The sequence below is a fragment of the Paenibacillus macerans genome, assembly GCF_900454495.1.
Classification (GTDB): Bacteria; Bacillota; Bacilli; order Paenibacillales; family Paenibacillaceae; genus Fontibacillus; species Fontibacillus macerans.
This window is the reverse complement of record NZ_UGSI01000001.1, coordinates 2,883,123-2,998,465: the sequence shown is the minus strand read 5'-3', so window position 1 is coordinate 2,998,465 and position 115,343 is coordinate 2,883,123. Positions and strand designations below refer to the sequence as shown.

The 115,343-nt window shown below is 50.8% G+C and carries 104 protein-coding genes, 7 pseudogenes and 1 other annotated feature (3 of these 112 running past the window's edge); of the genes and pseudogenes, 75 read left to right on the top strand and 36 right to left on the bottom strand.

The features are described 5' to 3' along the window. On the top strand, window positions 1–21 hold the final stretch of the coding sequence (locus DYE26_RS13470) for a hypothetical protein (RefSeq protein WP_051985613.1). 387 nt of this gene lie to the left of the window's left edge; the window shows 21 of its 408 coding nt (coding positions 388–408); its start codon lies off the left edge, out of view; the stop codon is at window positions 19–21. Continuing rightward, window positions 1–764 carry the 3' portion of an ATP-binding protein gene (locus tag DYE26_RS13465; RefSeq protein WP_218568198.1) on the top strand. It extends 1 nt beyond the left edge of the window, so the window shows 764 of its 765 coding nt (coding positions 2–765); its start codon straddles the left edge of the window (only 2 of its three bases are visible, at window positions 1–2); its stop codon occupies window positions 762–764. The genes DYE26_RS13470 and DYE26_RS13465 overlap by 22 nt, the downstream gene beginning before the upstream one ends. Window positions 765–779: 15 nt before the next feature. Continuing rightward, complete coding sequence (locus tag DYE26_RS13460) at window positions 780–1,112, top strand: tyrosine-type recombinase/integrase (protein WP_082207880.1); 333 nt, start codon at window positions 780–782, stop codon at window positions 1,110–1,112. A gap of 31 nt (window positions 1,113–1,143) precedes the next feature. Next, on the top strand, window positions 1,144–1,518 hold the full coding sequence (locus DYE26_RS13455; protein ID WP_036624598.1) for a hypothetical protein: 375 nt from the start codon (window positions 1,144–1,146) through the stop codon (window positions 1,516–1,518). Window positions 1,519–1,575: 57 nt separating this feature from the next. Next, window positions 1,576–1,986, top strand: a complete 411-nt coding sequence (locus DYE26_RS13450) for a tyrosine-type recombinase/integrase (RefSeq protein WP_082207879.1) — start codon at window positions 1,576–1,578, stop codon at window positions 1,984–1,986. 20 nt (window positions 1,987–2,006) lie between these two features. Beyond that, window positions 2,007–2,408, top strand: a complete 402-nt coding sequence (locus DYE26_RS13445; RefSeq protein WP_036624594.1) for a hypothetical protein — start codon at window positions 2,007–2,009, stop codon at window positions 2,406–2,408. A gap of 627 nt (window positions 2,409–3,035) precedes the next feature. Here the strand turns inward: DYE26_RS13445 and DYE26_RS13435 are convergent. After that, complete coding sequence (locus tag DYE26_RS13435) at window positions 3,036–3,458, bottom strand: hypothetical protein (RefSeq protein ID WP_036624592.1); 423 nt, start codon at window positions 3,456–3,458, stop codon at window positions 3,036–3,038. Between the two features lie 386 nt (window positions 3,459–3,844). Between DYE26_RS13435 and DYE26_RS13430 the strand changes: the two genes are divergently transcribed. From DYE26_RS13430 to DYE26_RS13420, 3 genes and pseudogenes are all read left to right on the top strand, one after another. Then, on the top strand, window positions 3,845–4,564 hold the full coding sequence (locus DYE26_RS13430) for a hypothetical protein (RefSeq protein WP_036624590.1): 720 nt from the start codon (window positions 3,845–3,847) through the stop codon (window positions 4,562–4,564). A 300-nt stretch (window positions 4,565–4,864) separates the two neighbouring features. Further along, on the top strand, window positions 4,865–5,851 hold the full coding sequence (locus DYE26_RS13425) for a DUF4238 domain-containing protein (RefSeq protein WP_036624589.1): 987 nt from the start codon (window positions 4,865–4,867) through the stop codon (window positions 5,849–5,851). Between the two features lie 800 nt (window positions 5,852–6,651). Next, window positions 6,652–7,041: pseudogene (locus tag DYE26_RS13420) on the top strand (manganese catalase family protein); the annotation flags it as partial. Window positions 7,042–7,105: 64 nt separating this feature from the next. Here DYE26_RS13420 and DYE26_RS13415 read toward each other — a convergent pair. The 4 genes from DYE26_RS13415 to DYE26_RS13400 form a co-directional block, all read right to left on the bottom strand. Further along, window positions 7,106–8,782, bottom strand: a complete 1,677-nt coding sequence (locus DYE26_RS13415) for a glycerol-3-phosphate dehydrogenase/oxidase (RefSeq protein ID WP_036624586.1) — start codon at window positions 8,780–8,782, stop codon at window positions 7,106–7,108. Window positions 8,783–8,976: 194 nt separating this feature from the next. Next, the gene (glpK, locus tag DYE26_RS13410) at window positions 8,977–10,467 is read right to left on the bottom strand and encodes a glycerol kinase GlpK (protein WP_036624584.1); all 1,491 of its coding nucleotides are present in this window, start codon (window positions 10,465–10,467) and stop codon (window positions 8,977–8,979) included. A gap of 234 nt (window positions 10,468–10,701) precedes the next feature. Further along, complete coding sequence (locus DYE26_RS13405; RefSeq protein ID WP_036624582.1) at window positions 10,702–11,514, bottom strand: MIP/aquaporin family protein; 813 nt, start codon at window positions 11,512–11,514, stop codon at window positions 10,702–10,704. A gap of 170 nt (window positions 11,515–11,684) precedes the next feature. Then, a complete protein-coding gene (locus DYE26_RS13400; protein WP_036624580.1) occupies window positions 11,685–12,245 on the bottom strand; it encodes a glycerol-3-phosphate responsive antiterminator in 561 nt (186 codons plus the stop codon). Window positions 12,246–12,605: 360 nt separating this feature from the next. Between DYE26_RS13400 and DYE26_RS33435 the strand changes: the two genes are divergently transcribed. The 3 genes from DYE26_RS33435 (at window position 12,606) to tyrS (ending at window position 15,065) form a co-directional block, all read left to right on the top strand. Next, complete coding sequence (locus DYE26_RS33435; protein WP_155620476.1) at window positions 12,606–12,767, top strand: hypothetical protein; 162 nt, start codon at window positions 12,606–12,608, stop codon at window positions 12,765–12,767. Between the two features lie 89 nt (window positions 12,768–12,856). Further along, on the top strand, window positions 12,857–13,372 hold the full coding sequence (locus DYE26_RS13395; protein WP_051985610.1) for an isoprenylcysteine carboxylmethyltransferase family protein: 516 nt from the start codon (window positions 12,857–12,859) through the stop codon (window positions 13,370–13,372). Between the two features lie 175 nt (window positions 13,373–13,547). Then, window positions 13,548–13,757 (top strand) — a binding site (T-box leader). A 48-nt stretch (window positions 13,758–13,805) separates the two neighbouring features. Further along, window positions 13,806–15,065, top strand: coding sequence for a tyrosine--tRNA ligase (gene tyrS, locus DYE26_RS13390; RefSeq protein WP_036624576.1), 1,260 nt, complete (start codon window positions 13,806–13,808; stop codon window positions 15,063–15,065). A gap of 51 nt (window positions 15,066–15,116) precedes the next feature. Here the strand turns inward: tyrS and DYE26_RS13385 are convergent, their stop codons facing one another. Then, complete coding sequence (locus DYE26_RS13385) at window positions 15,117–15,689, bottom strand: TetR/AcrR family transcriptional regulator (RefSeq protein ID WP_036628524.1); 573 nt, start codon at window positions 15,687–15,689, stop codon at window positions 15,117–15,119. 263 nt (window positions 15,690–15,952) lie between these two features. Between DYE26_RS13385 and DYE26_RS13380 the strand changes: the two are divergent. From DYE26_RS13380 to DYE26_RS33430, 4 genes and pseudogenes are all read left to right on the top strand, one after another. Continuing rightward, a pseudogene (locus DYE26_RS13380) lies at window positions 15,953–16,628 on the top strand (response regulator transcription factor). Continuing rightward, on the top strand, window positions 16,625–18,385 hold the full coding sequence (locus tag DYE26_RS13375; protein WP_036624574.1) for a sensor histidine kinase: 1,761 nt from the start codon (window positions 16,625–16,627) through the stop codon (window positions 18,383–18,385). The pseudogene DYE26_RS13380 and the gene DYE26_RS13375 overlap by 4 nt, the downstream one beginning before the upstream one ends. Beyond that, entirely contained in the window at window positions 18,375–18,893 is a 519-nt protein-coding gene (locus tag DYE26_RS13370; RefSeq protein ID WP_051985608.1) for a hypothetical protein, read from the top strand. The genes DYE26_RS13375 and DYE26_RS13370 overlap by 11 nt, the downstream gene beginning before the upstream one ends. Window positions 18,894–18,904: 11 nt before the next feature. Continuing rightward, window positions 18,905–19,348, top strand: a complete 444-nt coding sequence (locus DYE26_RS33430; RefSeq protein WP_036624569.1) for a nuclear transport factor 2 family protein — start codon at window positions 18,905–18,907, stop codon at window positions 19,346–19,348. A 465-nt stretch (window positions 19,349–19,813) separates the two neighbouring features. Here the strand turns inward: DYE26_RS33430 and DYE26_RS13360 are convergent. Beyond that, window positions 19,814–20,218: pseudogene (locus DYE26_RS13360) on the bottom strand (ATP-binding cassette domain-containing protein); the annotation flags it as partial. Window positions 20,219–20,393: 175 nt separating this feature from the next. Here DYE26_RS13360 and hemL point away from each other — a divergent pair. Continuing rightward, a complete protein-coding gene (gene hemL / locus DYE26_RS13355) occupies window positions 20,394–21,704 on the top strand; it encodes a glutamate-1-semialdehyde 2,1-aminomutase (protein WP_036624567.1) in 1,311 nt (436 codons plus the stop codon). Between the two features lie 35 nt (window positions 21,705–21,739). On the opposite strand, the gene DYE26_RS13350 is transcribed toward hemL, so the two are convergent. After that, entirely contained in the window at window positions 21,740–21,964 is a 225-nt protein-coding gene (locus DYE26_RS13350) for a LysR family transcriptional regulator substrate-binding protein (protein ID WP_371861062.1), read from the bottom strand. A 49-nt stretch (window positions 21,965–22,013) separates the two neighbouring features. Between DYE26_RS13350 and DYE26_RS13345 the strand changes: the two genes are divergently transcribed. After that, a complete protein-coding gene (locus DYE26_RS13345) occupies window positions 22,014–22,697 on the top strand; it encodes an MOSC domain-containing protein (protein WP_036624564.1) in 684 nt (227 codons plus the stop codon). An 829-nt stretch (window positions 22,698–23,526) separates the two neighbouring features. Here DYE26_RS13345 and DYE26_RS13340 read toward each other — a convergent pair. Beyond that, a complete protein-coding gene (locus DYE26_RS13340) occupies window positions 23,527–24,450 on the bottom strand; it encodes a S66 peptidase family protein (RefSeq protein WP_036624563.1) in 924 nt (307 codons plus the stop codon). A 202-nt stretch (window positions 24,451–24,652) separates the two neighbouring features. Next, entirely contained in the window at window positions 24,653–25,546 is an 894-nt protein-coding gene (locus DYE26_RS13335) for a LysR family transcriptional regulator (protein ID WP_036624559.1), read from the bottom strand. A 90-nt stretch (window positions 25,547–25,636) separates the two neighbouring features. Here DYE26_RS13335 and DYE26_RS13330 point away from each other — a divergent pair. Next, a pseudogene (locus DYE26_RS13330) lies at window positions 25,637–26,118 on the top strand (MOSC domain-containing protein). 50 nt (window positions 26,119–26,168) lie between these two features. On the opposite strand, the gene DYE26_RS13325 reads toward DYE26_RS13330, so the two are convergent. Together DYE26_RS13325 and DYE26_RS13320 are read right to left on the bottom strand one after the other, a co-directional pair. Beyond that, a complete protein-coding gene (locus DYE26_RS13325) occupies window positions 26,169–27,068 on the bottom strand; it encodes a hypothetical protein (protein WP_218032612.1) in 900 nt (299 codons plus the stop codon). A 498-nt stretch (window positions 27,069–27,566) separates the two neighbouring features. Continuing rightward, complete coding sequence (locus tag DYE26_RS13320) at window positions 27,567–28,481, bottom strand: transposase (protein ID WP_051985607.1); 915 nt, start codon at window positions 28,479–28,481, stop codon at window positions 27,567–27,569. A 251-nt stretch (window positions 28,482–28,732) separates the two neighbouring features. On the opposite strand from DYE26_RS13320, the pseudogene DYE26_RS34855 reads away from it, so the two are divergent. From DYE26_RS34855 to DYE26_RS13280, 8 genes and pseudogenes are all read left to right on the top strand, one after another. Continuing rightward, a pseudogene (locus DYE26_RS34855) lies at window positions 28,733–28,962 on the top strand (IS4 family transposase); the annotation flags it as partial. Between the two features lie 137 nt (window positions 28,963–29,099). Then, window positions 29,100–29,921: a hypothetical protein gene (locus tag DYE26_RS13310; RefSeq protein WP_036624554.1), complete on the top strand. Its 822-nt coding sequence runs from the start codon at window positions 29,100–29,102 to the stop codon at window positions 29,919–29,921. A gap of 181 nt (window positions 29,922–30,102) precedes the next feature. Then, entirely contained in the window at window positions 30,103–30,474 is a 372-nt protein-coding gene (locus tag DYE26_RS13305) for a BlaI/MecI/CopY family transcriptional regulator (RefSeq protein WP_036624552.1), read from the top strand. A gap of 9 nt (window positions 30,475–30,483) precedes the next feature. Next, the gene (locus DYE26_RS13300) at window positions 30,484–32,121 is read left to right on the top strand and encodes a M56 family metallopeptidase (RefSeq protein ID WP_036624549.1); all 1,638 of its coding nucleotides are present in this window, start codon (window positions 30,484–30,486) and stop codon (window positions 32,119–32,121) included. 37 nt (window positions 32,122–32,158) lie between these two features. Further along, window positions 32,159–33,508, top strand: a complete 1,350-nt coding sequence (locus DYE26_RS13295) for an ABC transporter substrate-binding protein (protein ID WP_051985606.1) — start codon at window positions 32,159–32,161, stop codon at window positions 33,506–33,508. A 120-nt stretch (window positions 33,509–33,628) separates the two neighbouring features. Beyond that, the gene (locus DYE26_RS13290) at window positions 33,629–34,219 is read left to right on the top strand and encodes an RNA polymerase sigma factor (protein ID WP_036624547.1); all 591 of its coding nucleotides are present in this window, start codon (window positions 33,629–33,631) and stop codon (window positions 34,217–34,219) included. Next, window positions 34,194–35,264, top strand: coding sequence for a hypothetical protein (locus tag DYE26_RS13285; RefSeq protein ID WP_036624545.1), 1,071 nt, complete (start codon window positions 34,194–34,196; stop codon window positions 35,262–35,264). The genes DYE26_RS13290 and DYE26_RS13285 overlap by 26 nt, the downstream gene beginning before the upstream one ends. 18 nt (window positions 35,265–35,282) lie before the next feature. Beyond that, a complete protein-coding gene (locus tag DYE26_RS13280; RefSeq protein WP_036624542.1) occupies window positions 35,283–36,281 on the top strand; it encodes a hypothetical protein in 999 nt (332 codons plus the stop codon). Window positions 36,282–36,284: 3 nt separating this feature from the next. Here DYE26_RS13280 and DYE26_RS13275 read toward each other — a convergent pair whose 3' ends face one another. Beyond that, window positions 36,285–36,995, bottom strand: a complete 711-nt coding sequence (locus tag DYE26_RS13275) for a GntR family transcriptional regulator (protein WP_036624540.1) — start codon at window positions 36,993–36,995, stop codon at window positions 36,285–36,287. A gap of 275 nt (window positions 36,996–37,270) precedes the next feature. Between DYE26_RS13275 and DYE26_RS13270 the strand changes: the two genes are divergently transcribed. The 10 genes from DYE26_RS13270 (at window position 37,271) to DYE26_RS13225 (ending at window position 46,004) form a co-directional block, all read left to right on the top strand. Beyond that, entirely contained in the window at window positions 37,271–38,245 is a 975-nt protein-coding gene (locus DYE26_RS13270; protein WP_036624538.1) for an SIS domain-containing protein, read from the top strand. Then, window positions 38,245–39,114 (top strand): fructoselysine 6-kinase, encoded by an 870-nt coding sequence (locus DYE26_RS13265; protein ID WP_036624534.1) that lies wholly within the window; start codon window positions 38,245–38,247, stop codon window positions 39,112–39,114. The genes DYE26_RS13270 and DYE26_RS13265 overlap by 1 nt, the downstream gene beginning before the upstream one ends. An 82-nt stretch (window positions 39,115–39,196) precedes the next feature. Next, a complete protein-coding gene (locus DYE26_RS13260) occupies window positions 39,197–40,513 on the top strand; it encodes an anaerobic C4-dicarboxylate transporter family protein (protein WP_036624532.1) in 1,317 nt (438 codons plus the stop codon). A 29-nt stretch (window positions 40,514–40,542) separates the two neighbouring features. After that, window positions 40,543–41,325, top strand: coding sequence for a fructoselysine 6-kinase (gene frlD, locus DYE26_RS13255; protein WP_036628520.1), 783 nt, complete (start codon window positions 40,543–40,545; stop codon window positions 41,323–41,325). A 22-nt stretch (window positions 41,326–41,347) separates the two neighbouring features. After that, window positions 41,348–42,229 (top strand): amidohydrolase family protein, encoded by an 882-nt coding sequence (locus tag DYE26_RS13250; protein WP_255310158.1) that lies wholly within the window; start codon window positions 41,348–41,350, stop codon window positions 42,227–42,229. Beyond that, window positions 42,217–42,645, top strand: a complete 429-nt coding sequence (locus tag DYE26_RS13245; RefSeq protein ID WP_036624528.1) for a secondary thiamine-phosphate synthase enzyme YjbQ — start codon at window positions 42,217–42,219, stop codon at window positions 42,643–42,645. The genes DYE26_RS13250 and DYE26_RS13245 overlap by 13 nt, the downstream gene beginning before the upstream one ends. Before the next feature lie 31 nt (window positions 42,646–42,676). After that, window positions 42,677–43,507, top strand: a complete 831-nt coding sequence (locus DYE26_RS13240; RefSeq protein ID WP_036624527.1) for a sugar phosphate isomerase/epimerase family protein — start codon at window positions 42,677–42,679, stop codon at window positions 43,505–43,507. A gap of 36 nt (window positions 43,508–43,543) precedes the next feature. After that, the gene (locus DYE26_RS13235; protein ID WP_036624525.1) at window positions 43,544–43,957 is read left to right on the top strand and encodes a hypothetical protein; all 414 of its coding nucleotides are present in this window, start codon (window positions 43,544–43,546) and stop codon (window positions 43,955–43,957) included. A gap of 106 nt (window positions 43,958–44,063) precedes the next feature. After that, window positions 44,064–44,648, top strand: a complete 585-nt coding sequence (locus tag DYE26_RS13230; RefSeq protein WP_036624523.1) for a TetR/AcrR family transcriptional regulator — start codon at window positions 44,064–44,066, stop codon at window positions 44,646–44,648. 147 nt (window positions 44,649–44,795) lie between these two features. Further along, entirely contained in the window at window positions 44,796–46,004 is a 1,209-nt protein-coding gene (locus tag DYE26_RS13225) for an MFS transporter (protein WP_036624521.1), read from the top strand. Between the two features lie 341 nt (window positions 46,005–46,345). Here the strand turns inward: DYE26_RS13225 and rbsB are convergent, their stop codons facing one another. The 3 genes from rbsB to DYE26_RS13210 are packed head-to-tail and all read right to left on the bottom strand — an operon-like array spanning window position 46,346 to window position 49,695. After that, window positions 46,346–47,272 (bottom strand): ribose ABC transporter substrate-binding protein RbsB, encoded by a 927-nt coding sequence (rbsB, locus tag DYE26_RS13220; RefSeq protein WP_036624520.1) that lies wholly within the window; start codon window positions 47,270–47,272, stop codon window positions 46,346–46,348. 12 nt (window positions 47,273–47,284) lie between these two features. After that, window positions 47,285–48,211 (bottom strand): ABC transporter permease subunit, encoded by a 927-nt coding sequence (locus tag DYE26_RS13215; RefSeq protein WP_036624518.1) that lies wholly within the window; start codon window positions 48,209–48,211, stop codon window positions 47,285–47,287. Then, a complete protein-coding gene (locus tag DYE26_RS13210; protein ID WP_036624515.1) occupies window positions 48,208–49,695 on the bottom strand; it encodes a sugar ABC transporter ATP-binding protein in 1,488 nt (495 codons plus the stop codon). Before DYE26_RS13210 ends, DYE26_RS13215 begins: the two co-directional genes overlap by 4 nt. Window positions 49,696–50,162: 467 nt before the next feature. Between DYE26_RS13210 and DYE26_RS33425 the strand changes: the two genes are divergently transcribed. After that, the gene (locus tag DYE26_RS33425; RefSeq protein ID WP_036624514.1) at window positions 50,163–50,381 is read left to right on the top strand and encodes a hypothetical protein; all 219 of its coding nucleotides are present in this window, start codon (window positions 50,163–50,165) and stop codon (window positions 50,379–50,381) included. A gap of 128 nt (window positions 50,382–50,509) precedes the next feature. Here the strand turns inward: DYE26_RS33425 and DYE26_RS13200 are convergent, their stop codons facing one another. Next, the gene (locus DYE26_RS13200; protein WP_036628518.1) at window positions 50,510–51,439 is read right to left on the bottom strand and encodes an Rpn family recombination-promoting nuclease/putative transposase; all 930 of its coding nucleotides are present in this window, start codon (window positions 51,437–51,439) and stop codon (window positions 50,510–50,512) included. Window positions 51,440–51,821: 382 nt separating this feature from the next. On the opposite strand from DYE26_RS13200, the gene iolA reads away from it, so the two are divergent. The 14 genes from iolA to DYE26_RS13130 all read left to right on the top strand — a co-directional run bounded on the left by iolA (window position 51,822) and on the right by DYE26_RS13130 (window position 66,778). After that, entirely contained in the window at window positions 51,822–53,294 is a 1,473-nt protein-coding gene (gene iolA, locus DYE26_RS13195; RefSeq protein ID WP_371861012.1) for a methylmalonate-semialdehyde dehydrogenase, read from the top strand. A 36-nt stretch (window positions 53,295–53,330) separates the two neighbouring features. Next, on the top strand, window positions 53,331–54,191 hold the full coding sequence (gene fba / locus DYE26_RS13190; RefSeq protein WP_036624511.1) for a class II fructose-1,6-bisphosphate aldolase: 861 nt from the start codon (window positions 53,331–53,333) through the stop codon (window positions 54,189–54,191). A 110-nt stretch (window positions 54,192–54,301) separates the two neighbouring features. Next, complete coding sequence (iolC, locus tag DYE26_RS13185) at window positions 54,302–55,279, top strand: 5-dehydro-2-deoxygluconokinase (RefSeq protein ID WP_036624509.1); 978 nt, start codon at window positions 54,302–54,304, stop codon at window positions 55,277–55,279. A gap of 59 nt (window positions 55,280–55,338) precedes the next feature. Beyond that, complete coding sequence (locus DYE26_RS13180; protein WP_036624507.1) at window positions 55,339–56,676, top strand: gluconate:H+ symporter; 1,338 nt, start codon at window positions 55,339–55,341, stop codon at window positions 56,674–56,676. Window positions 56,677–56,695: 19 nt separating this feature from the next. Continuing rightward, entirely contained in the window at window positions 56,696–57,466 is a 771-nt protein-coding gene (locus DYE26_RS13175) for an inositol monophosphatase family protein (protein ID WP_036624506.1), read from the top strand. Window positions 57,467–57,658: 192 nt separating this feature from the next. Further along, entirely contained in the window at window positions 57,659–58,300 is a 642-nt protein-coding gene (locus tag DYE26_RS13170) for a helix-turn-helix transcriptional regulator (protein ID WP_036624503.1), read from the top strand. Window positions 58,301–58,327: 27 nt separating this feature from the next. Next, window positions 58,328–59,125: a pyruvate, water dikinase regulatory protein gene (locus DYE26_RS13165; protein WP_036624500.1), complete on the top strand. Its 798-nt coding sequence runs from the start codon at window positions 58,328–58,330 to the stop codon at window positions 59,123–59,125. Between the two features lie 37 nt (window positions 59,126–59,162). Further along, a complete protein-coding gene (glpX, locus tag DYE26_RS13160) occupies window positions 59,163–60,158 on the top strand; it encodes a class II fructose-bisphosphatase (protein WP_036624496.1) in 996 nt (331 codons plus the stop codon). A 358-nt stretch (window positions 60,159–60,516) separates the two neighbouring features. Continuing rightward, window positions 60,517–61,845: an MFS transporter gene (locus tag DYE26_RS13155; protein WP_036624494.1), complete on the top strand. Its 1,329-nt coding sequence runs from the start codon at window positions 60,517–60,519 to the stop codon at window positions 61,843–61,845. Window positions 61,846–61,892: 47 nt separating this feature from the next. After that, entirely contained in the window at window positions 61,893–62,915 is a 1,023-nt protein-coding gene (iolG, locus tag DYE26_RS13150) for a bifunctional inositol 2-dehydrogenase/D-chiro-inositol 1-dehydrogenase (protein ID WP_036624492.1), read from the top strand. Between the two features lie 183 nt (window positions 62,916–63,098). After that, entirely contained in the window at window positions 63,099–63,806 is a 708-nt protein-coding gene (locus DYE26_RS13145) for an AraC family transcriptional regulator (protein WP_164815258.1), read from the top strand. 166 nt (window positions 63,807–63,972) lie between these two features. After that, window positions 63,973–64,866 (top strand): myo-inosose-2 dehydratase, encoded by an 894-nt coding sequence (gene iolE / locus DYE26_RS13140; protein WP_036624490.1) that lies wholly within the window; start codon window positions 63,973–63,975, stop codon window positions 64,864–64,866. 108 nt (window positions 64,867–64,974) lie between these two features. Beyond that, a complete protein-coding gene (locus DYE26_RS13135; protein ID WP_051985603.1) occupies window positions 64,975–65,733 on the top strand; it encodes a sugar phosphate isomerase/epimerase family protein in 759 nt (252 codons plus the stop codon). A gap of 178 nt (window positions 65,734–65,911) precedes the next feature. After that, window positions 65,912–66,778 carry a sugar phosphate isomerase/epimerase family protein gene (locus DYE26_RS13130; protein ID WP_036624488.1) on the top strand — a complete coding sequence of 289 codons (867 nt, stop codon included), beginning with the start codon at window positions 65,912–65,914 and terminating at the stop codon, window positions 66,776–66,778. Between the two features lie 115 nt (window positions 66,779–66,893). Here the strand turns inward: DYE26_RS13130 and DYE26_RS13125 are convergent, their stop codons facing one another. Further along, the gene (locus DYE26_RS13125; protein WP_036624486.1) at window positions 66,894–67,283 is read right to left on the bottom strand and encodes a tautomerase family protein; all 390 of its coding nucleotides are present in this window, start codon (window positions 67,281–67,283) and stop codon (window positions 66,894–66,896) included. A gap of 113 nt (window positions 67,284–67,396) precedes the next feature. On the opposite strand from DYE26_RS13125, the gene iolB reads away from it, so the two are divergent. Then, entirely contained in the window at window positions 67,397–68,215 is an 819-nt protein-coding gene (iolB, locus tag DYE26_RS13120) for a 5-deoxy-glucuronate isomerase (protein WP_036624484.1), read from the top strand. Window positions 68,216–68,247: 32 nt separating this feature from the next. Then, window positions 68,248–70,161, top strand: coding sequence for a 3D-(3,5/4)-trihydroxycyclohexane-1,2-dione acylhydrolase (decyclizing) (iolD, locus tag DYE26_RS13115; protein WP_036624481.1), 1,914 nt, complete (start codon window positions 68,248–68,250; stop codon window positions 70,159–70,161). Window positions 70,162–70,249: 88 nt separating this feature from the next. Here iolD and DYE26_RS13110 read toward each other — a convergent pair whose 3' ends face one another. After that, on the bottom strand, window positions 70,250–71,002 hold the full coding sequence (locus tag DYE26_RS13110) for a DeoR/GlpR family DNA-binding transcription regulator (protein ID WP_036624480.1): 753 nt from the start codon (window positions 71,000–71,002) through the stop codon (window positions 70,250–70,252). A 183-nt stretch (window positions 71,003–71,185) separates the two neighbouring features. Here DYE26_RS13110 and DYE26_RS13105 point away from each other — a divergent pair, with 183 nt between their 5' ends. From DYE26_RS13105 to DYE26_RS13095, 3 genes are all read left to right on the top strand, one after another. After that, window positions 71,186–72,406 (top strand): sensor histidine kinase, encoded by a 1,221-nt coding sequence (locus DYE26_RS13105; protein ID WP_051985602.1) that lies wholly within the window; start codon window positions 71,186–71,188, stop codon window positions 72,404–72,406. Beyond that, window positions 72,403–73,053: a response regulator gene (locus DYE26_RS13100; protein WP_036624477.1), complete on the top strand. Its 651-nt coding sequence runs from the start codon at window positions 72,403–72,405 to the stop codon at window positions 73,051–73,053. Before DYE26_RS13105 ends, DYE26_RS13100 begins: the two co-directional genes overlap by 4 nt. A gap of 143 nt (window positions 73,054–73,196) precedes the next feature. After that, on the top strand, window positions 73,197–74,186 hold the full coding sequence (locus DYE26_RS13095) for an AI-2E family transporter (RefSeq protein WP_115311295.1): 990 nt from the start codon (window positions 73,197–73,199) through the stop codon (window positions 74,184–74,186). Window positions 74,187–74,584: 398 nt separating this feature from the next. On the opposite strand, the gene DYE26_RS13090 is transcribed toward DYE26_RS13095, so the two are convergent. Together DYE26_RS13090 and DYE26_RS33740 are read right to left on the bottom strand one after the other, a co-directional pair. Then, window positions 74,585–75,499, bottom strand: a complete 915-nt coding sequence (locus DYE26_RS13090) for a transposase (RefSeq protein ID WP_051985601.1) — start codon at window positions 75,497–75,499, stop codon at window positions 74,585–74,587. A gap of 325 nt (window positions 75,500–75,824) precedes the next feature. After that, on the bottom strand, window positions 75,825–76,259 hold the full coding sequence (locus DYE26_RS33740; protein WP_174719585.1) for a cupin domain-containing protein: 435 nt from the start codon (window positions 76,257–76,259) through the stop codon (window positions 75,825–75,827). On the opposite strand from DYE26_RS33740, the pseudogene DYE26_RS13080 reads away from it, so the two are divergent. After that, a pseudogene (locus tag DYE26_RS13080) lies at window positions 76,210–76,407 on the top strand (ABC transporter substrate-binding protein); the annotation flags it as partial. The gene DYE26_RS33740 and the pseudogene DYE26_RS13080 sit on opposite strands and share 50 nt — an antisense overlap. Window positions 76,408–76,490: 83 nt before the next feature. Here DYE26_RS13080 and DYE26_RS13075 read toward each other — a convergent pair. The 4 genes and pseudogenes from DYE26_RS13075 to DYE26_RS13060 all read right to left on the bottom strand — a co-directional run bounded on the left by DYE26_RS13075 (window position 76,491) and on the right by DYE26_RS13060 (window position 81,420). After that, window positions 76,491–76,838 (bottom strand): helix-turn-helix domain-containing protein, encoded by a 348-nt coding sequence (locus tag DYE26_RS13075; RefSeq protein WP_036624470.1) that lies wholly within the window; start codon window positions 76,836–76,838, stop codon window positions 76,491–76,493. 148 nt (window positions 76,839–76,986) lie between these two features. Beyond that, window positions 76,987–78,454, bottom strand: a pseudogene (locus tag DYE26_RS13070) (glycoside hydrolase family 1 protein). An 18-nt stretch (window positions 78,455–78,472) separates the two neighbouring features. Then, complete coding sequence (locus DYE26_RS13065; RefSeq protein WP_063836320.1) at window positions 78,473–80,365, bottom strand: beta-glucoside-specific PTS transporter subunit IIABC; 1,893 nt, start codon at window positions 80,363–80,365, stop codon at window positions 78,473–78,475. A 221-nt stretch (window positions 80,366–80,586) separates the two neighbouring features. Next, the gene (locus tag DYE26_RS13060; protein WP_036624468.1) at window positions 80,587–81,420 is read right to left on the bottom strand and encodes a PRD domain-containing protein; all 834 of its coding nucleotides are present in this window, start codon (window positions 81,418–81,420) and stop codon (window positions 80,587–80,589) included. Window positions 81,421–81,683: 263 nt separating this feature from the next. Here DYE26_RS13060 and DYE26_RS13055 point away from each other — a divergent pair, with 263 nt between their 5' ends. From DYE26_RS13055 to DYE26_RS13020, 8 genes are all read left to right on the top strand, one after another. Next, window positions 81,684–82,856, top strand: a complete 1,173-nt coding sequence (locus tag DYE26_RS13055; RefSeq protein WP_174719586.1) for a hypothetical protein — start codon at window positions 81,684–81,686, stop codon at window positions 82,854–82,856. A gap of 137 nt (window positions 82,857–82,993) precedes the next feature. Beyond that, a complete protein-coding gene (locus DYE26_RS13050; RefSeq protein WP_036624466.1) occupies window positions 82,994–83,542 on the top strand; it encodes a CueP family metal-binding protein in 549 nt (182 codons plus the stop codon). A gap of 378 nt (window positions 83,543–83,920) precedes the next feature. Next, on the top strand, window positions 83,921–86,218 hold the full coding sequence (locus tag DYE26_RS13045; protein WP_082207874.1) for a glycosyl hydrolase family 18 protein: 2,298 nt from the start codon (window positions 83,921–83,923) through the stop codon (window positions 86,216–86,218). 252 nt (window positions 86,219–86,470) lie between these two features. Next, the gene (locus tag DYE26_RS13040) at window positions 86,471–86,824 is read left to right on the top strand and encodes a Na-translocating system protein MpsC family protein (protein WP_036624464.1); all 354 of its coding nucleotides are present in this window, start codon (window positions 86,471–86,473) and stop codon (window positions 86,822–86,824) included. Window positions 86,825–86,971: 147 nt separating this feature from the next. Further along, window positions 86,972–89,107 (top strand): formate dehydrogenase subunit alpha, encoded by a 2,136-nt coding sequence (gene fdhF, locus DYE26_RS13035; RefSeq protein ID WP_036624461.1) that lies wholly within the window; start codon window positions 86,972–86,974, stop codon window positions 89,105–89,107. 80 nt (window positions 89,108–89,187) lie between these two features. Further along, window positions 89,188–89,886, top strand: coding sequence for a 4Fe-4S dicluster domain-containing protein (locus DYE26_RS13030; RefSeq protein ID WP_051985599.1), 699 nt, complete (start codon window positions 89,188–89,190; stop codon window positions 89,884–89,886). A gap of 42 nt (window positions 89,887–89,928) precedes the next feature. Then, the gene (locus DYE26_RS13025) at window positions 89,929–91,413 is read left to right on the top strand and encodes a [FeFe] hydrogenase, group A (protein WP_082207872.1); all 1,485 of its coding nucleotides are present in this window, start codon (window positions 89,929–89,931) and stop codon (window positions 91,411–91,413) included. Beyond that, window positions 91,410–91,991, top strand: coding sequence for a 4Fe-4S dicluster domain-containing protein (locus DYE26_RS13020; protein WP_036624459.1), 582 nt, complete (start codon window positions 91,410–91,412; stop codon window positions 91,989–91,991). The genes DYE26_RS13025 and DYE26_RS13020 overlap by 4 nt, the downstream gene beginning before the upstream one ends. A gap of 553 nt (window positions 91,992–92,544) precedes the next feature. Here DYE26_RS13020 and hydG read toward each other — a convergent pair. The 3 genes from hydG to fdhD all read right to left on the bottom strand — a co-directional run bounded on the left by hydG (window position 92,545) and on the right by fdhD (window position 96,260). Next, the gene (gene hydG, locus DYE26_RS13015; protein ID WP_036624456.1) at window positions 92,545–93,960 is read right to left on the bottom strand and encodes a [FeFe] hydrogenase H-cluster radical SAM maturase HydG; all 1,416 of its coding nucleotides are present in this window, start codon (window positions 93,958–93,960) and stop codon (window positions 92,545–92,547) included. Window positions 93,961–94,013: 53 nt separating this feature from the next. Further along, window positions 94,014–95,045, bottom strand: coding sequence for a [FeFe] hydrogenase H-cluster radical SAM maturase HydE (gene hydE / locus DYE26_RS13010; protein ID WP_082208080.1), 1,032 nt, complete (start codon window positions 95,043–95,045; stop codon window positions 94,014–94,016). A 396-nt stretch (window positions 95,046–95,441) separates the two neighbouring features. Further along, window positions 95,442–96,260, bottom strand: coding sequence for a formate dehydrogenase accessory sulfurtransferase FdhD (gene fdhD, locus DYE26_RS13005; protein ID WP_036624454.1), 819 nt, complete (start codon window positions 96,258–96,260; stop codon window positions 95,442–95,444). A gap of 249 nt (window positions 96,261–96,509) precedes the next feature. On the opposite strand from fdhD, the gene DYE26_RS13000 reads away from it, so the two are divergent. The 3 genes from DYE26_RS13000 to DYE26_RS12990 all read left to right on the top strand — a co-directional run bounded on the left by DYE26_RS13000 (window position 96,510) and on the right by DYE26_RS12990 (window position 99,858). Continuing rightward, complete coding sequence (locus DYE26_RS13000; protein WP_036624450.1) at window positions 96,510–97,589, top strand: GIY-YIG nuclease family protein; 1,080 nt, start codon at window positions 96,510–96,512, stop codon at window positions 97,587–97,589. Between the two features lie 201 nt (window positions 97,590–97,790). Next, window positions 97,791–98,369, top strand: coding sequence for an RNA polymerase sigma factor (locus tag DYE26_RS12995; protein ID WP_036628502.1), 579 nt, complete (start codon window positions 97,791–97,793; stop codon window positions 98,367–98,369). Further along, on the top strand, window positions 98,350–99,858 hold the full coding sequence (locus tag DYE26_RS12990; RefSeq protein ID WP_036624448.1) for a DUF4179 domain-containing protein: 1,509 nt from the start codon (window positions 98,350–98,352) through the stop codon (window positions 99,856–99,858). The genes DYE26_RS12995 and DYE26_RS12990 overlap by 20 nt, the downstream gene beginning before the upstream one ends. A gap of 172 nt (window positions 99,859–100,030) precedes the next feature. On the opposite strand, the gene ant(6) is transcribed toward DYE26_RS12990, so the two are convergent. From ant(6) to sleB, 3 genes are all read right to left on the bottom strand, one after another. Then, complete coding sequence (gene ant(6) / locus DYE26_RS12985; protein ID WP_036624446.1) at window positions 100,031–100,894, bottom strand: aminoglycoside 6-adenylyltransferase; 864 nt, start codon at window positions 100,892–100,894, stop codon at window positions 100,031–100,033. A gap of 121 nt (window positions 100,895–101,015) precedes the next feature. Beyond that, complete coding sequence (locus DYE26_RS12980) at window positions 101,016–101,597, bottom strand: class I SAM-dependent methyltransferase (RefSeq protein WP_036624443.1); 582 nt, start codon at window positions 101,595–101,597, stop codon at window positions 101,016–101,018. 172 nt (window positions 101,598–101,769) lie between these two features. Then, window positions 101,770–102,384 (bottom strand): spore cortex-lytic enzyme, encoded by a 615-nt coding sequence (gene sleB, locus DYE26_RS12975; protein WP_051985896.1) that lies wholly within the window; start codon window positions 102,382–102,384, stop codon window positions 101,770–101,772. Between the two features lie 537 nt (window positions 102,385–102,921). Here sleB and DYE26_RS12970 point away from each other — a divergent pair. The 6 genes from DYE26_RS12970 to DYE26_RS12945 all read left to right on the top strand — a co-directional run bounded on the left by DYE26_RS12970 (window position 102,922) and on the right by DYE26_RS12945 (window position 110,946). Beyond that, complete coding sequence (locus DYE26_RS12970; RefSeq protein WP_036624440.1) at window positions 102,922–103,695, top strand: patatin-like phospholipase family protein; 774 nt, start codon at window positions 102,922–102,924, stop codon at window positions 103,693–103,695. 531 nt (window positions 103,696–104,226) lie between these two features. Next, window positions 104,227–105,042 carry a bifunctional hydroxymethylpyrimidine kinase/phosphomethylpyrimidine kinase gene (gene thiD, locus DYE26_RS12965; RefSeq protein ID WP_036624439.1) on the top strand — a complete coding sequence of 272 codons (816 nt, stop codon included), beginning with the start codon at window positions 104,227–104,229 and terminating at the stop codon, window positions 105,040–105,042. A gap of 3 nt (window positions 105,043–105,045) precedes the next feature. Continuing rightward, window positions 105,046–105,591, top strand: a complete 546-nt coding sequence (gene yfcE, locus DYE26_RS12960; RefSeq protein WP_036624437.1) for a phosphodiesterase — start codon at window positions 105,046–105,048, stop codon at window positions 105,589–105,591. Window positions 105,592–106,073: 482 nt separating this feature from the next. Beyond that, window positions 106,074–107,129: a stalk domain-containing protein gene (locus tag DYE26_RS12955; RefSeq protein WP_036624435.1), complete on the top strand. Its 1,056-nt coding sequence runs from the start codon at window positions 106,074–106,076 to the stop codon at window positions 107,127–107,129. A gap of 149 nt (window positions 107,130–107,278) precedes the next feature. Beyond that, on the top strand, window positions 107,279–107,977 hold the full coding sequence (locus tag DYE26_RS12950) for an HAD family hydrolase (RefSeq protein ID WP_036624434.1): 699 nt from the start codon (window positions 107,279–107,281) through the stop codon (window positions 107,975–107,977). A 173-nt stretch (window positions 107,978–108,150) separates the two neighbouring features. Then, window positions 108,151–110,946 carry an endo-beta-N-acetylglucosaminidase gene (locus DYE26_RS12945; RefSeq protein ID WP_164815272.1) on the top strand — a complete coding sequence of 932 codons (2,796 nt, stop codon included), beginning with the start codon at window positions 108,151–108,153 and terminating at the stop codon, window positions 110,944–110,946. Window positions 110,947–111,000: 54 nt separating this feature from the next. Here DYE26_RS12945 and DYE26_RS12940 read toward each other — a convergent pair whose 3' ends face one another. The 5 genes in view from DYE26_RS12940 to DYE26_RS12920 are tightly spaced (at most 23 nt apart) and all read right to left on the bottom strand, a layout consistent with a single transcriptional unit that may run on beyond the window. After that, window positions 111,001–112,104: a YheC/YheD family endospore coat-associated protein gene (locus tag DYE26_RS12940; protein ID WP_036624433.1), complete on the bottom strand. Its 1,104-nt coding sequence runs from the start codon at window positions 112,102–112,104 to the stop codon at window positions 111,001–111,003. Next, window positions 112,086–112,616, bottom strand: coding sequence for a GNAT family N-acetyltransferase (locus tag DYE26_RS12935; protein WP_051985598.1), 531 nt, complete (start codon window positions 112,614–112,616; stop codon window positions 112,086–112,088). The genes DYE26_RS12940 and DYE26_RS12935 overlap by 19 nt, the downstream gene beginning before the upstream one ends. An 18-nt stretch (window positions 112,617–112,634) precedes the next feature. Further along, the gene (locus DYE26_RS12930) at window positions 112,635–113,756 is read right to left on the bottom strand and encodes a YheC/YheD family endospore coat-associated protein (protein ID WP_036624431.1); all 1,122 of its coding nucleotides are present in this window, start codon (window positions 113,754–113,756) and stop codon (window positions 112,635–112,637) included. Continuing rightward, a complete protein-coding gene (locus DYE26_RS12925; RefSeq protein WP_036624430.1) occupies window positions 113,753–115,129 on the bottom strand; it encodes a YheC/YheD family endospore coat-associated protein in 1,377 nt (458 codons plus the stop codon). Before DYE26_RS12925 ends, DYE26_RS12930 begins: the two co-directional genes overlap by 4 nt. 23 nt (window positions 115,130–115,152) lie before the next feature. Then, window positions 115,153–115,343, bottom strand: partial view of a YheC/YheD family endospore coat-associated protein gene (locus DYE26_RS12920; RefSeq protein WP_036624429.1) — the 3' end only. The gene runs 922 nt beyond the window's last position; the window shows 191 of its 1,113 coding nt (coding positions 923–1,113); the start codon falls outside the window, past its right edge; its stop codon occupies window positions 115,153–115,155.

The following is a 115,343-nucleotide window of genomic DNA, read 5'->3' as shown; positions in this document are numbered from 1 at the left end:
TGGACGAGGACGACAATTTAATAATGAGCAACCTTCCAGAATTAATTTCTGACCTCAAGAGTCAAGATTATCATTCCGTTCAGGACATCGACTCCCTCTTTAAACCAAGCGTATATCTGGTTTCTCCATTAAACTCCACGGAGAAATTTATGACCGGAAGCTATTTCCTAAATGATAACCAGTTGGCGACGAAAAAAGAGATCTTAAAAATAGTTTCTTCAAACACTGTACCTTATGTGGCTATAGAAGGAAGACCAGGAACCGGAAAAACGTTGTTGACCTATGATATTGCTAAGGAATTAATTGATCAAAACTGGAATGTTTGTTTATTTCATTGTGGTAATCTCGGACAAGGGCACCATGATTTGCGTCGATCTTATTCCTGGAACGTACACGCAATCAAGAACATTGAGTTTGCTTTATCTAGTACCCCCAAATACGATTTAATCATTGTTGACGAGACACAGCGGATTTATAGTGAGCAATTAGAAAGAATCATCCAATACGTTAGCGACAATAATGTAAAGTGTATTTTTTCATATGATCCGGATCAGGTATTTACTTCTATAGAAGCTAGACGAGATACTGCTGGTAAAATTGAGAAATTGAATCATAAAAAATATCAGCCAGGGGCTCCTAACTATCGCTTGGATAAAATGCTTTACCAGAAGCTAACCAGGGCGCGGCAGGAGATTACGATCATAATTTATAGAAATGAGTCTTTGCTCGATGCTTGCCTTAAAATACTTGAGGAAAAATCTTAAGGCTGGTTCAAGCACATAGCACTGGAAGCATACTTAGCTGAAGATAAGCACGATAGCGCATATGCTTTTGTTTCTGAAAGATCTAACCAAATGTCGGTACGAGCAGTGCAACACATAATTGAGAAATATCGGAAGAATACAAAGATAGCTGATCTTACCTGTTATTCGCTCCGGCATACATCATTTGGACATGATTTGGTAGTTGCCGGTAACGATCTGCAGAAAGTGGCGATGTTGATGGGCCATTATAAAGAAGACGGTACGCCAAATATTGAAATGACAATGATTTATACGACTCCTGGCGTGGAGGATCTGGAAGCTGCGGTGGAGTCGATCAGTTGGACTTAGCAAGGGTTTTAATTTGATACTGGGGGATCATATGAGCAGAGTAGATGCGGAAAGGCTGCTGACTGATTTAAAACACGGGTTATTGATCACACAGCAGACATTTGAAGGTTTGGATGTAGATGATTACCTGGATGAGAGAGATGATTCTGGTTTTGCTGAGGCATGGATGCAGGCGTTTCATAAATTTAAACACGTTCGCGGGGAAGCTGAGGAAGAAGTGCTCCGTTCATGTAGAGAAAAAGCATATAAACAGACGATGGCTCATACGAGCGAACCGGAACTTGCTGGTTATGTTAGCGATGATTTTGGACTGATTGCAGCGTACCTATTGCAGGACAAGGTTCAGGATTCATTTGTGGAGCAGTTATTTGAGAGTTACAAACAAGGCAATTTGCCTTCGAGTTAAGGAGGAAGGGGAGCCCAGCAAAACCGAGCATATCCAGGTTTATTCCTTTCAGTAACTATGAGTCAACGGGCAGGGAGTGCATATATTCGTGGTAAGGGATACAAGGATCGGGAAGTTCCCTTAAACGCAGAGGTTCGCTCAGCTCTGGAAAGCTATCTGGCCGATAGAACCGATGACAGCCCCTACGTATTTGGGTCTCGACGCTCGAAAAAACTATCCGTTCGGGGTGTACAGCACATGGTTGAAAAATACCGTGATCGAACGAAAATTGACCACTTGTCATGTCATAGTCTCAGACATACATTTGGGCATGATCTGGTGATGGCCAAAAACGATCTTCAGAAAGTAGCAATGTTGATGGGCCATTTTAAGGAAGATGGGACGCCGAATATTGCCATGACGATGATTTATACGGTGCCAGGCGTCGAAGATCTGGAGGGGGCTGTGGAGTCGATCAGCTGGACTTAAAGAGGAAGGGAGAATTACTGATGGCGCGTACGCAATTGGAAATGGTGACGGAGTTAATTAAAGATTTAGAAAAATCAATAGAAGAAGATATTAGAAAAATTGAAGAAAGTGATCCTTCAAGTCCAATGGTAAGCTACTTAAATAGTGAAGTTGAAAGGATGAACGAACGTCTTGATTTTTTAAAGAAAAACCAAAGCGATATTACCGCCAGTGGCAAGACAATCTACATGTACGAATTTGGTAGCTTGAATGATATACGTCAAGACTTCCAAAACGCTCAATTCAGCACCCATTATATTCCGGAACAACTGTTTACGGTAATTTCTATGAGAATTCTTCAAAGAGAGACTACCCCAAGTAAAAAAATCAAGATGTTGGACAACTTGATCAAAGTCTATGAAGAATTCAAGCTGGAGGGCTGATAGGGATTTTGGCGGCCTTAAATCCTGCCGACAAAAAACAAAAGCCCGGATTTGAACTCCGGACCTTCGATTGATCAACGTATGTGATTATGCTGTCAGGCGGAGGCTGTCCCCATTCGGCAATGGTGGCTGTCACCGCAGCGCGGATCATGTCGCTGCTAAGGTACGGCGATTCGTTGCGAAATATTGTACACTCCCAAGCCCGCAGGCCGTCATCTCGTATCCCCGACCATGTCACCCAAACGGAGTCGCCGGCAGAGGTCCGTAGAACGAGGTTACGCCCTGGGCGAGTGAACATCGATGCGCCAACGTGCTGTCGGGAATAATGTCGATCGGCAAGAAGTCGGCAGGATCGATCACCTTTATTTGTCACCAGCCAAGGGCCATAAGTGGGAATGTCGAGCATCATTTGCTGCATGACAGCCGCCTCCTTTGTGTTGAGTTGGTTTCCACGTCCGGGCATGCAAAAATAGGGCCGTACAGCAACGCTGCGGCCCCTCCCTGCCCTTCTATGCTCTTCTGCCTATATTCCCCGGGCGACCAAAGCACGAATGCCTGAAATCAGTCTCTATTTCGCTACAAAAGAAAAAGGAAAAAGCACCCCGAAGGATGCTTCCGATGGGTATTTTACCCTTCGTATTCGTTTAAAGCTTTAAGAATACCCATCATAGTGTCGTAATAGGCAACACTGTTTCCAGCCGCCTTATTACTTGCTTCAATAAACTTTTTGGTAAGAGTATCACCGGGATAGGTTCTCTCCATGAATAGAATTCCTTTTGCTATCCACTTCTCATAATCTTCTCCCGACAAAAAATCCCCTGTCATCCCTTGAGAGGCACAGGTCTTACGGACCTGTTCACCTTCTGCAATAAGTTTATCTAACATATCTACACCTCCTTCGACATCACAATTCGACATCAGGAAGGATTTCCCTGCTTCACACACCGCGGCTTCGGACAAAACTGCTTCATCCCTGTCCACGCCCCCCCAAAAGCATCCTTTGCACCGCTCCGGCTGCTTCGGTTCCAATTGATTACGTTTCCTGGCCATGTCTTCGTTCACCTCGATTCCTCGCCGACCTGCCATATGTCATCTTGACCAGCCATTTGATGATCTTCACGATCCATCACGCTCCGTTCGACAAAATAAAAAAGCCGCTCCGGGAAGGAACGACTTCGGTTTATATATTAAGTTCATGCCTGCAAAGAGATCCGTTAGAGCATTGCGACCGTACCGGCCGCCGCAAAAACGCTTCGCTCTTTGCTAAAAAGGATACGTACTTTGTAACAGGAGAGGAATGACAAGAGCTTTTTACATATCAACCAAATCTCCAGTCAATCAGAAAACAGTCTATAAAGTTTAATCTATCCAGGTTATACTCTTCATAGATTGATATTTCTAACTTTTTCACAATTTTAGGAAAGGTGGTAACGATCATGGGCAAAAATAATAATGATCCCTTTGAAAACCTAAGAAAAGTTCAAAGAATGATCGAAAAAATCAATTATCCGTGGGAACAGTATCAAAAACATTTAGAATTTATGCAAAGAGTTTCTATGAATGGTGCAACAACGGCTGCGATCAATTCCGCAATGAACTTGGCCGATGCATTTAAAGATCAACAAAAATTAATTCAGAGCGCCTCGTTTTCCATGCCACATGGCGTTGACTATAAAGCTATATATTCTGCCATGGAAAGCATAGCGATGTCTCCTATTTATAAAAATACACCGAAAGATACATATAAGCTCAGCAAGACAATATTACGCTTAATTTCTGGGCTTGACTTAGGTTCTGTTACTATATTCAAAGAACAATCTGAATTAACTTTTTCTACATTCAATGAAGAGCAAGATGAAGAAGGAAAAGCAAGCAAACTTGCGACCATATTTTCTTGGTCTAATATCATAAATATAGTGATATTTGTCATACAAATAATAATTACTAGTTTGATTGAAGCCGGAAATGACACTCATCATAAGGAAATAGTAGAACTTCTAAAAGAAAGTAACGAATTGATGCAGGAAGAAATCGATATTAAGAATATTCAGATTAGAGATCAAGAAGCTGTAAACTCTGCATTGATCGAATTATTAGAACAGATGGAATCTGCTCTGCAGCAGGAAAATGAAGAAAGCGCAGAAGAACATGAATAAAGAAAAGGCGAGAAGAGGTACGCCCCGGTGATAACGCCGCATTCATGCGGCCGTGCGTGTCATTCTCGCCTTTTTCTATGCTCTCATACTATCACGGAAAATCCGTCATGTGATGTTCAAGTTAGGTTCAAGTTGTGTTCATTTTACAATCAATTATCGCTTGGTTTCTGCGTATTATTCCCCAACTTGTCTATTCAAGATGCGGTTATTAGGATAAACGAGCAGGATAATAGAACTATGAAGAAGAAATAAATCTTTTAGAGTGTATAATAATATGGGGTCAAGAAAGGAGGACTTCTTTTGACGAAGAAAAAGCATCACTTCGTCCCCGCATCTCATCTCGCGTTGTTCACGCAGGATGGAACAAAAGACAGTATATTGTGGGTATTCGACCAAAAAAACGGGAATCAGTGGGACGCTGTCCCGGAAAGCGTCGGATATCAAAAACATCTTTATCGCGTGGATTTGCCTGACACAGAGCCTGATGCAATTGAGGATGTGTTCGCCTGTGTTGAAGAAAATACTGTTCCCATAATAAAAGAAATCTGCAATAGTCGTAAAATGCCCGAAGGGAATGAAGAATATAACTGGCTAATCAATTACATAGCACTATTGGCTGAGAGAACTCCCGTAAGGTTAGACCACTTCACAAAACCAATAATAGATATTTCCAAAATTATATCCCAATCCATGCTTGCAACGCCTGAAAGATTTGAAGCAATTAAAGAAAACATAAGGAAAGACGGAGTTGAATTTGACGATAATGTCTCGTATGAAGAATTAAAAGATTTTGTCTTCGAGGAAAAATACACTATATCCGTAGACAACAATACACGTATCACCACCCTAATGAATGCAATCGATGCGATTATCCCTGTTCTTGGTGCTAGAAACTGGACGGTAGCCTATTCACCTCCAGAAATTGGTGATTTCATTTGCTCAGATAATCCGGTTAGCCTCCATTGGACAACTCAAAAAGATCGAGGGATCTGGTCCTCGCCCGGCCACGGCCTTCTGGAAACACAAGTTAGTGTCCCTTTGAGTAGTCGAATCATGCTACTTGGTCGATTTGAGGAGCTTCCACCAAATGTCGTTATTTCATCGAAGCGAAATTTAGCTATTTTAAATAGTTACACGGGAATGTACTCAGATCGATTTATCTTCTCAAAGGAAAATGATTTCATATGGTTTAAACAGGACAATACTATAGGCAACATTGCAGACTTCAAGCGATTGATCGTTGGAAAAGGAACTCAAAATGACGAATCAGTAGAATTCGACTTTTAGACACTAAGTATACAATTCATAAATAAAGCGGCGGTTAACTGTTCCGTTAGCCGCCGCTTGTTCTGCTCTCAAAATTCCGTATCATCCTGTTCGAAGAAACCCATGAGCTTAAGCGATTCGGCCATGCTCTCCGCCCCCTCGTTGATCTTCCGGCGGATGTTCTGTCGCTCAGGCTGTGTTAGAAGAACAGCAAGTTTTACGTGTATCCCTCGATATAGCGATATTCGACTGCCTTCTCGCTCACGGATCCTGGATCAACCTCCATGCCCTTAGGAGCCGCTGTGTGTAAAATTGGTACTTATGGTACACCCGGCGCTGTTTTTCGATCAGAATGGTCGAACTCGTGGTCTTATCCGCATGCAATTTTGCTAACCGTACTTTTCGGGAAGTAGTGGGTAAGAAAATTTTCATTACTCATCCCCAATATACCTTTTTAGAGCCGACAATGCTATTTTTGCTGGATCTCCTTGGCCATCGACAATCCTCATTAACGCTTCTTCCATTAAATCCAACATTTCAGACATATACTCATCATCTTCACACATTTGAGTAAATTGACGCAGGGTTAGCGTAACTGAATTTAAATCTGATTCAAGTAAATTCTTAGTTTAAGCTTTTGCTCATTTTTCATACGTTTTTTAAATTCTTTTCGTTCATTCCATTCATCTCAGTTAATTTTTGGCATTTATTAAACAATCCTTTATTATTAATAAGTTATACCTCAAATTTTATTACAGAAGGTAATGAAAAGGGAAGAGATTGCGGAAAAATGTCCCAAATAAAATCAGTGATAACATGGTGGTACTGAAGAATTCGCGCATCTCGAAATGATCGCAACGATGGTCTACAAGCTGACCAAAGACGCGACGCCGGAGATGCTGAAGGCCGCCGGGATGGACCCGTATTACGTGAACCACGACAAGGCGCTGTTCTACGAGAACGCGGCGGGCGTTCCTTGGACCGCCACATACATCCAGGCCAAAGGCGACCCGATCGCCGACCTGTACGAGGATATCGCCGCCGAGGAGAAGGCGCGGGCTACATACCAGTGGCTGATCGACATGACCGACGACGTCGACATCCAAGACGGTCTGAAGTTTCTGCGCGAGCGCGAAATCGTGCACAGCTTACGGTTCCGCGAGGCGGTGGAGATTTTGAAGGAGGACCGGGAGCATAAGAAGGTGTTTTGAGGTGATAAGCTAGAAGATGGCCCCGCTGGAAACTGCGGGGCTTATTTTTTTCCTAGGGAGAGCTTTATTCCCTTCCTTGCTCCACCTGCGGAACGACCGCTTGATGCAGGGCGGTGTCCAGCTCTTGCGTATATGCGTCGCGCTGCTTAAGGGTCCAGCCGAGGGCGGAGGACATAAATTCAATCACAGGCTGCTTCCATTCGCGCACCCAACGGATGTTGAAGAACAGCGCGCCCGTGCGGCGAATGAAGAAATCAACCGGCTTGACGGTCATTTCTTCGTCTATAGCGTACAGGAGCGGGACGAGCACTTCCGGCGGCAGTCCGCTCCGCTCCGCGTCTTCCCGCCGGCGCTCCGCGAGTTCGAATAGCCGGTCGACGTTGGAGCCGTACAGACGCGTCCAGCGCTCGGCAAGCGCAGCATCCAAACCGCGGCGAACGCCTTCCTCGCTTTTTTGCCGAACAAACTGCGGAAAGGCGTCGGAGCCGCCCACATGGCCGCCGGAAATCGGCATGTTTTTCGTCTTCGCCGCCACGAACCTGAGCCCTTCCTCCTGGCTTAATAGCCGCATGACCAGATCGACGATCGTTTCGGCCATTTTGCGGTATCCGGTAAGCTTGCCGCCCGCGATCGTAATAAGTCCCGACGAAGATTGCCAGATTTCATCCCGGCGGGAAATTTCGGAGGCGCTTTTTCCCTCCTCATAAATAAGCGGCCGCACGCCGGCCCAACTGGATTCGATGTCCGCCTCGGCAAGCTGAACCGTCGGAAACATGTAGCGAATTGCCGCCATAATATAATCGCGGTCTTCCTTCGTCATGACCGGCTGAACAGGATCGGCCTTGTAGAACGTATCCGTCGTGCCTACATACGTCTTGCCGTCGCGCGGGATGGCGAAGACCATCCGCCCGTCCGGCGTATCGAAGTAAATCGCCTGCTTCAAGGGAAACTTCGACTGATCGATAACCAGATGGACCCCTTTGGACAATTGAAGGTGCTTCCCGGTCTTGGACCCGTCTTTGTCGCGAAGCTCGTCGACCCAGGGGCCCGAGGCGTTGATGATTTTCTTTGCCCGGAACTCATACGCCGAGCCGTCCAATTGATCGACCACGCGCACGCCGGCGATCTTGTTGTCTTCATATAAAAAAGATTCGACCTTCATATAATTCATAGCCTTTGCGCCGTAGCGAACGGCTTCCTTCATCACTTCTATCGTTAAGCGGGCGTCGTCCGTCCGGTATTCCACATAATAACCGCCGCCCAGCAGCCCCTCCTGTTTCAGCAGCGGCTCGCGGGCCAGCGTCTCCTGCAGCGGCAGCATCCGGCGCCGTTCGCTGCGCTTGACTCCGGCCAGGAAGTCGTAGACACGCAAGCCGATGCCCGTGCTGAATTTGCCGAACGTGCCGCCGCGGTGCAGGGGCAGCAGCATCCATTCCGGCGTTGTCACATGCGGGCCGTTTTCGTAAACGATGGCGCGTTCTTTGCCGACCTCGGACACCGTTTTGATATCAAATTGCTTCAGGTATCGAAGACCGCCATGCACCAGCTTGGTCGAGCGGCTGGAGGTGCCTGCGGCAAAGTCCTGCATTTCGAACAGCGCCGTTTGCAGCCCCCTCGTCGCCGCATCCAGGGCGATGCCGGCCCCGGTAATCCCTCCGCCGATCACAATGATATCCAGCGGCTGCTGCCTCATGGCTTCCACCATCGCTTTGCGGTTTGCTGCGGAAAATCTTACTGTCATCCCAATAACCTCCCTCGCCATAAAGACGGCGTAATAGTGCGTGTTCAACAACCACTAGTAGAAGTGAACAAATAGAAGTGAACAAAAAAACCGCAACAACACCTCGGCCCTGGGCTAAAGTGTAATTGCGGTTTCAAGCTTCTCCAACCGAATTTAAATATTAACTTATTAAAAATTGTAGCATATTTCCGGCCTTATTTGAATACCATTGTGGCCTCAATCGCTTTGCCCCAGCCAGCGTACAATTCATTGCGCTGCGTTTCCGGCATCGTCGGCGTAAAGATGCGGTCGATGCTCCACTGCGCCGCAATCTCATCCCGGCTCTCCCAGTATCCGACGGCCAGACCGGCCAGATAAGCGGCGCCGAGCGCTGTCGTCTCATAAATTTGCGGGCATTCCACAGGTACGCCGAGCATATCGCTCTGGAACTGCATCAGGAAATTGTTCTGCACCGCTCCGCCGTCCACGCGCAGTTTCGTAAGCTCAATCGAAGAGTCGGCCTCCATGGCGCTGAGCACATCTTTGGACTGGTAAGCGAGCGATTCCAGGGTGGCGCGGATAAAATGTTCTTTGGAAGTGCCGCGCGTCAGGCCGAAGATGGCTCCTTTCACTTCGCTGTCCCAATAGGGCGTCCCCAGTCCGACAAACGCCGGAACGACATACACGCCGTCTGTCGTATCCACTTTGCTGGCGTACAGCTCGCTGTCCTTCGACTCCTTAATCATGCGCAGGCCGTCGCGGAGCCATTGGATCGCGGAGCCCGCCACGAAAACGCTGCCCTCGAGCGCATATTCGACCTTGCCGTCGATGCCCCAGGCGATCGTCGTCAGCAGACCATGCGAAGAATGAACGGGCTGGTCGCCGGTGTTCATCAGCATGAAGCATCCGGTGCCGTAGGTGTTTTTGGCCATGCCTTTTTTAAAGCAAGCTTGCCCGAACAAGGCGGCCTGCTGGTCGCCGGCGGCGCCGGCAATCGGAACTTCCTCACCGAAGAAATGGTAATTGACCGTCTTGCCGTAAATTTCGGAAGAGGAACGCACTTCAGGCAGCATCTGCTTCGGAATCGTCAGCAGCTCCAACAGCTCATCATCCCATTTTAATTCATGAATATTGTACATGAGCGTGCGCGAAGCGTTGCTGTAGTCGGTAACGTGCACCTCGCCTCCGGTCAGCTTCCATATCAGCCACGTATCGATCGTGCCGAACAAAAGCTCGCCGTTCTCCGCTCTCTCCCGGGCTCCCGGAACATGATCCAGAATCCATTTGACCTTTGTGCCCGAAAAATAAGAGTCGATCAGCAGCCCTGTTTTGGAGCGGAACAATTCGCCGTGACCCGCGGCTTGCAGCTCGTCGCAAATCGATTTCGTCTGTCTGGATTGCCATACGATCGCATTGTAGACCGGCCGGCCGGATTCCTTATCCCATACGACCACCGTCTCGCGTTGGTTCGTAATGCCGATGCCGGCGATTTGGCTTGGCTTTACGCCGGATTCGATCAGGCAAGTCGCGATGACGGCGAGCACCGTTCCCCAGATTTCCAGGGCATTATGCTCCACCCAACCCGGCTCGGGAAAAATTTGCGTGAACTCCTTCTGCGCGACGTGGACGATTTGGCCCGCTTTGTTGAATAAAATGGCTCTGGAGCTCGTTGTACCTTGATCAAGCGACAAAATGTATTTTTCCATGTGAAGTTCCCCCTTTAATTGCGTGTTCAAAAAGTCAGGTTTTCAGCACCGAGAAGGTTGGATGAAGCTAGGGACTGAGGAGCGTAGCGTACGATTTGGGTACGTGAGCACCGGAAGGCCGGCTGAATTCAAGATTCGACGTCGATTTCGCTTCTTGACCTGCTTCGTGATCAAAAGATGACTTTTTGAACAACCTCTTTAAAAATTTGAGTATGATCGAGCAGATGATGGCGCCTATATTGACACGCTGTACTTGGCGCTTTTGCCGGAGAAAATGAGCACGATGCCGAAGAGGACGGCCGCGATGCCCACGACGACCCAAATGGCCGGGTCCGGTTGGCCCAAAAATACGTTCTTGTAAAATAACGCCCCCAGCGCCCCGCCCAGCAGCGGCCCTACGACGGGGATCCAGGCGTACTTCCAGTTGGAGCCGCCTTTGCCCGCGATCGGCAGCAGCGCATGCGCGATTCTCGGCCCCAAGTCGCGCGCCGGATTGATCGCATACCCGGTCGTTCCGCCCAGCGACAAGCCGATGCTGACGATGAGAAAGCCGACGATCAGCGGGTTTAGCCCATCCGTAAACTTGTTGGCGCCGATGGCCAAAATTCCCAGCACCAGGATGAACGTTCCGATCATTTCGCTCATCAAGTTGGAGAAAGGATGGTACACGGCCGGACCGGTTGCGAATACGCCCAACTTGGTGCCCGGATCCTCCGTTGCCATCCAATGCGGCAAATAATGCAGATACACGATGACGGCCCCGAGGATAGCCCCAAGCATTTGCGCCGCGATGTACGAGGGGACGTCGGCCCAGGGGAATTTCCCGATCAGCGACAGGCCCAAGGTGAGCGCCGGGTTGAGATGGGCGCCGCTGATCGAACCTACCGCATACGCCCCCATCGCGACCGCCAGCCCCCACCCCATCGCAATGACGATCCAACCCGAATTTGCCGCAAAAGATTTTTTAAGCGATACGCCCGCACATACGCCTCCGCCCAGTGCAATCAGAATCATGGTTCCAATCAACTCTCCCCAAAACGCTGACATGATAACCCCTCCCAATGATTATGAATGTTCAGAGAACGCAAAAAGACCTACATCAAGTGTGCGCCTAAACCGCCCATGCGGGGATGAGGGCACGTTCCATGTAGATCTCCAAGTCTCCGTAACATTATTAACTTGATTCAAATTTTATTTAAATTTGTAAACGTTGTCAATCACTTTTTTTCAAATTCTCGCCACAAATTTTTGTTCGAGGTGGTCACCGCTTCGGCGCCCGCTTGCAGAGCCAGTTCTACATCCTCCCTTGAAGAGATGAATCCGCCCGCCAGGATCGGCAGGTTCGTTCTGTCTTTCACCTTGCGGATCACGCTCGGCATGCCGCCGGGCAAAACTTCGATGACATCCGGCTGCGTGCTCTCCAGCAGCTTGCAGCTTTTCTCCAAGGCGCTGTTGTCGATCAAGAAGATGCGCTGCACGGCGACGACGCCTTTTTGCTTCGCCTTTTGAATGACGCTGGACTTGGTGGACAATATCCCGTACGGCCGGTACTCCTGGCAAAGATACTCGGTCGCGTGCCCGTCGCTTTGCAGGCCTTGAATCAGGTCCATGTGCAAAAACAGCTTCTTGTTCGCTTGATGCACCATGCCGCAGGCGTGCTTGAGCTGGGCGATATGGACATCCAGCAGCACCAGATACTCATACGATGATGCCACGGCCTTCTCCAAATCTTTCATCTGCCGCGACGCAGGTAAAATTCGCTGTTCATAGAAATTCATATTTCAGGCCCCTTTGCTCAAACAGTCCAACCCTATTTTGCATGAAAGCCATGCTTAACTGTACATCCCATGATAAATGCGTTTTTAATCCTATGCAAGCACATAGATTCCGCGCCTTTCTCATATGCTGAAGCCAGGTCGTCCGCTGGATAACGTTATCATTAAAGGCAGCAAGTAAATATATGCTCTAGGCGTTCACTAATGATCGCCTTTTATATGTTCGTGAACACCCTCCGAAAATCCCTGCAACCGAATCCTTGTATTCTCACGCATATATAGGAGATATGTTTTATGTATTGGCTGGCAAGATGTTGTAAGTTATCATAACTTTGCAGACTGACACGTAGGGGAAATAAAAAGATGGACTATATTTTGAAAAAATGCCTATTCGGAACTATCGAACGCTGCGTAGGGGCCGCGGCCGCGTACATCCAGGCCAAAGGCGAGGCGGTGGAGATTTTGAAGGAGGAGCAAGGGAAGGAGAAAATTTTATTGAGGAGTAGTAATAATCAAATTCACTGAATCAATATAAAGTAAAACCAACATAATGAATCAATAATTTATCAATAAGCGAGCACAAATGAAATTGTAAGAGGAGGGAACAATTAGAAATGATTACCGGCATCATACTGATCGTGCTCACCCTGTTCCGCGTGCCTTCGGCCATTATTTCCGGGCGGAACGAAGCAAAGATCATTGCGGGCGGGGGGGTGGAATACGGGCAAACCAACAGCAAGTTGCTGATCGTGGTGCAATTCCTCATCTACATAAGCACGATCGTTTACGCTTTCGTAATGGATGTGCCGATCGGTGCGCATACGTATATCGGGCTGTTGATTTACGCGGTTGCAATGGCGTTCCTCGTATATGTGATCCGCACGCTCGGTCGCTTTTGGACCTTCAAATTGTATATTGCCAAGGACCATGAGTTGATCGAAAGCCCGCTGTTTAAATTTGTCCGGCATCCGAATTATTTTCTGAACATTATCCCGGAGGTGTTGAGTTTTGCAATTATTTCGAAGGCCTGGATCGTGTTTGCGCCGCTGTTTATCCTGCATCTTCTCACCCTGTTCAACCGCATCCGGCTGGAGGAAAAAATGATGAAGCAGAAGTTCCGGCAGTATTAGATGGAATAAAACCAAGCGGTTCCTGACGGCCATTCTTAAAGAGTGGCTATTTTTTGTGGCAACGTCCCGGCAAGAGGTTTGCCGGGTATTTTAGTTATAAATATCGTGCGGTTGACAAAACAGAATAGATATGAAATACTGTCCTTACGAACGTTCGGAAGTACAACTGAATATCATTCAAGCGATGACGGGTTTCATTAAGCAGGTTATCCCTTCTTCAGAGAGCTGGTGGCCGGTGAGAATCAGCGAATATCATCTGTGAATTACACCCCTGAGCTTTTCGCTTTCGCCAGGATAGCGAACGGTCCCCCGTTATAGGCTAGAGATGAAGATCAAATGGATCTTTAAAGAAGGATGGTACCGCGATGCAAGAGTCGCTCCTTTTCAGGAGCGGCTTTTTTTATCCATTTTTTAACTACAGGAGGATTGGAACATGAACTTGCTGGAGGATTTGAAATTTCGCGGATTGATTCATCAATGTACGGATTTGGAGGGATTGGCAAAGAAACTTGCGGAAGGATCGATCCGCCTGTATGCGGGGTTTGATCCGACGGCCAACAGTCTGCACATTGGCCATTTGCTTCCGATTTTAACCTTGCGAAGATTTCAGCTGGCAGGTCATTCGCCTTACGCTTTAGTTGGAGGATCCACGGGGCTGATCGGCGATCCTACGGGCAGATCGGTGGAAAGGCCGATCAACACCAAAGAAACGGTGGAGGCATGGACCGAAAGCATTAAGCTCCAGCTTTCGCGTTTCCTGGAATTTGACCATGCTCCTAATGCGGCAAGGGTGTTTAACAACTACGATTGGTTTGCTTCCATAAATATCATTGAATTTCTCAGGGATTGCGGAACCTGCTTCACGATAAATTACATGCTGGCCAAAGAAACCGTTCAATCCCGTTTAAACCAAGGCGTTTCATTTGCGGAATTGAGCTATATGCTGCTTCAGGCCTACGATTTTGCGTTTCTCCATAAGGAATACGATTGCGCTCTGCAAATAGGAGGAAGCGATCAATGGGGAAATATCACCGCAGGCCTGGAAATGATCGATAAAGTTTTGCACAAGAAAGCCTATGGTCTGACCATGCCGCTGGTTATGAAAAAAGATGGAACGAAATTCGGAAAAACCTCAGGCGGAGCGGTTTGGCTTGATCCGCAGTTGACCTCTCCTTACGAGTTTTATCAGTTCTGGCTTAATACGGACGACGCTGACGTTGTTCCGTTTCTGAAGTACTTTACGTTCCTGGAATGCGAGGAAATTTTGGAATATGAAGAGGCTTTAACGAACAAGCCTGAAGAAAGAGCGGCACAGCGCGCACTTGCCAAAGAAGTTACCGCTTTGGTCCATGGAGGACAGGAAGCTTCAACATGCGAAAAAGCATCGGAGATCTTGTTTCGAGGAGAGTTGCATCTTTTAGCTCCGGACGATTTGGAAGCCGTATCCTGCGGAGTTTCAACGATTCAAGTCGATAAGCGTGAGAAAATGACGTTGTTGGAATTATTGATTTTGTCGGGGGCCGCGCCGTCCAAAAGACAAGCTAGGGAAGATTTTCAAGCCGGAGCCGTTTATCTGAACGGGTTTAAAGCAACGGATCCCGACCTTGTCGTGGGGGAAGGCCAACGATTGCATCAAGCCTACGCCGTCATTCGCCGCGGGAAAAAAAGCTATCACCTCGTTAAGTTCCAGTAGGCCATGAAAAGGCCGCCCGATTTCAGATACCGGGCGGCCTTTTAACTAAACTTATTCCCGGGATACCCCATGCCAAAATACATCCCATGAAGCCTCCAGTCGCAAGTCAAACGAATCCGGACCGGAGTAAATGAGCTCGACAAGCATCCCTTCCAGAAGATTCATAAAAGCGATGGCGAATTTCTCGTGACTGACCCGCAACTTCAAGGAACTTATTTTCAAAGCGGATAATATTTTATCCTGCGTGAATTGAAAGTATTGCATTACGGTCTTTTGTATTTCATCGCCTTGTTGCTCGGGAACAAGAAAACCCAGATAAAGAATCAGCCTTAAATTCAGCTCCCGGCTATATCTCGTTTTATACTGGGCAATAAACCGGTATAACTGATCCTGTAATGACGCATCTTCAGCTAAATTGGCAAAGTATTGGCTTACAAAAGCGAGTTCGCTGTCGACGGATTCTTTAAATACCGTGCTGAACAGCTCGCTTTTGCTTTGGATGTGCGTATAGAGAGATTGCTTTTTAATTCCGATTTCTTTAGCAATAGCATCCAATGAAGTGGCTTCGTAGCCTTTTAAAGCAAAATGCCGGCGGGCTACTTTCTTAATCGCATCGGCTGTCAAATCCATGCTCCTTCCCATATTGATACGAACGTTCGTCAGGGTGGTTGTTTTTACATTGTAATACGCCGTTATAGCAAATACAATGATAAGGATGCATTTTTATGTTGTACAGTAAAGTACACACGAAGGACACAGGATTCTTCTAGACTGCTTTTTGGGGGCAGTCGGAGGTGAAAGCGTACATGAACGAGCATGCATTTCAAGACGATTAGGAAAGGGTTTGGCAGCATGGCGGTAATTAAGCATACGGAGCGTGCGCGGCGATGAAACGAAGGATCTTGCTGGTCGAAGACGATGCGCTGATGCGTGAATTTATAACGGACTATTTTGTAAGAGAGCAGTGGGAAGTATACGAGGCAAGCAATGGCAGGATCGCCCTTGATACGTTCGAGCGGACATCCGTCGACCTGGTTGTCCTGGACATCATGATGCCGGAGCTGGACGGATGGGCGGTATGCAGGAGCATCCGCAAGAAGTCGGACGTACCGATCGATCACGGCAAAGTCCGAAGACGATGATCAAATTATGGGCTACGAACTCGGCGCCGATGAGTATGTCGTTAAGCCCTTCAGCCCCAGGGTATTGGTCGCGCGAGCGGTCGCGTTAATGAAAAGAACGGAAGGAACCGTGGGGCGCGAAGGGGAATTGCTAGTTTACGGCGATTTAACGGTTAACAGAAAGGCGCATACGGCAGCGGTGGCGGGAAATCCGGTCAACCTGTCGCCGAAGGAATACGACTTGCTGCTTTTTCTTATAAAGCACTATGGCAAGGTGCTGCCTAGGGAGTATATTTTGGATGGGGTATGGGGGTACGATTATTTGGGAGATGCACGGACGGTCGATACCCATATCAAAAAACTGCGAGCCAAGCTCGGAGACGAGGGCCGCTATATTGGCACCGTCATCCGTTCCGGCTATAAGTTTGAGATGATACCTTGAGAAGGAACAGCGTAGTATATAAGCTTTTTGCCGTCACGTCGCTGTTGATTCTGATTATTTTTTCCCTGGTTATGCTCGCGGAGAGCTTGTATTTCGAACGGTTTTACCGCATGTCCAAAATCGGCGCGCTGGAACGGAATATGAACCAACTCGCGCAGCAAATCAATGAGGCGCCATTCAATGAACAGCGTGCAGCACGGCTGCTCGGCGCTTTTATGAACGATAACGATGCCAGCGCCTTCTTCCTGAACGGGCAATTTGAAAGAAAGGCCGTAAATCCTTATTTTCTTGAACTGCTGTCGGACAGCACGACCGTCACGCTTCCCATTACGCCGGAAGGCATGACGTTAGACGACATTCCCCACGGCATTCAAGTCGGGGACCGCATCGTCGTTGACGGTATTTTCATGGATGAAGAGGACACCATTATGCAGCCTGCGTACATTCGGCGGGAAGACGCCGCTTTGGAGGATGGCTTGGTTCGCGTGCACGGGAAAGTAACGGATTTGCTGCTTCCCGAGAACCGGTCGTACAATCCGCTATACCAGGACACCTTGGCGGACGAAGCGCTGAAGGAATGGGCGCCGGATGCGGAGCAGAGCACCGCGTTCCTGCAGGAAGGGCGCAGCGTCCGCAAGGAATGGAAGGATCAATGGAGCGGTCTCGGCTACGCGGTGATCATTCAGCCGCTGCCGGTTGACGGAAGCGGGATCCGGTATTTATTCGTCATGGCTTCCTTGCAGCCGGTTGGGGAAGCGGTTGGCATTCTCCGGCAATATTTCGTTTATGCGGCGCCGGTCATCCTTGTGCTTGTGCTGCTGTTGTCGTTTTTCTATTCCCGGATCATCTCCCGCCCGTTAGTTGCGCTAAGCCGCACGGCAGCTCGTCTGGCCGATCTGGATTTTACCGTGCAGCCGGAAATCCGGGCAAAGGATGAATTCGGGGAGCTGTCCCGCAGTCTGACCGCATTATCCCGTAATCTGGACGCTACGTTAAAGCAGCTGACCGCGGCGAACGAGCAGTTGCGGACGGATATGAGCGAGAAGGAGCGTTCCGAACAGCTTCGGAAAGAGCTGATCGCGAATCTCTCCCATGAATTGAAAACGCCGCTGGGTATTGTGAAAGGCTTCGCGGAAGGGCTGCAGGACGGTGTGGCCGGCGACAAGCGGGAACGTTACCTTGCCCTCATCGTCAAGGAAACGGACCGGATGAACGACCTCATCATGGATATGCTGGAGCTGTCCAAATACGAAGCCAAGGCCATACGCTTGCATCCAAGAAGCGTATCCCTGCCTCGCCTGATTCAAAAGGCGGCCGATTCATTTACCCGGCAGCTGGAGAACAAGCATCTTCAAATGAAGCTGGACGGCTTGGCAGGGGAAGAAGTCTTCGTAACGGCAGACCCCCGGCGGCTCGAACAGGTCGTATTGAATTTGCTGAGCAACGCGATTCGGCATGCCGTGGAGCGCACCGTCATTACAATCGACATCCGGCGGACGGCTGTAGGGACAATAACCGTGGTTCTCGAAAATATCGGAGCGCCGCTGGCTGAGGAGGATTTGGGCCGGATCTGGGATCACTTCTACCGGGCGGAGCGTTCCAGGGATCGCCTTCATGGCGGAACGGGGCTGGGGCTTGCCATCGTCAAGCATATATTGGAGCTCCATCATAGCGAGTATGGGGCCAGAAATACACATCAGGGCGTCGCGGTTTATTTTACCCTGAAGGAAAACGGAGGAAATTATGATGAAGAATAATAACAAACGAATCTATCTTGTACCAGCGCTGTTCGTTCTGCTGCTGATACTTGTGTCCGCATGCGGCAATCAACCGGGCGCCGGGTCGAACCCTAACACCGCAAACGAAAAGCCTGCGGTATCCGAGTCCGGCACGCAAGCCGGCAACGCTGCCCCGCAGGCCGAAAATGCAGCCGGCCCGGAAGAGAAAATATTAATCGTCATCGACCAGACGGCCAAACCGATCGAAGGCAACAGCTTTGATTTCACCGTGAAGCAAGCTCCGGAAGGATACGCTTTGAAGGAAATGAAGTGGGTTTCGGATCAAAACGAGATCGCCAATACGCTCGAAGAAGCGATTGAACATGGCCAGACCGGGGAGGACGGATTCTACATTAGCGGCAACGGCCAGTTTTCCGGCTTCTTCTATCCGGATTCGATGAAGGGCGAGAAAGGCTGGGTCATCTTTATATTTGCGAATGACGAGAACAACGAGTTGACCTGGGAAAAAGAGATCACCTTGAAGTAAGGGGGAGAACGATGAGAAAGATCGCATTCGCTTGTTTCATCATCTGTGTCATGCTGCTCGCGGGATGCAGCGGCATGAAGGCCGACGAGAGTCCGCGCCAAACATTGGAACGTTATATGCAGGCCATCGCCGAAAAGGACGCCGAACAATTGGCCGCGTTATACGGAGGAAGCTACGAGGGGCTCATCAATTTGTTCCCCGATGCCGACCCTGACGACAAACAGCATTTATTTGAGCAATATTTAAAGCTGCTCCCGGATATTTCACTGAAGGAAATTACCGCCGGGACCGGGGAAAGCGCAGATTCGTATAAGTTTACGGTAACGTTCCAGCTCGAGGACGGAACCTTGTTCGAGACTAGGGAATTCGATACGGTTACGAACCAATTCACGTATACGGTGAAAAAAACGGACGGCGCGCTGAAGGTGATGGAGCTTCCTCCGTACCAAGCGTAGCGAGCTCCCGAGCATCTTGACAAAATATAATGATTTAAGACTGTGGTGAATCCAGCCTTCGTTTATGGAGGAGCATAAACAAGAATAACATAGCCAAAATATGGCCGGAAACAGGACTGCATACAAAGCCAGCGGAACCGTAAAGATCCAGCTATATAGCAGTTTAGCTGAATATAGTTTAAATATACTGCCGCTATGCAGCACGGTCACGGGTTCCTGGTTGGATGTTTCAATATCAACGAGTATATAACAAAGGACAGCTGCAACAATAAATAGAAATGCTGCGGAAAATGCATAGCTCTCCATCACAGGATTCATGGACAGCAGCCAAAATGGACCCCCGTCGGCTTTTATTTTTTTCAAGGAGGCAAGCAAATGCTTGGTTGATTCTTTATCCAGCCCCGAAAACGGCTCATCCATAACAAGCAAATCCGGCGTTTTGATCATAGCTTGCATTAAATTGACTTTTTGCAGCATCCCTTTGGAGAAATGCGTCATCTTTAAACTATGGCTTTGCTCAAGGTTAAAAAACGCATGCAGCTCCTTAATACGGGCCGGAAGACCCTTTTTAGGCATATTGGATATTTTCCCCATGTGGGTCAGATACTCGGTTGATGTCATTCTTAATTTTGATAGCCGGTCAGGTGTATAACCGATCACTAATTTGGGATGCTTCAGTGACCTTTGGCCCGAAGTTAACGGAATTAATCCGCACACAATTCGAAGCAGCGTACTTTTTCCCGATCCGTTGCTTCCTCTTAATATAATACAGTCCCCCTGCCTAATAGTAAGCGAAATATCCGTTAAAACATCCCGATTACCGTATTTCTTCGTAACTTCTGTTAAAGTCACAAGAATATCAGATGTCATTCCCCTACCACCTTAAAAAAAGCGTTACCTATAATTTCATTTTCAATTCATAGAATAATCCTATTGTAATGATAAAAACAATAGTATTGAACAATATGTTTCCGGCGATTTATACTGAAGCGGAATCCTGAAATTGAAGCAAAATCTGCAAGAGAATGAATAAGAGGGGACGGATATGAAGGTGAACCCCGGAAGGAAGGACTTGTTATCCAAAGTAGCGTTCGATGAAGCAAAACGCGTGATCCCCGGCGGGGTAAACAGCCCGGTCCGCGCATTTGCTTCCGTTGGTTTGTCCCCTGTGTTTGCCGCGGGCGGCAAGGGATCGCGCGTGTATGATATCGACGGAAATGAATTCATCGACTATATCGGCTCATGGGGGCCGTTGATCCTGGGGCATGCCCACCCAAGGGTAGTTGATGCCATACGGGAAGCGGCGGAACGGGGGACGAGCTTCGGATTGGCGACGGAGCTGGAAACCCGGATGGCCGAGTTGATCTGCGCAGCCGTTCCATCCGTCGACATGGTACGCATGGTGAATTCCGGTACGGAAGCCGTCATGAGCGCGTTGCGTTTGGCAAGAGGATATACGAAACGGCAAAAAATATTGAAGTTTCAAGGAGGCTATCACGGCCATTCCGACGGGATGCTGATCAAATCCGGGTCCGGCGTGGCCACATTGGGCTTGCCGGATAGCCCGGGGGTACCGGAAGGCATTGCGGCGAATACCCTGACTGCGGCTTATAACAATTTGGACAGCGTACACGCTGCCTTTGAGCGGTTCGGCGAACAAATCGCCGCCGTCATTGTCGAGCCGGTCGCCGGGAATATGGGAGTTGTACCGCCTTTGTCTGGATTTCTCCAAGGATTGCGGGAGATTACGTTGCGTTACGGAAGCCTGCTGATCTTTGATGAAGTGATCACGGGATTCCGCCTAGGCTACCATGGGGCGCAGGGGCTATATGGAATCCGGCCGGATCTCACATGTCTCGGCAAAGTGATCGGCGGCGGGCTTCCAGTGGGAGCTTACGGCGGCAAACGTGAAATCATGGAGCAGATCGCCCCGGCCGGGCCGATCTACCAAGCGGGAACGTTATCCGGCAATCCGCTCGCCATGGCGGCCGGATATGCAACCTTGCGGGAGCTTGCGTTACCCGGAATTTATGACGAATTGGAGAGAAAAGCGGCCAGGTTGGCCGAAGGCTTTTTGCAAAATGCTATAAAGTTAGGCGTGCCGCTAAAGGTGAACCGGGCAGGCTCGTTGCTGTGCCCATATTTTACGGAGCATGATGTCATCGATTACGAAACGGCCAAATTATCGAATACGCGGGTATTTAAAACGTATTATGCAGCCATGCTGGAGTTTGGCATATTGACGGCCCCCACTCCATTTGAAGCGATGTTCGTTTCGGCAGCCCATTCGGACGAGGACATCGAAACGACGCTAGCCGCCCATAGCCAGGCATTAAGAGAGATCATGGAGGAATAGGGGCTGAACATCGTATTAGCTTTAGTTATCGCTTTTTACTGCCATAAGCAATTGCTCCTTAAACACTCGGCTGGACGCGCATAAATATTTGTTTTTTCGGTAAACGAGGTGTTGATATAATCGAGGTAGCCTATCGGCAAAATGATGACGCCGACACCCTGAGCGACCATGTTGATGATGGATTCCATCGTAGTCATTTCCGCAACCCGCTGCGGTTTTATATCTAGGGCGCGGCAATGCTCATTGATCCGTTGTCGCAAAAAACAGGAGCTTGGCCCTGAAAAAAAATCATCGTTGAGGTGATCCCTTATGAGTTATGCAGAAATCCTTTCGATTAATATAGGCAAACCCAAACAGATACAGTTTAAAAATAAGGAAGTGTCTACCGGCATACTCAAACTTCCCGCAAATGAATCGCTTTTTTTATCCTGGTTGAACCTGGAGGGGGATGGCCAGGGGGACCTTGTTCATCACGGCGGCAAGGAAAAGGCCGTATGCGTCTATCCCTATGAACACTATCCGTTTTGGGAAAAAGAGCTGCAGAAAACATTGGACTTTGGAGCGTTCGGGGAAAATTTAACGATTCGGGGATTGGCGGAAACGGATGTGTGCATCGGCGATATCTTTAAGTTTGGAGAAGCCCTTGTTCAGGTTAGTCAACCGCGGCAGCCCTGCTATAAATTGTCGATCAAATACGACGCCCCGGACATGCCGCTAACCATGCAGAAAACCGGATTTACCGGCTTTTATTTGCGTGTGTTGGAAGAAGGGCTTGTCTCCAAGGCGGACGGCCTCACCAGGATTTCCCGCCATCCCCGAGCGATCACGGTTTCTTACGCAAACCGGATCATGCATCATGCGAAAGAGGATATAGCCGGTATTAAAAAGATCCTTGAAGTCAAAGAATTGTCGGTGAACTGGAGAGCCACATTCGTAAAGCGATTAGACGGAATCGAGGTTAATCCGCAGGAACGATTGACCGGTAATTTATGAGGGCGGCCTTGTCATCAATAGAACCTAAGAAGTAATGACAATCCATGGACAGCGGGAAAGCAAGAAGTGTATTAAGTATTTTTTTGTTATATGCCATAGTGTGTATTTTTATTGTTGCGGCATTTTCCCTAGTGATTCAGCGTTTTCTGTACCGATTTTAGAAGCGGAAAATTTACTGAAGATTTAGGGTATGTCCCCTTCAATAAGAACATCGCTTTTGCTATAGCCGGTTGTTTTTTTATCGGGATTCTTTTAAATGGCGGTTATTTGGCGAAATTACTGACGCTGTGGCAAAGGGCGGTCCGGTGACATTTATTCGATTTTACAGGGAATCCTGCTGTCGCCCCCCCTCATAAATATAGGGGAATTTTATGCGCTTATTTTCCGGGATGAAGCAGGCTTATCACCAATAGCGGAATTTTATGTCCTTATTTTCCCGTGAACGGGGCGAGAAGCGTCTATTTCCCGGTGATTTAAGAAAAAAGCGGTAAAATTTTCCTCTATTTCATTCAGAATGAGGAATACCGCCGAAATAACGCCATTTTTTGTCTTTATTTTATCGCCTATAGGAAAACGTCCAGATGGCGTCTCCAGGAAATAGGATTCAACCGCCCGAAGTGGGTAGTTTCACAGGAGAAGGGAAAGGTTTATAGAGTATTTAGGCATAAAAAATTCGACTGCTAAAATCTATCTTAATGCCATTAAAATCGCTTTACCAGCGTATTTATTTTCAATTATTGTAGTGTTTTTCTGGAGTACGCAACCAAATGGTTTAACAATAAATCCGTTGCAGGGATTATTCGCAGAGTCGGTTTTAAAAAGGGCAACGTTATACGCTGATGGTCGGTTCAACCACGGTTATTGTATTATTGACCGAATTAAGGTTAACCATGGCGCCGATCGGCAAAGCCGCTTTATAAAGGCCGTGGCCTGTGGCCAGGTTCGTGATCAGCGGTTTACCGAGCGGAACGACGAATTCTTCGATTAAATCCTCATAGGATATGCCGTAAGCCGCCTGACAGCCCGTGCATTCCCCCATAATAATGCCGATGCAGTCATTCAATTTTCCGGCCAGCTTCAGATGATTCAAATACCTGTAGACGGTATTGGTGGGTTCGTGCGTTTCTTCAAGAACGAGAATTTTCCCTCGTGTATCGATTTCAAAAGGCGTGCCCAACGTATCGACAAAAGAGGTCAGATTCCCGCCGACAAGCGGGCCCGTAACGTTGCCCGGTACCCGGCTGATCAGCGGAAATCCCGGCGGATTCTGGATCGGCCGGGTCAACGAGTACAGGGATGTCGCGGAAAAAAACTGGTCGAAATTATAGGCGGGCGTTTCGGATTTGAAGTCAATCAGCAGCAGACTATGAAATGTGATTAAATCCACAATTTGATGCAGTGCATTTAACAATACCGTGATATCGCTGTAGCCTGTAACGATTTTGGGATTATTCCGGATCACATTGTAATCAAGGTACGGAAGAATTCCGGCTACTCCGGTGCCGCCTCGGGTGGGCAGTATCATTTTAACCTGCTCGTTTTCAAACATCATCATCAAATCGGAAGCCCGCTGCTCGTCTGTGCCGGCTAAAAACCCGTTTTGCGCATAAACGAATTGGCCCAATACAATATTGAACCCCATTGCTCTCAAAACTCCGATTCGTTCATTAATGAGGTTTGCATTAAGCGGGCTGCCCAAGGTAACGATTCCAACGGTATCTCCTCGCTGCAAAATTGGCGGACGTATCGGCATATGCTTATCTTCCTTCCCCGAGAATAGAAGAAGCCATCGTAATATCATGTCATTAAATTATATTGGCGAAATCGGCTGCACAGTACCGAAAAGGAGCCAGGAGACATTCATAGGGAAAACCTATCTTAATGATATAAACAATAGAAGTGAACGATGCGTTTCCCGCGATTTACACTGAATCGGAGTACTAACGTTAGAGCGATCATGTTTGAATGAGGGGGAGCGTCGCCAGCAATTGTTCCTTAAACACTCGGCTTGCCGCGCACAAATATTTGTTTTTTCGGTAAACAAGGCCGATTTCGGTAGTAAGCACCGGGCTTTTAATCGGGATCGTCCGAATCTGCTGATTGTCGATATAATCAAGGTAGCCTTTCGGCAAAATGGTGACGCCGACGCCTTGAACGACCATATTGATGATCGATTCCATGGTTGTCATTTCCAAGACCTGTTGCGGCTTTATATCAAGGGCACGGCACTGCTCATTGATCAGTTGTCGTAAAAAATAGGAGCTTGGCAACAGAACACTGGGGGTTTCTTTTAATATATCAAGCGTAACGAACGGTTCCTTGGCGACCGGATGATCGGCTGGCGCCGCAAGAGCAAGATTTTCCTTATATAACAGGATTTTTTCCAGTTCTTCATGCTCCATCGGCAAATAGACGATGCCCAAATCGAGTTCGTTTTTCAGCAGCCCTTCGAAAATATCCCCGGTTCGCAAACCGAGAACGGACAGCTCGATATTGGGATATTTGCGGTGAAAACCGATCACGGTTGGCGGAAGCAAATAATTGACTACCGTCAGCAGGGTGCCGATTTTTAAGGTTCCTCTATTCAGGCTTTGCAGTTCGCTGATCGCGGCGCGTGCCTGGGATAACTCGTGAAAAATATTGTAACAGTGATGCAGCAGCGTTTTGCCGGCTTCGGTAATCAGGGTTCGTTTGCCGACGCGATCAAACAAGGGTGTGCCGATTTCGTGCTCGAGCAAACGAATTTGCTGGCTTAACGAGGGTTGGGCAATCCCCAGCTTCTCGGCGGCGCGGGTAAAATGCAATTCCTGGCATACGGCCATAAAATACTCTAATTGCTTCAATTCCATAGGTCAGCCTCCTGATCTTTTCGATAGGAAATTACTATGATTATAATCTTAACCATAAGGAAATATCTAATAGATGAGAGGAGAAACAACATGAGGGTTCATTATGAAATACTTTCGCTCAATGTAGGCATCCCCGTACAGGTACAGTTCAATAACAAGGAAATTTCCACCGGCATCAACAAGTTTCCTGCAAGTGAATCTCTATTTTTATCCTGGTTGAACTTTGAGGGGGATGGCCAGGGGGACCTTGTTCATCACGGCGGCAGGGAAAAGGCCGTTTGCGTCTACCCCTATGATCACTATCCATTTTGGGAAAATGAACTGCAGAAAACGTTGGATTATGGTGCATTCTGAGAAAACTTAACGATTCGGGGTTATTGGAAACGGACGTATCAATCACGGTTTCTTACGCAAACCGGATCATGCATCACGAGAAAGACGGTCTTGCAGGCATTAAAAAGATACTCGAGGTGGAAGAATTGTCGGTTAACTGGAGAGCCACATTTGTAAAGCGTTTAGAAGGAATCGAGGCAAATCCGCAGGAAAGATTGGCCGGCGATGTTATGAGGTGAAGAAACAGACCGCTCTTAAAGCGGCAATTGAGATTATCCAAGTACCGATTTCAGTTTTGAGCCTTATACCGCCTCCGAAAAATATAAACCGCATTTTCATCTGACGGAGGTAAGAGGAGAGAGGTTAACTCTTCACTTAATTCCATAGTAAAGTCATCGGCTCTATAATACGACTCGAAATCTCCTGTGCGTTGCGGGTTGTTGGTGCCGATTACGATATAAAGCTCAACCGAGCTAGTTTTGAAAACATGCTTTTCATAAGTGTTTTGGGGAACTGGCCAGGAACAGAGAACGGCTTGAGGGCTGTATTTGCGCAGGGCGGTTCGGGCGTCGGCTTTCTCTACAAAGTCGGGGTAAGCAATATAATGCCCCCAGCTATAGTCGTCGGTTGCTTTGCAGTCGACGCCTTTTTCGTTCATGAACTTCGTTAATGTACCGTCACCGGCGGCAATTTCAAGGCATTTTTTATCTCCAATGATTTTTGAAAGCTGTGAAATCAATTCTTTCGAATAAAAGCAATAAATGCCTTTTTTGTTGACCAGGGGCATTAATATTTTCTTATGTATGACGAATCTCCAAAAAAGCCGGAACAAACCCATGGAAACGGGTTTTCTTTCAAAAGCTCTCCTGAATAAAAGCCGCTGCAAGATCGCTCCATCCCAAATATTGAAACTTATGGATTTAGCTGCGTTTTCAGATGAAGCTGCAATACTTAAATGTTCCAGCAAGTAAATAGCAAATCGCGCCTTGATGATATCAGGCAGAAAAGCGTTTAATGTTTGTTCGTTCAAGCCGCTGTTCAATATTTTCTTACTGGCAATCTTTGCGCTTGTAGTATATTTAGCAATCATGGCCTCGATTAAATTCGAATGATTTCGGCCCTTGATGATGCTTATTTCCCTTAGAACCTCATCTTTGTACTTCGGGTACTGACGCAGCAAAGTTTCCACGCTAATCTCATTAGACAGAATTTTTTGTTAAGTATTATAACCTCCCGAAAATTCTAATAAAGTGACATAATATACAATTTATTGCTTATACGGAAGGGCGTTGAATTTTTGAGAATAGGGAAGTGGGATGGGCGGCAGATCAACACTCCCTGTCCGGAGGCTTTGCACGATTATCCCGTTTGATCAGGTAGCAGAGAGTTGATCAGGTAGCAGAGAAACAGACAAACTCTGGAGAAGAAAACATTTGGTGGAGAAGCAGATAGGTTCGAGATAATTTAGACAGGCATAGGAGAAGAAATCAGGTTTAGAGAAGGTGAAACAGACCGGACAAGAGATCAAGACAGGAGATCAAGGATAGGACGCGAGGGAAACGAAAAGACCGTGATTTTGCTGTAGCCTGAACCCTTCCATCTGCAGCAATGCCCCTACCGTTCATACTTACCCACACCAATCAAGTTGACCTGCATCAAACTCCCCCCATCGTTTCCAGCGTCCCGATCAGGCCGCAGCCGCAAGGGGCTGGTTCGGTTGGCGTTCGATCAGCTTACGGTAAGGGATCGCCGGAATCGCCACACACATTTGCAGCAACTTCTGCCGCATCGTTTCTTCCGCTCCGGGCCGTCCTCCGGACAGGCGCAACCGGCGGCGTACGGTGTACTCGTTCAGGTACGCCTGCAGATGCTTCAGTCCCAAGGCTCCATACGTACTCTTCAGCGATTCCCACGCCTCTCTCACCACTTTCCGCAAGGGCGCATACAGCCGAAAGGCCTGAGGGAACGACTGCACCGCCGATGTATGGACATCCACATGCCCGCTAATAAACGCGGTTAGATCGTGACAGTTTGCCCTCTTTTCGCCTCCCCGCTTATGCGGCACCAGGCGGATTTTGACCTGCTCCGGCTCGCCCGACTCCGTGACCGTGCAGCCGGCTACGACCGCCGAGGAGTACGGATACGAAAGCTGACACCGGGACGGATTACGCCCATACTGATCGCTGTTCACCTTCACGTCTCCGGAGAGCAGTTCCCGGGCATCGAACTCCTCCACGGCATGGCGTATTTTGTGCAGCATCGACCAGGCGGTCTTATAGGTGACCCGGATCACCTGGCGCAGCCGCAACGCCGAGATGCCGTCCTCCAGCAGGAACAAATCCAGAGCTTCGAACCACTTGAGCAAGGACACCTTGGCTCCTTCAAAAATCGTGCCGACCAAAGGCGATGTTTGATGCTTGCACTTTCCGCACTCGAACAAGGGGATATGCCGGGAGGTCAGACGGCTGCACCGGGTGTGAGCGCAGCGCGGGCAGACGAAGCCGCTTGGCCACTTCATCGCGATCAGCGCCTCCATGCAGGCCTGCTCGCTGTTAAAACGGCTGCTGAATGGCTGAAGTTCCGTTCCCGCATTGGCTTCCATATCCGCTTACCTCCCGAATCAAGAATGCACGAACATAAATTCCATTTATTTCATTATAGCAAACATACGTTCCTTTATCAAGCCGAAAATCTCATCTGAACTGCCTCATTTTTTCCTCATCTTTTTTGTTCTTCTCTTTTTTTGGAACCCTTGCTCTAGCCCCCACCCCCTGGTCCCTGCTCCTGAATGAAGGGGATAATCGTGCAAAGGCAGGCAGCAGGCAGGAACACCAAGACAAGAACCCGGTAAAGTCCAACGCACGCTCCTTCAGCGGCTTGTTTTATTTGCTGTGCGACGAAGTCGGCACACTCGATTGGCCGGTTGCCTTACAGCAGTTGCTTGCTCGACTTGATCAACGAAGCAGCCCAAAAAGCCGTGAAGACACTGTCCCCCTCTAATTCAGCGTCAACTTCGACAATGGATTGCTGTTTTACCCAGCTACATCAAGGCTTGTCTGCCGAATTTTTGCTGCGAAAGTTGAGTTATTATTCCTGTCACATTAACTTGTGCCTGGTTCGTTGTTTGTAGTGAAAGGGAGGGGGGAAGCAGTCAGTTCGGATAGGTTGGAAGCGCGGTGAAGAATCCGCAAGTAAAACAAAAACAAAGGAGCGATTCATCTTGAAACGGAAAATTGGCCTGCTGGTATTGGCCGGAATGCTGTTAACGGTGTCGGCGGCGGCGGCTGCGCCTAAGACCAGCTATACATTAAAGAACAAGGCCGGCGAAGTGGTCGTGGAAGCAAAAACGCTGGATAAAAGCAGCCCCGACTACAAAGCGCCTTCTATGGACGAACAGATCCGCTCTTTAACGGTCGAGAGTCTAGCGGACAAACAGTTGAAGGAAGGAACGGCGGCGATTTTCTACGTTGTCGAGAACAACCCGGACAAAAAAATCGATATTGAATATAAATCGATCAACTATACGAATCTAAGCCAATTCCGCAAAAAGATGGCGAAGCAGCCGGTTAAAATTTTGGATCAATTGTCCGGAAATTATAAATTTCAGCATGCCGACGTCTCCTTCTTCCCGGTATTGTACCAGAAGCCGCTGACTCCGAAAGAAGAGGCGGCGACGGCGGAGAAACTGCTGAAGCAGGCGGAGGAAGCGGGCCAAGATTACGCTATGATGCCGATCAAGGTATCCAATGATTATTGGAGAATCAACAGCACCTATAAAAAAGGAAAACACGATATTCGGGTTACTATTTCCAAGACCCCCGAGAAACAAACGATTTGGATACCTGAAGACGATGACAGCAAACGTGAAAAAATTAAAGTAAAAGGCGTGGAAATGATCTACACGGATTTCGGCAGCGGCAAAAACATTCAATGGATCTATGATGTTCCAAGCAGCAAAGCAGCGGTTCATTACCATATCGAGGCCATAAATCCGATCAGCAAAAACCAGTTGACCAAACTGGCCGAAGCGTATTTGAAATAAAATGCCGTTCCTCCCTAAATGAGGATTTAAACTCAGGAATAAATGGCCGCGATATAAGTCGCTCCTTTTCAGGAGCGTCTTTTTTTATGGCATTAAATTGACTTTAAATTCTACAAGATGTAGAATTTAATTAAACTACAACTTGTAGAAAATCAAACTGGAGAATAAAAGGAGAGGTTTCATGAATTCCATACAAAAAATGTCGGATGCGGAAGCGGAAGTGATGCGTGTTATATGGGCGGCGGAAGGACCGGTAACGTCCCAAGCGGTTCTTGCCGAACTCAACAAGCGGAAGGATTGGAAGCCGACAACCGTCTTGACGTTTTTGAGCCGGTTGACGGAAAAAGGATTGCTGCGGACAGAAAAGCGAAAGAAGGTCAATTTCTACACCCCGGCGCTTAGCGAGGAAGAATATAAGCATCTGGAAACCCGGGCTTTTCTTGATTCGGTACACAAAGGTTCCGTCAAAAATTTTATCGCGGCTTTATACGATGCCGATGATATTAAGCCGCAGGAGATCGAAGAATTGAAAAAATGGTTTTCCGAAAGGTAGGAAGTAAAGATGGGAAATGCGTTGATTTTAACGATAGCGGTCCTTTCGGTTACCGGAACGGTTCTGTTTGGCGCTCTACGGCTAATGGAGCCGCTGACCGAAAAAATGTTCGATGGAAGGTGGCACTACCGCGTCAGGAAGGTCGTACTCTTGTTTTTGCTCCTGCCCATCGGAGTGCTTGGCGGATCGGTGTACTTGCGCTTCATTGAACCCAATGGACCGGCCGCGGCCGGCGTTCCTCGGCAACCGCCCGCGATATCCTCGGCGGATGCCGGTACGGAAAGCCGGATTTGGACAGCGGCGCCCGGTTCCGCGCCAACGCTTACGGATGATGATGGTTCTTCGGATTTTAGGGTCTGGTTTCAAGAAGCAGGTTTATGGGTGACGACCGCATGGCTGCTCGGGTTTGCGGCGGCCGGCGGCCGATGGGCCGCGGCTTACTGGCGGTTTCGCGCCAGACTTTGCCGCACCAATCTCCCAGTGGAGGGAAGGGAGCTGGAGATCTTTGCGTCCGTCATGCGGGAAATGGGGATCAAAGGAAGCGTTTTGCTTCAATCGAATGATGGGGTGCATACGCCGATGTTGGTCGGAATGCCGCGAACGGTCCTGATTTTACCGGAAATTGACCTGGACGAACGAGAACTGCGGCTGATCTTCCGCCACGAGCTGATTCATTACAAACGGCATGATTTATTCATCAAAGCGCTGGCTTTGCTGGCAAATGCGATACATTGGTTTAATCCCGCAGTTTATGGTTTGCGGAAAGACCTCGACCGTTACATGGAAATCTCCTGCGACGAACGGGTTGTCGGCGGGATGTCCGAAAGCGAAAGGCGTTTCTATGGGGAAACCATCTTAAATGTACTGGAGCGGGCGGCCAACCAACGGGCGGGAATCTTTACCGGCTTTAGCGATAATGCCGCATGGATGAAAAGCAGGTTGATACATATTTTGAAGGCAACGCGGAAAAACCGGCGATCGGCTGTCCTCTCGGCAATTTTAGCGGTTATGGTCATGGTGTCCGGGGTTGTGATAGCCACTGCCGTACACGCCGAGATGGGTCCTGCTTCCGCAATCGGTCCCGAGCCCAAGCTTGAAATTTCCACCGGTACGGCGTCCTCCGTGGTGTTTTTCACCGGCATCGGCAGCATGGAAGGCACTTCCTATGGCGTTGACGAGACTTCTTCTGCGGCGGGCGAAACTTCAATGCCGGGGAAGGGGCCGAAGGTGAAGGAGGCGGGCAACCCGCACCTTGTAAAGCTCGACCGCAAGCTCAACGAGTTCAGCGATGCCGTCATTTATGGCATTTACAAACAACAAGGCATCCCGTACACGGATACGGTTTATTTTGAACTGGCGGACGGCGCTTTTACTTTCACCGGCCAGGAGAATATTCCGCTGAGCAGTCGTTGCGGGAGCGAAATAAGCTCTTACATGGCCAAAGTGTACGCTTCCAGCTCGATACTGGACCTTGCGTCTTACGATCAGTTGGAGGATAAACGGACCGATATTGACAAATTGGTGCTTGAGACTCTAAACAAAAACGACAGCGACCCCGCCGCCATTCGCGATGAAATAATCGATACGCTGGCGGATCGCCTGGAGTTGCCGGCCGACCTGTTGACGGTGGAAATTTCCCGGATTTAATCTTGTAGTTCATTCCGTTAAGGAGGCAAGCGGAGAAATGTTTCGACGAAAAGGATGGTCGCTCCTGTGCTCCATCGTTTTATGCCTGGGTGTTGCAGGCTGTTACGCAACGCCGGAAAAAGCGGCGCAGCAGCGATCTTTAAAAGTGATGTATTTTGGGGACAGCAGTTTTTTTGAAGACTACGGCGATTTATTTTTGAGCAGATACGGGGATGTTGATTTGGATGTCGCGGTCCTGGACCAGAGTACTCTTCCGCCGGAGAAAAGTTATCGTGAAGCGTTGGATGACTTTATTCAGCTTGAAAAACCGGATGTGCTCTATTTATCGGCGGACGAATATGCGCGTTACGTCCAGAAAGGAATGCTGGCCAGCCTGGAACCTTACATTCAAGCGGATCATGATGGGCTGTCCGGCATGCAAAGCTCCATCATTGACTTTTTGAAGGAATTGGGGGGCGGACAACTTTATGGGCTTAGTCCGACGTTTTATAATACGGCCCTCTACTATAACGCGGATCTTTTTAAGCAATACGGAATTACCCCTCCGCATGATAATATGACTTGGCAGGAAATACTGGAGCTGGCGGCGCGCTTTCCTGCGGATGGGGATGAGCAGCAGCGCATTTACGGGTTAAGCGTTCCGTTCGTGCAAACGGCCGATGACTTGGCGGCGAGGATCGCCAATACCCAGGGATTATCCGCCGTCAATCCGAAAACGATGCAAGTGACCTTAAATACGGACTCCTGGAAGAACGTATGGAACATGGCGATAAACGCAACTCAATCCGGCGCTTTAGATTTGCCGGAAACTCCGTTTTACGGCGGCTCGCTGCAGGATTTTCTGGACAACGATTTATTTGTGCAAGGCCGCGTGGCGATGAAGCTGGATGATGCGGGTATCATGCAAGTCTTGGCGGGCCTGACCAAAACGCTTCCGGACTTCAAAGCCTTTCAGTTCGATACCGTAACGGGTCCGGTCGACCCGCTGGATCGGTCATCTTCAAGGGATATGGAAGTGGGGCAAATTTTCGCCATTCGCGCGGGCACGCCCAACCTGGAGGCTGCTTGGGATTTCGTGAAGTATGTCAACAGCGACGATTATGCCGCGATAAAAGCGCGTGTATTTAACAGCAATTTATTAACGCGGATGGACCATTATAGCGAAAGCCGCTTACAGGCTTTTTACAAACTGGATCCTTTGATGGTCGATTATAGTAGGAAAGCCGATATTCCCGATACGTTTACGGAAAGGTTCAATGCCTTGACCAGCACGGAGATGAGCAAAGCGGCGCGGAAAGAAATTTCCTTGGAAGAGGCGCTGGACAACGTCTCCAAGACCGGGCAAGCGCTGCTGGATAAAGCGTTAGCCAAACAAAATAATCGATAACGATGCAGCCCCCCTTTAAGTCAATCGTTTTTAAAGGGGGGTTCGTGCGTTTACACAGCCGCTTGTCACAAAAAGAACTTGACCGGTGTTATAGAAGCGAAAAATTGAGGAGGTGAACTTATGAACTTATTGGACAGGCCGCACCTTGCATTCAAAGTGGATCCGGAACAGATCGAAATGCTGGTCAGGCGAACGAAATGTGGGGATAAGGGGGCTTTTGCTGAAATTATTCAACGTTTTGAGAAACCGATTTATATTTATTGTTATCACATGCTCAAAAGCAAGGAGGAAGCGGAAGATGCTCTCCAGGAAATATTCATTAAAGCCTACGAACAGATCCATCAGTATCGTCCTGCCGTTTCTTTTTCAGCCTGGCTATACAAGATCGCTTATAACTACAGTTTAAATCAAATCCGAGGCAAAAAGCGATGGTACCGGTTTTTGACACGGTACAAGCACGAGCGTCCCTCGTGTCAGAATACAGAAAGTCTAGTATTACTAAAGGATTTGTTGAGTTCGCTGACTGAGGAGGAAAAACATATTTTACTGCTGCGGGCGATTCATCGGTACAGCTTCAACGAAATTAGCGAGATCATGAGCATCAAATCGGCAACCGTTCGTAAGAAATACGAACGTCTTCGTAGAAAGCTATCGGAAGAGGATATGAATGAAGGAGGAGAAGCGAATGCGGCGATTGCAAAATCAACCTAAAAAGCTGGGTCTAAACCAAGCGGAACAAATGATTCGGGATACGGAAACGCCGGAGCACAGCTTCAGCGAACAGATCATAAACCGAATAGAAGGAATGAAACAGCGTCCGGACAAACCTCGGTTTTTTAAAAAACTAGGGATTACAACTGCTGTATCTGCAGCGGCATTGGCCGCAATTATGTTGGTTGGCGGTTTTCTGTCTCCGGTCATGGCCGAAACGATGGAGAAAATCCCCTTGCTTAACCATATTATCCTGTTTGTAAATGAATTGGGAGCCAAATCCGCAGACAGCGGCGAGAAGGTCTTCTTTGATGACAAGGGCAAAGTGGCGCATCTTGCGCAAGATCTAAGCTATGCGGAGATTGAGGATGAAGATTTCCGGAATCAGTTGACTGCGGCTTGGAATGAAATTTTCCCGGGCGATAGCAATAATTTGAAGGATCTTAATATTTGGTACTCCGAAAATTATAGTGTTCTTAGAGCGGGGGATGAAACGAAAACCATATACATTATTAACGGCGAGTTGGATTTCGCGGTACAAAAGATTCAAGCGAATGAGGTTCCGGATTCCGTTAAAACAATCGCTGATCGGATCTTTAAATCCATGGGAAATTTCAAGAACAGCTCGAGCATAGTTGAAATGACTTTAAGGCCAAAGCAGCAGCCGCCGATTTACAATTTTGTGTATGACACGGGCGATGGAGAGGTCTGGATCGATATTGAGCAAGAGACCAACCGTATTACCCGCGTGTTTGCCGATCCGTTGTCAGATCAACTCTATAAAGCTTCAAGTCTGGAAGGAGATCTTTCCATCTCCACAAAAACGAAGGCGCTGGAAACGAATGAACTTGTGAAAACGGCAGTGGAGCAAGCGCGTGAATGGATGAATCTGGACTTATCGGATTATCGTGCGAAGAGAGATCATGCACGGATCGACAAGCTTGTTTTTACAAAAGAAGGTGCCCCGGACGTAACCGCCATGTTCAACTCCCAAGGGTCTTTCTATTACTTTATGATTCAAGGAATTCCCACGAGCAAGCAATAGAAAGAAGGAAACGTTAAAATGAAAAAAATATTTCAAATCCTAAGTGTAATGCTATTGGCGAGTCTAATGACCGGCCCAATCTCCAATGTCACCGTGCAGGCTGCGAGCGCGCCACCGGAGGGCGTTCAAGCGATTGATCCGGCCGATGTTGACCCAAAGGCAGCCGAGGCTGCGCAAGCCAAACTCCAAGAATATACGGGAAATACTTACCCCTTCGGCACCGCCCTCAAGGGCGATGACGGATCGTATATGTTCACTTTGCAAAAAAGCAAAACCGATCAAATTATTGTAAATTCGAAAGGTACGGTTGATGTTTTATACATCGATATAAGGTACAAGGAACTCCGTAATGAGCAGTTAAAAAAGCAGTTGGACCAAGCGTGGAGCGAGATTTTCCCGGAAACCGGCGAACCGTTGGAAAACGTCAATTTGCATTATATGGGCGGTAAGCTTTCCCTTCGGGCGTCCAATCCAAAGGCAACGATTTTTATGGTGGACGGAAAGGTGGACCATGCGCTCCGGCAGGTGCAGGATAAGGATATCCCCGCCAACGTCCTAAAAACGGCGGAGCAAACGTTGGCAAGTTGCGGCGGACTTGTCAAGAAGACACGCACATTGGAGGGGGTAACCCTAAGAGCGGGGCAGCCGCCGGTTTACAATTTTTTGTATACCACGAATAAAGGAAACGTATGGATCCATATTGAAGAGGGCACCCTGCAACGGACGGAAGTGAATCTACAGGCATTGTCGGACAAGCTTTTCGAAGTCACAAGCAAAGCGAAAGGCGATGCCGTCGACAAAAAGCTGCAGTCTTTTAAAACGAATACACTGCTCAAAACGGCCATCAAAGATGCGAAAGCGATTATGGATCTGGACCTAAGCGGATACAGCGTCAAAAGAGCGGAAAATAGAATCGATACCTTGATTTTTTCCAAAAAGGGTGCCCCAACCGTAACCGGCATGTTCAACTCCAAAGGCTCTTTTTACTATTTTAAAGTGAATAAATACGATAATTAATCATCAAACAATCAACTCAAATCTATCCCCCAAGATCAATTGTTTGGAACGATGGATCTTCTGGCCGTCCGTGCTGCTGACCGTACTTCGGATACACAGCAGAGGATGGCCTTCTTCGATATTTAAGTAGGTGGCCACATCGAAGGAGGCGTATTCCATCACGATATATTTTCGGGATATGCCAAATGTAATTTTGTGTTTGTTTCTTAAAATTTCGTACAGTGATTTATGATTCAAATCCTCCTGCAGCAAAAACGAAAAGGAGGAAGGAAGCCGGGTATATTCCACAGATACAGGGACATCGTCGGCATATCTGATTCTTTCGATGTTAATGATTTTATCCCCGGGTTTTAGACCCAAATGCTCCTGGTCCGCAGCGGTAGCCTCTTCAATCACGCACTTGATCACTTTTGCCCCAGGGACTTTGTTTTGCAGTCTGCAAGTATCGCTGAATCCTATCGTCTCCGTGACGTTTTTCTTGATCTTCTCTTTCGTAATAAAGGTGCCTTTCCCCGGGATTCGCACCAAATACCCGTCAGAAGTAAGCGAATCGAGAGCGGCGCGGACCGTGACCCGGCTCACGTTGTTGGTTTCGCTGAGTTCCAATTCCGTCGGGAGTTTGTCCCCCGGCTTCAGCGTGCCGTTATGGATGGAGTCCAAAATTTTATCTTGCAGCTGTTTATATAATGGCGCGGTTTCCGAATGATCGACCATGGTATTACCCTCCAAAAAACTTTGTATTATATTGTTTTATTTCTGTACCTCTCTATTATAACAATATGTACAAGCTGTGAACAGCCTATAAACCTGCGTATTTGTAGGAATATTTCACCCGCCTGCCTTTATTCGGCCCCTTTTTAATTCAATTTATTTAACCGATGGCTATTGCCTAATGTATTACCATGTGTTATTATTTCATCAAGACATTCCAATACAAAACACCGGTGAGGAATGAAAAAAAACTAAATGTATCATACAAGGAGAAGACAATGGATATAAAACAAATTATTGGAGAAATTGTGGCGGGAAAACAAGAAGTCGGAGGTATTAAGCAGGTTTATTATGTAGCTTGCGGCGGTTCTTATGGCGCTTTTTATCCAGCCAAAACTTTTCTGGAGAAAGAAGCCAAAGACATTAAAGTAGGCTTGTATAACAGCAACGAGTTTGTGCACAACACGCCTAAAGCATTTGGCGAAAATTCGGTACTGGTCGTAGCTTCGCATAAAGGCAATACGCCGGAGACGGTGAAAGCGGCCGAGATCGGCAAAAGGGCGGGCGTTCCGGTCATTGCGTTAACCTGGATCACGGATTCGCCGATTACGGAGCACGCCGACTATGTGGTGAAATACACCTTTGGCGAAGGCAAGGATATCGCTGGAGAAAAAACCATTAAAGCCCTGTTGACGGCGGTAGAGGCCTTGAATCAGACTGAGGGATACGAGCATTATAATCAATTCCTCGATGGGGTAGCCAAAATCGATCACATTGTTAAAAACGCTTGCAAACACGTGGCCAAACGCGCCCTGGCGTTCGCCAAAAATCACAAGGACGATAACGTCATTTACACCATGGCCAGCGGAGCCGGTTACGGGGCCGCTTATATGGAAAGCATATGTATCTTTATGGAAATGCAGTGGATCAACTCCTCGAGCATCCATTCGGGCGAATTCTTCCACGGACCGTTTGAGATTACGGATGCGGAGATTCCGTTCGTCATCCAGATTTCCGAAGGAAGCACCCGGCCGCTGGATGAAAGAGCGCTGAACTTCCTGAACCGTTATGCCAAGCGAGTGGAAGTATTGGACGCCAAGGACCTGGGCTTGTCCACCATCGACAGCTCCGTGGTTGATTACTTCAACCATTCCCTGTTTAACAACGTTTATCCGGTTTACAATCAAGCTTTGGCGGTGGAAAGAGAGCATCCGCTTACAACCCGCAGATATATGTGGAAGGTTGAATACTAATGGAAAAATATAAGGTTATCGGCATCGGCGACAACGTAGTAGACAAGTATGTCCACCAGGGTTTGATGTACCCTGGTGGAAACGCCTTGAACTTCTGCGCTTATGCCAGAATGTGTGAAATGGAAGCGTCTTATTTGGGTAAATTCGGCAACGATCAAGTCGCCCATTATATCCAGCGGGTGATGGACGAATTGAAGATCGAGCATAGTCATTGCCGGAATTTTGAAGGGGAAAACGGATATGCGCGGGTTACGCTGGAAAACGGCGACCGTGTATTTCTCGGTTCGAACAAAGGCGGGATCGCCAAGGAAAAGGCATGGGACTTTACGGAAGACGATCTGGATTACATTAAACAATTTTCCGTGATTCACACCAGTCTAAACAGCTATATCGAGCAGGATCTGGCGATTTTAAAAACAAGCCATGTACCGATCTCCTTTGACTTTTCGGTGCGTTGGAATGACGAATATTTGGAGCAAGTATGCCGGTACGCGGACATATCCTTTCTTTCCTGCAGCCATTTAACAGAAAGCGAACGAGAAAGAGAGATGCGCAAAGCCCAAACGCTCGGCTCCAAAATAGTGATCGGAACGGTGGGAGAAAACGGCTCATACGCGCTTTATAAAGATCAGTGGATATACCAGCCGGCCGTATTGACGGAAACGGTGGACACGATGGGAGCGGGCGATTCTTATTTAACCGCCTTTCTTATCGGGATGATCCGAAGCTCGAAAGACGGCAACATTTTCTCGGGTCCGGATGAGGAAATGCTGGGCAGAATCAAAGCAAGCATGGAGCAGGGAGCCGCATTTGCCGCGAAGATTTGCCGGATCAACGGGGCATTTGGCCATGGCACGGCAATCGTATAAAGGGCCCTCCGACTCACAAAGAGACACCATAAATCAGCAATTTGTAAGCGCATTCAGACTACCATAAGGAGGGCGAACCTTCATGTTTTGGTTTCAGCTGATCATCATCATTTTGCTCATCTTCTTTGGCGCCAGAAAAGGCGATGTATTTATGGGCTTGCTCGGCGGCGTGGGCGTGGCGATCTTTGTTTTTATCTTCCACGTCCAACCGGCGGCTCCTCCCATCGATGTCATGCTGATTATTTTAGCGGTCGTTTTGGCGGCCTCGGCGCTGCAGTCTTCGGGCGGGCTCGACTTTCTCGTCCATCTTGCGGAAAAAATGCTGAGTAAGTCGCCTAAAAATATTACGATCATAGCTCCGATTATCTCCTGGTTGTTTACTTTCTTGTCGGGGACGGGACATGTCGTCTATAGTTTATTGCCGATTATCAATGAACTGGCCATCGATAATAAAATCAGACCGGAAAGACCGATTTCAAACAGTATCATCGCCTCCCAGCAGGCGATCACCTGCTCGCCGGTATCGGCGGCCACCGCCGCGATGATCGGATTTATGGCCCCGCTTGGCATCGGTTTGGGAACCATCTTGACGATTGCCATACCGGCTACCCTTTTGGGGGTTGTTGCAAGCGCTGTATTGACGATGCGCAAGGGCAAAGAGCTGGAGGAGGATCCGGAATATTTGCGGAGGCTGGCGGAAGGATTAATCGCCAAACCGGAGCAAAATGCTGAGAAACAAGCAGTTACCAAGGGCGCGAAAGCCTCGGTTGTGCTCTTTTTGCTGGGCGTTCTGGCGATTGTCGTCATGGGCCTGTTTACCAACCTGCGTCCGTCCTGGGTGCAGGGTGGCGAAACTACGCTTTTGTCCTTGCCGAATACGATTGAAATCATTATGCTGGTTTGCGCTACGCTCATCATTATCTTTGGCCGTCCGGCGATTGAAACGATTCTTAACGGCCCGATATTTAGGGCGGGTGCGCTGGCGATGGTGTGCGCTTTTGGGCTGGCTTGGATGAGCAGCACCTTCATCAACGGACAAACCGCTTTCATTCAGGATCATGTCGCCACCATCGTAAATAGTCATCCCTGGACGCTTGCGGTGATCATGTTTGTCGTCGCCGCTTTGACGACGAGCCAAGGGGCCACGACATTGATTATGGTCCCGATCGCCATCGCGCTGGATTTGCCTCCTTATATCGTCATCGGAGCGTGGATGGCCGTTAATGCCAACTACTTTTTGCCGGTCGCGTCGCAGTGCCTTGCCGCTATTTCTTTCGATACCGCGGGAACGACCAAAATCGGTAAATTTGTATTAAATCACAGTTTCATGATACCGGGATTAATTAATACCGTGATCTCCGTCATCGTAGCTACCTTGCTTGGAAGCGCTTTATTATAACCTTGAACAAAGAAAGGGGAACCGAGGGCGTGCGAATAGCGGGAGTTGGATTCAGCTGCATGGATGTTTATGATCAATTGAACAGGATGTATCCAACCGGGAATAGTGTCGATTTTGTTATTCATATGCGCAGAATGGGAGTTCAGGCTTCCTTGGTTAGTGTGGTCGGGACGGATGCTTACGGCGACATGATGATCGACATGCTGAAAACAGAGAAGATCGATGTATCCCATCTTAGCGTGCGGCAGGGCAGTACGGCGGTTTTCAAGATGGAGCTGAATGGGAACGATCGCGTGCACAAGGAAAAAATCGAAGGCGTGATGGCGCATTTCGCCTTGAATGAGGATGACCGGCGATTTATTGCGGAGCACGATGCGCTCCACACCAACCTGTCCGGCAGAATCGAGCGGGAACTGCCTTATTTCCGGGAGCGGGGCGTCTCCATTGTGTTTGATTTCTCCACGCGAACGAAGAAGGATATTGCCGGGCCGATTTTGCCGGATGTGGACTACGCATTCTTCTCCTATACGGAGGAGGACGCGTATATAACGGAGTTCATCGCATGGGCGCAGGCGTTGGGGCCGCGTATCGTCATCGCGACGTTAGGGGAGCGCGGCAGTCTGGCTTATGACGGCAAGACGTTGTATCGCGGTCAGATCGTGCCTGTGGAGGTTGTCAACACGGTCGGGGCGGGAGATTCCTTCTGTGCCGGCTTCATGTACGGCGAACTGCAAGGCTGGTCGATTGCGGAATCGTTGAATCATGGCGCTCGAACGGCAGCCGGGGTGGTCACCAAATTCGAACCCTACTGAAACAGTACAGACCAGAGAAGAGGTGCTTTCTTTGATTATTGATGTGCACACACATCCAATTTTCCACAAGGCAATTTGCGGGGACAAAGAGACGTTGGAATATCGAAAACGGGAGTTCGGCATATTCAAACAGTCGCCAACTCCGGTCGAGTCGGTGCTTCAGGAGATGGACTACATTGGCGTAACGCGCTCCGTGCTGCTCCCGCTAGATCTGACGACCAGAAGCGGCGGCTGGATTGTCGCGAATGAAGAGGTGCGAACGCTGGTCGATCTTGCGCCGGACCGGTTTATCGGTTTTGCCAGCGTGGATCCGTATCGCGAGGATGCGGCAGAGGCGCTGGAGTATGCGTTTGTCCATCTGAAGCTGAGCGGCCTGAAGCTTCATCCTTCAAAGCAGAAATTTTACCCCGATGATGACAGGCTGAAGCCGCTCTACGAGATTTGCGTGAAATACGACAAACCGATCATGTTCCACGCGGGGATGAGCTGGGAGCCAGACGCTCCGGCCGTATATTCGCACCCGCTGCGTTTCGAGGAAGTGGCGATCGCGTATCCCGAGCTCCGCATATGCCTGGCGCATTTCGGCTGGCCATGGATTCAAGAGACGGTGATGCTGCTGCTGAAATATCCGAATGTGTTCACGGACACGTCATTGCTCCATATGGATAATGCCCTTGACTTCTATACGCAGATTTTCAAAGTGAACATGGGTCCGCTCTGGATAGAGCGCAATCTGAGAGACAAGGTCATGTTCGGCACCAACACGCCCCGATTCAAGGCGAAGCGGCTTTTGCCGGCGCTTAAGGCGCTGGAGTTCCGGCCAAAGACATTGCAGAAGATTCTGAGCGGCAACGCTGAGGTTTTTCTGGGAGAGAGGAGGAATGAGCGGCCTTGGTTAAATTAAAAACGCTTGTGCTCAGGTCAACGGCCGAATTTCAGATGATCAAAATTACGAGCGAGATTCAAAGTTTCGTGGAACAATGCGGCGTAGTCAACGGTCTGGCGGCTGTTATCTCGGCGCATACGACTACCGGCATTATGGTCAACGAAGGACTGGAATGCGTGGAGACGGATATCGAGGAATTGCTGGAACGTTTGGCGCCCAAGGATTGGCCATACGCTCATGCGCATTTCCTGCCGTCGTACGGCGCAACGGGCAGCAATTCTCCCTCGCATCTCAAGTCGATGATTTCCGGCAACAGCTGCATGTTCGTTGTGCAGGATGGGAAGCTGGTGGCGGGCGACGCCCAGGATGTGTATTTGGCCGAATTCGACGGTCCGAAGAGCAGGAAAGTTTACATTCAGGTTATCGGAGAGTAGCTGTCACAAGTAAAGGAGGAATCTGGTTAATATGATACAAATCTCGCAAGTGGCTGCCGCAAACTATCATTATAAAAGGTATTCCCTGGAGTATTTCTTGAGTTCCGCCGCACGGTTGGGGTTCCGCAATATTGAATTATGGGCATCGGGACCGCATTTCCATTTGGACTATTTTTCGCTTCAAGACGTCAAAAATTTGCAGCAAAAAATAAAAGCACGCGGGTTAAAGGTCATCTGCCTGACCCCCGAGCAGTACGTCTATCCGGTCAGCATCAGCCATCCCGATCCGGAGTACCGCAAGCACAGCGTGGAGTTTTTTCGCCGCCATATTGAAGCCGCTTCGCTTTTGGAATGCGACCGAGTGCTGGTGACCACGGGGATCGCCTACCTGGACGCCGACGAGACGGAAGCATGGAAATGGTGCCGGGAATCCTTAAGTGAAATCAGCAAAACTGCGGAAAAAGAAGGAGTTTACCTTCCCGTGGAGGCGTTTACCAGCTTTTCCACGCACGTGTTTAACCGGGCCGAGCATATTTCCAAGATGATCAAAGAGGTCGGAAGCCCGTATTTGAAAGGGTTGGCGGATACGGATGTGATGGCCACGACAGGCAAGGACACCATTCACGACTTCATCAAGGAACTTGGAGATAATTTAAACCATGTCCATTTTGTGGACGGTAATCCCGGAGGGCATCTGGTTCCCGGAGAAGGCCGGCTCGATATGGCGGAGGCGTTAAAGGCGCTGAACGATATCGATTATAAGGGATATCTCGGGCTGGAATTGCTTGATCGAAGATATATTTTGGACCCGGAAAAAGCGATGCGGGATTCGCTCGCGTGGTTCGAAAAGCACTTATCCTAATACCCATCTGCGAAATGCGAAAGGAATGGTAAACCGATGAAGGCGGATATATTCATTCATGAAGGCGAAGGCATCCAATGCGTGTACAAAAACGAGAAATGGCTGGTGTGCATCAAAAACTGGAAACCGGATAACGATATCGAGGGCATTTATCGCCTGGAAGTCCATCGCGAAACCGATGAACAATTCATCTTGGTGAAGGGCAAAGCGATCCTGCTGGCGGCGGACCGGAAGGACGGCAAGTTCGATATTGAATTGATCGAGATGGAACCGGGGAAGGTCTACAATATTCCGCAGGACACCTGGTTTTACACGATCATGCAAAAGGATACGGTAATGACGTATGTTCAAGACGCCAACACCACGAATGAAAACAGCGAATACTGCGAAATGAGCGAGTCCGAGCTGGCTTTTGTGAGAAAAAGAGCGTCTGAAATATTGAATAAGTAAGAAAGGCAAAAAGCCGATTCCTGCGGAAGGAATTGGCTTTTTTCAAAAAATACTGGACTATTCGTTCCGATTAATTTATACTTGTGTTGGAAAGGAGGAAGTACCTTTGGGACGGATTAAAGAATTTGACCGGGAGCAAGTGCTGCGCAAAGCGATGATCGTTTTTTGGGAAAAGGGATATGAGGGAACAAGCATCCCGGATTTGCTGGAATCTATGGGACTAAGCCGATCCAGTTTGTACGAAACGTTTCAGGATAAACAAACGCTTTATTACGAGGCCATCCAATGTTACAAAAAGATGTCGCAAAAAAAACGCGATCTGATGATCCATGCCCCTTCTGCGATCGACGGAATCCGCCAGTATTTTGAGCTGCATATCACGAACGCATTTGCCGCGCACGGCGAAGCTTATCCAAACGGATGTCTGATTACGAACGCATCGATTGGTGTGGAAGCCTTGGATGAGCCATTGCAGAATACGATTCGCCACAGATTTACGGAATTGGAGCGGCTGTTTTACGAGACCTTAAAGAAAGGGCAAGAGGCGGGAGAAATTGCCCCCGATAAAGATATTAAAATGTTCGCGTACCTGCTGCTGAATCTCAACCACAGCATCAACGTGATGGCCAAGGTCCAAAGCGACAGCGCTAAAGTCCGCGATATGATGAACGCGGTTTTGGAGATGCTGTAAAGCTATTTTTTTTTCGGAATACCGGAATGATTGTTCCTGAAAATCGGGCCAATTTACGTGTACATAGGGGAATGGGCAACTTGTTCTCATATTGGAACGAATATTCCAGTATTTCCGCATTATAACTAATAAAAAGGAGTGTTTTTCATGAATGTCATCGCAAAAAGTAAGCCGGAGGAAAATACCGCTTCGTCATGGATCACGCTGATTCTTGCTGTGGCCTGCGGTCTGATCGCAGCCAATCTTTATTACACGCAACCATTGGTGGAATCGATCAGTTCGGCCGTAGGGTTGTCTTCGGGAGCCGCGGGTTTGATCGTCACGCTGACCCAAATCGGCTACGGGATCGGTTTGTTATTTATCGTTCCCTTGGGGGATCTGCTGGAGAACCGCAAGTTGGTGGTTACGCTGCTGATTTTGACAGCCATCGTGTTGATCATCGCCGCCGAAGTCCGAAGCGCGGCCCTGTTTCTGGCCGCTTCCCTGTTGATCGGCGTCGGGTCCGTGGCGGCCCAGGTTCTGGTTCCCTACGCGGCTCATCTATCTCCCGAGGAAACGAGGGGACGTAATGTAGGCAACGTCATGAGCGGTCTGCTATTGGGGATCATGCTGGCCCGTCCGGTTTCGAGTTTGGTGGAAAATTACTTCGGCTGGCACGCGATCTTTATTTTATCCTCTGCCATGCTTTTGGTGCTGTCTCTTGTTCTGGCCAAGGTACTTCCGGCAAGACGCCCGCAAACCACCGTCAACTATCCGGCGATCCTCTCATCGATGCTGCAGTTGCTGAAGACGACGCCGATTCTGCGGCGCCGGGCACTTTATCACGCGTTTTTGTTCGGCATGTTCAGCCTGTTCTGGACCACGGTTCCGCTCGTTTTAACGAGTCCGGTGTTTCACTTTTCTTCAACAGGGGTTGCCCTGTTCGCTTTGGCGGGGGTATCCGGCGCGGCGGCGGCGCCTATCGCGGGGCGTCTGGCGGATAAGGGCCTGATCCGTGCGGCCACCGGATTGTCCATCGTGCTGGTGATTCTTTCCGGACTGTTGCCGATGCTGTTCGCCGGCGGTTCGATTCTCTCTATTGTTATCCTGGTGGCTGCCGCCATTCTGCTAGTCATGGGCGTGTCCGCCAACATGGTACTCGGACAGCGCGCCATCTTCGCTTTGGGAGCGGAGGTCCGCAGCCGGCTGAACGGTCTCTATATGGCGATCTTTTTTGCCGGCGGAGCCATCGGTTCCGCGGTCGGGGGATGGGCTTACGCCATGGGCGGCTGGCAGGCGGCGCTGTGGGTGGGCGTTCTGTTTCCGGCCCTCGCGATGCTGTATTTTTTCACGGAAAAAAGGGGGGTGCGCGGCTGAACGTTCTTTCTTACAACAGAGCTGAACGCGGCTGGATGAGTTCTTCGTGCGGAGGCTGCGGAGGCTAGGAAATAGCGGTAAAAAAGGGCCCTATTGCCGGCAAAGAAGTGAATTCAGCCCCAATAGAGGAATTTTTTACCGCTATTACTGGCGAGCGGGGGCGAAAAGGGCCGTTTTCCCACCTTGCTAACAAAATAGGACCCAAAAGTTCCGCTATTTGGCGGGCAAGGGGGAGAGCCGCCAATATAGCGACATAAATTACCGCTAATTCGGCAAGAGCCCCAGGACACTCCCTTCACCTCAAATGTCCGCCAAAGCTAACATTCTCTGGTGGTTTTCAGTTACTGATTGTCTTTCGTTACCAGTTTGATCGCGACCGGTACATATTTTTCCACGGGCTTGCCGCGGAGTATATCGGCTGCGGTTTGTACCGCTTTCTGCCCGATCAGGTCGAATTGCTGCGCGATTGTAGCGGAAAGTTTGCCCTCCTTGATCGCTCTAAGCGCGTCCGCGCTTCCGTCGAAGCCGATAACCACGATATTTTTACCGGAGCTGGCAACCGCTTCGACCGCCCCTAGTGCCATTTCGTCGTTTTGCGCGAATACCGCCTGGATATTGGGGTTAGCCTGAAGCAGATTTTCCATGACGTTAAGGCCTTTGGTGCGGTCAAAAGCGGCTGCCTGCTTGACAACGACATTAAGCTTGCTGTCCGCGAGGGAATGAAAGCCTTCGCCGCGTTCCCGGGCGGCCGATGTTCCCGGTATGCCTTCCAGCTCGGCGACGACCGCCCCCTCACCCAGCGAATCGATGATGTACTGTGCCGCCATTTTGCCTCCGCCTACGTTGTCGGAAGCGATCAGTGAGGCGACCTCGCCCTTGTCCGCCGAGCGGTCGATGGTGATCACCGGAATGCCGATGGCGTTGGCGTTTTGGACCGCCGCCGAAATGGCGGAGGAATCGGTGGGATTGATCAGCAAAGCGTTGACGCCTTTTTGGAGCAGATCATCGACGTCGTTGTTTTGTTTGGCCGGGTCGTTTTGGGCATCCACAACAATAACTTCAAATCCTTGTTTGTCAGCCTCCTGCACGACCATATCCTTTAAGTAGACGAAGAAGGGGTTGTTCAAGGTGGACATGGAAAGTCCGAGCTTGACATGATTTAAGTCCTTCTTGCCGCCAGTTTTGGCCCAGGAGGGCGGCTCCAGCGAGCAGCCGGAGAGCAGCAGCGTGATCAAGGCGGTTATCAGAAGATAAGGAATTTTTCTCAATTTCGTATCCCCCTACACGGATTTCTTTCGGTCCATCAGAACCGCGACAAGAATGACGATGCCTTTGACGACCGCTTGATAAAACGAGGAGACGCCAAGCAAATTTAACCCGTTATTCAGGGTGCCGATAATCAGGGCGCCAACCAGGGTTCCGACAATGCGGCCGCGTCCGCCGGACAAACTGGTGCCGCCGAGAACAACCGCTGCAATGGCATCAAGTTCGTAGGAGCTGCCGGCGGTCGGCTGGGCCGAATCGAGCCTGGAGGTAAGAATGGCTCCGGATAACGCCGCCAAAAAGCCCGTTAAAGAGTAGACCATGATTTTGATGCGCTGGACCTTAATTCCGGAGATAATGGACGCTTTTTCGTTGCCGCCGATGGCATAGGTTTTGCGTCCGAACGACGTTTTGTTCAGCAGCACCCAGAGCAAAGCGAACATGATCGCCATGGTGATGGCCGGAACGGGGATCCCCAGAAAATAACCGCGCCCGAACATTTGAAACGTCAAACTGTCGCCGAGGCTCGTGATCGGATTACCTTCCGTAAAGACCATGGTAAGCCCGCGGTAAATCGTCATGGTGGCTAAGGTGACGATAAACGGCGCCATTTTGCCTTTCGTAATGAACGCGCCGTTCACGGCTCCGAGTCCGGCCCCGAGTAAACAGGAGGCTCCGATGGCGATTATAGGGTTTACGCCACCGACGATCATACCGGCCATGATTGCGCTGGAAAGCGCCAGCGTCGAGCCGACCGAAAGATCGATGCCGCCCGTCAGGATGACGAGGGTCATACCGAAAGCGATCAAGGCATTGATGGCTACCTGGCGCAGCAAATTTAAAATGTTAAGCGGCTCTAAAAAAGCCGGGTTCAAGACGGCAACAACGATAACAAGAATGATCAGTCCCAGCATCGGACCAAGCTTCTGCATGGCTATGTTCATATTTCATTCCCCCCTGTGGCCAAGCTCATAATTTTCTCCTGCGTGGCCTCCGAACCTGCCAATTCTCCGGCGATTCGCCCTTCATGGATCACGAGGATTCTGTCGCTCATCCCGAGGATTTCCGGGAGTTCCGAAGAGACCATAATAATGGCTACGCCTCTCTCTGTCAGCTCGTTCATAAGCTGGTAAATCTCGCGTTTGGCCCCGACGTCCACACCTCTTGTCGGCTCGTCGAGGATCAGCACCCCGGGGCCGATGCCGATCCATTTGGCAATAACCACCTTCTGCTGGTTTCCTCCGGAGAGATTTCTTACCGGGGTTTCGAGCGATTCCGTTTTGATTTGCAGCCGGGTTATTAGCGTCTCGACAAAGGATTTCTCTTTGTTCTTGTCGATCAATCCGTTGCGGTTAAGGCTGGACAGGCTGGGAAGAACCATGTTTTCCCTGACGGAAAACTCCAGAACAAGGCCTTCTTCTTTACGGTTTTCGGTAATAAATCCGATTCCCTGCTTGACCGCGTCGGACGGATTTTTAATGTGCACAGCCTGATGTTTCAGAAGGATTTCGCCGGTGTCGAGCCTGTCAAGACCGTATAGAGCCCGCATGATTTCCGTTCGCCCGGCGCCCATCAAACCCGAGATGCCGAGGATTTCACCGGATCGCACGGCAAAATGGACTCCATGAAAAACCCCGTTTCTGGAGGCGTTTTTCACTTCCAGGACGACCGGACCGGGCGTAGTGCGGCGTTTAGGAAAACGGTCGGTCAATTCGCGTCCAACCATTTTTCGCACGACTTCGTCAAAGCAGGTCTCGGAAATTGGCTTCGTGTCGACGCTGATGCCGTCACGCATTACCGTAATGCGGTCGCCAATTTCAAAAATTTCTTCCATCCGGTGCGATATGTAGACGATAGACACACCTTCCCGTTTGAGCGCTCCGATGATCTCGAATAATTTCCGGGTTTCTTTTTCCGTGAGCGCAGCCGTCGGTTCGTCCATAATCATCACCTTGGCTTTCGTCATCAGCGCTTTGCAAATTTCGATCATTTGCTGCTGTCCAACCGAACACTTTACGGCAGCCTGATCCAGAGGAAGCGAGAGGGAGAGTTTGCTCATTTGCTCTTCTGCTAGCGCTTTCATTTTCTTCTGATTTAAAAATCCCCAACCGTTAGTTTCCTCCTTGCCGACAAACAGGTTTTCCAGTACGGTCATTTCCGGCCAGATATTCAGTTCCTGGTGAATAAACACGATTCCGTTATCCTCCGCTTCACGCGGATGGGTAAAGGAGACTTCTTTTCCGTCAATGAGGATAACCCCATCGTCCCGCGTATGGATGCCGGTTAAGATGTTCATCAGCGTGGATTTGCCGGCCCCGTTTTCCCCCATCAGCGCATGAACTTCACCTTCGAGCAGCTCAAAATCCACGCCGGCCAGCACGCGACTCGCTCCGAATGATTTATGAATGTCTTTCATTCTAATATGCAACCATGTTCACCTCTCGCCGCTTTCATTCTGAAGATAGTTTAGTTGGATGCACTTAAAAAACTTAATTCATAAGTGTTGTTCTCCTCCTCCTGAAACCATGAATATGTTGTTATATGCTGTCCTAGAACAAGAAAAAAGCGTTGTTTATAACCTTTTTAGCTAAAAAAATGAATTTTTAGAGTGGAATAACATTAAATAATATATAAACGTGAACTAAACACTTGTGAAGATGATTATGGGTACAAGGTGACGATATTCTAAAGAATGGGAAGCGATTCGACCAAAATACTTGACTCTCCCCTTTAGTGGAGACATTAAACTCCATGTGTAAGCTGATCAATTAAAAGGGAGGAGTCAAAATGAACCTGGATATCAGAGACGTTAGAAGCGAGGATATCGAGCCTATTAAATCGATCATTGCCAATACGTGGAACCGAAGAGGTTTATTGAGGATGAAGACGTCATAAATGCAGCCGTTACAATGGTGTTCGTTGGCGGCCTTCATCAGCGGCGCGGTGTTTTCGATCACGGCCAACGGACGAGTAGCCCTTTACTCGGATCCTGAACCGGCTGGCGAGATCAAGAAAAACGAGGGTCCCTGGACGGTGGAGGAATTGATTAAAACCGTTCCTGAAAATTTATTGAAAGATTATGTGTCCATTGCCACGCGGAATGAATGGGCTTAGTATAGCGGTGCTGCCGAAGCGAGTTTTGTAATATCAAGAAGTTAACGCTCCGAGGTTCATACTTTTGGATATTTAAAAAAACTAACGTCTTGCCTTTATTCAAAAAGGCAAGACGCTGATTTTGCGAATTATTGAGCGGACTTTAAAGATTCAACCTCATCCTTCGTTAGTCCGCTCGCTTTCACGATAACGGAAACCTCAATGCCCATGGCCAGCATGTTCTTGGCAATTTCCATGGCTTTCTTTTGTTCTCCCTGGGCCATGCCTTTCTCAATGCCTTTCTCAATGCCCTTCTCGATTCCCTTCTCCATACCTCTAGCCATACCTTGTTCCGTTGCCCACTCAATCATGGACGCCTGGTCATGCAAATATTTCTGGCGCTCCTCGTACTTGCGGCGGGCTTCCCGATCGAGACTCAAAAACTCCAGCGTATCCATCGCTTTCTTCAAGCTTGGTTCATTCATCTTCAGCGCCTCCCAGTTCGTTTTGTCCGCACTCTTCAAAAAAAGCAGCCAATTTACCAAACCGCCCTCCACCGGAATCGATCGATCATCCAGCTTGGATAATTCTATGACGTGCATTTCAATGTCATCACATAGCTTAACTCTCGTATGATCTTCCCGTAAATGATAGACATTATGATACCGCTCGTTGGCAATGACCGTGAAATTCAAAATATTGATCGTCACGCATTTTTTCAGTTGCTTGTAGGATTGTCCTTCCTGCAACTGGCTGGAGTAGCGTTTGCTCCAATAATAGAGCGTCCGTTTCTCAATGTCGTATTTATTGAATAGCTGCATCTCCACGTTGATAAGTTTGCCTTCCGTAGTTTTGGCCCAGATATCGAAGATCGACTGTTTGTCGAGCGGAGCGTCCTTATCCGTATAGGGATTCAAAAGGACGATCTCCGTGAGCGGCGGCTCGCCAGATTCCATAAATGTTCGATTTAAGAAAGCCAGCAGCACATCTTTGTTGTCTTCACTGCCAAAAATCCGCTTAAAAACGAAATCATTCCGTGGATCAAGAAGTTCAGTCGTCAATTTGACATTCAACTCCATTTCTTTTATTTTATCACACTTTAAGTTCATGCAAACAAAAAGCCGCTCCAATACGGCAGCCAAACGAAGGCTCGTATTAAAGCGGCATGTGCTTCACGCCAGTTAAATTATGGTTAGAGTATACCCGATTATTATGAATGCTGCAACCTGAGACAGGGCTAAACAGTTTATCCACCTAAACATTACCAACACTCACCCAATAATTTGAAACATAAAATAATAAAGGCAAGAAGAATGTTAATTTTTTTTAATATATAGCGAAATTTTTGTATTTACCATTGACTGAAAACGGTTTAAATAATAATATATGACCATAAGTTGATCAACTGTTATTAAAAACTTGATTGAAGGTTGGAATTTTTGAAATTGGGAGGATACTATGATGACGCAAGTGTCAGAAGTGGAGATCTTAAAAAATTATATTAATGGTGAATGGGTGAAGAGCGCCACCGACCGTTATGAAGACGTGTATAATCCGGCGACTAACCAGGTTATCGCCCGTGTTCCTTTGTCGACGAAAGAAGAGATTGATCATGCGGTTGAAGTCGCGGCTGAGGCTTTTAAAAGTTGGCAGAAAGTGGCCGTACCTCGCCGGGCTCGAATTCTATTCAATTATCAGCAACTGTTGACCCGGCACAAGGAGGAACTGGCCAAGCTGATCACGATTGAAAACGGCAAAAACCTGACCGAGGCTTTGGGCGAAGTGGGGCGCGGCATCGAAAACGTGGAATTTGCCGCCGGAGCACCGACGTTGATGATGGGCGATTCGCTGGCCAGCATCGCCACGGATGTAGAAGCTGTAAATTACCGCTATCCGCTTGGCGTGGTAGGAGGAATCGCGCCCTTCAACTTTCCGATGATGGTGCCCTGCTGGATGTTTCCGATGGCGATCGCGCTCGGCAACACCTTTATATTGAAGCCGTCGGAGCGTACGCCGCTGCTGACCAGACGGCTGGCGGAGCTGTTCGAGGAAGCCGGATTGCCTAAAGGCGTGTTCAACGTCGTATACGGAGCCCACGATGTCGTAAACGGTATTCTCGATCATCCGGAGGTCAAGGCGGTTTCGTTCGTCGGTTCGAAGCCGGTCGGCGAATACGTGTTCAAGCGCGGCAGCCAAAACCTGAAGCGGGTGCAGGCGTTAACCGGAGCCAAAAATCATACCATTGTCCTAAATGATGCGAATCTGGAGGACACGGTGACCAATGTAATCAGCGCCGCTTTCGGCTCGGCCGGAGAACGCTGCATGGCCTGCGCCGTGGTCACTGTGGAAGAAGGGATCGCCGATGAGTTCATCGCCCTTCTTAAGGAAAAGGCGCAGAGCGTTAAAATCGGCAACGGTTTGGACGACGGGGTGTTTCTCGGTCCGGTGATCCGGGAAGAGAATAAACGGCGGACCCTGCAATATATCGAAAAAGGTCTGGAAGAGGGAGCTTCGCTCATCTGCGACGGACGGGAAAACACGCCGGATCAAGGTTATTTTGTCGGACCGACGATTTTTGAAAATGTAACGACGGAGATGACGATTTGGAAGGAGGAAATTTTTGCGCCGGTGCTGTCCGTCATTCGCGTGAAAAACCTCAAGGAGGCGGTGGAGATCGCCAACCGGTCGGAATTCGCCAATGGAGCCTGCATTTTTACCTCCAATGCGTCCGCCATCCGGTATTTCCGGGAAAACATCGATGCCGGAATGCTTGGCGTAAACCTGGGCGTACCTGCACCGATGGCCTTCTTCCCGTTCTCGGGCTGGAAATCCTCTTTCTTCGGCACGCTGCACGCCAACGGCAAAGACAGCGTGGACTTCTACACGCATAAGAAGGTCGTGACCGCCCGATATGCAGCGCCGGCTTTTGAATAATCATCATGTTCAGGACAGTTGGGAGGTAAGGGGTCATTGACGCTGGTATCATTTAAAGAAATGCTGCAAAAAGCCAAGGCGGAGCAATATGCGGTCGGACAGTTCAATCTGAACGGCTTGCAGTGGGGGCAGGCCATATTGCAGGCCGCTGAAGAAGAGCGTTCTCCCGTCATCCTGGCCGCTTCGGACCGGCTGGTGCCCTTTTTGGGCGGCTATAAAGTGATTGCGGCAATGGTGGAGGAGCTTGTCAAAGAGATGGCGATCACCGTTCCGGTGGCGCTTCATCTGGATCACGGAAAAACGCTGGAGAATTGCAAAAAGGCCGTAGACGCCGGCTTCAGCTCCGTGATGATCGACGGTTCCCATGATCCGATCGGGCGGAATATAGCGATGACCGGCGAGGTCGTGAACTACGCGCATCCCCGCGGAGTGTCGGTTGAAGCGGAGGTCGGCACGGTCGGCGGGATGGAAGACGGTTTGATCGGCGGGATTCGGTATGCGGACCCTGGAGAATGCGCCGCGCTGGTCAAGGAAACGGGGATCGATGCGCTCGCCGCGGCGCTCGGTTCCGTCCATGGCCCTTACCGGGGAGAGCCGGTACTGGGCTTTGCGGAAATGGAGCGGATCTCCGGGCTTGTCGGGATTCCGCTGGTGCTGCACGGCGCTTCGGGCATTCCCAAACATCAGATTCGGCGCGCTATCGCTTTGGGCCATGCCAAAATCAATGTCAACACGGAATGCCTTCAGGCCTGGGCGTCGGCGCTCCGCCGGACGCTTGACGCCGATGCCGGTCTGTACGATCCGCGCGCGATTTTGTCGCCGGGAACAGAGGCGATCAAGGAAGTTGTCAGAGGCAAAATCCGGGAGTTCGGTTCCGCGGGAAAAGCATCGCGGTAAACATCGGCTAGCGGATTACCAAATTATTAATTCCGGTACGCCTGGCCTGCGGCCTTTGCGCCGCGAGGCCAGGCGTGCAGGCAAACTGATTCAAGTAGGGAGAGATTGCAATGCTGCAAAACGAAAAAAAACGAAAATTTGATCTCATCACATTGGGGAGAGCTTGCATTGATTTAAACGCGGTGGAGTATAACCGGCCGATGGAAGAAACGTTGACCTTCTCGAAATATGTGGGCGGATCGCCCGCCAACATCGCGATCGGCGCGGCCAAACTCGGCTTGCAAGTCGGATTTATCGGCAAAGTTCCCGCCGACCAGCACGGCCGCTTTATTCGGCATTCCATGAAGAAGAGCGGCGTCGATGTCTCCTGTATGATTGACGACACGGAAGGGCGCAAGGCGGGCCTGGCTTTTACGGAGATTAAAAGTCCGGAGGAATGCAGCATCCTGATGTACCGTGAAAATGTCGCCGATCTGTTTTTGCGGCCGGATGAGATCGAGGAAGAATATATTGCCGCCGCTTCGGCGTTGCTGATCTCCGGTACGGCGCTGGCCGCCAGCCCTTCGCGCGAAGCCGTTTTTAAAGCGGTTTCATATGCCCGGGCCAACGATACCAAAGTCATCTTTGAATTGGATTACCGGGGCTACACCTGGAAGTCTCCGCAGGAAACGTCGATTTATTATTCGGCGATTGCCGAACAGGCGGATGTCGTAATCGGAACCCGGGACGAATTTGATGTGCTTGAAGGAAAGGAAGGGGGGAATAACGAGGCGACCGTTGCACGATTGTTCCGTTATCGCCCGGAGCTGGTGGTTATCAAACACGGCGTGCAGGGTTCATACGCTTATACCCGGGACGGCAAGGTGCATAGGGGATTAGCTTATAAATCCAAGGTGCTTAAAACGTTCGGAGCCGGCGATTCCTATGCGGCCGCTTTCCTGTATGCCTTAATGAGCGGAAAAGAGATTGCTGAAGCCTTGAAATACGCAAGCGCTTCGGCTGCCATCGTCGTCAGCAAGCACAGTTCATCGGAAGCGATGCCGACGGTGGCCGAAATCGAGCAGCTCATTGCCGCGCAAAGCCAATAAATTTGCTGGAGATTAACATCTAGTGTTTACTTTATAATTGAAGCGGGGGAAGTTAGTTTATGCCGATATTGATTGTTTGCTTTGGGGTTGCGCTGCTGCTTGTTCTGATTATGAAAGCAAAGCTGAATACGTTTGTATCGCTTACGATTACCGCGTTTGTCGTGGCACTGCTGCTCGGTATGGATCCGACGACCATCGTAACCACCATTGAAAGCGGAATCGGCGGCCAGCTGGGGCATTTGGCGCTGGTGTTCGGTTTCGGCGCCATGCTCGGCCGGCTGGTATCCGACGCTGGCGGCGGTTACCGAATCGCCATTACGCTAATCGACAAGTTTGGCCGTAAACGGATTCAGTGGGCGGTCGTGGTGGCTTCATTTATCGTCGGAATCGCCTTGTTCTTCGAAGTGGGTCTGGTGCTCTTGATCCCGATTGTTTTCGTCATCGCGAAAGAATTAAAGATGCCGTTCCTGTATCTCGGCATTCCGATGGCCGCCGCGCTGAACGTAACCCACGGCTTTCTGCCGCCGCATCCGGCGCCGACCGCTATCTCGGCAGCTTATGGAGCGGATTTGGGACAGGTTCTGTTGTACGGCATGATCATCGCCATTCCGACGACGATTGTGGCCGGACCCTTGTTCAACAAAGTGCTGATGAAAGTGTATCCCCGCGTGTACGAGCGGGAAACGGACGCTTCCGTTGTCGGCGGCGATCAAAAAAGCTTTGTGCTTAGCGAAACCCCCGGTTTCGGCATCAGCGTGCTGACTTCCATGCTTCCCGTGATTTTTATGGGTGTTGCCGCGGCCGCCAAAATGGTGATGCCCGAAGATTCGGCCGTGCTCAAAGTGCTGAATTTTATCGGAACGCCCGGCACCGCGATGCTTATCTCTTTGCTGGTGGCCATGTATACTATGGGTATAGCCAGAGGGATCGCGATGAAGCAAATCAGCAATACTTTGGTAAGCGCTATCTCGCAAATCTCCATGATGCTGCTCGTAATCGGCGGCGGCGGAGCCTTTAAGCAGGTGCTGGTCGACGGCGGGATCGGCGATTACGTATCCCAATTGTTCTCGGCAACGAATCTGTCCCCGCTGCTTGTCGCCTGGATGATCGCGGCGATTTTGCGATTGTGCCTCGGCTCCGCCACGGTGGCCGCGCTGACGACAGCGGGTCTGGTGACGCCGCTGATCGCAGGCGGAGATGTGAATCCGGCGCTGATGGTGCTGGCTACGGGAGCGGGCAGCGTAATCGCCTGCCATGTGAACGATGCCGGGTTCTGGATGATCAAGGAGTATTTTGGACTAACGCTGAAGGAGACCTTTGGTACGTGGACTACGCTGACAACGGTGCTTTCGGTGACGGGACTGCTCTGCGTGTTGGCCTTGGGCGCGATTTTGTAAAGGTAAGGAGGAGCAAACGATGAACGGCCTGGATGTTGAACGGGTGTTGGGCTGGCTCGAGGAGGCGGCGCAAATGCTGCGCGACTCGCTTCAGGAAGAAAGAGAAATATCCCAGAAGACCGGGGCCCTTGATTTGGTGACCGATATGGACCGGCGGATCGAACAGTTTCTGGTCCGCAATATCAGGGAGTTCTACCCCGGCGACCGTATCCTGGGCGAGGAAGGCACGGGGGACCGGGTGGAGGATCTGGCCGGCCGTGTATGGATACTGGACCCCATTGACGGAACGATGAACTTCATCAAACAGAAAGAAAATTTTGCGGTCATGATCGCTGTTGTGGAAGATGGCATCGGCAAATGCGGTTTCATTTATGATGTAATGCGCAGCCGGCTCGTTTGGGGCGGGCCGGAAACCGGCGTATATTATAACGGTCAGCCACTGCCGCCATTGCAGGATCACGAATTAAAGGACAGCTTGGTAGCTATTAACTGGCAGATGTTTGCCGACAATGTTTCCAACGTCAAGGCGCTGGCCTGGGGAAGCTGCGGGGTCCGGATACAGAGCTGTGCGGGTACGGAATTTATTCAGCTTTTATTGGGAAAACAGTCGGTGTACGTTTCCAAGCTGGCACCTTGGGATTACGCGGCCGGGAGAATTTTGTGCGAAACCGCGGGGATTCGTTGTTCTACCATTAAAGGCGAACCGCTGGGATGGCTGGAATCGATTCAGGGAGCATTCGCTACACCGCGCGCATATGAAAGCGCTATACGAATGTTGAATGAACAATAATTTGCACCGGTGGAGACCTGTTGGCCTATTCGGCTAGGAGGTCTTTTTATTTTAAAAAAAAATTAAATATAGTACGTTCTATATATTGATTTAGCTTGAAATATTGTGTATTATTCAAACATAAATGCTGATTATATATCCGATTTACGCTTAAAAAAGTGTGCAAGTTCGCTTATGAAGTGGAGGTAAACCGTGATCGAACTGACAGCCCGTCAACTGCAAATTATCGATATCGTCCAAAAAAACGCACCGATCAGCGGAGAACAGATTGCTGAAAGCTTGCACTTAAGCAAACCTACGATCCGCTCGGACCTGTCGCTTCTGGTTATGCTCGATTATATCAACGCAAAGCCAAAGGTCGGTTACTTCCCGGGAGGCAAAGCTTCTTCCGATCTGCGCAACGGTTACCTGCTGCAAAATAGCAAAGTCAAAGATATTCAGGGCATGCCGATCATTATCCGGGAAATCACCACCATACAAGATGCCGTCGTTACGCTTTTTCTGCAGGACGTGGGCACGCTTTTCGTTTGCGATGACGACGGCAAGCTCGCCGGGGTTGCCTCGCGCAAAGATTTTCTTAAGGTTACGCTCGGCAACCCTGGCGCCGCGTCCATGCCGGTCAGCATGGTCATGACACGCCAACCCAAGGTGGTTACGGTATTTCCCGAAGATACGGTGCTCGACGCGGCGCAAAAAATGATTTTGCACGAGGTAGACAGCCTGCCGGTTGTCGTTCCGGCTAACGAGGAAGAGAGCGGCGCAAGGCTTACGGTGGTTGGCCGTTTGACGAAAACTTCGATCTTAAAGCTGCTTCTTGACAAAGAGAACCATTGATAGGGAAACAGGAGGAATCGAGAGAGCATGGAAACATCACATTTGATCACGATCTGCTCGGATTCATTGGGAGATACGGCCGAGGCGGTAGTGCAGGCCGTCATACATCAATTTGAGAATCAACGAGTCAAGATCAAGCGGTACGGCAACATCCGGCATGAAGATGAGCTGCGGAAGCTGCTGGAAGAAGCCGCGCGCCACAAAGGGTTCGTGGCCTATACGCTGGTGCAGCCAGAGCTCCGCGAAGTGATTCGCGAGGAAGCCGTCAGGCTCGACCTGCGCATCGTCGATATTATGGGCCCTATGATGCAGGCGTTCATCGATACTTTCGACGATTCCCCGCGAGCACGGCCCGGCCTGCTGCATCAGCTTAATGAAAATTATTTTCGGCGTATAGAAGCCATCGATTTTACGGTGGCCAGCGACGGCGGACGGAATCTTGAAGCCATGTTCGAGGCGGATATCGTGGTGATGGGCATATCGCGCACCTCCAAGACGCCTTTAAGCATCTTCCTGGCCCATCGCGGCAAAAAAGTCGTAAACTATCCGCTCGTTCCCGAGGTGGGGCCGCCGCCGCATCTGCTGAGCCTGCCTTCGAGCCGCCTCATCGGCCTGACGATGGAGCCGGAGCATATGCTCAAAATCCGTTCGGAGCGGCTGAAAATGCTGGGCCTGCCGCTGGACACGCAATACACGAGTCTGGCCCGTATCCAGGAAGAAACGGATTACGCCCTGGCGCTATATTCCCGGCTCAAATGTCCGGTTATCGACATTACCGATAAAGCGATCGAAGAGACGGCCGGCATCATCATGGGTTATATTTAAAAAATTTCCGATTATAACGCTATTGGGGGGAGTTTGTATGGAACGAGAACTGACGCTGGAAATTGTAAGGGTGACGGAACTTGGCGCCCTGGCCGCCGCCCGCTGGGTCGGCAGAGGCGATAAAAATGCGGCCGACGAGGCTGCTACCGCGGCGATCCGCTCCATGTTCGATTCCGTTTCGATCGACGGAACCGTGGTCATTGGCGAAGGGGAAATGGATGAAGCGCCTATGCTCTATATCGGGGAAAAGGTAGGCAATGGCCTGGGACCGTCCGCGGACGTTGCCGTTGATCCGCTCGAAGGCACGGAAGTGGTGGCCGCGGGTCTCAGCAACGCGCAAGCCGTCATCGCCGTCGCCGACAAAGGCAGCCTGCTGCACGCCCCTGACATTTACATGGAGAAGCTGGCCTGCGGCCCGCAACTGGCCGGTAAATTGAGCATTACGGATCCGGTCGGCATCACCTTGAACAAAGCCTCCCAAATTACGGGCAAATCGCTTTCCGAACTGACCGTCATGGTTCTTGACCGGGAACGCCATGCGGGCCTGATTTCCGAATTGCGGAAAGCCGGCGTCCGGATCAAACTGCTGCTTCATGGCGATGTCGCCGGCGCCATTGCGGCCGCGCTGCCGGACAACGACGTTGACCTTTACCTTGGCTCCGGCGGCGCGCCGGAAGGCGTGCTGGCAGCGGCCGCCTTGAAATGCCTCGGCGGCGAGATGCAGGGCATTTTGCTTCCGAGCACTCCGCAGGAGGTCCAGCGCTGCCTGCAAATGGGCATTGCCGATCCCACCCGGGTGCTTTCCATGCAGGATATGGTCGGCTCCGGCGATGTCTTGTTCGCCGCCACCGGCGTGACGACCGGAGAATTTCTGAACGGGGTCCGCTTTATCGGTTCCGATCATGCGGAGACGCATTCCGTCATCATGCGCGCGCAGAGCCGCACGATCCGCTATATAAAGAGCGTGCACTTTCTTCCCAAAAAGCAGTTTCCGGCGGAAATTCCCGCCTGGGAACAGGTTTCTTCCTTGTAACACTTCCATAGAGTATTAGCAAACTTAAAACGGCATGCGTCGTCCTTGGACAAACGCATGCCGTTTTAAGTTTGCGCATATTTCTATTGAACTAAAACTTTTTAACCAAAAGATGATCAAAACAAAAAGTTATAGCTAGATACACAAGGTATTATGATAATTTCGTGCCCAAAAGGTGGAATAAAAAGAAAAAATGTAAAATATAAGTTGACTGTAAGCGCTTTTAATATTATCATGTAATCACATTATCATCAAGAGTTTATCATAATATCATCGCAATTTATCTCCGCAAAAACTTCGGGAAAGGAGGCGGCATAAACAAGCAAATTACGAAGAGAACCAAAAGAGGAGGAAGCGCATGAATACGTTGACAAGCAGAGAACCGTCCAAGCAGAAGAAAACGATTGTTGCCGCCTTGGCTAACTACATCGATGCCGGTTCGATTGTGGCCGGTTCGGCCGGATTGTCTTTATGGGTAGATTATCTTGGATTGAATGACAGCCAAATCGGATTGCTGGGGGCCATGAGCGCCAACGCGATTTCGGCCGCCATCGGCGCGCTGATCGGCGGGTATTTGGCGGATAAGGTGGGAAGAAAGAAAATTTATACGACCAGTATGGTGGCTTATGCGCTTGGAACCCTGCTCATTGTTTTTGGGGTTAATTTTCCGATGCTGCTTGTCGGCTACATTATCGCCGGCATCGCGGTCGGAGCGGACATTACCGCTTCCTGGACCATTATCGCCGAGAATGCCCCTAAGGAGAAACGGGCCAGGCATGCCGGAATGGCTCAGGTAGCCTGGGCGCTGGGAGCGGTTATCGTTATGCTTCTATCGGTGCTGCTCGGGGGGATGGGCTTGCTCGGCAACCGGATCGTTTTCGCCCATTTGCTGGTCATTTCTTTGATTACCTTAATCCTGCGCATGCGCTTGCCGGAATCGGAAGCCTGGAAAAGCCGGCAGGTCCACCAGAAGCAGGGGATGATTGAAAGGAAAACGTATAGGCATTTGTTCCAGCGCAAATTTTTGCGCAGCATTCTTTTTTTGATGGGTGTGTATCTAGTCTGGAATTTGGCCGCCGGCGTTATGGGTTTCTTTATGCCGTATATCTATCAGAAAGTCGGCGGGGTCTCGGCAACGGCCGCCAATCTGTTGCAAATGGGGTATTTTACCTTCACGGGTCTGGCGGTGGCCTTGATTTTTATGGTGTTCGCGGATAAACATCGCCGCAAAGTGTATGCGTTTTCAGCATTGCTTGCCGTTGCCGGCTGGTCGCTGCTATTGCTTCCGGTGGATGGAATCCCCATTCTTGTACTGTTTATCATTTTGATGGGCATCAACAACGGCTCCGGCCAGCAAGCCAATTACCAGCTGTGGTCCAGCGAATTGTTCCCCACTTCGCTGCGGGCGTCCGCGCAAGGCTTTATGTTTTTCGCGGTGAGAATAACGCTCGGCATATGGAGCGTGTTCGTGCCGATGCTGCTCACGGATTTTGGCATACGGGAGGTCGCCGCGATCCTGGTGGTTTTTGTGTTTATCAGCTTCCTGATCGGCACCTTGTTCGCTCCGAGCACCTCCGGCAAATCATTGGAAGAGATTCAGCTGGAGCTTTACGGAGAACCAAAACCGCCCCTATTTTCGAATAAAGGCTCTTCGGCTGACCTTGTTGAACCCAAAAATGAATTTTAACTTACATCTTCAATCAACAAAATAAATAAATTTGGAGGAGTATACTCATGACCATGAAGTTTGGAGTTATCGGAACCGGAGCGCTTGGCGTAGATCATATGAGAAGAATCCAGCAGACGTTAAACGGCGGCGAGGTTGTGGCGGTTACGGATATAAACCCGGAGGCGGCTAAACAGGCGGTGGCAAATTGGGGACTGGATGCGCAGGTATTTCCCGATGACCGCACCCTGCTGGCCGAAGGTAACGTGGATGCGATCGTGATTACGAGCTGGGGGCCGGCCCACAAGGCGAGCGTGCTGGCCGGCATTGAAGCGGGAAAATACGTTTTTTGCGAAAAGCCGCTCGCTACAACCGCCGAGGATTGCTTGAGCATTGTCGAGGCCGAGATGAAGCACGGCAAACGTTTGGTGCAAGTCGGGTTTATGCGCCGGTATGACAGCGGATACATCAAACTGAAAGAGGCGATCGAAAATAAATGGATCGGCGAACCGCTGATGATCCGCGCCGCGCACCGCAATCCGGAAGTGGGCGACAGCTATCTGACCAACATGGCGATTACGGATACGCTGATTCACGAAATCGACGTGTTGCATTGGCTTGTCAATGACGATTATAAAGCCGTGCAGGTGGTTTATCCGAAGAAAACCAAATATGCCTCGGGCCATTTGCAGGACCCGCAAATCATCACGCTAAAAACCGCAAGCGGAATTATTATTACCGCCGAAGTGTTTGTCAATTGCCAATACGGTTACGATATTCAGTGCGAGGTGATCGGGGAAGAGGGGATCGTCGCGCTGCCTGAAGTTCAAAGCGTTACATTCCGTAAGGATGCCAAGCTCGGAGTGAACCTGCTTATGGACTGGAAGCAGCGTTTCATCGAGGCTTACGACGTGGAGCTGCAGGATTTTATCGATTCCATTCAAAAAACGGGCGAACCGGGCGGGCCAACGTCCTGGGACGGCTACATCGCCGCGGTGACGGCCGACGCTTGCGTCAAAGCGCAAGCATCGGGCGAGTGGGAACCTGTAACCTTGAAGGAGAAACCGGAGTTTTACCGTACGAACCGATAAACCTGCCCGACAAGGAGGAACCCCTTGATCGATCTGTATATCCCTCAATCGGAACCGGGAATTGTGTGGAAGCGAGGCGTATATTTTCATGAGGCTTCAGACTTAGCAAAATCAATGTTCTTTTATGTTTTTTGGGGCGGCGAGTATTATTGCCGGTTTCCGTACAAAGTGGACCGAGATTATATGAGCTCCTTTATTCTATTTTCGATTCAGGAGGGAAGCCTTGCCTTTCATTACCGGGACGATCAATTTACCGCTTCCGCGGGCGATATCGTTTTGCTGGATTGCCGGTACCGCAATTACTATTATGCGGTGGACGATGTGAGGTTTCACTTCTTTCACTTTTCGGGCCCGCAGTCCGAGATGATGTGCGAGGAGTTGTATAAAAAAGCCGGGTGCCTGTTCTCCGGAATGGGCCGTGACAATACGGCGATCCCCGCGATCATTGATAAAATCGCCGCCGGCAATCCCGACGATTTTGATCTGTCCGTGCAAATCTATCAATTACTGGTTTCTCTTTTTAAAGCGGGTTATCCGGCAGGCCCAAAGCAGGTTTCGGGAAAAAGGCTTAATCCGGATCTTAGACCGGCTCTGGATTACATTCATGCTCACTTTGCCGAGAAACTTTATGTTGAGCAATTAAGCAAGCTTTCCAATCTGAGCTTGTACCATTTTGTGCGGTTGTTTAAAAAAGAGATCGGCGTAACTCCGCACCATTACATCCTGAACTTGCGGCTGAAAAGAACAAAGCAACTGCTGGTGGAGACCAATCTCACGGTGGAAGAAATCAGCGCCCGCTGCGGGTTTAATAATGTCGCCCATTTCATTCGGACGTTCTCCAAATCCACGGGCGGGCTGACCCCCGGCAAATTCAGAAAGATGCGATTTTAAGCTGACCCGGTGCACTGCGCCGGCTTCTTTTTTAGGCGCTTTGGTTGAGCAAAAAAAGTCAATTTCTAAGCAAGTGCGGATAGTGTTTTTGAGCCTGTTTCCCATTAGAATGGACCTCGAAAGATGGAAAAAACCGTATCTTACTTTTTTGGCGGGGGGGATGAACATGGCAGCCCAAAATGCAATCAAATGGGGCATAGCGCCCATAGGTTGGAGAAACGACGATATTCCCGAAATCGGCAAGAACAACAATCTGCAGCAAATTTTAAGCGACATCGTTGTGGCAAAATTCGAAGGAACGGAAGCGGGAGGCTTTTTCCCCGAGCCCGAGGTGTTGAACAAGGAGCTGAAGCTGCGGAATTTGCGCATTGCGGGAAAATGGTTCAGCAGTTTCATCATCCGTGACGATGTTGAGCAGACCGCGCGGGATTTCGCCGAACATTGCGCCTATTTGAAAGCGGTTAACGCGGATGTCGCCGTCGTCTCGGAGCAAACGTACAGTGTGCAGGGAACGGACAAAAATGTATTTAAAGAGAAGCCGGAATTTACGGACGCAGAATGGACGCGGCTTTGCGAAGGCTTAAACGCTCTGGGGGAAGCAGCCGATAAATACGGACTAAAGCTGGTTTATCACCATCATATGGGGACCGGGGTGCAAACCAAAGCAGAGGTGGACCGGCTGATGGCCGGCACCGATTCCAAGCTTGTTCATTTGCTCTATGATACGGGCCATATTTATGTCTCGGATGGCGATTATCTGTCACTGCTGGAGGCGCATATAAAGCGGATTGCCCATGTCCATTTCAAAGATGTGCGGCCGGAAATATTGGAAAAATGCCGAGCGGAAGGAAAATCGTTTCTGCAATCCTTTCTGGCGGGGATGTTTACCGTTCCGGGTGACGGGTTGATCGATTTTGCGGAAGTATACTCCTTTCTGATGCAGAGCGGTTATCAAGGCTGGATTGTGATTGAAGCCGAGCAGGATCCGGAGATTGCCAATCCGCTGGAATACGCCTTAATCGCCCGGGACTATCTCGATTCCTACGTATTGAAAGCGTAAATGAGCACAGACGTGCGGTGATTGGATAGGAGCCGATAGAGAAGAAATCAATAGCGGATTGCCGGAATTTTATGAAATACGAGAGATAAACATTGGGAGGTAAATTCCATGAAAATAGGCTTCAACGAAGGCTGCAACCGGTTTTGCCAGGATCACTCGGTGCTGAAGGATCTGGAATATTGCGAAAAACACGGGTTCGACTATATCGATATTCAGTCCGAATGCTTGAACCGTGATCTGGAGGCCGGAAAATACACGCTTGAGGATTTGAGCGCCTGGTTCAGAGACCCTGCCCACAAGCTGAAAATGCTGTCGTACAACGCGCTGATTTTCTTTAATATGAAGCAAACGCAGGCGGAAAAGGCTGCGGTTATGGAAGAACTGGACGAAATCATCCGCCGCTGCAACATGCTGGACTGCAAAATGATCGTCGTCATTCCGTCGATGGATTTGCCGGTTCACGCCACAGTGGATGAAATCAAAGCGGACGCGGTTGCCGTGCTCAAGGAAATGGTGAAAAAGGTTGAACCGCACGGCATCAAGCTGTCGATCGAATTCTGCGGCGCGCCTTCCATGTCGATCAACCGTTTCGAGGACGCTTACGCTATCGCGCAGGCGGTTGATTCTCCGCTGGTGGGCATCACGCTGGATCAATACCATTTCCATGCCATGGCCTCCAGTTTTGAAGCGCTGGAAAAGGCGGACGGCAGTAAAATTTTTGTCTGGCATTTAAACGGTTCGGAAAATATGCCTTGCGGAGCCCCGTACAATACCGACGAGAAGCGGCTGTGGCCGGGCGAGCCCGGCGATTGTCGATTGTCTGGACCACCGGCGTTATGCCGATACGTTGAAGAAAATCGGGTTTGAAGGGGACGTTTGCACGGTGGAAGTCTTCCGCCCCGATTATTACAAGCTATCCCAGGAAGAGAACGTAAAAAAAGCCGCCGAAGTGACCCGCAGACATGTAGCCAAGTACTGGGGCTGACCGTATTCCGGCGGAAAGCATTAGTCCATCTTATGATACCGATAAGGGAGAGATATTGACATGATCATCGCTTATGACCCGACGCATTACAGAGACAACACAACGATTGAGGAAATGGTCGATAAGGTGGCGAGACTGGGCTACGAATATATTGAGCTGTCGCCGCGGGAAGATTTTTGTCCGTTTTATAAATATCCCAAGGTCGATAAAGCCAAAATCGCTTCCCTGAAAAAAAGATTGCGCGACACGGGGCTGAAAATCTCCTCATTATTGCCGCTATATTATTGGGCCGGTCCGGATGAGGAGCAAAGACAGGCGGCGGTGCGGAACTGGAAGCGCGCCATTGAAATCGCCGTAGAGCTTGATGTCGATTTGATGAACAGTGAATTCAGCGGCAGTAAATATAACGTACGGGTGTGCGAAGAGAAATTTATTAAATCGATGGAAGAGCTGCTGCCGGTCTTTGAACGGGAAGGAATCAAGCTGAATCTGCAAGCCCACCCCTTGGATTTTATCGAAACGAACAGGGAAGCGATCAACATGATTCGCGCTTTGGATAAAGATTGGATCAAGCTGGTCTACTCCACCGCCCACACTTTTTACTATGACGACGGAATCGGCGACATCGAGAAGATGTTTGACGAAGCCGGAGATTTGCTGGCCCATATGTTGTTCGCCGATACGTTTAATCATAAAGCGGCCTTCGGATTGCGCTATATCGTAAATCCGCCGGACGCCGAAATTACCATTCATCAGCATTTAAACATTGGCGAAGGAGAGGTCGACTTTGCGGCAATCTTCAAAAAGCTGAAGGAAATGAAATTTGACGGCATTGCCACCAACGCGGTGTTTGCTTATCCGGACAAACCCGAGTGGTCCAGCGAGGTTACGTTGAAGGCGATGAAGGAAGGCTTGGGATTGCTTTAAAAAACAGGGGCATGCATGTGCCTGCATCAAACGATAGGAGTTGACCGGCTCTCATACATGCCCTTGCTGCTTTTAAAAATGCGGCTGTTCTGTACATTTCCTTAAAAACGCTTGCTTACAGCTTTCCGGTTAGAAATTGGGCTTCCCCCATGCCGAAGCTCCAATCCGCCGGTCCGTTCTGTACCAGCGAGATGATCACATCGGTTGGCTCAATACCGCATTCCTGCTTGAGACGTTCAGCCAGCAGCTTGTACAATCGTTCTTTCTGCGCCGGTGTCCGCTCTTTGCTTACGATGCTGATCACGACAACCTGATCGGTCCGCTTAAAACCCAAGCCTGTATCTTCAATGATCATCTCATGGGCAGGATGCTGATGCACGATCTGATACCGGTCGGTAACCGGAACCTGGAAGGCCTCGACCATCGCATCATGAGCCGCGTCCAGCAGTTTTCTCAATTCCTCCGGGCTGCGTCCTTCAATAACGTCAAAGCGTAATAACGGCATGTTGTTGTCCTCCTGTAAATTTGAATACATTTAATATAAAACATAACCAAGATATTATCAATAGTTGACCTATGGGAGTCTCTGGATTTTAATGAACATGGAGGGATTCATCCGTGACCAGTCCTTTACTGCGTAAACCGAATTTAGTTCAAGAAGGCGGTGTCGCCATCGTCCACCAGCTATTGACCGAAGACACCATGTTAAAATATGTCGGCTTCAAAATGATTGATCTCAAGGCGAAGGCGCGTTACGAGGAAACGCTGACGGATCGGGAATGCTGCATCGTCGCGCTGTCGGGCCGGATTACGGTGACTGAAGGCGAACATCGTTTTGCGGGGATCGGGACAAGGGAGCGCGTATTCGAGAAAACGCCGACCGACAGCGTGTTTGTCTCCGGCGGCAAGCGGTTCAGTCTTGAAGCGGTGACGGCTGCAACCGTCGCCCTGTGTTATGCTCCTTCCCTGCAGCAGCTTCCGACCCGCTGGATTAAAGCCGGGGACGTAAGCGTGGAGCGCCGGGGCAAATACCAGAACCAACGTACGGTGCACAACATTTTGCCTGACAACGATCCTTCAGCCAGCAGCTTGCTTGTGGTGGAGGTGTACACAGAGGGTGGAAATTTCTCGAGTTATCCCCCGCACAAGCATGACCAGGATCGTCTTCCGGAGGAATCGTTTCTGGAAGAAACGTATTATCACGAAGTGGAACCCCGTGCCGGATTTGTTTTTCAAAGAGTGTACACGGACGACCGCAGTTTGGATGAAACGATGTCCGTAGAGCATCGGGATGTGGTGCTTGTACCTGCAGGGTATCATCCGGTGGGCGTACCGGACGGATATACATCCTACTACTTGAACGTCATGGCAGGGCCCAAGCGGATCTGGAAATTCCGCAACGACCCGGATCATGAGTGGATTTTGGGACGGAAATAACCGGAAACTTCAATATAAAGGGGAGCAGCAGCATGGGGAATAAGATCAGATTGACCACGGCGCAAGCCTTGGTCAAGTTTCTAAATCAGCAGTATATTCATGTTGACGGCCGGGAAACACCGTTTGTTGAAGGCATATTCACCGTTTTCGGCCATGGCAATGTGCTTGGCATCGGACAGGCGCTGGAGCAGGATGCCGGCCATTTGAAAGTTTTTCAAGGCAAAAACGAACAAGGTATGGCTCATGCCGCCATAGCGTATGCCAAAGAGAAGCTGCGGCGGAAAATTTTTGCGGTGTCTACCTCGTCCGGACCGGGGTCCGCCAATCTGGTGACCGCGGCCGCCACGGCGCTGGCCAATAACTTTCCCGTTCTGTTTCTGGCTGCGGATACTTTCGCCACCAGACAACCTGACCCGGTACTGCAGCAGCTGGAGCATGAATACAGCATCGCGGTTACGACCAACGATGCGCTGCTGCCCGTTTCCCGCTACTGGGACCGGGTGACGCGCCCGGAACAGTTAATGAGCAGCCTGATACGAGGCTTTGAAGCGCTGACCGATCCGGCCAAGAGCGGACCGGTCACCATCTGCATTGCCCAGGATGTTGAGGGAGAAGCTTTCGATTATGATGAAGCCTTCTTCCAAAAACGCGTCCATTATGTGGATCGCCTGCAGCCAAGCGAACGGGAACTGGAAGCGGCGGAGCGGTTGATTCGCAGCAGCCGTAAACCGTTGATTGTTGTGGGCGGAGGCGTGAAATATTCGCAGGCGCGCGCAGAGCTTATCGCTTTCTCCAAGGAGTACGGGATTCCGTTGGTAGAGACGCAGGCCGGCAAGTCGGCCGTGGAAAGCACATTTGCCAACAATCTGGGGGGCATGGGCATTACGGGGACACTGGCCGCGAACAAGGCGGCCAAAATGGCGGATTTGGTAATCGGTATCGGTACCCGGTACACCGACTTTGCCACTTCGTCCAAGACGGCGTTTGACTTCGAGCATACGAAGTTTCTGAATATTAATGTCAGCCGTATGCAGGCTTACAAGTTGGATGGCTTGCAAATGGTGGCGGATGCCAAAGCCGCTTTAAGCAAACTTCACGAGCGCTTGCGCGGATATGTGAGCGAGTTTGGGCCGATACTTGCGGAACTGAAAAAGGAATGGAATGCCGAGCGTGAACGTTTGGGCCGGATTGAGTTTAAACGTTCGGGTTTCGAGCCGGAAATCAAGGGGCATTTTACGCAGGAGACGATGAACGAATATGCGGACGCGCTTGGCACGGAGCTGGCGCAGACCACGGCGCTGATCGCCATCAATGACACGATTGACAAGGACAGCATTATCATTTCTTCCGCCGGTTCTTTACCGGGAGATCTGCAGCGGCTTTGGGCGTCCGAAGTGGCGAATACGTATCACTTGGAGTATGGCTACTCTTGCATGGGATACGAAATCTGCGGCGCCTTGGGCGTCAAGCTGGCCCATCCCGAGCGGGAGGTTTACTCGATCGTAGGCGACGGCAGTTTCCTGATGCTGCACTCGGAGCTGGTCACAGCGATTCAATATGATCACAAAATCAACATCTTGCTGTTTGACAATTCGGGCTTCGGGTGTATCAACAATTTACAGATGGATCATGGCTCCGGCAGCTATTACTGCGAGTTCAGGACGAAGGACAACCGGATCATGAACATCGATTACGCCAAAGTAGCCGAAGCGTACGGCGCCAAGGTTTATCGAGCGAACACCGCCCAAGAACTCAAGCTGGCGCTGGAGGATGCCAAGAAGCAGACGACCTCTACGCTGATCGACATGAAGGTGTTGCCGAAGACAATGACGGACGGCTATGACAGCTGGTGGCATGTCGGGGTTGCCGAGGTAGCGGACAAAGAGAGCATCCGGCGGGCGTATCGGCGGAAGGTGGAGATGTTGAAGAAATCCAAGCAGTATTAATCATCGTGCGGCCGCAAAACGGCACGTCCCGGCCCATTCATGAAGCAGGCCGGGGCGTGCCGTTTATGTTTGGAGCCGGAATTTTTTCTTATGGCGTGACAATCGTAATGCCGTGTTCTAGAGCGTATTGTTGATAACTCTCATCCGGCATGCTGTTGGTGATCAGGTAATCAATGTCGCTTAAGGAGCAGTACGTGGTGATGCCGTATTTGTCAAATTTGCTGTCGTCAATCATCAAATAAACTTTTGCGCTTTTCTCCACGATTGTACTTTTTACCTCGGTCTCGAGCGGCGACGAGTTGGTCACTCCGTTGGTTAGGGTGATGCCGGTGGAAGCGAGGAAAGCTTTGTTGATGTTATATTTTTTAAGGAATTCAATGCTCTGAAAACCGACAAAAGAATTCGTCTTGCGTTCAAGCATGCCGCCTGTGGAGAAGATGGCCAAGGAAGGATACGCTTTGGCTTGGTGAATAAAGTCAAAGTTGTTGGAAATAATCGTAAGCTGCTTGTGATGAATGTAAGGAAGAAGCTCGAGGGTTGTAGTCCCCGAGTCGACAAAAATTACCTCCCCATCCTCCACAAACTGGGAAGCCAGCTTCCCGATCTCCTGCTTTTTGGTCAAGTTTTGATCTCTTCGTTCGTTAAAGACAACGAGTGCGGAGTGGTTGACGGATACTCCTCCGTAAACTTTCTTCAGAATCCCCGCTTCGACAAGGGTCTGGATATCCCTGCGGATCGTGTTCTTTGAAACGTTAAAGTGCTTGACCAGTTCCTCCAAAGATACCGACTCATGCTCAAAGACATATTCTTTAATTTGATTTATTCGTTGCGATTTGATCATATGTTGATTCCCCTAAGACAAATTTGGTTAAACTCCTGATCATATGTGGCTAAATTTATTGTAATCGAGGTGAGATCAAAAATCTACAAAGGCCGGTTTCTTTTGAACAAAAAGGTACATGTACGAAAGTACGGTTAAAAGGAAGTGTTTAGGCCTTATAATAGAGATAAAGGAGGGGGCCGGATGTTCGGTAAAAGAAATTCGGAAGATGTAGAGTCGCCTCTGACAGACTCGATTAATGAATTGTTCGTATCCAGGTTCCCGGTATTGCTTTGGGTGTTGATGGTATTTATAAGCTCGTTGACAATACAAAATCTGGGCGAACCTCGTATCGTTAATAGTTTGTTATTTAGCGCGGGCATTGTGGCTCACATCTGCCTGCACTGGAATTCGTACCGCATTACCAAAAAACATCCCTGGCTGTATTTTTTAGTGCAGGGGTTGTTGATTGCGATATGCGCCTACTTGATGCCGCAAAAAGGCACTTTTCCCGTTTTAATAGGTTTGTTTCCCGTGCTGATCGGGCAAAGCGTGGGCTTGTATAATCAAAAGCGAAAAATACTCCTGACGGCTCTGTTCTGCATGCTGCTGTTTTTTTATTGCGTTCTGCGTGCGGGCAGTCTGGATGAAATCATCGGTTTGTCGCTAATGTTTGTCTTCATGATGATCATCGTTATGGCGTATGCGCTGCTCTTTTTTAGACAAGTTCATGCGCGCCTCAGGACGCAAAATTTTTTGCGCGACCTGGAGAAGGCACATCGGAAAGTTGAAGAATTGACCCTTGCCAATGAACGGCAGCGTATGGCTCGCGATCTCCACGATACACTGGCCCAGGGCTTGGCAGGCCTGATCATGCAGTTGGAGGCCGTCGACGCTTTTATGGCCCAGGGAAACACGGACCGGTCGCGGGATATTGTCAAGAAAGCGATGGAGCAGGCGCGGCGAACTTTGGCCGATGCCCGCCGGGCGATCGACGACTTGCGGGTCAAATCGGGCCCTGACGTCGATTTCAAAGAGGCGGTGGCTGATGAGGTCCGGCGTTTTATCCAGGCTACAGGGATTCAGACATTTTTGGATATAAAAGTCACCCGGCGCTTGTCGGGAAAAATGACCGAACATAGTCTGCAGATCATTAGCGAGTGCTTGACCAATGTGACCAAACATGCCAAGGCCGATAAAGTATGGGTAACGGTGTCCGATGCGAATAACCGGTTGTTTGTTGAAATTAGAGATAACGGGACAGGTTTTAACACGGAGATGCTCGGCAAGCAACCGGGGCGCTACGGCATATTGGGGATGCAGGAGCGCGCCAGGCTGATCGGGGGAGAATTTCATATTTTTAGCGGTGCGGAAGGCACAAAAGTTCAAATGGAGGCTTCAATGCTTGAAGGAGAAACAGTATGAACCGGTATAAAGTGCTGATTGTCGACGATCATTTCGTCGTGAGAGAAGGACTCAAGCTGATTCTGGAAACCGATGAGAGATTCGAGGTCATCGGTGAAGCGGAGAACGGGGAGATTGCCGTTCAGCTGGCTCATGAACTCAACCCGGATGTGATTTTAATGGACCTGAATATGCCCGTCATGAGCGGGCTGGAAGCCATGAAGCTGTTGAATAACAGCGGCAGCCGCATTCCGGTCATTATTTTGACGACTTATAACGAAGATGATCTTATCGCTAACGGCCTTGCTTTGGGGGCGAAAGGTTATTTGCTCAAAGATACGGGCCGGGATCATCTGTTCCGTACGATCGAATCGGCGATGCGAGGAGAGACGCTGCTGCAGGCCGATATTTTGGCCAAAGCGCTGGCTGCGAAAGAGCACCGGGAGGACACCCCGCGGAAGGAGCAGGTTTCTTCGCTTACCGAGAAAGAAGTTCAGGTCCTGCAGTTCGTCGCCCGCGGGTACAAAAGCAAAGAAATTGCTTTTGATATGGGCATTTCCGAGCGAACGGTTAAGGCGTATTTAACGAACATCTATAATAAACTGGGAGTTGATTCTCGGTCGCAAGCCGTAGCAACGGCTCTGGAACGGGGAATTCTTCATCCTTAAGTACGCCCGGTCAAAATCAAACAAATGAGGGGGAGGTAAAGCTGTTAGATAGGTCCATTCGTTATGGCACCTTGTTGCTTATTATCATTGCCGTCGTTTATTTGGGCTCTAAGCTGGATTTTATTTATGGTCCCATACAAATCATGATAAGCGCGGTCCTGGTTCCGCTGCTGCTCGCCGGATTTTTTTACTATTTGCTGCGGCCGGCGGTGGATTTTCTGGAACGGCGCAAGGTCAAGCGGACATTGGCTATTCTGCTGCTGTATGTGGTTATGCTGATCGTCGCCGTCGCGTTTATCGTGGGGGTATGGCCGCCTTTGCAAACCCAAATGGTTAATCTGCTGCAAAACGTTCCAAACTTGCTCGACATGCTGAATGTCAAGCTGAACGAGCTGGCGGAGAATCAGCAGCTATCCTTTTTGCATCTGGAAGAAATTGATTTCTCCAAAGTGACCGAATATCTGGGCAATGGCGTCACGTTGCTGGCCAATTCCATTACCGGCCTTGTTTCGCTGCTTTCCAATTTTGCGATCGCCTTGTTCACGTTTCCGATCATTCTGTATTACTTGCTCAAGGATGGTCAGCGCTTCGGAGTAACTTTGGCGAAGATGTTTCCGCGGCGCTATCGCGGAGAAGCGTTGAGAACGGTCCGCGAAATCGACAATGTGCTAAACAATTATATCGTCGGCCGGGTTATCGTCAACGTAGCGCTGGGAATTTTGATGCTTATCGGATTTTGGATTTTGGGGCTTCCGTATGCCTTGTTGCTGACGGTCATCGCGGTTATTATGAATTTCGTCCCGATTTTCGGGGCCATCATCTCCGCCATTCCTATTGTGCTTATCGGCTTGATCGAGTCTCCGTACGTCGGAATCTGGTCGCTGGTGATCATCCTGGCGGCGCAGCAAATTCAGGATAACCTGATCTCGCCTTACGTGTTCGGCAAAACGCTGGATATCCATCCGGTGACGACCATTCTGCTCATCCTGGGCAGCGGCAAAATATTTGGCATCATCGGCATGCTGCTGATCGTACCTATATATATGATCCTCAAAATATTATGGAAGAAACTGTTCCGGCTGTTGATCAAGCAGCAGAATCGGAAAAAATCCGGGACGGTGGAGAAGACATAGCAGGGGGGCTCCTACTGCTGGCAAAAAATCATCGCCTTGCCGTCGTCAGAGCGGCAAGGCGATGATTTATAACTCAAGTCGAAAACCAATCGTGGGAAAACGCGAAGGGCGTTGAAAGCTTGAGGATAGGGAAGTGGGGCGAAACGACAGATCAACACTTGCTGTAAGGAGACTTTACACGATTATCCCGTTTGATCAGGTAGCAGAGAGAAAGACAAGCTCAAGAGAAAAAATATTTGGTGGGAAAGCAGATAGGCTCGAGATAATTTAGACGGGCTTAGGAGAAGGAATCAGGTTTAGGGGAGGTGAAACAGACCGGACAAGAGAACAAGACAGGAGATCAAGGACTCATTAAGTTGATCTGCATCAGGTACCCCCTACCCGTTCAAGCGCCACGATCAGGCCGCAACCGCAAGGGGCTGGTTCGGTTGGCGCGCGATCAGCCGGCGGTAAGGGATCGCCGGAATTGCCACACACATGCGCAGTAACTTCGGCCGCATCGTTTCTTCCGCTCCGGGCAGTCCTCCTTGCAGGCGCAGTCGGCGGCGTCCGGTGTATTCGTTCAGGTACGCCTGCAGATGTTTCAGTCCCAAGGCTCCATACGTACTCTTCAGCGATTCCCAAGCCTCTCTCACCACTCTCCGCAAAGGCGCATACAGCCGAAAGGCCTGAGGGAACAATTGTACCGCCGATGTACGGACATCCACATGCCCGCTAATAAACGCGGTTAGATCGTGACGGTTTGCCCTTTTTTCGCCTCCCCGCTTATTTGGCACCAGGCGGATTTTGACCTGTTCCGGCTCGCCCGACTCCGTGACCGTGCAGCCGGCTACGACCGCCGAGGCGTACGGATGCGAAAGCTGACACCGGGACGGATTACGCCCGTACTGATCGCTGTTCACCTTCACGTCTCCGGAAAGCAGCTCCCGGGCATCGAACTCCCCCACGGCATGACGTATTTTGTGCAGCATCGACCAGGCGGTCTTGTAGGCAACCCGGATCACCTGGCGCAGCCGCAGCGCCGAGATGCCGCCCTCAAGCAGGAACAAATCCAGGGCCTCGAACCACTTGAGCAAGGGCAGATGCGTTCCTTCAAAAATTGTGCCGACCAAAGGCGACGCTTGATGCTTGCACTTTCCGCACTCGAACAAGGGGATATGCCGGGAAGTCAGACGGCTGCACCGGGTGTGAGCGCAGCGCGGGCAGACGAAGCCGCTGGGCCACTTCATCGCGATTAGCGCCTCCATGCAGTCCTGCTCGCTGTTAAAACGACTGCTGAATGATTGAAGTTCCGTTCCCGTATTGACTTCCATGCCCGCTCCGCCCCCGAATCAAGAATACACGAACATAAGTTCCATTTATTTCATTATACCAAACACACGTTCTCTAATCAAGCCGAAAATCTTACCTGAACCGCCTCATTTTTTCCTCATCTTTTTTGTTTTTTTCCTCTCTTTTTTGGAACCCTTGCTCTAGCCCCCACCCCCTGCTCCCTGAACGAAAGGAATAATCGTGCAAAGGCTACAGGCAGGAGCACCAAGACACGAAGCCTTTAGATAGTCCCTTTACAGCCCCCCCCTCACCCGGCGTCGATTTGTGACACTGCGAAAGTCGAGTTATAAAACTATGGATTGGACTTTAAGGAGTTGACTTCGTCTTCCGATAGCCCGCTCGCTTTGACGATAATGGAAACCTCAAGCTGTTCACAAATTTCAGAAGCTTGCTATGGTGTTCGTCAATCATGGCGGCAATAAGGGAAGAGACGTATTCAAGGCTTGGGATCGGTGTGTTCAGCTTGCTTTTATAGGGACGGATACTGCGGTAAAGCGGTTCCAAAATGAACAGCGCCTGGAAACCGTTTAATGCCCTGAGATCCGGACCTGCTGACTTGAGCATTTCGGGTTTAAACATAATGTTGCAAATTTTAAAATCGTAAGGATCTTTATAGGCATGCAGTTTTTCCCCATTGATGACAAAAACATTTCCCTTCTTGATAAAAGATGCATCGTGGTCCTCGACCAAAAAGTCAACGAACGATGCGGCTAATTTTTCGAAGCAAACCGGCATCGGCATGTATGCCGTTTTCGGGGTCCGCTACGGGGACGGCGTTAAAGATTCCACGGGCAACTACTACACCGCGAACTTCCCGGAACAAATCGTCGCCGGCTACTCGGATGCCGAGAAGCAAGCTTTGGCCGCTTACCGGGCCACAACCTGGAAAAAAAGAAACCTCAAAAGCCGCGCTACCGGCGGATTTTGAGGCTTCTTCCGTTTTGCTGCACAGAAGCTGCGGATTTAACTCCTTCAGGTCTCGGGCGAATCGTTTTCCTTAAAGTGCACGATCGGCTTGATTACTTGCATAATCAATTGGATCTTCTCGGGAGAACAATCCTCCAGCAGCTCGATAATCTCATGCCGGAGATAGTCCTTTCCCTGAATGTTCGTGCCGCTCAGAATATATTCGGGCGATTCCTCAAGAACGACGCAGATCTGGGACAATCTGTCCAGGTTGATGGCCGTTTTGCCCCGTTCAATTTTGCTTATATAGGCGTTGGAGACATCCAATTTTTCGGCCAGCACTTCCTGCGTTAATCCTCGTCCCTCTCTGGCCCGCTTGATTCTTTTGCCAATTAGCGAATAATCGTAACCCATGTCATCACCTGCCTAAATTGTAACAACCCTCCTTTGTGCAATACATGCATCAACAGTTAATTTAAACTTATAAGTTAAGATTTATAAACTAATAATTTGAATTTAACGTAGAGGTTTAAATATTGGCGGAAGGGAGACATATAATTAGTCATTTTTCCTCGAATAAAGAAGCGCCGTTGGTTTCAATTACTTTTTGGTACCAATAAAATGAAGCTTTTTTTATGCGGTTTAATGTTCCTTCGCCATGGTTATCCAAATCGACGTAAATAAATCCGTATCTTTTGGACATTTCCGATGTGCCTGACGAGACGATGTCGAAGGAAGACCAAGCGGTATAACCGATAACTATAACTCCATCGATAACCGCTTCCCTGATTTGTTCGATATGTTTGGCAAGATAAGAAATCCGGTAATCATCATGGATTTCTCCTTGTTCATCAAGCGTATCGTTAGCGCCGATTCCATTTTCAACGATAAATAATGGCGCCTGGTAACGATCATACAGCGTGTTTAATGTATATCTTAAGCCGATAGGGTCAATTTGCCATCCCCATTCGGATGTTTCCAGGTACGGATTTTTTAATTGCTCGCGAAGATTGCCGTCCGTTTTTTGCAGATCTTCTTTTTTGCTGCTGGATATGGAAGACATATAATAGCTAAAGGCGAGAAAATCCGCAGTATGTTTTTTTAACAGCTCGAAATCCTCATCCTGGGCTTGGATCGAAATATCGTGTTCATGAAAATAACGATGGATATATCTGGGATAAGCCCCTCTTAATAATACATCCGTAAAGAAGTAATTATCGATTTGCTCATCGATCACGGATAACATGGCGTCTTCCGGGTTGCAGGTGGCCGGATACGTAGTGAATTTCGCGATCATGCAGCCGATTTTTGCCTCCGGATATCGTTCATGCAGCATCTTGGTTGCCAGGGCAGAGGCAACAAATTGATGGTGCACCGCCTGATAACAATCCTGAACAAAGTGTTCGCTTCCTTCCGCATAGATCCCGAGTGAGTTGAATGGGGTAAAACGCGCTCCGTTAATCTCGTTAAACGCGATCCAATACTTCACCTTATCCCCGTATCGATAGAAGCGCTGCGTACCGGACATAGAAGTCAATCAGTTCGCGGTTTTTCCAGCCGCCGTATGCGGTAACTAAATGAAGCGGTAAGTCAAAATGGCTGATGGTGATGAGCGGTTCCATTCCCTGATCGACAATCTCCCCAATCACTTGATCATAAAAATCGAGCCCGGCTTGATTGGGGTGTTGTTCGTTTCCTTTTGGGAAAATCCGGCTCCACGCAATGGACATTCTAAACACTTTAAATCCCATTTCGGCGCATAAGCGGATATCCTCTTGATATCGATGATAAAAATCAACACCGATTCTTTTGGGATATTTTTCGGTCCCCTCGTAGTTCATCGCGTCTTCGATTCTTTGTTTGTCAACGTATTTGCGTTCTTTCCTTGAAACGCTCTTATCGTATCGCAAAGCCATATCGGCTACCGTTAATCCTTTTCCGCCTTCTTGGTAAGCCCCTTCAGCCTGGGGAGCCGAAATGGCGCCTCCCCATAAGAACCGGTCGGGAAATCCTGCGAATCGCTCGAACATTTTCATGACTCCTCTCATTTATTTAAGGGTTAAAATAACATCCTCTTGGCCTACATATGGTTTATTGAAAACGGTTTGTACGGAAGCATAGTTATTCGGATTGGTAACGATGATCACCACGGCTGAATTGTATCCTTCCGCTTCAATCGCCTCTTTATCAAATTCCAATAGAATATCGCCTTTCTTTACGACATCTCCGGTTTTACGGAAGGATTTAAAATGCTTTCCTTTTAATTTCACGGTGTCAATCCCGACATGGATCAGGAGTTCGACGCCGACGTCCGTTTCAATGCCCACGGCATGGTTCGTGCGGTAAACCGTCAATTTACCGTCTGCTGGAGCGACAATTTGATGTTGATCAGCGATGATCGCCAGGCCTTCGCCCAGTAATTTTTCGGAAAAAGTGCGGTCATTTAACTCTTTCAGATCCAGGAAATTACCCGAAACCGGACTGAAAATTTCCAAGTTACCCGCTTGATCGGAAGCCGAAGCTTTTGCAGCCGGAGCCGCCGGAGCGTTTGTTTCAGTTTCCGAAGCATGCTCCGGTTCTCCCGGATTGATGCGGAAAATCCCTTTTCCAAGTACTATGGTGATCACAAAAGTGGCGGCCAGCGTGAACAGAAGACCAACCAAAATGCTGGCAAAACCGCCGCCGGCATAAACGGGAATGCTAAAAATACTCGGCATGGAAGAAGCGTACGCCTTCGCTCCCATAATGGTGGCGACCATTCCACCGATCCCGCCGCCTAAAACCGTACCGATCAGCGCCGCTTTATATTTGATGATAATGCCGTAAAGGGCCGGTTCCGTAACGCCCAAAAACCCGGAAAACGTCGATGATAAAGCGAGCTGTTTCTTGCTTTTTTCCTTAATCAGCATGTAGACCGCCAATGTGGATGTCGCTTGCGCTATGGTGCTTAAGAAATTGGCCGGGCTGATATTGGTATAACCAAACGTGGCGATTTGCTGCAGCAAAATCGGCCGGATGGCATGGTGCATGCCGGTTAATACCAGGAACGGGCGAATCGCGCCAATGACAAATCCGGCCAGCCACGGGACGGTTTTGACGATCCAGTCGATCCCGTAAGCCAGATAGTTCCCCCCGTAATAACCTAACGGCGCAAGCAGCGACAGGGAGACAGGGACCATAATGATAATCGTTAAAAGCGGCGTAAATATAGAGTTGACGATAGACGGCATAATCTTTTGAATATAGCCGTAAACATATTTCAATAATAGAACGGATAAAATAATCGGAATTACCGAGGAACTATAATCGATCATCGGAATAGGCAGTCCAAACAGCTTGATCGGTTCGGCACCTTCCGCGGCCGCCTTGATCATGCTTGGATACATTAGTGCGCCGGCCAATGATAAAGCCATGTATTCGTTGGTTTTAAATTTTTGCGCCGCGCTTACAGCAAGCAGGAACGGGAAGAAATAAAACATGCAGTTTGAAGCGATATCCAAAATCGTCCCTAATGAACTGGCGGGATCAAGCCAACCATTCGATGTGAAAAAATACAAAATACCTTTCAGCATCCCGCCGCCTACCAATGGAGGCAAAGCTTTGACCAGAATGCTGGAAAGCGTGCTGATCAGCCGGTTAAAGATGGACTCTTTTTTCGTATCTGCCTGCGCTTGTCCTTGATTGGAACTATCCTCAAATCCGGGAATTTGCTCAATAATCTCGTTATATAGCTTCCCGACATTGTCTCCGACAATAATTTGATATTGGCCGCCTTGCTTTTGCACGCCCAGAACATTTGATTTTTCGATTTCTTCCGTTTGTGCCTTTGCCTCATCCTTCAGCACAAATCTAAGCCTTGTGACACAGTGGGTTAAATCCGAAATATTGTCTTTTCCCCCGATGAATTCGATGATTTTCTTGGACATTTCTTTGTTGTCCATACAACGTCCTCCTTTTGAATGGATGCAATCCATCTATATAAAAAGACCTTAATAAACTTCACCCGTACAACGATGAAATCTACTAAGGTCTTGTAACGAATCCTTGTTGAATTTATGAGGTTTTAATCAATAAAAAAGACCCTAACCGCCTCCATCGCAAATTGGATGAAAGTGACTAAGGTCTTGCCAGCCGAACTGTAACGAATCCTTTTTGAAAGTTATTATGTTTTCCTCACTAAATTTCCGATATGCATCGTAAGATACATTTTTTCGATATCCGATGTTTGCAAGCCCATTTGATCTTGAATATGTTGAGCGATCTTATCTGCACACTGTTTTTCTTCAGGAAATTTTTCGCTGATGATTTGGGTTAGCGACGATGGTTCAAAATCCAAAACCTCTCCGCTTTTCTGCCGCATCAAATAATATCTCAGATGGGTGACAAAACGGTTAAAAGCAATGGACTCATCATCAAAATCAACTTGAAAGTGATACTTTACCAGCTTAACGACACGGTTAATGATCTCGGTCAACTCAATGACTTCTTGAACCGCTTTCGATTCGATTTGCCCATTTACGAAATGCAATGCAATAGATGCAGCTTCGATAGGGGGGAGCTCGACATTTAATCGCTTATTGATCAAGCTGACGGTTTCTTTGCCGATTTTATATTCCGCAGGATAAAACTTTTTGATTTCCCATTCCAAAGGATTGGCGATGTCCATTTGTTTCTTTACCCTGGAAATAGCGAAGAGCACGTGATCCAACAAGGTGAAAAAAATATTCGGATTTAATTCGGCCTTTAAAATTTCTTCACCCCTGGAGATTGCCTGATCAATGACCTCGATCTCTTCCTGGGAAGCGTCGGTGACTAATGCGGACATTTGCTCAATGGATAAGGACCCGGCCGAGAAAAATTTCTTCTCGATCAATTCCGCATTCACTTTATTCCCCGGGTATGCCTGAAATCCAATGCCTTTTCCCATTAAGATAAATTGTTGAGTGTTATCCTTGGCAAGTACAACGTTGTTATTAATTCTCTTCTCGATGATCATTCTGCACCTCAAACAATAACCTAAATGAGAAAAAAACGCAGTTCTCATTGACAACGTTATCAATACTGTAAAAGCTACATGAGATTTATTTTTTTGTCAATATCAATTATTGGAGTGTTATTAGAAAATCTATTTTCGTATTGATTTTTCTATGAAAATTTAATATTCTACTTATATCATATATTGTAATATTATGGGAAAATATCAAAATTTACGGACGTCCGTGCAACGAAATTGTCATTCCAATTTTAAGGAGGTTTATGATGAAAAAGTCAGTGGCTTTACTGATGGCGTTGGTGATGGTCTTCGGTTTGCTTCCGCAAATTCCGGCAAATGCGGCGAGCGCTCCGCCTTCGACCTGGCAAGAGCATTGGTTCGAGCATAAGGAATTGCTCAAGCTCGCCTATTATGACGATGAGGTGGCCGTGTATTTTGACGATGATATAAACCCGAATCAGGCCAACTGGATTTACTCCACGGCCGCCGACGTATGGAAATATACGAAGCAAACCTATGGCTCCATGGGAGGAGACGGGAGACTTTACGTTGTGGTCCATAACAAAAAATACAGCGGCGGTCATCCCGGATATTACTATAATGCCGACCATGACTACCGTAACGTAATCGATATCGGCGGTTCCGACTTTAGCAGCCGGAGCGGATGGAATCTGGATATCCTTGTCCATGAAATCGCTCATATTGTAGAGTTTGCGGCAAACGGGGCCAAGGGCTCCCCGGCTTTCCGGCTGTGGGGCGACAGCAAATGGGCGGAAATTTACCAATATGATGTTTACAAGGCATTGGGGTACGACAGCGAAGCGCAGCGAGTTTATGACAGCTTCGTATGCAAGTCGGAAAGCTTCCCGCAGGCAGGAACCTACTGGTTTAAGAATTGGTATTATCCGGTTTATGACAACTATGGGAAAAATCAAACGCTTACACGCTTCTTCCAGCTGCTTGCCCAATATTTCCCGAGAAATTCCGCCGGTTATTTCACACGAGATCTGAACATGGGCGAGTATGTCCATTTTATGAGCGGCGCGGCAAAAGCCGATCTGAAATCGCTGGCGTCCGGCGCTTTCGGTTGGATGAACGAATACGAAAACCAATATCAGGCGGCGCGCCGGGATTTTCCGCAAATCACTTACGGGGGAGACGTAACCATCTCAGAGGGGGCCGTCTTTTATGGAGACGCCAACTATGGCGGATTTGCCGTGGCGCTGGGGGTGGACACTTACAACTACAATGACATGCTGGCGGCCGGCATTCCCAACGATAAGCTCTCCTCGGTGAAGGTGACTCCCGGCATCAAAGTGACACTCTACGAACATAAGGATTTCCAGGGAGCAAGCAAGGTATTGCTGGCGGACACTTCCTATGTCGGCGACGATTTTAATGACAAGACCTCTTCCATCAAAATAGAGCGGGTAAACTAGGCTGGTCAATCATTGGATGTTCAGGGATGAACGTCCGCTTTTTGCTCAATACTATACGTATGTATGGTATAATTAGGCAGGATGAGGAAGCAATCAACTTACATAAAATAACCTGTTAAACAGAAAGGGTGCAAGGAATGAAACGGAGAAATGTCTTGCTAGCGGCCGGAGTTATTGTGGTTGCGGCGTTAGGAACCTACTATATTTTTACGGGAAGCGCTGAGAAAGAAGCTGCAACCGTTAGGCTGGATGCGCAAAGCTTGAAGCAACTGGTGCACGATTACAGCGCGGACAACCTGCAAGCCCAATCGGCTTCGATCACGGCGCGTCAGCTTGTGGTGACTGACGAGGGAAAAGGTTCTACGGCGTATGAACTGCCGGAAGACGAGTTTTTTGTGTCCATCGCGCCGTATCTTGAGCAAACGCATCCATGCGAAATCCACAGTTTGACAAGCTGCCAGGGAGAACTGGCGGATCAAGAGTTTGATGTATCCATCGCCGATCTGGAGGGGAACACCATATTGGATCAAAAAATGAAGTCTCAGGCCAACGGATTTATCGATCTGTGGCTGCCGCGGGACAAAACGTACCGTATCACAGTAGGTCACGACGGAAAAACGGCCGAGTCGGAGATTTCCACGTTTGACAGCGACAACACTTGCATTACAACCCTCCAATTAAGTTAGTTCGCACTGAAGCGTCTAAACAAGCCCGGTGCCGGAAACGGCGCCGGGCTTGTTGTATCTTGGGGACGATTCCCTTGAATCTATGAGCCGTTTTGAAAGTTCCCTTTTTTGTCATAATTCCCCCAAACCCTTTAACTATCGGGCATTTTCGATAAATATTAGGGCAACTCCGCACTTTAATCTATCAAATTAAAGTGAATTTCTAAAAATATAGGAGGATTCATGGCAAATATGTAAAAATATCTACTTGGTAATCTCTTTTTATTTTGGGAGATTAACCATATTCAGGGGGGCAGGTGATCGGCGGATTTCAAGCATTTCGGCTTTGCGGCCGGCAGGCCGTTGGCATCTTATCTTACAGTATTGAGGAGGAGAATCATGTTGAAGCACGCAAAAGAATTCAAGAAGCCGGGGATATGGCTGCTCGTTGCCGCGCTTATCGTTCCGTTGTTTTCGCTTTCCCCGTTTGGTGAGAATCGTGCGGAGGCCGCCGGCGCGGCAGATTATAAGATCGTAGGTTATTATCCATCCTGGGGGGCCTATGCGAGAAATTATCTGGTCTCGGATATCGATGCCTCCAAAGTTACGCATATCAATTACGCGTTCGCCGATATCGCCTGGAACGGCATTCACGGCAATCCGGACCCGACCGGCCCCAATCCGCAGACCTGGACTACGCAGGATGAGGTTGGGGTCATCAACGTGCCGAACGGCACGATCGTGATGGGCGACCCTTGGATCGACGCGCAAAAAAGCTATCCCGGAGATACCTGGGACCAGCCGCTGCGCGGCAATTTCAATCAGCTGATCAAGCTGAAACAGCGGTACCCGCATCTGAAAACGCTTATTTCCGTCGGCGGCTGGTCGTGGTCCAACCGGTTTTCGGACGTGGCCGCCGACCCGGCGTTGCGTGAAAACTTCGCCAATTCCGCAGTCGATTTTCTCCGCAAATATCAATTTGACGGCGTCGACCTAGACTGGGAGTATCCGGTCAGCGGAGGACTTCAGGGCAACAGCAGACGGGCGGAGGATAAGCAAAACTTCACGCTGCTGCTGCAGAAAACCCGGGAGAAGCTGGACGCCGCGGGAGCCAAGGATGGTAAGCGTTATCTGCTGACGATCGCCTCGGGCGCGTCCCCCGCGTTTGCTCAGAACACCGAGCTGGACAAGATCTCCGATATCGTTGACTGGATCAACATCATGACCTATGACTTCAATGGCGGCTGGCAGAACATCACCGCCCACAACGCTCCCCTGTACCTGGATCCGGCGGCGGTGGCGGCCGGTGTTCCGGACTCGGAAAGCTTTTATGTGGAAGCGGGCGTGCGCGGGCATCTGAACGCGGGCGTACCGGCCGGTAAGCTCGTGCTGGGAGTTCCTTTCTACGGACGAGGCTGGACCGGGGCAGCGGCCGCCGGCAACGGCCAATATCAAAAAAATGCCGGCCCTTCGACGGGCACCTGGGAAAAGGGCGTTTTCGACTATAGCGATCTGGAGAACAACTATATCAACAAAAACGGCTATACCCGTTATTGGAACGATATCGCCAAGGTGCCTTACCTGTTCAATCCGAGCAGCGGAACCTTTATCAGCTATGACGATCAACAATCGATCGGCTACAAGAGCGGTTTTATTAAAGCGAACCATTTGGGCGGAGCCATGTTCTGGGAGTTTAGCGGCGACCGGAACAAAACGCTGCTGAACAAGCTGGCCGGCGATTTGGCCGTTGACGGCGGCGGTGGCGATGACGGCGGTGGCGGAAGCGACGATCAAACCCCGCCCACCGTTCCCGGCAATCTCCGGGCAACGGCCCAAACGGCCACCAGCGTGACGCTGGCTTGGGACGCCTCCACGGACAATGCGGGCGTGACCGGCTACACCGTCGCTTATGGCGCGGGCAGCCTGAATGTAACAGGCACCGCGGCTACGGTCGGCGGCCTTTCGCCGAATACGGAATACACCTTTACGGTCAAGGCGAAGGATGCGGCCGGCAACCTGTCCGCAGCCGCCTCGATCAAGGTGAAGACTGCCGAGGGAAGCGATTGTCCGTACGCAGCATGGGATAACAACGCAGTATATACCGGCGGCCAGCGTGTGGTTTACAACGGCAAAATTTACGAAGCCAAATGGTGGACCCAGGGGGATCGCCCCGATCAAAGCGGCGCGGATGGCGCGTGGAAATATATTGAGGATTGCCCGAACGGGCCGATCGATCCGCAGCCCGAGCCTGAACCGGGACAGGATACCGTGCCGCCGACCGCTCCGGGACAACTGCGCGTGACGGGAACCGCGCCGACCAGCGTCAACCTCGCCTGGGACGCCTCCACGGATAACGTGGGCGTGACCGGCTACACCGTTGCTTATGGCACCGGCAGCATAAATGTAACCGGAACTTCGGCAACCATTACCGGTCTGTCGCCGGATACGGCTTACACCTTCAAGGTAACCGCAAGAGACGCCGCCGGGAATGTATCCGCGGCCGCCTCCGTTCAAGGGAAGACGACGGCGGAGGAAAATCCGGGCGATGGCGAGGCTCGTCCATGGGAACCGGGAGCGGCCTACAAGGTTAATGATCTCGTGTCTTACAACGGCGGCATCTATCTGTGCCTTCAGGCGCACACCTCGCTTGCCGGCTGGGAGCCGGCTAATGTGCCTGCTTTGTGGCAATTGCAGTAACCCGGACAAGCTTATAGGAAATTGAGAGGAAGCGGGGGCAGCTCCGCTTCTTTTCTGCGCTATTTTTCCTGTCCGCACGATGGCGATTATTTTGCCGAAATAACATCGTTTTGGCAGAGAAGTTGCGGAAATTTCATGGAAACGGGTAGATATCACCCTTTTTTTGGATTGACAAAATATTTCTAGCGGGGGTAACATTTAAAACGTGAAATATTTTCCAAATTAAGGCATTTGTTTGTCGAGGTTCTCAGTATGTCTATTGCCACGGTGTTTGAAGCTCAGGAGAGAATCAGAAGGCTTGCGGTCAAAATCGTCAAACACTACCGGGGAAAAGGGCCGGAGAACGTCAAAGTGAACTTGGACGGCGCGGGCAAGGCGACCGTCGAAATCAAAGGGGTTTTATCCAACTTATCGGAAATTTTAGTGAAAGAAGGTGCCACCGACCTCGTCAAGCAATACTGGAAAGTGTTGCAGCCTTATTTGGAACGCGAGTTTATGCAGGAAGCGGCGGATGCGGTGGGCGGCCCCTTTACCTACTCATGGTCCATAAGCCATGACAGGCAAGGGGAGCGGACCATTATCATCGAACTGAATAAGACGGTTTGATTAAAGAGAAAGAGGCGCCTGCCTTTTCGCTGTTTAATAAGCCAATACACGGTGTGACAAGCATGCCTTTGTATTGGCTTTTTTGTTTCTGTCATTCATTCTGCAAACATTTGTGCAAAAATTCACAAAAGAGGTGGCGTTAGAGCGATGGGAAACCAAGTGCTTACGGTTTGCCCGTATTGCGGGAGCGGTTGTCAGCTGTATTTGAAGGTGGAGGACGGGCAGGTGGTCGGCGCCGAACCCGCGAACGGGAGAACCAACGAAGGCAAGTTATGCCTGAAGGGGCATTATGGCTGGGATTTTTTGAACGATCCGCAGCTTTTGACGGCGCGGCTGCGCAAGCCGATGATCCGCAAGGAGGGGCAGCTAAGGGAAGTGCCCTGGGAGGAGGCGATCCGGTTTACGGCCGAGCGTCTTGCGGCCATTAAAGAGAAGTACGGACCCGATGCGATTATGGGGACCGGGTCGGCCCGGGGGCCGGGCAATGAAGCGAACTATGTGATGCAAAAATTTATGCGCGCCTGCATCGGCACCAACAACATCGACCATTGCGCCAGGGTGTGCCACGGCCCGTCGGTAGCGGGGCTGAGCTATTCGCTGGGCGACGGGGCGATGTCCAATTCGATTCCGGAGATTGAGGAAGCGAGCCTTGTGCTGATTTTTGGCTACAACGCGGCCGACACTCACCCGATCGTCGCCAGAAGAATCGTTAACGCCAAGCAAAAAGGGGCGACCGTGATCGTCGTGGACCCGCGCAAAACGGAATCGGCGCGCATCGCCGATTTATGGCTGCCGCTTAAAGGCGGCACCAACATGGCCCTGGTCAACGCGTTTGGGCATGTGCTGGTGCACGAGGGTTTGTATGACCGGGATTATGTCTCCCATTACGTGGAGGGCTTCGCCGAGTATGCGGAGGGGATCAAAAAATATACCCCGGAATACGCCGCGGCGATTGCCGGCGTCGATCCCGCCGACATTCGCCGGGCGATGCGGGAGTACGCGCGGGCGGATAAGGCGGTCATTTTGTACGGGATGGGAGTCTGCCAGTTCTCGCAGGCGGTGGACGTCGTGAAAGGACTGGCTTCCCTGGCCCTGCTGACCGGAAATTTCGGGCGGCGCGGCGTAGGGATCGGACCGGTGCGCGGACAGAACAATGTCCAAGGGTCGTGCGATATGGGCGCTTTGCCGAATGTTTACCCGGGGTATCAGCCGGTGACGGACAAGAAGATCAGACAGAAATTCGAGAAAGCATGGGGCGTGAGTCTGCCGGATAAAGTCGGCTTCCATTTGACGGAGGTGCCCCGGCTGGTGCTTAAGGAAAAGAAGCTGAAAGCTTATTATATTTTCGGCGAAGATCCGGTGCAAAGCGACCCGAACGCGGCCGAACTGCGCGAAGCGCTGGACGAAATGGAACTGGTGATCGTGCAGGACATTTTCATGAACAAGACGGCGCTGCACGCGGATGTCGTCCTGCCGGCCACCTCCTGGGGCGAGCATGACGGGGTGTATTCCTCGGCGGACCGCGGTTTTCAGCGGATTCGCAAAGCGGTGGAGCCGCAGGGCGAAGCCAAGCCGGATTGGCAAATTATTTGCGAAGTGGCCACGGCGATGGGCTATCCGATGTCCTACCGCAACACGGAGGAAATTTGGGATGAAATGCGCAGCCTGTGCCCGAAATTTGCCGGCGCCAGCTACCGGAAGATGGAGGAGCAGGGAAGCGTGCAGTGGCCTTGTCCGTCCGACGATCATCCGGGGACGCCGTTCCTGTACGAAGGCAACCGCTTCAGCACGCCCAGCGGCAAAGGGCGGCTGTTCGTCTGTGAATGGCGGGCCCCGCAGGAGCTGCCGGACGCGGACTACCCGCTCACTTTGTCCACGGTGCGCGAAGTGGGGCATTATTCGGTGCGCACGATGACCGGAAACTGCCGCGCGCTCAGCCGCCTGTCCGATGAACCGGGCTTTATCCAAATCAGCCCGGAGGACGGGGCGGCGCTGCAGGTGCGTGACGGGGAACTGGTGCGGGTGGTGTCCCGGCGGGGGCGGGTCGTGTCGAGGGCGCAAATCAGCGACCGGGTTAAACCCGGCGCCACGTACATGACCTACCATTACTGGATCGGAGCTTGCAATGAGCTGACCGGCGATTTCCTGGACCCGGTATCCAAAACGCCGGAGTATAAATTCTGCGCCATTAAGCTGGAGCGGATCGCCGATCAGGAACGGGCCGAACAGGAGGTCCGGCAGCAATATGAGGAGCTCCGCAAGCAGATGCACGTCACGGTTTAAGCGTACGAGTTCAGCGTGCAAGCGCGGGCGAGGCGATGAAACGCGGCCGGCGCTTGCGCTTTTGGAAAGGAGAGGAGCATATGGGCACCGGAAAAATGGAGGCGAATCCGTTCGTCATCGCGGACGCCGGCAAATGTATCGGCTGCAAAGCCTGCGAGCTGGCCTGCTTTGCGGTGCATAACCGGGAGAACGGAGTGAGCGCCGCCGTCGGAACGATTACGATTCCGGTAATTCCTCGGTTGTACGTAACGAAGGCGGGGCGCTCCGCAGCGCCGGTGCAGTGCCGGCATTGCGAAAACGCACCCTGCGCGGCGGCTTGCCCGGTAGGGGCGATCCGCCAGGAAAACGGCGCCATTCTGATCGACGAGGAGCGCTGCATCGGCTGCAAGGCTTGTGCGCTGGCTTGTCCGTTTGGCGCGATCGCGCTGGTCAAATCGTATGCGCACGGCCGGGAAGTGCTGCAGAGCGGACTTTCGGCGCATACCGAACGCGGCGCGGAGCCCAAGCCGCGGCTGGTCGCCAGCAAATGCGACCTGTGCCAAAGCTGTGCGCCGCTGCACACATGGGCCGAAGTGGCGGGCCAAACGCAAGGCGGCGCCATGGAGGCGGGAGCGGTGGAATCGCGGCCTGCAGGCCGGACGCTGGAGCCGGGGGCAGCGGACGCCGCGGCGTCTCCCGCCTGCGTGGCCGCCTGTCCGGTCGGCGCGCTGTCCCTGGTAACGGGGAAGCCGGAGCGGACTGTACGTCCGTTTCCGGATTTAAAGGCAATGCCGTTTTAGCTTTAATAAGCAAACTATATGAATGGCAAAGAAGGTAGAGTTATGCCAAGTCCTAGCTATGATCCGATAATTCATATCGATGAGCAATTGTGTACCGGCTGCAAGCGGTGCGCCTTCGTTTGTCCGGTCGGCGCGATTCACGGCGATGCCGGGAGTCCCCAGACGATCGACGCCGACCGCTGCGTGATTTGCGGGCAATGTGTCCAGGTGTGTACCGCCTTTGCCGCAGACTATAGCGAAGATTACGCCGCCGAATCGGCCGGGGAATCGGCGGGAAGCGGGCTTGCCGGCGGGTTCGAGGCGCGGGAGCGGCTGGCGGCGAAACGGGCGCTCCGGGGAATGCCCGCCAGTGTGCGGGAGCCGCTGTTTGCCGCTTATTCCACCGGGCATGCGCTTGAGGTCCGGCAAATGCTGGGCCGTCCCGGGCTGCACAAGGTCGTACAGTGCGCGCCGGCCATTCGCGTGTCGCTGGCAGAGGAGTTCGGCCTTCCACTGGGGACGCTGACGCCGGGCAAAATGGCGGCCGCGCTGCGGCGGATCGGGTTCGACAGAATTTACGACACGAATTTTGGCGCCGATTTAACGGTGATGGAGGAAGGGACGGAGCTGATCCGGCGGGTGCTGGACGGGGAACGGCTGCCGATGTTCACCTCCTGCTGCCCGGCCTGGGTGAAGCACGCCGAGACGGCGGCTCCGGAGCTGCTCGATCATTTGTCCAGCTGCAAATCGCCGATGCAGATGGCCGGGGCATTGTTTAAAACCTACGGCGCCGAGCTGGCCGGGGTGAACCCGGCGGACATTTACAGCGTGGCGGTCATGCCCTGCACCTGCAAAAAATTTGAATGTGCCCGTCCGGAGATGCAGGCCAGCGGATACCGCGACGTGGACGTGGTCATTACAACCCGTGAATTGGCCTATCTTATTAAAGACCGGGGGATCGATTTTGCCGCTTTGCCCGACGAACCGTTCGACGCTCCGCTTGGGGAATATTCGGGCGCAGGGACGATTTTCGGCGTGACCGGCGGCGTCATGGAAGCCGCGATCCGCACCGGGTACGAGCTGCTGACGCAGCAGGAAATTCCCCGGCTGCAGCTCGATTTCGTGCGCGGCGAGGAAGGCATTCGCACCGCGGACGTGCAGGTTGGCGAACTGGAGCTCAAAGTGGCGGTGGTCGCCGGACTGCAGCATGTCGGTCCCGTACTGCGGGCGGTGGCGGACGGGACTTGCCCGTATCATTTCATCGAAGTGATGGCTTGTCCGGCGGGCTGCATCAGCGGCGGGGGACAGCCGAAGCTGTTGACGGAGCAAATGCGCGAGCTTGCTATCCGGGCCCGGAAAAGCGCGGTTTACCGGCATGATGCCGGGCTGCCTGTACGCAAAGCGCATGAAAACCCGGGGATCAAAAAACTGTACGAAGATGTTTTGGGCGAGCCGCTGGGCAGCGTTTCGCACCATTTGCTGCATACCCATTTCAAGTCCCGGCGAAAGCCCGAGGAAGTAAGCCTTAAAGAGGAGGTCAAACTATGAACAGCTTTGTGCTTGCCGATCCCGATAAATGCATCGGCTGCCATACTTGCGAAGCGGCCTGCGCGGTGGCTCATTCGGACCAGGATTTTTTTCGGCAAACGCCCGGAGAGACGGAGTTCTACCCCCGGCTTACCGTTGTGAAGACGGAAAATATAACGGCTCCCGTGCAATGCCGGCATTGCGAGGATGCGCCGTGCGCCAATGTGTGCCCGAACGGCTCGATCACCAGCAGCGGCGACGGTATTTGCATCAATCAAGACACCTGTATTGGCTGCAAAACCTGCATGCTGGCTTGCCCGTACGGAGCGATCGAGATGGTGCCTTTGTATCGCGATGGAGAGAAACAGCTGCAGGCGGGGTTGCGCTATAACGCGGCTGGAGCTTGGATTCCCAAGGAAAAAATCGTGGCCAGCAAATGCGATCTGTGCGAGGGCACCCCCGGCGGGCCGGCCTGTGTAAGCGTCTGTCCGACCAATGCGCTGCAGCTTATCGTTCCCGCCCGCGTGCAGGTATCCGTCGCCGAAAAACGCGCGGCCACGGCTCAGGCCTTGCAGCTGTTTGGCGGGGTCGCCCGCTAGCCATAAAACAGTTGAAGCGGTATCAGGATAGCGGCAGAAAAGTGTGAAAAAAAATCTAAACGGTTGTGAACGGCGCTATCCGGGTAAAAACGAGCGGATACAAAATGTAACGGTTGCCCGCGAGCCTATTTCCCGTTTTATGTCACTATCGTTGCATTAAATCTAGTCACACCAATATTCTAACGGTTGCCACAAGCGTTATTTGTGCCAAAAACGTGGATTTCAAACTGTAACGGCTGCCATAGCGCTTATTACACTGAAATCCGGCTGTTTGGCTTGGATTCAGGCAATAACGACGCTTACAACCGTTAGAATTTAGAAAAGGTCTTTTTTCGAAAAATAGGCGCTGCTACAACCGTTAGAAAAGAAATCACTGCTTTTTCGCCCGAACAAGCGAGGGTGGCAACCGTTAGCGTAGAAAAAGCTAGGTATATAGTTAGAGCCACAACAGGGTTTAGCAGTAACCTCCCCATGATCTAAAACGCCCTCAGAGCCGGTAAAAAAACAAAACGCCTGCGGAATGCGATACTTCCGCAGGCGTTTTTGCAATGCGTCAAAATCTCAAATCCCTTTCGCCGTTACGAACTCGCTCCAGCCGCTTCACCGTCAGCTTGCGCGTCGATTCGCGGGGGATGCGTTCGAGATTTTCCGCAATCGTCCGTTCTCCGAGCTCGCGCATTTCTTCGTCCGCATAATCCAGCAAATATTCCTGGAAGGTAAGCAGGGAGTTGGGCTGGCAGATGTTATGGATCTGCCCGGACTTGGCGAGCTGCATAAACCGGTCGCCTGTCCGGCCCTCGCGATAGCAGGCGGTGCAGTAGCTGGGCACGTAGCCGTCCTGGCATAAGCACTTGATGATTTCCTGCGGCGAACGATGGTCTCCGACCTGAAACTGCGGGTTGTCGTCCTTGTCCTTGTTGACCGCGTATCCGCCGACACCGGTGGCGGAACCCGCACTGATTTGGGAGATGCCGAGTTTAATGATTTCATCCCGCAGCTCCGGGTCCTCGCGCGTGGACAGGATCATGCCGGTATAAGGCACCGCCAGACGCAATACGGCGACCACTTTCATGAAATCCCGGTCGCTGACAAGGTAAGGGTAGTTGTCGAGGTGGACATTTTCCGCCGCGCGCAGACGCGGAACGGAAATGGTGTGCGGACCGCAGCCGAAGGTTTCCTCCAGATGCTCGGCATGCTTCAGCATGGCGACCGTTTCGTAATGATAGTCGTAAAGACCGTAAAGCACGCCGATGCCGACATCGTCGATTCCGGCGCGCATCGCTCTGTCCATGGCGGTGGTGTGCCAGTCGTAGTCCCTTTTGGGTCCGCGGGGATGGTAATGCTGGTAGCTGGGGCGATGGTAGGTTTCCTGAAACAAAATATAAGTGCCGATGCCGGCTCCCGCAAGCAGGCGGTATTCCTCCACCGTCGTGGCCGCGATGTTGACGTTGATCCGGCGGATGCTGCCGTTGCCCGTTTTGGTTGCGTAGGCGGTGTTGATGCAATCGAGGATATAGTCGATGTCGCAGTGGCGGGGATCTTCGCCGGCCTCGATCACGATGCGCTTGTGGCCCAGCGACTCCAGCACGCTCACTTCCTTGGCGATCTCCTCCATAGTCAGGCGATGGCGCTCAAACTCGGTGTTGGAATGCTTGTATCCGCAATAAACGCAGTGATTGACGCAGTAGTCGCTGACATAAAGCGGGGCAAACAGTACGATCCGGTTGCCGTAAATCCGCTCCTTAATCTGTCTGGAAGCCGCGAACAACCGCTGCATAATGCCGTCGTCGTCAACGTATAACAGAACGGCCGCTTCCAGGGCGGTCAGCCCCTTGCAGTCCATCGCTTTTTCCAATATCGCCTCAACCATGCCGTGGTCATTCGCCGCCTTCTTTCCGTAGTCCAATGCCGCGGCAATCTCCTCATCCTGAATAAAACGGGCAGGTTCGCTTTCGGTAACTCGACTCATGTTGATCCACTCCTTTTGAAATATTTGTATAGAGTTAGCTAGTAAAAATCAGTTCAAACCGCGCCGGACAGCGATTTCAGGCTGTCGCCGCGGCCCATGTCGACCTCCAGGCCAACGGAGGCGATCCGCCGTTCCAAGCAAAAACGGCACTGCGCGGATTCGTCGCCCAGACAAATTTTGTTGTCGTAAAGGGCGTATTTCGGGCGTACGGCCAGCGGCGACAAATTCGGCATAACCACGTTGGCCCCGGCCTGCAGCGCCATTTCCCGGCCGTAAGGGTGAGCCGTTCCCATCGCGGTCGTGGCCGGAAGCAAGGCGGCCGGAAGCAAAAGCCGGGTCAGGGCGATCATGTCGAGCGTCGCTTCCAGCGTCCCGGCCGGGTAATCCTTCAGCGGCGTCGCATGATGGGGCAGGAACGGGCCGATTCCGACCATATCGGGGTCAAGCCGTTTGAGATACAGCAGATCCTCGGCCAAATCCTCAGGCGTCTGCCCGGGCAAGCCGACCATGAACCCGGCTCCCACCTGGTAGCCGATCCGCTGCAACGCTGCCAGCCGATCCCGCCGGTTCTCAAACGACATGGTCGGATGCAGGGCCCGATACAGGCGGGAAGAGGCGGTTTCGTGGCGCAGCAAAAACCGGTCGGCTCCGGCGGCAAACAGGCGGGCGTAGGTCTCGTCGTCCCGTTCCCCGATCGACAGGGTGACCGCCGTATCCGGGAACCGCCGTTTAATCCCGCTGACGAGGCGAACCAGCCGCTCCGCCGTGTACCAGTCGTCTTCCCCGCTCTGCAGCACAAATGTCCGATAGCCAAGTTCGTACCCTTCCCGGCAGCAATCCGCAATTTCTTCCGGGGTCAGCCGATAGCGCTCAAGCGACCGGTTTGCGGAACGAAGTCCGCAATACAGGCAGTTTTGTTTGCATATATTCGAAAATTCAATCAGTCCGCGCAAATATACTTTGGTCCCGTACATGCCGAGCCGTTTTCGGTGCGCAAGCGCGCGCAGCTGTTCCCGGGTCTCCGGGTTCAGATGGCGCAGAACGACGAGCAGCTCTTGACGGTTTAAAGAAGCCTCGGCATACAGACGGTCCAATAACGCTCCGACTTGGGGTGAATGGATTCGCTTCGTTGCGGTTTCCTCCAATCCTGAAAATCAATAACTTGATCGGCTTGTTATAAGCTGAATAAAAGATTGTACGGATTAGGGTAGCCGGGTGAAATGTGCTTACGATCGCTGTTGTTCCCGGATTTCTAGGTTTAAGTAGATTCATACAAGGCAGAAATCCGCTCACAAAGGCGACCAGGCATATGCTTCCGATGCAGCTTTCTTACGGAAAGCTTTTAGTTTCTTCAGGATCATTTCCCCTAGGTTCAATATTCTAAAGCGCTACTCCTTAGAATATTGAACCCTCCTGCCTGCTCCCGCTCTATTCTTTAGTTCAACTTAGGTATTCCGTTTTTCCCGATTCCAAAGATGCAATCAATGCAGCGGCGATTCCGGGCCGCACCCGCTGATCCGCTCCGGATGGGTATATACGTTGCAGGAATGACCGCGGATAAACCCGACCGTCGTGATCCCGAGGTGCTCGGCGAGCTCCAGGGCCAGCGCCGTGGGGGCGGATTTGGATAAAACGACCGCGCAGCCGATCTTCGCCGCCTTGAGCAGGATTTCCGAGGAAATCCTGCCGCTGAAGGCGATGATTTGCCCGTCCGGACTCATGCCATGCCTCAGGCGGTGGCCGTAAATTTTATCGAGCGCGTTATGGCGCCCGATGTCGCTGCGGGCGAGCAGGATCCCGCCGGCATCGCAGAGGGCCGCGCTGTGTACGCCGCCGGTACGGTGAAACAATTCGGCCCCCCGCTGCAGCTCGTCCATAAGCCGAAAACAGTCGGCAAAACTAAGCTGCACCTGCCGGTCCAGCAAAACCTTGGCCGTCCGCGCGTCGTTGACGTACACAAACCCGTGCCGGCTCGCCCCGCAGCACGAAGTGACGTAACGCTTGGCGAACAGCTGGCGGTGCAAGGGGTTCCACTCTTTTAACGTCACATGAACGAAGCCGCCCGCCTCCTCAAGCCACAATTCCATGATGTCGTCCATGCGTTCGATAATGCCTTCCGATGCCAGATAACCGATCACCAAGTCTTCGATGTATTCCGGCGTGCAGACGAGGGTCACGAATTCCTCGCCATTGATTTTGAGCGTAACCGGCTGTTCGGATACGACGGTATCTTCCGCCGCAGTGACGGTCCCGTCGCGGTAACGTATGATGGCTTCCGTGTGCTGGGGATTCCAGTTCATTTTCACATCACCCTTGTTTTGATAGGAATCTTGTTTATGGATGCAATAGAAAAATATTGAAAAATATTGCTTCTTACATGCTCCCACTTTGGAAGCAAAATTGTCAATCTAGTTTGTTACATTTTGCACAAATCAGCTTTGGGGACCGATGATGAAGCAGCGGGAAAACAGTGGACAGCCTCTATGATGCGCCCGGTTTTTATGGTAACTTCAAAGAGCCAAGCTGATTGGGGAGGGGGAGGCGCCAAGATGAAGGACAAGCTGGGAAATCTGCCGTCATCGCCGGGAGTCTACTTGATGAAAGACGGGAACGGGGGGATTTTGTACGTCGGCAAGTCAAAAAATTTGCAGCAGCGGGTCCGGTCTTATTTTTATCCTTCCGCACCCCATTCCAATAAAATCAAAAGGCTGGTCAACAACGTCAAGGACCTGGAAATACGGGTGACCGATACCGAATTCGAAGCGTTAATGCTGGAATGCCGGTTAATTCGCGAATGGAAGCCGGTATACAACAAAAAAATGAAAAACCCGCTCGCTTATGTTTATATCGCCATCCGGCCGGGAAACGGCTTCCGCCGCATTGAAGTCACCCATCATCCGGGCAGCGGGGAGGCCGGGGAGGTGTGGTTCGGCCCCTATACGGCCAGCAAAAACACCGTTCTGGAGGCGGTCCGGGAGATTCAGGAGTGTCTGCAAATCGCCTGCGCCCGGTCTTCCGTCGGCCAAGCCCCCTGCTTGAATTATTCGCTTGGGTTATGCCGGGGCATGTGCCTCGGAGGTGAAGCGGTCCGGGAATACGAGCGGATTGTCGACCGCTTCATCGCCCTGCTGGCGGGAAGCGACCGCAGTATATACGAGGTTATGGAACAAGAGATGGCGGCGGCGGCCGAACGGTATGATTTTGAAGCCGCGGCCAGGTACAGGGATTCGCTTCAAGCGGTAAGCCTGCTGTTGAATAAGGAAAAAATGATCCAATTCACCGTGCAAAACCGCAGCCTCGCCATCGTTGAAGCGTTGGACGATCAGACGTTCAAGCTGTTTCTGGTGAAGCGGAATCGCGTGCTTTTCAGGGAAAAGTATCATGTTGCCGATACGGCGGCAGAGCAACTGCGGGCCGAGATCACGGAGGCGATGCTCGGCTGCTTCGGAGCGGAGAAGACGCGGCCCTCCAGCGCGCTTGCCCGCGATGAAATCGATGAAGCGCAGATCATTTACAGCTATCTGCAGAGCAGCGCCTGCCGGCATCTGACCGTTCCGGAGGAATGGATCGAAGCGCGGGACCGTTTGCGGATCGCCTCGGCATTGGACAATATTCTCCCTCGCCCTTGAGAACCGTCTGGAATCGGGGAAGTCCGCCATGCCCGGTTTGGGCCGGGAACGATAAGCTTTAGTCTTAGTCTCCTGCACAGCGCCTTCTTTGGAGCCGGTTAAATCCAAAAGGAGGCGTTATTTTTTTCTTCGGGAAAAAATGAACCGGTGCCAAACAGGGTTCGCCTATATATCGAGATCAACTTTAGGAAGTGATAAATGATGCAAGAGGAACAAGAGTGGATAGAGCGCTGCAGGAACGGCGATCGGGAGGCGTTTTACAAGCTGGTCGAACCGCTGCTGGACCGGGTATACAGCGCGTCCGCCGCGATATTGCGCTCGTCGCATCTGGCGGAAGATGCCGTCCAGAACGCCTTGATCGAGGCTTACAGGGCCATTATGAACGGCAAGGAAATCCGCAATTTTACCGGCTGGTTCAAGCATCTGTGCGCCATGAGAGCGATCGATCTGGCGCGGAAGCGTTCGCGGCTGAACAGGATGACGGAGGGGTTGGAGCATTTGGAGCCAGTGGATCAGGGGGCGCAGCCGATCGACGCCCTATTGAAAAAAGAGGAACAGCACAGCCTGCTCTCCCAGGTGATGTCGCTGGACATTCAACATCGTTCGGTGGTCCTGCTTTTTTACTATCAGGAAATGTCCATCGAGGAGATTGCGGCCACGCTCGGCGTGAAGGAAGGAACGGTAAAATCCCGGCTCCATCGCGCCCGGCACAAACTGCTCAAGCTTTATCAATCTAACGGAAACAGGAAGGTGATGATGAATGCCGGATACAAAGATTGAAATGAATTTGAAAAGTGAGATGACGTGGTCGCTGAACCAGTTAACGGCCCCAGAATCGCTGAGGGATTTTGCCCGGAATATCGCGTTACATAGTGAGAACAACAAGGTGCCCTCCCTTCCGAAAAAAAGAAAGCCTTTATTTATTGGGTTAGCCGCAGGGGCGGCCGCCGTTTCAATCTTGTTCGTTTCGGCGGAGATATCTCCGGCGTTTGCCAGCATGCTCAAGCAAATCCCCGGCATTTCGGTCGCCGCCGACTGGCTGGACGCAATCCGCAGCCAGGACGGGGTAGAAAACGCCGCCGCTCATAAGTACACTCCCTTTGAACCGGTGATTCAGCAGTTCGGGGATATGAAGGTAAGCCTGGCGGACGTCTATCTGACCAGCGATAAACTGATGTACAAGGCGTTTATTCAAACGGATGGAATCAAAGACCATCTCGCCCAAAATCCCGATGGCAGCTTGACGCTCGACAGAACGGCCGACCATTATGCTGTACAAAACTTGGACTTCGAGATGATTGAAGGGAGCGGCAGCGAGGACATTATCACCGATCAGGAAACGGGAGAGCCGATTTTGGTTATTTCGGAAATCATGGAACTGGACCCGGAAGAAGTTCAGGCGTTTCTCAAGGGAAATCCCGACACTTTAAGTTTTAAACTCTTTGTGGGCGATGACTCTTCAGGCCGTGAGGACCGGGAGTATGATATGAATGTACCGTTTGCCCCGTCCGAATTAGTGGAAGACTGGTTCATTCAGGCAAAACAGCAGATTAAGGTTGCTGGCGACCCGGATATCGGGGGATTGGTGCTGGACAATATCAAGATTACTCCTCTGAATACCTACGCCGAACTGCGGCTGGATAACAGCAAAGACTATAGGCTCGATCTTGATTTGGCCGGAGACGGAGGGCACGATGTCATACGATTAACGGATAATAACGGCAAGGTGTATCCCCTGGACACCTATCGGACCAAATATCAGCCCGTGAACGATAAGTTTCAGCCGGGCGTAATCGAGTTGACATTTAACTCCTCCCCGTTTTTTGACGAGACGGTGAACAGTTTGACGCTTCATGTCGACGCTGTGGAAATATCGGACTGGACGGGAAGCGATACGTTTACGCTAAGCTTGAACGAAGACCTGCCGAAACCGATCCGTTTTAAAGGCAAGGAAATGACGATTACGCAGGCGCGGTATGAAGACGGTTGGTTAAAGCTTAAAGTACTGCAAAAAGCGGAGAATCGCATGAGCATCCATTTTGAAATTCCTTCGTTGCGCCCGGATAAAGAGAAGTCCCCTGAGCTTTGGAAAGAGTATTACGGGGAAAAAGCGGACTTAAGAAAGGAACTGATTATTCCGTCCGAGGGGAAAGAGGAGTACGAATTGTCCTTTTTGGTCCCAAAACAGGATACCTACGAAATTCGCATGATGCGGGAGACGGATCCCGTTCCGGTGGATAAGACGCTTGAGATTGATTTAGAGCCATGACGTAAAGGGCAGGCCGAGAAAAAAACGCCATAATTCACCGCCATATTCATAGAGCACGTGTTCAGCGGGGGGGGGGGGGGGAGAGGCTGCGACTAAATCCGCGCATCCGAAACACCGCCGGAGCAAGTTCTCCGGCGGTTTTCGCTTGCCGAAGGGGCAATGTGCAAAGAGTTTACCTCGTTTCCGGCAACGAATCATAAATCGCCCCGGTATATTTCGTAATAGCTTCATCATAATCCGGGTATGTAATCCCAAGGCTTTCCGCCACCGCTTTGGAGTATTTTCTAAACAGTTCGTAACAAGTAAACAAAGACCGCCACATTTCCGGATAACCGGTTCCGTTATAGGTTGACAGCAATGTTTCCCAATCTTCGCGCGGCAGATAGCGGTCGATAAATTTATAGTTTTTCCCTACGCTAAACGTATACCCGTGCACCGAGCCGATGTGCCAGGCCATCATCCGCAGCAAATTGGGCCGTGCGATTTCGTTCAAATGATCGATGGCAAACAGGATTTCTTGTCTCGCCAGCCCTTTGACGACATAGGTCGAAACCATCCAGAACTCGTTGCAGCAATCATCAAACTCCCTGGCGGTCGGCTTTTTAAGCCAATATCCGCGGTCGGTTGCGGTCGCTTCATTTTTGACGAGACGGTCTTTATCAAGCAATACCTTCACCAAACCGTCGCTTTCGGCGAAATAAAGCTCCGACTCGTTCACGGGAATCAGGGTCAGATCCAGTTTGTTGCCATCCTCGAAAAGAATGATATAGGAGAACCAGTTGCCCAGTTCAGGGGGGAACAGCTCCATATCCTCGGGTTTTTGCATCATGATGCGCTTGCCGAAAACGCCGAGCCATTCATCGCTTTCCTTGAAAAAATCCATATCCGTAACAAAATAAGAAATGTCGAAATCCTGGAATGAATCGGGAGGAATGTTCACGTTGGTGCGCGACCCTTCCATAGTTACCAAGCGGATTCTATCCTCTTTCGCGGCGAAATCCAAAAACAGGTTCATCATTTCCTGCTCGCTTCTCAATGCATAGCCCTCCGTTCAGGCTTAGATCTTTTATTCTAAAAAATTTGAAGCCTATCCGTTTATTCGATATTGCTATATTTCATGTTGTTCTGTCAACATATGGGGATTGAAGGTTAAAGCTTTATTTAGGGGTGGCGCTAAAAAAAATTTCATTGTACAGGAAACACTTTCTGAATTTTTCTAACACTTTACAATCATACCGCGCGTTTTTAAATAGCTGGAGATAGTCATTTTCATTGCGAATGTAGTTCCCGTCGTCATATCGCTTCATAAACCAATTATTGAATTTATTTTTTTGACATAAATAAGGTTCAATAACGGCCATGTTGCCGCTCGGCTTCAAAACTCTGCGGAACTCATATAAATAGTAGGTAATGAGCTCGTTCGGAATATGGTGAAGAACCGCGATAATCAATATGAGATCCACCGTTTGATCAGGCAGCGGGATTTGCTTTCCGTCAAATACGACAAAAGTGTGGTTTGGAAACAACCGTTTGGCAAAGCCGATTCTCCGCCTATCAAGATCGATTCCGCAATAATGCTCAGCCTGACTTATGCAACAGTTCGCCCCGGTTCCGCAGCCAAAATCAAGAACCATTTTATTTTCCAAGGAGAAACGGTCTCGAATATGGTTGTGAATATATTTTTCGGTAAACCATCTGGGGCGTACGATGAAGTGATACAATCGCGGGGTCAAATACATAAAGCTGTACACACCTATCTTTTTAAATTTGACGGACTAAGAAAAATTGTTTCCGAGCCTAAGCCTAATTATGAATGTCAAAAATTTCTTAGGCCCGATGCAAACAGAACGAAACTATGTAAAAAAGGACAGGCGGCAGCGCAGCTGCAGTTCCTGTCCCGGTTTTGCCGGATTAGTCGGTAAATATATGATTGCCTATGGTAACGTTTTGCGGACGTGTCCAAATCCAGGCGCTTGTCGCTGTTTTCGGATTAAAATAAAACAGCGAATTGTAGGTCGGGTCCCATCCGCGGACGGCATCCTGCGCAGCCAGATAAGCCGTTTTGTCCGGCTTAAGCCAGAACTGTCCGTCATCTACGGCCGTAAACGCACCGCGCTGGAACACGACATCCCGTATATTGTCGGGAAACCGATCGGATTGAATCCGATTCATCACAACAGCGCCGACAGCTACCTGACCCACGTACGGTTCTCCCCTGGCTTCACTGTAGATCACCCTAGCCAGAATATCCATCTCGCTTTGATTCAGCGAGTATTTTTTGAGCGCCCGCCAGGTTTGCGGACCGGCCTTCCCATCAATCTGGAGCCCGTAATTTCGCTGGAAGCTTTGTACCGCAGCCTTCGTGTGAGTCCCATAAAAGCCGGTCAACTGCTGGTTAAACAAACCAAGCGCCTTCAGCCGGTATTGGAGATCCCATACATCGCCGCCGGTACTGCCCGCTTGCAGCGTGCTGGCCGCAGCCTGCGTGGTTTCGCCGTAGAATCCAAATCCGAAGGTTATGACCATAACGAATATCAGTCCCCGGAATAACTTCACGGCGGATCACCTCCTTCCATGGTATCCATTGTATGGTGGGGGGAGAAAGGTGAACAACCCTCAACATTTGGCATGGAACACTTTACCGGGCGCTCTCGAATTTTCGCGGCTTGACTGAATCAAATGCAAAAGCCGAAAGTGCATTTGATTTTTTACGATCTGCCATTTTAGCGCGATTGAAATGCAAAAATGCATCTCATCCGGGGCGATTTAATAAAAAGTATCTATATAACCGGATATGAACTGCACTTTTGCATTTAACAAGTTATCTTCGAGTAATTTCGACGAAAATCGCATGCTCTGTTGCATTTCACGAGACTCGGAATGCCGCTCTGCTATGGCGAAGGGAGCGATATCGGCGGGCAGGAGACCCGGACCGGCAAGCGGGTTAAACATCCGGTCGGGCACGAATCCGATCGAGGGCAAAGGTGAAGAACGATTGCCGGGACAAAAAGCGCAGGTATAAAATGAAGACAAATGAGAATCGATCATAATGAGGGGTTAAAGATGGGAAAAATCGGTTTGGTGTTGGGCGGCGGCGCGGTGCGCGGACTGGCTCACCTGGGCGTGTTGAAGGTGTTCGACAAGCACTGTATTCCGATCGACTGCATCGCCGGGACGAGCATGGGCGGAGCCATCGGGGGCTTGTATGCGGCCGGCATTTCTCCCGGGGACATCGAGGAGCTGATCCGGACGACACCGAAGTACCGTTTGATCGATTTGGGAATCAGGCGGCGGGGACTGATCGGAGGCGACAGCATTTACAACACGGTTCAAGGACTGATGAAACGGCATGGCAAAGAAGCGCTGCAAATCGAAGATTTCCCGATTCGCTTTAAAGCGGTCTCCGTCGATTTAATCACGGGAAAGCAGGTGATCATCGAGCGTGGGGACATTGGGCTGGCGCTTCGGGCCACGACGGCTTTTCCCGGGGTTTTTGCGCCCGTGATGGCAGAGGAGAAGATGCTGGTGGACGGCGGGGTCCTCAACAATTTGCCGGTGGAAGAGTTGAAGTCCGAGGGCTTGGACCTGATTATTGCCGTCGATGTGACCAGGGAGCATGAGCCGAAACTGCCCCGGAATATGGTGGAGGTCGTATACCGTTCCTACAGCCTGATGACGGCGGAGCGCAAGCGAACCAGCCTCCGCTTGGCGAACTGGGTGATCCGGCCCGAGGTAGGGCATATCGCCGCCTTCGATTTTTCCAAATCGCAGGAGTGTATTCGGGCGGGGGAAGCCGCGGCCGAGCGGATCATCGACGAATTGAGGGTGCATATTTAAGCTCGGAACCATCAACGGCGTTTGACAAAACAATCAGGCGTGCATCTTCATTCCAGGCTGCTTAAGAAACTCCAGCGATCTTCAGTGAAGATCATAAGAGCAAAAAATGACAAAAAATGTGCTTATTCCGGCGATATCCAATCATTTGCGAGAAATAGAGGCGATTTATGCCGCTATTTTCTCGGATTGCAAGAAAATGCCTGCATTCTGGACTATTCAAAGGACAATAAGGGCAAAAAATGTCGCTAATGGAGGTGACCATGCCTGGCTCCCGATAATAAGTGCATAAAGTTCTGCTATTTAGCAGGCCGGCGGTTAGTCTTGGCGGCTGGTCTTTCCGGCAGCCGGTTTTCCAGCGCCAATTTCTAGGTTGAGCCATATGCAGCGGGGCAAAACAACTGGGCGATCATGGGTTTTAGTTTTTTTTGCAATCCATAGTCTGAACTTTCTAAAAATAGTGCTAAAATAGATGTTATCAGTTTCCGCCAAGATTCGGGAGCTAGGAAGTTCAGCGAAAAGGAGCAACCCAACATGTCAAAGATCTTCAAAACTTTAACGATTGCCGGCAGTGATTCCAGCGGGGGCGCTGGAATTCAGGCCGATTTGAAAACATTCGAAGAGTACGGCACTTACGGTTTCAGCGCCTTGACGACAATCGTCACGATGGATCCGGACCAAGGCTGGCACCATAACGTCTATCCGGTGGAAGCCTCATTGGTGGCCGAGCAGCTCAAAACCGTGTATGCCGGAGGTCCCGTCGACGCGATGAAAACCGGAATGCTCGGCAGCGTACCGATTATCGAAGTCGTGGAGTCCTGCATCCGCAAGTACGATCAAAAAAATGTCGTCATCGACCCGGTGATGGTCTGCAAAGGCGAGGATGAAGTGCTGAATCCGGAAAGCGCGGACGCAATCCGCGATTTGCTGCTGCCGTTGGCGGCGGTGACGACGCCGAATTTGTTTGAAGCCGGGGTATTGTCCGGGCTGGGACGCCTTACCACGCTGGAGGAGATGAAGACGGCGGCTCAAGCGATTTACGAGCGCGGCGCTAAAAACGTCGTCATTAAAGGCGGCAAAGCGCTGGACGGGGAAATGGCGATCGACCTGTTCTATGACGGCAAGGAGTACACGGTTTTGGAGTCGCCGAAAATCGAACCGGCCTATAACCACGGGGCGGGCTGTACGTTTGCGGCAGCCATTACCGGCGGCCTGGCGAACGGCTTAACGGTCCAGGAAGCTGTGGCTAAAGCGAAAAAATTCGTCACCGCCGCCATCGCTTCCGGATATCGGTTTAATGAATATGTCGGACCGGTGTTCCATGCGGGGTACCGGCTGAACGGAGAGTAAGCCATGAAATTGATGTTCATTTCGGACGTCCACGGGTCCGCCCATTGGCTGGACCGGGCGCTGGAGAAGGCCGAGGAGGAGCGGCCGGACCAGCTTGTCATGCTGGGGGATTTCCTCTATCATGGCCCGCGGAACGCGCTCCCGGACGGCTACGATCCGCAGCGGGTCGCGGAGACGCTGAACCGGCACAAGCACAAAATCGCCGCCGTTCGCGGCAATTGCGACGCGGAAGTCGACCAGATGCTGCTGGAGTTTCCGATGATGGCGGACTACGCCATGATTTTGCATGAGGGCCGCCGCATTTATGCGACGCACGGTCACGGCTTTAATATCGAGCAACTGCCGCCGCTGGCCGAAAACGACGTGTTCATTCAAGGCCATACCCATATCCCTGTCGCCGACCGCAAAGGCGGGGTGTTTGTGCTGAATCCGGGATCGATCGCCTTGCCGAAGGATAACTATCCTCATTCCTACGGGATTCTTGCGGGCGATGAATTCCTTGTGAAGGATTTTGACGGCGGCACGGTGAAGGGAATCCGTCTGAAGTAGCAGTTTAAGCCGAGGGCGCCGGAAGGCGTCCTTTGCTTATTAGAGCCCCTGCTTATTAAAGCCTCTGCTTTATTAGGGCCTTTATATAGGGCCTCTTCAGTAATAACGGCATTCTATGGCCTTATTATCCGGATATGAGCATGTTCATCCCCATTAGCGGCATTTTTTGTACTTATTTTCTCATGGATAGTCCAGAACGCAGGCATTTTCTAGCGACCTGGGAGAATAACGACATAAATTGCCTCTATTTCTCTCAAAGCGGCTGATATCGCAGGAATAACGCCCTTTTTGCCCTTAAGTTTTCCAACTGAAAATTTTAAATCGAAAGAAATACCAAATTGATACCAAAATGAAATTGGCCTGCGGGTGAAAAATATGGTAAGCTTAAATTACCTGCTATTAAATTTTAATAGAAAGCTTGTCACCAATTCCAGTCTTTAAGCGGCAGGGTAATAAAAGGGAAAAGGAGAATGTTAGAAACAATGAAGTTAAACAAGAAAATGATCGGCATCGTAGCTCTATCATCCGTACTGATTTCCGGGACGCTGCTTACCAATGACGCTTTTGCGGCGAATGCCACGAAAACATTGAAGGCGGTCTATAGCAATATTAAACTTGTATATAATGGTCAAACAATTTCGTCCAGCTCCGGTCAGGAACCTTTTATGGTTAACGGAACCACCTATGTACCGATCCGGATGGCGGGTGAAGCGCTCGGGAAATCGTTAGTCTGGGACGGCACGAATAAGATCGTTAACATTTCAGATACGTCTTCTTCGGATGCACAGGTTATCGAGATGCTTCGCAATCAAATTACGGATTTAAACAACCAGTTAAACAGTGTGAAAAATGAATTAACCACGGCGAATTCGACGATTGCGTCGAAGGATTCCACGATTACTTCCTTGCAGTCCGAAATCAATTCGCTGAAGAAGGATGGCAATAACGGCAGCCTGAGCAGATTGGAAGACGACCTCAACGATGATCACGAGGATGATTACAGTTTGGATGCCTCGATTTCTTTGTCGGGGGATAAAGATGACATTAGCATAACGATCAAGGTGGATGAAAGCACATGGAATAATCTGTCTTCTTCAAGACAGAAAACGTTCCTGCAGGACATCTCTGACGATATTAGACGTGAATTCAGGGATGCGAAGATCGACGGAACCGTGAAAAACAAAAAATCTTCCAAACTGACGACATTCTCCGTCAGCCGCTCGGGAACGCTTTCTATAGGAAGCAGCAGCAGCAGCGTGCCAAGCCAATCTACAATGCTTAGTCAATTGAGGAGAGATTACTCGACCTATCGCGGTATTCCGTTATCGATCCAACTGGATGTTGATAAGGATCGCGAAGAAGTTAGGGTGGAAGTTTACATCGTTAAGAAAGACTGGGATGACCTCTCTTCATCTTATCAGACAAAGATTCTGTCCAGCATGCTGAACGATCTGGAGCGTGAATATCCCGATTATGATATCGAGGGTTATGTTTACGATGATAATACGAAGTCAAGATTGGACAGACAAACAAGATAAATCGTGCGCTTTAGTTTGGGCCGCTCCTTCCCTCAGGAAAGAGCGGCGTATTTTTTGTTTCAACAAAACAACGCAGTTCAGGCAAGGTTTACAACGGGCACGGTTTTAACATATTATGAGGCTATACAATAGAGGGAAGGATTGTGGGGATGGAGAACGCAAAACCTAAGCTGACAAAACCCGAAGCGATGATTTTTGACATGGACGGAACGTTGTTCAAGACAGAAACGCTGCTTGTTCCCGTATTTCACCAAGTGTTTGACCGGCTGCGCGAGGAGCGGCTGTATGAAGGAGAAACGCCCCCGGAGGAGCTGATTTTAAGCTGTCTCGGCATGCTGCTCCCGGAGATTTGGAAAAGAGTGCTGCCGGACCAAAGCGAGGAGGTGCGCCGGCGGGCCGACGAGCTGCTGCTCGAATTGGAGCTGGCCGGACTGAAGGAGCTCCCGTCCGAACTGTACCCGCAGGTGCGCGAAACTTTGACGCGGCTGAAAGAGCGGGGGGTCAGACTGTTTGTGGCCAGCAACGGACTGGAGCATTACGTAAAGGGCGTGGCCGACACGCACGGCATCCTTCCGTTGTTTGAAGGATTATACAGCGCCGGCGAATATCAGACGGCGTCTAAAGTGGATTTGGTCAAGCTGCTGCTGGACAACCACGCGATCCGCACCGCCTGGATGGTCGGCGATCGTTCCTCCGACGTGGAAGCGGGCAAGAAAAACGGGCAAACCGTCATCGGCTGCGCTTACGCTGGCTTCGGGAACGACCGGGAATTGGCGGGGGCCGACGCGTTGATCGGCGCCTTCAAGGAGCTGCTCGAATTATATGACGAAGCGGCGAATCACCAATAATTAGGCAAAGCAGATCTTGCTCCCTTAAGGGAAAAGGTCTGCTTTTTCTTTAAATCGACCATGGAATCTTTAATTTGTCCATTGTTGGAAGGGTTTTCATCATATAGAGTGAAAAGCGTAAACGACCAATCCGGATTGGGACAACATCATGATATGAAAACGGAGGGAAAATAATGATGGTGCATAGCGGAAGAAAAGCAATTGCCAAAATCACTTCGATCGCCGTGGTTTTAGCCGTGGTTGGCACGGGTTTTCCGCTTGAGGCGCAGGCGGGGGACACTTGGCCTTTTCAAGGGTCAAGCGCGCACGGGCAAAACCAGCCCAGCGTACACGGGTATACCAGCGGCCATATTATGAATTGGAGCCCGGAAACGGACCCTGGCGCCGAACTGCTCAGATCCCATGTGCCGCTGCAAAAAAGAATCGCCCCGTTCCCGGCTACCCAAGCCAATCCGGAGCTGAGCCCAAACGTTAAAATGATGAACGTGGCGGGGGATTATGGAAACGCTTTTATTGAAAATGCGCCGTACACGAACAAATTTGCCCAATATCATTTTAACTTTTGGCAGTACATCGATTATTACTCTTATTGGCACGGAACGGCGACGGCCTATACCCCGCCGGAATATTACGACGAACTGGCGCAAAAGGACTGGCAGCAAAAATGGTTTGAATTCGGCATGCTGAACATTCCGAATCCGACGTATACCGACGCGGCTCACAAAAACGGCGTGCTGTCGTTGGCGGGGATTTTCTTCTCCAACAACGACCGCGGGCAGCAGACGTATAGACAGATGATCGTCAAGGATGAACGCGGCAATTTTCCGGTGGCCGGCAAACTGATTGAAATGGCCGAATACTTCGGGTATGACGGGTATTTCATCAACCAGGAGGAAATCGGCCCCAATGTTGACACCAAGGATATTCCCGACTATATCGCCTTTATGAAAGCGCTGCAAAAAGGCGGGTTGTACGTTCAGTGGTATGACTCGCTCGATACCCGCACCGGTGCGAACACCTTTGCCAGAACGTTCAACGACAACAATATTTCGTTCCTGTACGACAAAAGCGATAGCAAACAGGTGGCGCAGTCCTTTTTCTTTGATTACGGCGTGGGCGCCGGCCAAATCACTGCGGCCAAAAACTATTTGAACAAGCTGAACGATTCCCAAGGGACGGACTTCGATATTTACGATGTTGGATTCGCCGGGCTTGAGGCCGGGCGCGACCGGTTTAAAAGCGTTCAGGGAACGGCGCTGAAAAATAAACTGAACAACGGCCTGCCGCTGCTTAGCATCGCCACGCTGGGCGCCGATTTCGTGCATGCCGGGCTCGACGAGGATATGAATCAAGCGTGGCCGGTCCGGCACCGGCAGGAAAACGAATACCAATGGATGACGAAAGTCCGCGAGCAATTGTGGTGGTCGGGGCCGAACATCGATCCGAAAAACACGCAGGTCTCCGATACCAACACGGCCGGCGACGTTTACGCGGACAACCGGTATTGGCCGGGCATGGCGTCCGTGATCGCCGAGCGTTCCGTCATCGAAGGCCCGAACTTCTATACGAATTTCAACACGGGACACGGGTTGTCCTATTATGCGGACGGCAAGGTGTCGAGCGCGGACGAGTGGTCCAACATGAGTCTGCAGGACGTTCCGGTGACCTGGCAGTGGTGGCAGGATACGGCCGGCAACAAGCTTACCGTCGATTTCGACTATGGCCCGGAATATAACTTCGCGGATACGGATCGTTACGACTATAAGCAAATCGGCGCCTACCAAGGCGGCAGCTCGCTGGTTGTGAGCGGCGATTTGAATGGGGAAAACTTCCTGCGGCTGTACAAAACGGATCTTGACGTAAATAAAAGCTCGAAGCTTTCGCTGACTTACAACAAAAGCTCGGCCAATGACGGTTCGACGATGTACGCCGGCCTGATCCTGGCCGACGATCCGGAGCACGTGGTGAAAATCGCCGTTCCGGACAGCGGGAAACGCACGAAAGACTGGGTCACGGCGGAGTTTGACCTTGGCGCTTACAGCGGTAAAGCGATCGCCGCTTTCGGCCTTGTGTTTGATCCGGGGAAAAAAGCGGTGGCTGACTACCAGGTCAACATCGGGCAAATCCGCATTGATGACGGTTCGGCGGTAAGGCCTTCCGCGCCGGAGGGGCTAGCGATTTCCGCAGCCTATCCGAATACCGGCGAGATGACCGTAAAATGGGAGCTGGACCCGGATTACTCCAAGGTTAAACAATACAATGTATACGTAAACGATGTCTATGTCGGCGGCAAATACGACGGCATCTATTACATCAAAAATTTGCCGGCGAAGTCGGGCACGGTCAAAGTCGCCGCCGTTGGCGCGGATGGACGGGAAGGGCAGGCCGCGAAAATCAACTTCAATCTGGCCCATTCGGTCTCGGATATCGCCGTTGATTCCCAGGAAAACGGCGATCTTCGGGTAACCTGGACCAATCCGAACAAGCCTGCGGGCGATATTACGGTCAGCGTGCAATCTCTAAACTGGATCACCACTCCGGAGCCCGTCTCCGCCAAAGCGACGGTTACGGAAGGCTCCACATCCGCGCTGTTTAGCGGTATGCCAATAAACGGAGACGATTATCTGGTGACGATTTCTTCGCAAGACGCCACGCCGGTTTCGATCAGCGGCCGGTTTATCGATAAAAAATCCGAGCCGTACGCTGAAGCTTGGTCATGGGACGGCGATAAACTGAATTTGCCGATGCCAAACACCAGAGATTGGCGTTACATGTACGTGTATGAGGACGGGGTTCTAAGGAAATTCCCGACAACCTACGGGGTGGGGGACAAGGACCGCATCATTCGCGGCAGGACGACCAAGGCTTGTCTCAGCTTCACCTCTGCGGCGAAGCAAGTGTACGTCGTGATGGAGGATTATGCCGGGAACCAATCGGCTCCGGTATACCTTAGAGGCGAGCAATCATAAAGCCGTTTTCGGAGCAAATAAGCGGACCCAATAAAAGCGAAGCCGCTCCTTCCGTTAGGAGGGGGCGGCTTTCTGCTTGTAGACCCACATCGCGTATTCAAGCGGCCGTACGATCGCTTTCCGGTAGGCGTCGGGGTCTCCGGATTTCATGAACACCTCGCGCGCCGGCTTGGGATTCACCTCCAGGACATAGATATGCCCTTGCTTGTTGATGGCCAAATCGAGGGCCAACTCGCACAGGGGGCCGAAGGTCTGTTCCAGATATTCGGCGATGTCCAAGCTCAGACGCTCGGCGGTTCTGCGGACTTCGGCGCGCCGCTCCTCCCCGGGAATCCACTGCTTCAAAAGCGTGTTCATCGCCACCGCATGTCCGCCGCCGTGCAGATTGGAGGTTACGCTGCGGGGCGGGCCGACCCGCCCGGCGCAGCCTGTCGCTTCCCAGCGGCCCTGCCCGTTTTTCTGCACCAGCATCCGGTAATCGTGAACCCGGCCGTTCGGCAGCTTGATTTGAATCCCCTGCTGGGCGAGAAATTGGGCGCCGCCTTTCCAGCCGAGCAGATAAGCGCTCAGCCGGGCTTTATGGATCTTCCGGGGAGACACGATGCTGCGGTTTTGTTTCCGGCCCTGAATCAAGAACTCATCCGCACCAAGGCGTTCGATCCGCAGGATACCCCGGCCTCCGGTACCGTTGATCGGCTTGACGTACACGGCCGGATATTTTTTCAGCAGTCCGAGCGCGTCCCCGCTATGCTGAAACAGCACGGTTTCGGGGAGATGCTCGCGGAATCTCGCCACGCGGGACAACGTTTGGTAAATCGTCCATTTGTTGCGCAGCGGGCGGTTAAGGAAGGTCAGGCTGCCGTAACGCGCCCGGAAACGCCCCAGCTGTTCGAACCTTTTGCTGCGCTGGATCCGGCAGCGGTCGAAAATCACGTTCGGAAAACGGCGCCATTTGCGGGACCATTTTTTTTGTTTCGGATCGTAAACGAGCGCATAAATCAGCTTTTTTTTCTCATGCACATCCGCAGGGGTAAACACAAAAACGTCCAGCCCGAGCCTTTGCCCCTCGGCGATCATTTTTTGGTAAATATGCCGTTCCTCCAGCTGCTTCTTGTCATTGAGGTACAAGGTCAAGATCCCTAAAACGGGTTGAGACAAAGAGAATCACCTTCTTTGTTGAAATGGGCGGCGGCGCCTTCGCCGTTTGAACGCGAAAGGCTGTTTTCGAGGAGCAGCTGCGGTTTCCCGCCGCGAACCTTGACCAGCCGGCGGGCATAAAGTCCGGCGCGGAAACACATCTGCAGGCTGGAGATCTGATCGCAGGCCACCCGGCATGACAACTGCCGCAAAATGGCAAGCTGCTCGGCGAGCAGCCTGGAGCCGAGTCCGCGTCCCCGGTACAACGGATGGACCACGACGAGGCAAAGGCCGCGGCCGTAATCCGTGACACAGGAGACGCCGGCTATCCGCGGCCCGTCTTCGGCTTGAATCCGGGCCGCCAGCAGCGAGCTCCCCGGGAGGCCGAACTCGCTCGGCGACAGCTTCATCAGCGCCCGGAAGGCGGAAGGCGGAATGCGCCCCGCCCCATACTTCCGGATGAAAGCCAGCATGTCGCCATGCTGCTTTTCCCAACCCGCTCCGTCTCCGGGATTAAGTTTTCGAATTTCCATCGCTCCTCGCCTCCCTCGCTACTTACGCTTCGGCTGCCGGGATAAATATTGGCTGTATTGAAAAATGCGCTCCAGCGACTTTTTGCGGATATGCGGCTCATCGAATTTCATCGGCTTGGCATTGGCTTCAAAAAACCAGATTTGCCCTTCCGTATCGATCCCCAAGTCCATGGACATCTCGCCCAGGATGTGGCCGCATTCCTTTTCGATTTGCTTGGCGATGAGGAGGGCGTTCGATTTTACGCGGCCTATCAAATAATCCGTCATGTCCGCGCCGAAAGCCGGGGTGAGCAGCTTCTCCGGATCCTCAATGCTCCCTCCTTGCGGCACGTGGGTCGTGATTCGCTTCGGCCCGGCAAGGCGGGCGCCTACGCCGGTCACCGTCCAGACGCCCTTGCCCGTCTTTTGCACGAGCACGCGCATATCGAAGTGGCGGCCGCGGTACGAGGCGAGGGAGATGCTTTCCTGCATAATGTACGGCGTCTTGCCCGCCTCGGACCTGATCCGCTTCCAAAGGGCCGGAAGATAGGCCGTTTTGTACACGACATTCCGGCTTCTTTTGCCCTGAAGCGTCAGCCGGTACTGTTTCTCCTCGGCCTCGTTAAGCTTCACCAGCATGATCCCCTTGCCCGCCTTGCCGCTCACCGGTTTTAAGTAAAGGCTGCCGTATTTTTGCAGCATCGCGTCCAGCGTATTGGGGCCGATCATTTTTTTCGTATCCGGCACGAGCGAGCGGGTCGTCCGGCCCTTTTTCAGCCAATCGAACAGGCGCCACTTATTGAAGAAAAAAGGATTGTACAAGTGGATCGACTCATGCCGGAGGCACTCGTCGATTTTCCGCCGCACCTCAGGCTTCCGTTCATCCTCCCGCAGCGGGACCCGGTTGTAGACCACGTCGGGCAGGGGCACCCAGTGCTTTTTCCACGTTTTGTCCTCCGGATGGAACACGTACCCCTGCACCTTTTTGGCGCCGAGCTTGAGGTCCCGGGCGGTGATCACGTAAACCGGGATATCCAGCTCCTGGCCCGTTTTTACGATATCCCGGAAATTGGCGCGGTTGCCCCGGAATAGTTTGTTTTCGTCATCGACCGTCAGCACGGCGACGACCGGTTTCTTCTCGCTCAAAAGCGTACTGCTCATGAGCCGTCCCTCCTCCGGAATTTGCTTAAATACAGGCAATGTTCGAGGATATGATCGATCGAGGCTTTCCCTTCGGCGCGGAGCGAGGGGTGTTTAAAGATGGAACGCCCGGGTTTGGCGTTGGCTTCGAACATCCAGATTCGTTCGTCCCGGTCGATCCCGATGTCGAAGCCGATTTCCCCGAGCAGATGCTGGTGATGCGACTCGATCGCCTCGGCCAGCGTAATGGCGACGTTCTTCGCGTGCCTCAGCACTTCGTCGGCGCGCGGGCCGAAGGCCCGGGTCAGAGCCTGCTCCGGCGTCAGCAGGCTGCCGCCGTTTTTCAAATGGGTCGTTACGCTGCCTTTCCCGGCTTTCTTGGCCCCGATGCCGACGACAACCCATTGGTTTCTGCCGTTTTTGTGCATATGAAAACGAAAATCGATCGGGCAGCCGTCGATCTCGATCAGGCGGATGCCCTGCTGGGCGACGTAGCCCCGCAGCGAACGGCCGTGTCTGGCCTGCATCGTCCGCATAAGGCTGCTGAAGGAGTTGAACCTGAGCAGGGCGTTGCGGCCGTTTTTGCGGTAACGGGCGTAATAGCCGCTTCTAGGGATATAGGAGAGACGGTAAATCCCGTTGCCCAGACTTCCGCTGTTCGGCTTGTAATAAACGAGCGAATGGCGGTCGAGCATATCCTTGATCTGCTCCGGGGTCGGGCTCATGATCGATTCGGGCACATAGCGGCTGACCGCAGGATCCCTTTCCAGGAGGCGGTAGATGTCGGATTTGTTGAAGAAGCTCCAGTTGAAAAATGGAATCCTCCGGCGGACAAACCGGTCCCGCAGCTGATTGATCAAGGGCGTGGTCTCCGCCCGGCGGCTGGGCAGCCGGTTGTATACGACATCGGGCAGCGGCACGCGTTTCCTTACGAAACGTCCGGCTTCGTTCAGGAAATACCCGTTGACGGTATCGTTTTCCCAGTTGATGTCGCGCGGGGTAAAGGCAAAAATGTACGACATCTTGCTGCCCTGGCGCAGCAGCTGCTTGATAAAGTCGGTGCGGGAACCAAACGGATTCGTATGGGATGAGGTTGGCCCGTCGGACAGCACGCCGATCAGCGGCCCGAGCTGCACCTCGCCCTCCTGAAGACTGCGGAGAAAAACGCTGCCGGGCTTCGGAATTTTGATGCCTTTGCGCACCCCGTAAGCCAAGTACAGGTGTTTTCCCGTTTTTTTGATCGGCTTGACGACAGCGGGCACCCGTTCCCCGCCGAGTCTTAGGTGAACCGATTTTTTCCCCGACAGCTTCAGGTTTTTCATTAATGCCCCGGACAAGTAGACGACCCGCTCGGGTTCCTGCGTGAAATGGACGTTGCAATAAGTCAAACTCATGAATTTTATCCTCCTAAACGTTTTCAGGGTTTGCTCAGAAGCAAATAACGGGCGTAGGAAATCGGATTTTCAATCGATTTTCGGGCGCTTATCGGGTCGCCGATCCGGAAAAACGAAGTCCGTCCCGGTTTGGAATTCACCTCCAGGATCCAAACGCGGCCCTCGCGGTCCACGCCGAAATCGAGGCCAAGTTCAGCCAGGCGGCCGAAGCGGG

Bases quoted from the DNA above. Each gene is read 5' to 3' on its own strand.
- DYE26_RS13050 (WP_036624466.1), top strand. From the start codon at position 82,994: ATGAAACGGAGAAATGTCTTGCTAGCGGCCGGAGTTATTGTGGTTGCG.
- DYE26_RS13370 (WP_051985608.1), top strand. From the start codon at position 18,375: ATGAAGAATAATAACAAACGAATCTATCTTGTACCAGCGCTGTTCGTT.
- DYE26_RS13200 (WP_036628518.1), bottom strand. From the start codon at position 51,439: ATGGAGTTGAATGTCAAATTGACGACTGAACTTCTTGATCCACGGAAT.
- DYE26_RS13145 (WP_164815258.1), top strand. From the start codon at position 63,099: ATGAGCTCCTTTATTCTATTTTCGATTCAGGAGGGAAGCCTTGCCTTT.
- DYE26_RS13000 (WP_036624450.1), top strand. From the start codon at position 96,510: ATGAAGGACAAGCTGGGAAATCTGCCGTCATCGCCGGGAGTCTACTTG.
- fdhD (WP_036624454.1), bottom strand. From the start codon at position 96,260: ATGAACTGGAATCCCCAGCACACGGAAGCCATCATACGTTACCGCGAC.
- DYE26_RS12955 (WP_036624435.1), top strand. From the start codon at position 106,074: ATGAAGTTAAACAAGAAAATGATCGGCATCGTAGCTCTATCATCCGTA.
- sleB (WP_051985896.1), bottom strand. From the start codon at position 102,384: ATGGTCATAACCTTCGGATTTGGATTCTACGGCGAAACCACGCAGGCT.
- DYE26_RS13130 (WP_036624488.1), top strand. From the start codon at position 65,912: ATGATCATCGCTTATGACCCGACGCATTACAGAGACAACACAACGATT.
- iolG (WP_036624492.1), top strand. From the start codon at position 61,893: ATGACCATGAAGTTTGGAGTTATCGGAACCGGAGCGCTTGGCGTAGAT.
- DYE26_RS13300 (WP_036624549.1), top strand. From the start codon at position 30,484: ATGGGAAATGCGTTGATTTTAACGATAGCGGTCCTTTCGGTTACCGGA.
- DYE26_RS13415 (WP_036624586.1), bottom strand. From the start codon at position 8,782: ATGACAGTAAGATTTTCCGCAGCAAACCGCAAAGCGATGGTGGAAGCC.
- iolA (WP_371861012.1), top strand. From the start codon at position 51,822: ATGACGCAAGTGTCAGAAGTGGAGATCTTAAAAAATTATATTAATGGT.
- DYE26_RS13435 (WP_036624592.1), bottom strand. From the start codon at position 3,458: ATGGCCAGGAAACGTAATCAATTGGAACCGAAGCAGCCGGAGCGGTGC.
- DYE26_RS13125 (WP_036624486.1), bottom strand. From the start codon at position 67,283: ATGCCGTTATTACGCTTTGACGTTATTGAAGGACGCAGCCCGGAGGAA.
- DYE26_RS12980 (WP_036624443.1), bottom strand. From the start codon at position 101,597: ATGTATTTGACCCCGCGATTGTATCACTTCATCGTACGCCCCAGATGG.
- DYE26_RS13430 (WP_036624590.1), top strand. From the start codon at position 3,845: ATGGGCAAAAATAATAATGATCCCTTTGAAAACCTAAGAAAAGTTCAA.
- DYE26_RS12950 (WP_036624434.1), top strand. From the start codon at position 107,279: ATGGAGAACGCAAAACCTAAGCTGACAAAACCCGAAGCGATGATTTTT.
- DYE26_RS13135 (WP_051985603.1), top strand. From the start codon at position 64,975: ATGAAAATAGGCTTCAACGAAGGCTGCAACCGGTTTTGCCAGGATCAC.
- DYE26_RS13095 (WP_115311295.1), top strand. From the start codon at position 73,197: ATGATAAGCGCGGTCCTGGTTCCGCTGCTGCTCGCCGGATTTTTTTAC.
- iolC (WP_036624509.1), top strand. From the start codon at position 54,302: ATGCTGCAAAACGAAAAAAAACGAAAATTTGATCTCATCACATTGGGG.
- DYE26_RS13455 (WP_036624598.1), top strand. From the start codon at position 1,144: ATGAGCAGAGTAGATGCGGAAAGGCTGCTGACTGATTTAAAACACGGG.
- DYE26_RS13155 (WP_036624494.1), top strand. From the start codon at position 60,517: ATGAATACGTTGACAAGCAGAGAACCGTCCAAGCAGAAGAAAACGATT.
- DYE26_RS12995 (WP_036628502.1), top strand. From the start codon at position 97,791: ATGCAAGAGGAACAAGAGTGGATAGAGCGCTGCAGGAACGGCGATCGG.
- DYE26_RS13405 (WP_036624582.1), bottom strand. From the start codon at position 11,514: ATGTCAGCGTTTTGGGGAGAGTTGATTGGAACCATGATTCTGATTGCA.
- glpX (WP_036624496.1), top strand. From the start codon at position 59,163: ATGGAACGAGAACTGACGCTGGAAATTGTAAGGGTGACGGAACTTGGC.
- DYE26_RS12930 (WP_036624431.1), bottom strand. From the start codon at position 113,756: ATGAGCAGTACGCTTTTGAGCGAGAAGAAACCGGTCGTCGCCGTGCTG.
- DYE26_RS12925 (WP_036624430.1), bottom strand. From the start codon at position 115,129: ATGAGTTTGACTTATTGCAACGTCCATTTCACGCAGGAACCCGAGCGG.
- DYE26_RS13225 (WP_036624521.1), top strand. From the start codon at position 44,796: ATGAATGTCATCGCAAAAAGTAAGCCGGAGGAAAATACCGCTTCGTCA.
- DYE26_RS13075 (WP_036624470.1), bottom strand. From the start codon at position 76,838: ATGGGTTACGATTATTCGCTAATTGGCAAAAGAATCAAGCGGGCCAGA.
- DYE26_RS13285 (WP_036624545.1), top strand. From the start codon at position 34,194: ATGCGGCGATTGCAAAATCAACCTAAAAAGCTGGGTCTAAACCAAGCG.
- DYE26_RS13030 (WP_051985599.1), top strand. From the start codon at position 89,188: ATGGGCACCGGAAAAATGGAGGCGAATCCGTTCGTCATCGCGGACGCC.
- DYE26_RS33425 (WP_036624514.1), top strand. From the start codon at position 50,163: ATGCAGCCGTTACAATGGTGTTCGTTGGCGGCCTTCATCAGCGGCGCG.
- DYE26_RS13265 (WP_036624534.1), top strand. From the start codon at position 38,245: ATGGAAAAATATAAGGTTATCGGCATCGGCGACAACGTAGTAGACAAG.
- DYE26_RS13060 (WP_036624468.1), bottom strand. From the start codon at position 81,420: ATGATCATCGAGAAGAGAATTAATAACAACGTTGTACTTGCCAAGGAT.
- DYE26_RS13105 (WP_051985602.1), top strand. From the start codon at position 71,186: ATGTTCGGTAAAAGAAATTCGGAAGATGTAGAGTCGCCTCTGACAGAC.
- DYE26_RS13400 (WP_036624580.1), bottom strand. From the start codon at position 12,245: ATGAATTTCTATGAACAGCGAATTTTACCTGCGTCGCGGCAGATGAAA.
- DYE26_RS13290 (WP_036624547.1), top strand. From the start codon at position 33,629: ATGAACTTATTGGACAGGCCGCACCTTGCATTCAAAGTGGATCCGGAA.
- DYE26_RS13335 (WP_036624559.1), bottom strand. From the start codon at position 25,546: ATGGAATTGAAGCAATTAGAGTATTTTATGGCCGTATGCCAGGAATTG.
- DYE26_RS12970 (WP_036624440.1), top strand. From the start codon at position 102,922: ATGGGAAAAATCGGTTTGGTGTTGGGCGGCGGCGCGGTGCGCGGACTG.
- iolE (WP_036624490.1), top strand. From the start codon at position 63,973: ATGGCAGCCCAAAATGCAATCAAATGGGGCATAGCGCCCATAGGTTGG.
- DYE26_RS13055 (WP_174719586.1), top strand. From the start codon at position 81,684: ATGAAAAAGTCAGTGGCTTTACTGATGGCGTTGGTGATGGTCTTCGGT.
- tyrS (WP_036624576.1), top strand. From the start codon at position 13,806: ATGAACTTGCTGGAGGATTTGAAATTTCGCGGATTGATTCATCAATGT.
- DYE26_RS13305 (WP_036624552.1), top strand. From the start codon at position 30,103: ATGAATTCCATACAAAAAATGTCGGATGCGGAAGCGGAAGTGATGCGT.
- DYE26_RS13165 (WP_036624500.1), top strand. From the start codon at position 58,328: ATGGAAACATCACATTTGATCACGATCTGCTCGGATTCATTGGGAGAT.
- DYE26_RS12990 (WP_036624448.1), top strand. From the start codon at position 98,350: ATGCCGGATACAAAGATTGAAATGAATTTGAAAAGTGAGATGACGTGG.
- DYE26_RS13340 (WP_036624563.1), bottom strand. From the start codon at position 24,450: ATGCCGATACGTCCGCCAATTTTGCAGCGAGGAGATACCGTTGGAATC.
- iolD (WP_036624481.1), top strand. From the start codon at position 68,248: ATGGGGAATAAGATCAGATTGACCACGGCGCAAGCCTTGGTCAAGTTT.
- DYE26_RS13175 (WP_036624506.1), top strand. From the start codon at position 56,696: ATGAACGGCCTGGATGTTGAACGGGTGTTGGGCTGGCTCGAGGAGGCG.
- DYE26_RS13280 (WP_036624542.1), top strand. From the start codon at position 35,283: ATGAAAAAAATATTTCAAATCCTAAGTGTAATGCTATTGGCGAGTCTA.
- DYE26_RS13445 (WP_036624594.1), top strand. From the start codon at position 2,007: ATGGCGCGTACGCAATTGGAAATGGTGACGGAGTTAATTAAAGATTTA.
- DYE26_RS13090 (WP_051985601.1), bottom strand. From the start codon at position 75,499: ATGGAAGTCAATACGGGAACGGAACTTCAATCATTCAGCAGTCGTTTT.
- hemL (WP_036624567.1), top strand. From the start codon at position 20,394: ATGAAGGTGAACCCCGGAAGGAAGGACTTGTTATCCAAAGTAGCGTTC.
- DYE26_RS13260 (WP_036624532.1), top strand. From the start codon at position 39,197: ATGTTTTGGTTTCAGCTGATCATCATCATTTTGCTCATCTTCTTTGGC.
- hydG (WP_036624456.1), bottom strand. From the start codon at position 93,960: ATGAGTCGAGTTACCGAAAGCGAACCTGCCCGTTTTATTCAGGATGAG.
- DYE26_RS13020 (WP_036624459.1), top strand. From the start codon at position 91,410: ATGAACAGCTTTGTGCTTGCCGATCCCGATAAATGCATCGGCTGCCAT.
- thiD (WP_036624439.1), top strand. From the start codon at position 104,227: ATGTCAAAGATCTTCAAAACTTTAACGATTGCCGGCAGTGATTCCAGC.
- DYE26_RS13110 (WP_036624480.1), bottom strand. From the start codon at position 71,002: ATGATCAAATCGCAACGAATAAATCAAATTAAAGAATATGTCTTTGAG.
- DYE26_RS13100 (WP_036624477.1), top strand. From the start codon at position 72,403: ATGAACCGGTATAAAGTGCTGATTGTCGACGATCATTTCGTCGTGAGA.
- DYE26_RS13215 (WP_036624518.1), bottom strand. From the start codon at position 48,211: ATGAACATAGCCATGCAGAAGCTTGGTCCGATGCTGGGACTGATCATT.
- DYE26_RS13040 (WP_036624464.1), top strand. From the start codon at position 86,471: ATGTCTATTGCCACGGTGTTTGAAGCTCAGGAGAGAATCAGAAGGCTT.
- DYE26_RS13235 (WP_036624525.1), top strand. From the start codon at position 43,544: ATGAAGGCGGATATATTCATTCATGAAGGCGAAGGCATCCAATGCGTG.
- DYE26_RS13240 (WP_036624527.1), top strand. From the start codon at position 42,677: ATGATACAAATCTCGCAAGTGGCTGCCGCAAACTATCATTATAAAAGG.
- DYE26_RS33740 (WP_174719585.1), bottom strand. From the start codon at position 76,259: ATGCCGATGCCGGTTTGCTTCGAAAAATTAGCCGCATCGTTCGTTGAC.
- DYE26_RS13180 (WP_036624507.1), top strand. From the start codon at position 55,339: ATGCCGATATTGATTGTTTGCTTTGGGGTTGCGCTGCTGCTTGTTCTG.
- DYE26_RS13345 (WP_036624564.1), top strand. From the start codon at position 22,014: ATGAGTTATGCAGAAATCCTTTCGATTAATATAGGCAAACCCAAACAG.
- DYE26_RS12945 (WP_164815272.1), top strand. From the start codon at position 108,151: ATGATGGTGCATAGCGGAAGAAAAGCAATTGCCAAAATCACTTCGATC.
- DYE26_RS13270 (WP_036624538.1), top strand. From the start codon at position 37,271: ATGGATATAAAACAAATTATTGGAGAAATTGTGGCGGGAAAACAAGAA.
- DYE26_RS12935 (WP_051985598.1), bottom strand. From the start codon at position 112,616: ATGGAAATTCGAAAACTTAATCCCGGAGACGGAGCGGGTTGGGAAAAG.
- DYE26_RS33435 (WP_155620476.1), top strand. From the start codon at position 12,606: ATGGACTATATTTTGAAAAAATGCCTATTCGGAACTATCGAACGCTGC.
- DYE26_RS13045 (WP_082207874.1), top strand. From the start codon at position 83,921: ATGTTGAAGCACGCAAAAGAATTCAAGAAGCCGGGGATATGGCTGCTC.
- fdhF (WP_036624461.1), top strand. From the start codon at position 86,972: ATGGGAAACCAAGTGCTTACGGTTTGCCCGTATTGCGGGAGCGGTTGT.
- DYE26_RS33430 (WP_036624569.1), top strand. From the start codon at position 18,905: ATGAGAAAGATCGCATTCGCTTGTTTCATCATCTGTGTCATGCTGCTC.
- DYE26_RS13275 (WP_036624540.1), bottom strand. From the start codon at position 36,995: ATGGTCGATCATTCGGAAACCGCGCCATTATATAAACAGCTGCAAGAT.
- DYE26_RS13450 (WP_082207879.1), top strand. From the start codon at position 1,576: ATGAGTCAACGGGCAGGGAGTGCATATATTCGTGGTAAGGGATACAAG.
- DYE26_RS13065 (WP_063836320.1), bottom strand. From the start codon at position 80,365: ATGGACAACAAAGAAATGTCCAAGAAAATCATCGAATTCATCGGGGGA.
- DYE26_RS13025 (WP_082207872.1), top strand. From the start codon at position 89,929: ATGCCAAGTCCTAGCTATGATCCGATAATTCATATCGATGAGCAATTG.
- DYE26_RS13295 (WP_051985606.1), top strand. From the start codon at position 32,159: ATGTTTCGACGAAAAGGATGGTCGCTCCTGTGCTCCATCGTTTTATGC.
- yfcE (WP_036624437.1), top strand. From the start codon at position 105,046: ATGAAATTGATGTTCATTTCGGACGTCCACGGGTCCGCCCATTGGCTG.
- DYE26_RS13320 (WP_051985607.1), bottom strand. From the start codon at position 28,481: ATGGAAGCCAATGCGGGAACGGAACTTCAGCCATTCAGCAGCCGTTTT.
- glpK (WP_036624584.1), bottom strand. From the start codon at position 10,467: ATGGAAAAATACATTTTGTCGCTTGATCAAGGTACAACGAGCTCCAGA.
- DYE26_RS13395 (WP_051985610.1), top strand. From the start codon at position 12,857: ATGATTACCGGCATCATACTGATCGTGCTCACCCTGTTCCGCGTGCCT.